The organism is Cupriavidus sp. UYPR2.512 (genome assembly GCF_000379565.1).
Classification (GTDB): domain Bacteria; phylum Pseudomonadota; class Gammaproteobacteria; order Burkholderiales; family Burkholderiaceae; genus Cupriavidus.
On sequence record NZ_KB903151.1, the window covers coordinates 1 to 112,697 of the forward strand.

General features: G+C 66.1%; 108 protein-coding genes, 2 tRNA genes, 1 pseudogene and 1 riboswitch (1 of these 112 running past the window's edge). Of the genes and pseudogenes, 81 read left to right on the top strand and 30 right to left on the bottom strand.

Features of this window, described 5'->3' with window-relative positions; translation table 11 throughout:
• Window positions 1-203: pseudogene (locus tag A3A5_RS39345) on the top strand (IS5/IS1182 family transposase); the annotation flags it as partial.
• A gap of 8 nt (window positions 204-211) precedes the next feature.
• Here the strand turns inward: A3A5_RS39345 and A3A5_RS42170 are convergent.
• On the bottom strand, window positions 212-523 hold the full coding sequence (locus tag A3A5_RS42170; RefSeq protein WP_085958726.1) for a helix-turn-helix transcriptional regulator: 312 nt from the start codon (window positions 521-523) through the stop codon (window positions 212-214).
• Window positions 524-956: 433 nt separating this feature from the next.
• Here A3A5_RS42170 and A3A5_RS0124495 point away from each other — a divergent pair, with 433 nt between their 5' ends.
• From A3A5_RS0124495 to A3A5_RS44165, 19 genes are all read left to right on the top strand, one after another.
• Window positions 957-1,250 carry a Flp family type IVb pilin gene (locus A3A5_RS0124495; RefSeq protein WP_018313132.1) on the top strand — a complete coding sequence of 98 codons (294 nt, stop codon included), beginning with the start codon at window positions 957-959 and terminating at the stop codon, window positions 1,248-1,250.
• Window positions 1,251-1,302: 52 nt separating this feature from the next.
• Window positions 1,303-2,832 (top strand): pilus assembly protein TadG-related protein, encoded by a 1,530-nt coding sequence (locus A3A5_RS0124500; protein ID WP_018313133.1) that lies wholly within the window; start codon window positions 1,303-1,305, stop codon window positions 2,830-2,832.
• Window positions 2,833-2,890: 58 nt separating this feature from the next.
• Window positions 2,891-3,652: a hypothetical protein gene (locus A3A5_RS39350; protein WP_018313134.1), complete on the top strand. Its 762-nt coding sequence runs from the start codon at window positions 2,891-2,893 to the stop codon at window positions 3,650-3,652.
• 11 nt (window positions 3,653-3,663) lie between these two features.
• Window positions 3,664-4,377, top strand: coding sequence for a hypothetical protein (locus tag A3A5_RS0124510; RefSeq protein ID WP_232431446.1), 714 nt, complete (start codon window positions 3,664-3,666; stop codon window positions 4,375-4,377).
• A gap of 4 nt (window positions 4,378-4,381) precedes the next feature.
• Complete coding sequence (locus tag A3A5_RS44160; RefSeq protein ID WP_010809200.1) at window positions 4,382-4,555, top strand: hypothetical protein; 174 nt, start codon at window positions 4,382-4,384, stop codon at window positions 4,553-4,555.
• Window positions 4,556-4,597: 42 nt separating this feature from the next.
• Complete coding sequence (gene cpaB, locus A3A5_RS0124520; protein WP_018313136.1) at window positions 4,598-5,629, top strand: Flp pilus assembly protein CpaB; 1,032 nt, start codon at window positions 4,598-4,600, stop codon at window positions 5,627-5,629.
• A gap of 172 nt (window positions 5,630-5,801) precedes the next feature.
• On the top strand, window positions 5,802-7,226 hold the full coding sequence (locus tag A3A5_RS0124525) for a type II and III secretion system protein family protein (protein WP_018313137.1): 1,425 nt from the start codon (window positions 5,802-5,804) through the stop codon (window positions 7,224-7,226).
• A gap of 7 nt (window positions 7,227-7,233) precedes the next feature.
• Complete coding sequence (locus tag A3A5_RS0124530; protein WP_018313138.1) at window positions 7,234-9,105, top strand: ATPase, T2SS/T4P/T4SS family; 1,872 nt, start codon at window positions 7,234-7,236, stop codon at window positions 9,103-9,105.
• Window positions 9,106-9,114: 9 nt separating this feature from the next.
• Complete coding sequence (locus A3A5_RS0124535; RefSeq protein ID WP_018313139.1) at window positions 9,115-9,963, top strand: type II secretion system F family protein; 849 nt, start codon at window positions 9,115-9,117, stop codon at window positions 9,961-9,963.
• A 12-nt stretch (window positions 9,964-9,975) separates the two neighbouring features.
• Window positions 9,976-10,857, top strand: coding sequence for a type II secretion system F family protein (locus A3A5_RS0124540; protein ID WP_018313140.1), 882 nt, complete (start codon window positions 9,976-9,978; stop codon window positions 10,855-10,857).
• Window positions 10,854-11,219: a DUF192 domain-containing protein gene (locus A3A5_RS0124545; protein WP_018313141.1), complete on the top strand. Its 366-nt coding sequence runs from the start codon at window positions 10,854-10,856 to the stop codon at window positions 11,217-11,219. Before A3A5_RS0124540 ends, A3A5_RS0124545 begins: the two co-directional genes overlap by 4 nt.
• Entirely contained in the window at window positions 11,216-11,926 is a 711-nt protein-coding gene (locus tag A3A5_RS0124550) for a TadE family protein (RefSeq protein WP_018313142.1), read from the top strand. Before A3A5_RS0124545 ends, A3A5_RS0124550 begins: the two co-directional genes overlap by 4 nt.
• Window positions 11,927-12,094: 168 nt before the next feature.
• Window positions 12,095-12,487, top strand: a complete 393-nt coding sequence (locus tag A3A5_RS0124555; RefSeq protein WP_018313143.1) for a hypothetical protein — start codon at window positions 12,095-12,097, stop codon at window positions 12,485-12,487.
• A gap of 58 nt (window positions 12,488-12,545) precedes the next feature.
• The gene (locus A3A5_RS0124560) at window positions 12,546-13,916 is read left to right on the top strand and encodes an OmpA family protein (protein WP_018313144.1); all 1,371 of its coding nucleotides are present in this window, start codon (window positions 12,546-12,548) and stop codon (window positions 13,914-13,916) included.
• A complete protein-coding gene (locus tag A3A5_RS0124565; protein WP_018313145.1) occupies window positions 13,916-14,683 on the top strand; it encodes a lytic transglycosylase domain-containing protein in 768 nt (255 codons plus the stop codon). Before A3A5_RS0124560 ends, A3A5_RS0124565 begins: the two co-directional genes overlap by 1 nt.
• Window positions 14,680-15,021 carry a hypothetical protein gene (locus A3A5_RS0124570; protein ID WP_018313146.1) on the top strand — a complete coding sequence of 114 codons (342 nt, stop codon included), beginning with the start codon at window positions 14,680-14,682 and terminating at the stop codon, window positions 15,019-15,021. Before A3A5_RS0124565 ends, A3A5_RS0124570 begins: the two co-directional genes overlap by 4 nt.
• A 64-nt stretch (window positions 15,022-15,085) precedes the next feature.
• Window positions 15,086-15,892: a hypothetical protein gene (locus tag A3A5_RS0124575; RefSeq protein ID WP_018313147.1), complete on the top strand. Its 807-nt coding sequence runs from the start codon at window positions 15,086-15,088 to the stop codon at window positions 15,890-15,892.
• 170 nt (window positions 15,893-16,062) lie between these two features.
• Window positions 16,063-17,676 (top strand): DUF342 domain-containing protein, encoded by a 1,614-nt coding sequence (locus tag A3A5_RS0124580; RefSeq protein ID WP_026201089.1) that lies wholly within the window; start codon window positions 16,063-16,065, stop codon window positions 17,674-17,676.
• 255 nt (window positions 17,677-17,931) lie between these two features.
• Window positions 17,932-18,087 (top strand): hypothetical protein, encoded by a 156-nt coding sequence (locus A3A5_RS44165; RefSeq protein WP_010809186.1) that lies wholly within the window; start codon window positions 17,932-17,934, stop codon window positions 18,085-18,087.
• A 61-nt stretch (window positions 18,088-18,148) separates the two neighbouring features.
• Here A3A5_RS44165 and A3A5_RS0124590 read toward each other — a convergent pair whose 3' ends face one another.
• Window positions 18,149-19,261, bottom strand: a complete 1,113-nt coding sequence (locus tag A3A5_RS0124590) for a CapA family protein (protein ID WP_369797813.1) — start codon at window positions 19,259-19,261, stop codon at window positions 18,149-18,151.
• 246 nt (window positions 19,262-19,507) lie between these two features.
• On the opposite strand from A3A5_RS0124590, the gene A3A5_RS0124595 reads away from it, so the two are divergent.
• Both A3A5_RS0124595 and ppk2 read left to right on the top strand, forming a co-directional pair.
• Window positions 19,508-20,896, top strand: a complete 1,389-nt coding sequence (locus A3A5_RS0124595) for an FAD-binding oxidoreductase (RefSeq protein ID WP_018313150.1) — start codon at window positions 19,508-19,510, stop codon at window positions 20,894-20,896.
• Between the two features lie 130 nt (window positions 20,897-21,026).
• Window positions 21,027-21,944 (top strand): polyphosphate kinase 2, encoded by a 918-nt coding sequence (ppk2, locus tag A3A5_RS0124600; protein ID WP_018313151.1) that lies wholly within the window; start codon window positions 21,027-21,029, stop codon window positions 21,942-21,944.
• 343 nt (window positions 21,945-22,287) lie between these two features.
• Here ppk2 and A3A5_RS0124605 read toward each other — a convergent pair.
• From A3A5_RS0124605 to pepN, 3 genes are all read right to left on the bottom strand, one after another.
• Window positions 22,288-22,363 (bottom strand) — tRNA-Thr (locus tag A3A5_RS0124605).
• A 150-nt stretch (window positions 22,364-22,513) separates the two neighbouring features.
• Window positions 22,514-23,530 (bottom strand): class 1 fructose-bisphosphatase, encoded by a 1,017-nt coding sequence (locus A3A5_RS0124610; protein ID WP_013955968.1) that lies wholly within the window; start codon window positions 23,528-23,530, stop codon window positions 22,514-22,516.
• A gap of 97 nt (window positions 23,531-23,627) precedes the next feature.
• Window positions 23,628-26,324 carry an aminopeptidase N gene (gene pepN / locus A3A5_RS0124615; RefSeq protein ID WP_018313152.1) on the bottom strand — a complete coding sequence of 899 codons (2,697 nt, stop codon included), beginning with the start codon at window positions 26,322-26,324 and terminating at the stop codon, window positions 23,628-23,630.
• Between the two features lie 283 nt (window positions 26,325-26,607).
• On the opposite strand from pepN, the gene A3A5_RS0124620 reads away from it, so the two are divergent.
• On the top strand, window positions 26,608-27,231 hold the full coding sequence (locus tag A3A5_RS0124620) for a DUF4136 domain-containing protein (RefSeq protein ID WP_018313153.1): 624 nt from the start codon (window positions 26,608-26,610) through the stop codon (window positions 27,229-27,231).
• Window positions 27,232-27,571: 340 nt separating this feature from the next.
• Entirely contained in the window at window positions 27,572-29,893 is a 2,322-nt protein-coding gene (locus A3A5_RS0124625) for an NADP-dependent malic enzyme (protein ID WP_018313154.1), read from the top strand.
• 107 nt (window positions 29,894-30,000) lie between these two features.
• On the opposite strand, the gene A3A5_RS0124630 is transcribed toward A3A5_RS0124625, so the two are convergent.
• The 6 genes from A3A5_RS0124630 to A3A5_RS0124655 all read right to left on the bottom strand — a co-directional run bounded on the left by A3A5_RS0124630 (window position 30,001) and on the right by A3A5_RS0124655 (window position 35,686).
• A complete protein-coding gene (locus A3A5_RS0124630) occupies window positions 30,001-30,246 on the bottom strand; it encodes a hypothetical protein (protein WP_010809178.1) in 246 nt (81 codons plus the stop codon).
• Window positions 30,247-30,486: 240 nt separating this feature from the next.
• The gene (locus tag A3A5_RS0124635; protein WP_018313155.1) at window positions 30,487-31,554 is read right to left on the bottom strand and encodes a porin; all 1,068 of its coding nucleotides are present in this window, start codon (window positions 31,552-31,554) and stop codon (window positions 30,487-30,489) included.
• Window positions 31,555-31,738: 184 nt separating this feature from the next.
• On the bottom strand, window positions 31,739-32,257 hold the full coding sequence (uraD, locus tag A3A5_RS0124640) for a 2-oxo-4-hydroxy-4-carboxy-5-ureidoimidazoline decarboxylase (RefSeq protein WP_018313156.1): 519 nt from the start codon (window positions 32,255-32,257) through the stop codon (window positions 31,739-31,741).
• Complete coding sequence (gene puuE / locus A3A5_RS0124645; protein ID WP_018313157.1) at window positions 32,254-33,204, bottom strand: allantoinase PuuE; 951 nt, start codon at window positions 33,202-33,204, stop codon at window positions 32,254-32,256. The genes uraD and puuE overlap by 4 nt, the downstream gene beginning before the upstream one ends.
• Window positions 33,205-33,329: 125 nt before the next feature.
• The gene (locus A3A5_RS0124650; RefSeq protein WP_010809173.1) at window positions 33,330-34,736 is read right to left on the bottom strand and encodes a nucleobase:cation symporter-2 family protein; all 1,407 of its coding nucleotides are present in this window, start codon (window positions 34,734-34,736) and stop codon (window positions 33,330-33,332) included.
• Between the two features lie 179 nt (window positions 34,737-34,915).
• Entirely contained in the window at window positions 34,916-35,686 is a 771-nt protein-coding gene (locus A3A5_RS0124655; RefSeq protein WP_018313158.1) for a GntR family transcriptional regulator, read from the bottom strand.
• Window positions 35,687-35,985: 299 nt separating this feature from the next.
• Between A3A5_RS0124655 and uraH the strand changes: the two genes are divergently transcribed.
• Both uraH and A3A5_RS0124665 read left to right on the top strand, forming a co-directional pair.
• Window positions 35,986-36,339 carry a hydroxyisourate hydrolase gene (gene uraH, locus A3A5_RS0124660; RefSeq protein WP_018313159.1) on the top strand — a complete coding sequence of 118 codons (354 nt, stop codon included), beginning with the start codon at window positions 35,986-35,988 and terminating at the stop codon, window positions 36,337-36,339.
• Between the two features lie 31 nt (window positions 36,340-36,370).
• On the top strand, window positions 36,371-37,582 hold the full coding sequence (locus tag A3A5_RS0124665; RefSeq protein ID WP_018313160.1) for a urate hydroxylase PuuD: 1,212 nt from the start codon (window positions 36,371-36,373) through the stop codon (window positions 37,580-37,582).
• A 161-nt stretch (window positions 37,583-37,743) separates the two neighbouring features.
• Here the strand turns inward: A3A5_RS0124665 and A3A5_RS0124670 are convergent, their stop codons facing one another.
• From A3A5_RS0124670 to xdhA, 7 genes are all read right to left on the bottom strand, one after another.
• Window positions 37,744-38,319, bottom strand: a complete 576-nt coding sequence (locus tag A3A5_RS0124670; protein ID WP_018313161.1) for a TMEM165/GDT1 family protein — start codon at window positions 38,317-38,319, stop codon at window positions 37,744-37,746.
• A gap of 65 nt (window positions 38,320-38,384) precedes the next feature.
• Window positions 38,385-38,587, bottom strand: a riboswitch (yybP-ykoY riboswitch).
• Window positions 38,588-38,639: 52 nt separating this feature from the next.
• Window positions 38,640-39,794: a fatty acid desaturase gene (locus A3A5_RS0124675; RefSeq protein WP_026201091.1), complete on the bottom strand. Its 1,155-nt coding sequence runs from the start codon at window positions 39,792-39,794 to the stop codon at window positions 38,640-38,642.
• Window positions 39,795-39,981: 187 nt separating this feature from the next.
• Window positions 39,982-41,304, bottom strand: coding sequence for a guanine deaminase (gene guaD, locus A3A5_RS0124680; protein WP_018313163.1), 1,323 nt, complete (start codon window positions 41,302-41,304; stop codon window positions 39,982-39,984).
• A gap of 76 nt (window positions 41,305-41,380) precedes the next feature.
• The gene (locus A3A5_RS0124685; protein WP_018313164.1) at window positions 41,381-42,436 is read right to left on the bottom strand and encodes an adenosine deaminase; all 1,056 of its coding nucleotides are present in this window, start codon (window positions 42,434-42,436) and stop codon (window positions 41,381-41,383) included.
• Between the two features lie 55 nt (window positions 42,437-42,491).
• Window positions 42,492-43,481 (bottom strand): xanthine dehydrogenase accessory protein XdhC, encoded by a 990-nt coding sequence (xdhC, locus tag A3A5_RS0124690; RefSeq protein ID WP_026201092.1) that lies wholly within the window; start codon window positions 43,479-43,481, stop codon window positions 42,492-42,494.
• Between the two features lie 172 nt (window positions 43,482-43,653).
• The gene (gene xdhB, locus A3A5_RS0124695) at window positions 43,654-46,008 is read right to left on the bottom strand and encodes a xanthine dehydrogenase molybdopterin binding subunit (protein WP_018313166.1); all 2,355 of its coding nucleotides are present in this window, start codon (window positions 46,006-46,008) and stop codon (window positions 43,654-43,656) included.
• A gap of 25 nt (window positions 46,009-46,033) precedes the next feature.
• Window positions 46,034-47,536, bottom strand: a complete 1,503-nt coding sequence (gene xdhA, locus A3A5_RS0124700) for a xanthine dehydrogenase small subunit (protein ID WP_018313167.1) — start codon at window positions 47,534-47,536, stop codon at window positions 46,034-46,036.
• A 232-nt stretch (window positions 47,537-47,768) separates the two neighbouring features.
• Between xdhA and A3A5_RS0124705 the strand changes: the two genes are divergently transcribed.
• Entirely contained in the window at window positions 47,769-48,716 is a 948-nt protein-coding gene (locus tag A3A5_RS0124705; protein ID WP_018313168.1) for a LysR substrate-binding domain-containing protein, read from the top strand.
• A gap of 89 nt (window positions 48,717-48,805) precedes the next feature.
• On the opposite strand, the gene A3A5_RS0124710 is transcribed toward A3A5_RS0124705, so the two are convergent.
• Entirely contained in the window at window positions 48,806-49,639 is an 834-nt protein-coding gene (locus A3A5_RS0124710) for a substrate-binding domain-containing protein (protein WP_018313169.1), read from the bottom strand.
• Between the two features lie 145 nt (window positions 49,640-49,784).
• Here A3A5_RS0124710 and A3A5_RS0124715 point away from each other — a divergent pair, with 145 nt between their 5' ends.
• The 5 genes from A3A5_RS0124715 (at window position 49,785) to A3A5_RS0124735 (ending at window position 55,388) form a co-directional block, all read left to right on the top strand.
• The gene (locus A3A5_RS0124715) at window positions 49,785-50,882 is read left to right on the top strand and encodes a substrate-binding domain-containing protein (protein WP_018313170.1); all 1,098 of its coding nucleotides are present in this window, start codon (window positions 49,785-49,787) and stop codon (window positions 50,880-50,882) included.
• A gap of 121 nt (window positions 50,883-51,003) precedes the next feature.
• Window positions 51,004-51,606, top strand: a complete 603-nt coding sequence (locus A3A5_RS0124720) for a DUF4126 domain-containing protein (protein WP_018313171.1) — start codon at window positions 51,004-51,006, stop codon at window positions 51,604-51,606.
• A gap of 75 nt (window positions 51,607-51,681) precedes the next feature.
• Window positions 51,682-54,297: an FtsX-like permease family protein gene (locus tag A3A5_RS0124725; RefSeq protein ID WP_018313172.1), complete on the top strand. Its 2,616-nt coding sequence runs from the start codon at window positions 51,682-51,684 to the stop codon at window positions 54,295-54,297.
• Between the two features lie 34 nt (window positions 54,298-54,331).
• Complete coding sequence (locus A3A5_RS0124730; protein WP_018313173.1) at window positions 54,332-54,748, top strand: group II truncated hemoglobin; 417 nt, start codon at window positions 54,332-54,334, stop codon at window positions 54,746-54,748.
• 43 nt (window positions 54,749-54,791) lie between these two features.
• Entirely contained in the window at window positions 54,792-55,388 is a 597-nt protein-coding gene (locus A3A5_RS0124735; RefSeq protein ID WP_018313174.1) for a DUF924 family protein, read from the top strand.
• 34 nt (window positions 55,389-55,422) lie between these two features.
• On the opposite strand, the gene A3A5_RS0124740 is transcribed toward A3A5_RS0124735, so the two are convergent.
• The 10 genes from A3A5_RS0124740 to A3A5_RS0124785 form a co-directional block, all read right to left on the bottom strand.
• The gene (locus A3A5_RS0124740) at window positions 55,423-56,007 is read right to left on the bottom strand and encodes a TIGR00730 family Rossman fold protein (protein WP_018313175.1); all 585 of its coding nucleotides are present in this window, start codon (window positions 56,005-56,007) and stop codon (window positions 55,423-55,425) included.
• Window positions 56,004-56,705 carry a TetR/AcrR family transcriptional regulator gene (locus A3A5_RS0124745; RefSeq protein WP_018313176.1) on the bottom strand — a complete coding sequence of 234 codons (702 nt, stop codon included), beginning with the start codon at window positions 56,703-56,705 and terminating at the stop codon, window positions 56,004-56,006. The genes A3A5_RS0124740 and A3A5_RS0124745 overlap by 4 nt, the downstream gene beginning before the upstream one ends.
• 102 nt (window positions 56,706-56,807) lie before the next feature.
• A complete protein-coding gene (locus tag A3A5_RS39355; RefSeq protein ID WP_018313177.1) occupies window positions 56,808-57,293 on the bottom strand; it encodes a diacylglycerol kinase in 486 nt (161 codons plus the stop codon).
• Entirely contained in the window at window positions 57,220-58,341 is a 1,122-nt protein-coding gene (locus tag A3A5_RS0124755) for a glycosyltransferase family 1 protein (protein WP_018313178.1), read from the bottom strand. The genes A3A5_RS39355 and A3A5_RS0124755 overlap by 74 nt, the downstream gene beginning before the upstream one ends.
• A gap of 62 nt (window positions 58,342-58,403) precedes the next feature.
• Complete coding sequence (locus tag A3A5_RS0124760; RefSeq protein ID WP_369797816.1) at window positions 58,404-59,366, bottom strand: UDP-2,3-diacylglucosamine diphosphatase; 963 nt, start codon at window positions 59,364-59,366, stop codon at window positions 58,404-58,406.
• 152 nt (window positions 59,367-59,518) lie between these two features.
• Window positions 59,519-60,499, bottom strand: coding sequence for a triacylglycerol lipase (locus A3A5_RS0124765; protein ID WP_018313180.1), 981 nt, complete (start codon window positions 60,497-60,499; stop codon window positions 59,519-59,521).
• Entirely contained in the window at window positions 60,496-61,032 is a 537-nt protein-coding gene (locus A3A5_RS0124770; RefSeq protein ID WP_026201094.1) for an RDD family protein, read from the bottom strand. The genes A3A5_RS0124765 and A3A5_RS0124770 overlap by 4 nt, the downstream gene beginning before the upstream one ends.
• Window positions 61,033-61,152: 120 nt before the next feature.
• Window positions 61,153-61,929 carry a DUF3106 domain-containing protein gene (locus tag A3A5_RS0124775; RefSeq protein WP_026201095.1) on the bottom strand — a complete coding sequence of 259 codons (777 nt, stop codon included), beginning with the start codon at window positions 61,927-61,929 and terminating at the stop codon, window positions 61,153-61,155.
• 1 nt (window position 61,930) lies between these two features.
• Window positions 61,931-62,362, bottom strand: a complete 432-nt coding sequence (locus tag A3A5_RS0124780) for a DUF3619 family protein (protein WP_018313183.1) — start codon at window positions 62,360-62,362, stop codon at window positions 61,931-61,933.
• A complete protein-coding gene (locus A3A5_RS0124785; RefSeq protein ID WP_018313184.1) occupies window positions 62,359-62,925 on the bottom strand; it encodes an RNA polymerase sigma factor in 567 nt (188 codons plus the stop codon). The genes A3A5_RS0124780 and A3A5_RS0124785 overlap by 4 nt, the downstream gene beginning before the upstream one ends.
• 379 nt (window positions 62,926-63,304) lie before the next feature.
• Between A3A5_RS0124785 and A3A5_RS0124790 the strand changes: the two genes are divergently transcribed.
• From A3A5_RS0124790 to A3A5_RS0124820, 7 genes are all read left to right on the top strand, one after another.
• Entirely contained in the window at window positions 63,305-65,068 is a 1,764-nt protein-coding gene (locus A3A5_RS0124790) for an acetolactate synthase 3 catalytic subunit (RefSeq protein WP_018313185.1), read from the top strand.
• Complete coding sequence (ilvN, locus tag A3A5_RS0124795) at window positions 65,068-65,559, top strand: acetolactate synthase small subunit (protein WP_018313186.1); 492 nt, start codon at window positions 65,068-65,070, stop codon at window positions 65,557-65,559. The genes A3A5_RS0124790 and ilvN overlap by 1 nt, the downstream gene beginning before the upstream one ends.
• 123 nt (window positions 65,560-65,682) lie before the next feature.
• A complete protein-coding gene (gene ilvC, locus A3A5_RS0124800; protein ID WP_018313187.1) occupies window positions 65,683-66,699 on the top strand; it encodes a ketol-acid reductoisomerase in 1,017 nt (338 codons plus the stop codon).
• 245 nt (window positions 66,700-66,944) lie between these two features.
• Window positions 66,945-67,595, top strand: coding sequence for a phosphatidylserine decarboxylase (locus tag A3A5_RS0124805; protein WP_018313188.1), 651 nt, complete (start codon window positions 66,945-66,947; stop codon window positions 67,593-67,595).
• A 25-nt stretch (window positions 67,596-67,620) separates the two neighbouring features.
• Complete coding sequence (pssA, locus tag A3A5_RS0124810; protein ID WP_018313189.1) at window positions 67,621-68,520, top strand: CDP-diacylglycerol--serine O-phosphatidyltransferase; 900 nt, start codon at window positions 67,621-67,623, stop codon at window positions 68,518-68,520.
• 124 nt (window positions 68,521-68,644) lie between these two features.
• The gene (gene lysM / locus A3A5_RS0124815) at window positions 68,645-69,148 is read left to right on the top strand and encodes a peptidoglycan-binding protein LysM (RefSeq protein ID WP_010809140.1); all 504 of its coding nucleotides are present in this window, start codon (window positions 68,645-68,647) and stop codon (window positions 69,146-69,148) included.
• Window positions 69,149-69,480: 332 nt separating this feature from the next.
• Entirely contained in the window at window positions 69,481-71,022 is a 1,542-nt protein-coding gene (locus A3A5_RS0124820; protein WP_018313190.1) for a 2-isopropylmalate synthase, read from the top strand.
• Between the two features lie 112 nt (window positions 71,023-71,134).
• On the opposite strand, the gene A3A5_RS0124825 is transcribed toward A3A5_RS0124820, so the two are convergent.
• Entirely contained in the window at window positions 71,135-71,665 is a 531-nt protein-coding gene (locus tag A3A5_RS0124825) for a hypothetical protein (protein ID WP_018313191.1), read from the bottom strand.
• 206 nt (window positions 71,666-71,871) lie between these two features.
• Between A3A5_RS0124825 and A3A5_RS0124830 the strand changes: the two genes are divergently transcribed.
• From A3A5_RS0124830 to ureC, 42 genes are all read left to right on the top strand, one after another.
• Window positions 71,872-73,128, top strand: coding sequence for a branched-chain amino acid ABC transporter substrate-binding protein (locus A3A5_RS0124830; protein WP_018313192.1), 1,257 nt, complete (start codon window positions 71,872-71,874; stop codon window positions 73,126-73,128).
• Between the two features lie 161 nt (window positions 73,129-73,289).
• Entirely contained in the window at window positions 73,290-73,559 is a 270-nt protein-coding gene (rpsO, locus tag A3A5_RS0124835) for a 30S ribosomal protein S15 (protein ID WP_010809136.1), read from the top strand.
• 451 nt (window positions 73,560-74,010) lie between these two features.
• On the top strand, window positions 74,011-76,182 hold the full coding sequence (pnp, locus tag A3A5_RS0124840) for a polyribonucleotide nucleotidyltransferase (RefSeq protein ID WP_018313193.1): 2,172 nt from the start codon (window positions 74,011-74,013) through the stop codon (window positions 76,180-76,182).
• A 184-nt stretch (window positions 76,183-76,366) separates the two neighbouring features.
• Complete coding sequence (locus A3A5_RS0124845) at window positions 76,367-77,371, top strand: NAD(P)H-quinone oxidoreductase (RefSeq protein WP_018313194.1); 1,005 nt, start codon at window positions 76,367-76,369, stop codon at window positions 77,369-77,371.
• 114 nt (window positions 77,372-77,485) lie between these two features.
• Entirely contained in the window at window positions 77,486-78,223 is a 738-nt protein-coding gene (tpiA, locus tag A3A5_RS0124850; protein ID WP_026201096.1) for a triose-phosphate isomerase, read from the top strand.
• A 63-nt stretch (window positions 78,224-78,286) separates the two neighbouring features.
• Window positions 78,287-78,661, top strand: a complete 375-nt coding sequence (gene secG, locus A3A5_RS0124855; RefSeq protein WP_018313196.1) for a preprotein translocase subunit SecG — start codon at window positions 78,287-78,289, stop codon at window positions 78,659-78,661.
• A 187-nt stretch (window positions 78,662-78,848) separates the two neighbouring features.
• Window positions 78,849-78,933: transfer RNA gene (locus A3A5_RS0124860), tRNA-Leu, on the top strand.
• A gap of 166 nt (window positions 78,934-79,099) precedes the next feature.
• A complete protein-coding gene (locus A3A5_RS0124865; protein WP_010809131.1) occupies window positions 79,100-79,459 on the top strand; it encodes an NADH-quinone oxidoreductase subunit A in 360 nt (119 codons plus the stop codon).
• A gap of 6 nt (window positions 79,460-79,465) precedes the next feature.
• A complete protein-coding gene (locus A3A5_RS0124870; RefSeq protein ID WP_008643342.1) occupies window positions 79,466-79,948 on the top strand; it encodes an NADH-quinone oxidoreductase subunit B family protein in 483 nt (160 codons plus the stop codon).
• A 1-nt stretch (window position 79,949) separates the two neighbouring features.
• Entirely contained in the window at window positions 79,950-80,546 is a 597-nt protein-coding gene (locus A3A5_RS0124875; RefSeq protein ID WP_018313197.1) for an NADH-quinone oxidoreductase subunit C, read from the top strand.
• Between the two features lie 9 nt (window positions 80,547-80,555).
• Window positions 80,556-81,809 (top strand): NADH-quinone oxidoreductase subunit D, encoded by a 1,254-nt coding sequence (locus A3A5_RS0124880; protein ID WP_013956014.1) that lies wholly within the window; start codon window positions 80,556-80,558, stop codon window positions 81,807-81,809.
• Between the two features lie 185 nt (window positions 81,810-81,994).
• Entirely contained in the window at window positions 81,995-82,492 is a 498-nt protein-coding gene (nuoE, locus tag A3A5_RS0124885; RefSeq protein WP_026201097.1) for an NADH-quinone oxidoreductase subunit NuoE, read from the top strand.
• 1 nt (window position 82,493) lies between these two features.
• Complete coding sequence (nuoF, locus tag A3A5_RS0124890) at window positions 82,494-83,789, top strand: NADH-quinone oxidoreductase subunit NuoF (RefSeq protein WP_018313199.1); 1,296 nt, start codon at window positions 82,494-82,496, stop codon at window positions 83,787-83,789.
• 12 nt (window positions 83,790-83,801) lie between these two features.
• Complete coding sequence (nuoG, locus tag A3A5_RS0124895) at window positions 83,802-86,168, top strand: NADH-quinone oxidoreductase subunit NuoG (RefSeq protein ID WP_018313200.1); 2,367 nt, start codon at window positions 83,802-83,804, stop codon at window positions 86,166-86,168.
• Window positions 86,169-86,189: 21 nt separating this feature from the next.
• The gene (gene nuoH / locus A3A5_RS0124900; RefSeq protein ID WP_018313201.1) at window positions 86,190-87,254 is read left to right on the top strand and encodes an NADH-quinone oxidoreductase subunit NuoH; all 1,065 of its coding nucleotides are present in this window, start codon (window positions 86,190-86,192) and stop codon (window positions 87,252-87,254) included.
• Between the two features lie 58 nt (window positions 87,255-87,312).
• Window positions 87,313-87,804 (top strand): NADH-quinone oxidoreductase subunit NuoI, encoded by a 492-nt coding sequence (nuoI, locus tag A3A5_RS0124905; RefSeq protein ID WP_010809124.1) that lies wholly within the window; start codon window positions 87,313-87,315, stop codon window positions 87,802-87,804.
• A 198-nt stretch (window positions 87,805-88,002) separates the two neighbouring features.
• The gene (locus tag A3A5_RS0124910) at window positions 88,003-88,647 is read left to right on the top strand and encodes an NADH-quinone oxidoreductase subunit J (RefSeq protein ID WP_018313202.1); all 645 of its coding nucleotides are present in this window, start codon (window positions 88,003-88,005) and stop codon (window positions 88,645-88,647) included.
• Between the two features lie 17 nt (window positions 88,648-88,664).
• Window positions 88,665-88,970, top strand: a complete 306-nt coding sequence (nuoK, locus tag A3A5_RS0124915; protein WP_010809122.1) for an NADH-quinone oxidoreductase subunit NuoK — start codon at window positions 88,665-88,667, stop codon at window positions 88,968-88,970.
• Between the two features lie 58 nt (window positions 88,971-89,028).
• Entirely contained in the window at window positions 89,029-91,116 is a 2,088-nt protein-coding gene (gene nuoL, locus A3A5_RS0124920; protein WP_018313204.1) for an NADH-quinone oxidoreductase subunit L, read from the top strand.
• A gap of 27 nt (window positions 91,117-91,143) precedes the next feature.
• Window positions 91,144-92,610, top strand: coding sequence for an NADH-quinone oxidoreductase subunit M (locus A3A5_RS0124925; RefSeq protein ID WP_018313205.1), 1,467 nt, complete (start codon window positions 91,144-91,146; stop codon window positions 92,608-92,610).
• An 18-nt stretch (window positions 92,611-92,628) separates the two neighbouring features.
• Entirely contained in the window at window positions 92,629-94,104 is a 1,476-nt protein-coding gene (gene nuoN, locus A3A5_RS0124930) for an NADH-quinone oxidoreductase subunit NuoN (RefSeq protein WP_026201098.1), read from the top strand.
• Between the two features lie 13 nt (window positions 94,105-94,117).
• Entirely contained in the window at window positions 94,118-94,426 is a 309-nt protein-coding gene (locus A3A5_RS0124935) for a DUF2818 family protein (protein ID WP_018313207.1), read from the top strand.
• A 44-nt stretch (window positions 94,427-94,470) separates the two neighbouring features.
• Window positions 94,471-95,115: an NUDIX domain-containing protein gene (locus tag A3A5_RS0124940; protein WP_018313208.1), complete on the top strand. Its 645-nt coding sequence runs from the start codon at window positions 94,471-94,473 to the stop codon at window positions 95,113-95,115.
• A gap of 127 nt (window positions 95,116-95,242) precedes the next feature.
• On the top strand, window positions 95,243-95,689 hold the full coding sequence (locus A3A5_RS0124945; RefSeq protein WP_018313209.1) for a DUF1178 family protein: 447 nt from the start codon (window positions 95,243-95,245) through the stop codon (window positions 95,687-95,689).
• A 93-nt stretch (window positions 95,690-95,782) separates the two neighbouring features.
• The gene (locus A3A5_RS0124950; protein WP_018313210.1) at window positions 95,783-96,985 is read left to right on the top strand and encodes an acyl-CoA dehydrogenase family protein; all 1,203 of its coding nucleotides are present in this window, start codon (window positions 95,783-95,785) and stop codon (window positions 96,983-96,985) included.
• 13 nt (window positions 96,986-96,998) lie between these two features.
• Window positions 96,999-98,117, top strand: a complete 1,119-nt coding sequence (locus tag A3A5_RS0124955) for an acyl-CoA dehydrogenase family protein (protein ID WP_018313211.1) — start codon at window positions 96,999-97,001, stop codon at window positions 98,115-98,117.
• A 165-nt stretch (window positions 98,118-98,282) separates the two neighbouring features.
• Window positions 98,283-98,726 carry a MaoC family dehydratase gene (locus A3A5_RS0124960; protein WP_018313212.1) on the top strand — a complete coding sequence of 148 codons (444 nt, stop codon included), beginning with the start codon at window positions 98,283-98,285 and terminating at the stop codon, window positions 98,724-98,726.
• Between the two features lie 35 nt (window positions 98,727-98,761).
• Window positions 98,762-99,238 carry a MaoC family dehydratase gene (locus A3A5_RS0124965; protein WP_018313213.1) on the top strand — a complete coding sequence of 159 codons (477 nt, stop codon included), beginning with the start codon at window positions 98,762-98,764 and terminating at the stop codon, window positions 99,236-99,238.
• Between the two features lie 603 nt (window positions 99,239-99,841).
• On the top strand, window positions 99,842-100,810 hold the full coding sequence (gene cyoA, locus A3A5_RS0124970; protein ID WP_018313214.1) for a ubiquinol oxidase subunit II: 969 nt from the start codon (window positions 99,842-99,844) through the stop codon (window positions 100,808-100,810).
• Window positions 100,811-100,818: 8 nt separating this feature from the next.
• Entirely contained in the window at window positions 100,819-102,792 is a 1,974-nt protein-coding gene (cyoB, locus tag A3A5_RS0124975) for a cytochrome o ubiquinol oxidase subunit I (protein ID WP_026201099.1), read from the top strand.
• Window positions 102,793-102,797: 5 nt separating this feature from the next.
• Window positions 102,798-103,442 carry a cytochrome o ubiquinol oxidase subunit III gene (gene cyoC, locus A3A5_RS0124980; protein ID WP_013956034.1) on the top strand — a complete coding sequence of 215 codons (645 nt, stop codon included), beginning with the start codon at window positions 102,798-102,800 and terminating at the stop codon, window positions 103,440-103,442.
• Window positions 103,442-103,810, top strand: a complete 369-nt coding sequence (gene cyoD, locus A3A5_RS0124985; RefSeq protein ID WP_018313216.1) for a cytochrome o ubiquinol oxidase subunit IV — start codon at window positions 103,442-103,444, stop codon at window positions 103,808-103,810. The genes cyoC and cyoD overlap by 1 nt, the downstream gene beginning before the upstream one ends.
• A gap of 406 nt (window positions 103,811-104,216) precedes the next feature.
• Window positions 104,217-105,473, top strand: a complete 1,257-nt coding sequence (gene urtA, locus A3A5_RS0124990) for an urea ABC transporter substrate-binding protein (RefSeq protein ID WP_026201100.1) — start codon at window positions 104,217-104,219, stop codon at window positions 105,471-105,473.
• A 147-nt stretch (window positions 105,474-105,620) separates the two neighbouring features.
• Entirely contained in the window at window positions 105,621-107,243 is a 1,623-nt protein-coding gene (urtB, locus tag A3A5_RS0124995) for an urea ABC transporter permease subunit UrtB (RefSeq protein WP_018313218.1), read from the top strand.
• Window positions 107,243-108,448, top strand: a complete 1,206-nt coding sequence (gene urtC, locus A3A5_RS0125000; protein ID WP_018313219.1) for an urea ABC transporter permease subunit UrtC — start codon at window positions 107,243-107,245, stop codon at window positions 108,446-108,448. Before urtB ends, urtC begins: the two co-directional genes overlap by 1 nt.
• Entirely contained in the window at window positions 108,445-109,293 is an 849-nt protein-coding gene (gene urtD / locus A3A5_RS0125005; RefSeq protein ID WP_018313220.1) for an urea ABC transporter ATP-binding protein UrtD, read from the top strand. The genes urtC and urtD overlap by 4 nt, the downstream gene beginning before the upstream one ends.
• A 2-nt stretch (window positions 109,294-109,295) precedes the next feature.
• A complete protein-coding gene (gene urtE, locus A3A5_RS0125010) occupies window positions 109,296-109,988 on the top strand; it encodes an urea ABC transporter ATP-binding subunit UrtE (RefSeq protein ID WP_018313221.1) in 693 nt (230 codons plus the stop codon).
• A 123-nt stretch (window positions 109,989-110,111) separates the two neighbouring features.
• Entirely contained in the window at window positions 110,112-110,981 is an 870-nt protein-coding gene (locus A3A5_RS0125015; RefSeq protein WP_018313222.1) for an urease accessory protein UreD, read from the top strand.
• 52 nt (window positions 110,982-111,033) lie between these two features.
• Window positions 111,034-111,336: an urease subunit gamma gene (locus A3A5_RS0125020; RefSeq protein WP_013956041.1), complete on the top strand. Its 303-nt coding sequence runs from the start codon at window positions 111,034-111,036 to the stop codon at window positions 111,334-111,336.
• Window positions 111,337-111,379: 43 nt separating this feature from the next.
• Window positions 111,380-111,991 (top strand): HupE/UreJ family protein, encoded by a 612-nt coding sequence (locus A3A5_RS0125025; protein WP_018313223.1) that lies wholly within the window; start codon window positions 111,380-111,382, stop codon window positions 111,989-111,991.
• 11 nt (window positions 111,992-112,002) lie between these two features.
• Window positions 112,003-112,308: an urease subunit beta gene (locus A3A5_RS0125030; protein ID WP_018313224.1), complete on the top strand. Its 306-nt coding sequence runs from the start codon at window positions 112,003-112,005 to the stop codon at window positions 112,306-112,308.
• Window positions 112,305-112,697, top strand: partial view of an urease subunit alpha gene (gene ureC, locus A3A5_RS0125035; RefSeq protein WP_304412947.1) — the start only. The gene runs 1,326 nt beyond the window's last position; only the first 393 of its 1,719 coding nucleotides appear in the window; its start codon is at window positions 112,305-112,307; the stop codon falls past the right edge of the window. The genes A3A5_RS0125030 and ureC overlap by 4 nt, the downstream gene beginning before the upstream one ends.

Genomic DNA, 112,697 nt, shown 5'->3' on the forward strand with positions numbered 1-112,697 from the left:
GCAGTCGACGCGATTGGAAAGCCGCCAGCGGCTATCACCGGCGCTCGCTGGCCGAGACCCTGATGTACCGCCTCAAGACGCTGACGGGACACAGTCTGTGGGCACGCGAAATCGGGTCGCAGGCCACCGAAGTGGCTATCCGTGCGGGCGTGCTCAACCGCATGGTCGCGCTCGCTCGCCCGCAATCCGTCCGTATAGCCTGAGTTCAGCGTCACCGAGGAGCCCCTGTTTTCAATCTCGATTTATGCAACAACGCCAATGCGAGTACTGAGGAAATACCGTCGGTGGTGGCAGAGTAAATCATGAACCGCCCTTGCTGCCGGCTTTTAACCAATCCGGTCCTGACCAGTTCCTTTAAATGGAATGTTACGGACGACGGGGTTAAATCGGAAGATGCGGAGATAATTCCTGCCGGTATTCCTTCCGGTCCCGAATCGGCGAGCAGCAAAAATATCCTGAGTCGATTTTCCTGTGCTAACGCCCCCAGTATTTCCACTGCATTCTTTATATCCAGTTCTGCCATTTTTTTGCTTCTTTATTTTATGCCGCGGGCAGCTGGCAGGGGCGGTATGACTGCCCCGGTTCGCCTTGAAGTCCAGCAGGCAGGCCGCATGCGGTCTGCCGCCCCGTGGCGCGGCTTGTCATCCCTAAAACAATGCTCAATAGCACCCCATTGCTGGCAATGGGGCCGGTTCCGAGAATAGTTCGTATAACCCTCGCTCATTGTGAATGATTACTTTTTGTTACATTTGGGGGAGTCACTGGTAGGGTTGTTTCAATGCTATTAAAAATATTGAAATTATTCTTCTTCGGCCTTAAGGAACCTTTTGATAGCATGCACGCCGCTGGTGCCGGATAACTATTCCGCATCAGTCTTTTCTTTACATATGGCTTCCATATGAGGCGCCTTTCATATGGCGCAACCGTTTCTGTGCATTCCCATGGAAGGAGTCGTTATGACATTGGCAAATCTGCGCCGCAAAGCGCGTCAGCAAGGTCAGGGCATGACCGAATACATCATCATCGTGGCACTGATCGCGGTGTCGGCGATCGGCGTCTACGCCATGTTCGGCCAGACCATCCGCAACCAGACCGCGGGCCTCGCCCAGGAAATGGCCGGCAAGAACTCGGCGTCCAAGCAGGCCATCAAGCAAGCCGGCAGCGCTGCGGACGATGCCAGCTCCAAGGCCAACCAGGGCAAGGGGCTGAACAACTACAACGTCGGCAACGACACGGGCAAGAACAACTAAGCGGCACCGCCGCCAGTTGATTGCTGTTCTCCAGCACTCGCGATTCCGGAACATGGGCAAAACAGGTCTTGCGCAACGACGCAGCCGTCCCGGCCAGCGCGGTCAGGCACTCGCCTTCGCGCTGGTGTTCCTCGTCATCGGCGGGCTGGCCCTGTATCTTGCCTTCAACGCGAGCCAGCTGACCAGCGCCAAGACCAAGCTGCAGAACACGGCAGACGCCGCGGCCTATAGCGCCGCGGTGCTGCAGGCGCGCGACTACAACTTTGCCGCCTACGCGAACCGCGCGATGGTGGCCAACCAGGTGGCCGTGGCGCAGGCCGTGAGCCTCAAGTCGTGGATCGACGAGCTGAAAGGCACCTACACGGACAACACCTGGATCGACACGCTGGTCAAGATCTTTTCCGACGGGCAGTTGCTGTGGACCACCCCCAAGCAGCTGGGCAAGGCCGCGATCACGCCGGTGCGCTCCGCCCTGAACACGCTGCTGCCGCCGCTGGTGACCGGGCTCGATGACATCATCGCCGCACTCAGCATGGCGCAGCGCGCCTACCACGCCGGCACCATTGCTGCGGTGCCGCTGGTGACTGACGAAGTCGCCAAGCGCAACCAGCCGGATTCGACGGTCAGTTCCGGCTACTTCTTTGGCCCCCGCTACGGGGTGCAGCTGGCCCGCTGGACCAAGTTCACCACCGTGACCGATCCGCAGAACCCCAAGCAGGGATCGGCCACCGGCAAGGATCGCTTTGCCGACGTCACCACCGACGGCGCCACGCTCGACGGCTTCCTGAAGGACCGCGGCTCGCCGCGCTCGCCAACGGCGGTTCCGACTGCCTACAAGGGCTGCAAGGGCGCCGTGGTGGCCATCATGGTGACCGTCGTCACGCATGACGGTGGCACGCAGTTGCGCCGCGACAAGAAGGGCTGGGAAGCCCTAGATGCCTCGCAGGCCAACGGCACGCTTGCCTGTGTCTGGGCCACGCCGGCCGGGCCGGTCGGCTTTGCCATCCCCACGGTGTCCAGTGTCGGGCGCGGCGGCGCTGCGAATGGCCCGGGTGGGCGCTATTCGGGACGCACCGGCTATGGCGGCTACAGCAACTTCGGCGGTTCGCTGCTGAACCCGCTGACGCTGATCGCCGCCCAGATGCAGTACTCGTCTGGTCCGGGCAAGACGCTGCACAACCGGCCCGCGGGATTGCAGGAGTACGCTGACCTGAGCAACCAGCCCAAGCCTGGCACCGGGCCCGCTGACGATTTCAACCGCGCGCCTTCAATCACGATCGAGGCGCAGCGCCAGGACACTTCAGTCGTCACCAGTTCGCGCGTGCTGCCGGGCGGCGATCGCCTGACGCTGGACGAGCGCATGGCCGGCGGCATGATGCGCGCGCTAGCCAGCGGCAGCGCGTACTTTATCCGCCCGACCGACAGCGGTGGCATGGCGGGTGCGCTGCGCAGCGCAGCGGGGTGGCGGCGCGCCGATTCGCGCGTTGAATACCCGAGCCTCTTCAATCCGTACTGGCAGGCATCGCTGACGCAGACCAGCGATCTCGAACGCGTTGCCGCGATCGCGGCACAGGGCAACTGAGGGAGCGGACATGCGCATGCGCAGGCCAGCCAGGCCGAACCCGGCAGCCGGACAGGCAATGATCGAATTCGTGATCGCCGCGATGACCGTGCTCGGCGTGCTGTTTCTCGGCATGGCGATGCTGGGCAAGTTCAGCGACGTGCGCAACAAGGCGCTGATGGCCTCGCGCTATGCCGGCTGGGAGCGCACCGTCTGGACCGTCGACCCGGGCTGGCGCGCGTCCCATGGCAGCTTCGCCAGCAAGGGTGACGAAGAGATCCGCAGCGAATTCGTGCAGCGCGTGCTGGGGCACGACCAGGCCGCGCTGGCGTCGAGCGACCGCTCGGCGCGCCGGCTGCCCGGTGGCATGGCGCCGATGTGGAAGGACCATGCCGGCCTGGACATGCTGCGCAACTATGCCGACGTGACCCTGGGCAGCGGCGTGGACGAAACCCCGGCCGCCACGCTCAAGCCGATCACGGCCGCGATGGGTGCGGCCAACGCGGTCAGCGCCGGCTTCGACCTGGCCACGCGCAACCTCTACCGGGCCGAGGTGGGGTTGTCCGTCGCCGGCGACAACGCGGCCCTGCGCGCGCTGTGGCCGGGCTGGACCGGCTTTGGCATGCAGGATCACACCGTGCTGCTGACCAACGCCTGGACGCCCGAGGGGCGCAACGGCACGCTCGCCGTGATCAAGGAAGCGGTGCCCACCAGCAAGGGCGGTGTGATCGATACCGCGCTGACCGTGGGGCTGGCCGCCTTCGGGCCGGAAATCCTGCAACTGGACCTGGGCCGCATCCAGCCCGACGTGGTCCCCGCCGACCGCCTTGGGAGCCGCTGATGAGAGGCTGGGTGCATAGCGTCCGGATGCGCTGGCTGGCCGCGCTGCTGCCGGCCGCGCTCGCCTGGTCTGCCGCGGCTGCCACCGCGACAGACTGCACCCGGCAGCCGGTTGCACCTGCCCGGGCGCATGCGGTCGGCACCGACATGGTGGTCAACGGCCTGCCTACGCGGGTGCTGACGATGGAGTTTGCCGGCACCGCTGAAGCGGTCTCGGACGCGTGGCGCCAGTACTGGACGCGTGAAGGCGTGCCGGCGCGCGGGCAGCGGGCCGGGGGCCAGTACGTGCTGAGCGCGATCGACGGGATTTGCCACTACGTGCTGTCGCTTGAACCCAGGCCCGCGCCGGGCGGGCATGTGGCGGGCATCTTCTCGGTCAGCAAGCTGGCGCCGGTGGCGTCCGGCACGGGGCTGGGCGAACTGGGCCTGCCGCCCGGCGCCAAGGTCTTGTCGGACGTCCAGAGCACGGACCGCGGCCTGCGCGGGCGCACCCTGGTGGTCCGGCTGCCCGGCAACGCGCAGGTGGTGCGGCAGCGCGCCGCCGAGCGGCTGGCGGCGCAGGGCTGGAGTTCGGTGGTGCAGATGCCCGCACCCATGGCCGATGGTTCGGGCCGTATCGAGGGCCTCACGCTGGCCATGCAGCGGCAGCAGGAACGCATGGATGCCACCTTTGTCGACCGCGCCGGCCAGACCGACGCGGTGATCTCCGTGGCGCGGCCGGAGTAGGGCGATGGCAATCCGTAGCAGGCGCCAGCGCGGACAGGCCGCGTTCGAATACATCGTCATCACGCTGCTGGTCGTTGCCGTGCTGGTTGCCGGCGGCGACAACTCGGTCATCAGCATGCTGGCCGCGGCGTTCAGGTCCTTCTTTCAGGCGTACAGCTTTTCCCTGTCACTTCCCTGACGCACCGCCATCGGGCGGCGTCTGGCCACTGCAAGCACATTCATGCTGAAGAAAATCAAGATTCATTCAATCATCGGGAATCCCTGGGTCGTCCTGGTCATCGCCGTGCTGGTCGCCGGCCTGCTGACACTGTGGATCTACCGCTTCCTGAGCGGGCGCGAAGCGGCGCTGAAAGAGCAACTGGCCGCGCAACTGAACGAGGGCCGCCGCGTGGCCGTCATGGTGCCGGTGCGCAACGCCGCGCCGGGCACGGTGATCGACGGCAATGGCTTCGCGGCGCGGGAGATCCCGGCCGACCTGGTCTACGAAGACATGATCCTGGCGAGCAGCTTCGACAAGGTGGCAGACCTGCGCCTGGTGCGCCAGGTGCGGCAGGGCCAGCCGGTGCGGCGCGCGGACGTGGAAGCGCTGCAGTCGCGTGATTTCTCCGACCTGCTCAAGCCCGGCAAGCGCGCCTTCACCATCGAGGTCGACATGGTCAACTCGACGGCCAAGATGCTCAAGCCGGGCAACCATGTCGACCTGTTCCTGATCAGCGCCACCTCGCCCACCGCGGCCGGCACCGACAAGCAGACCGCGCGCCTGCTGATGTCGGACATGCTGGTGCTGGCCACCGGCCAGGACGTGCGCCCGCGCGACTATGGCGAAGCCATGGCGGCGCAGGCCGCGGAGGGCGCGGAGGGCATGGAGACGAACCCTGACTACGACAGCCTCACGCTGATGGTGTCGCCCGAACAGGCGGCGCGTCTGGCGCTGGCGCAGAAGGTCGGCAGCCTGCGCGCGGTGCTGCGCAATGCGGCCGACAAGACCGCGACCCCGCAGATCGCGGTCAGCGAGCACGCGCTCTTTGCCGGGGGCGACGAAGCGGCCATCGAATACATCGTCGGTGGCCGTTCCGCAGGCGCCAACATGATCTCCAAGCTGCCTACCGCGCAGGACATCGGCAACGCCATTTCTTCGGCGCTGGCCAATGGGGGCTCCATGGGCGGTTCCGCGGGCGGCCTCGCCCAGGCCCAGCAGGGCGCGGTTGCCAATGCCGCCAACGCCATGGCGGGCCGGCCGGCCTCGCGTTGAGCGCGGCGGCAGCACGACATCAGATTGTCCAGAACACCAACTGACGGAACACGCAATGGATGGGTCTTTCGCGCAGGCCGGCGGCAACGCCGGTCGCCTGCAGGCGGTCACGGTACACAGAGCACCGGACGGGAAAACGGGTAAGGGGGCGCGCCACGCGGCGCGCGGGGGTATGGCAGGACTGGCGGCAGCCGCGTTGGCCTCGGGGGCCTGGGCCGCCGAGCCCGTGACCACCGCGGCCCGCACTGGCGCGCAGCCGCAGTCGTACGAGGTGCCGGCGCGCTTTGGCGCGATCGAGCTGTTCAAGGGCGAGGTGCGCGCGCTCGAGGTGCCAGGCACCATCAAGCGCGTGGCCATCGGCAACGGCGCGCTGGTCAGCAGCACGGTGGTCGACGGCCGCCTGCTGCTGCTGGCCGAGGAAATCGGCACCACCAGCCTGATCGTCTGGAACGAGCGCGGCGTCGCGCTGCAGGGCAAGCTGCGCGTGGCGCCGGCCGATACGGCCGACGTGGCCCAGCGCCTGCGGGCGTCGCTGGGCAGCGTGCGCGGCCTGAAGATCGAAGTGGTGGGTCCCAGCGTGGTGCTGTCGGGCATCGTCGATCCGCAGATGGTGCCGCTGATCAAGACCGCCACCTCGGGCCTGGACAGCGTGGTCAACTTGGTGCGCGCCGACGAGGGCGATGCCCTGAAGAAGACCGTGCACTTCAAGGTGCACATCATGGAGATCACCCGGCGCGGCATGGAGAAGCTGGGCATCGCCTGGCAGCAGAGCTTCAACGGGCCGCAGATCGCGTTCGCGGGCAATCCGGTGCACACCGGGCGCTATCGGACGCTGCCATCCACCGATGCGGCCACCTTCACCGATACCCCGAGCCAGGTGGCCGGCGCCGCCAGCGGTTTCTATCTCGGCATTGCCACGACCATCTTCTCGCGCATCAACCTGGCCATCTCCGATGGCGATGCCTACGTGCTCGCCGCGCCGGAGCTCAATAGCAAGAGCGGCGGGCTGGCCACCTTCCTGGCCGGCGGCGAAGTGCCGATTCCCAAGGCTGGCGCGTTCGGCACCACCGACGTGGACTACAAGCCGTACGGCATCAAGCTCAACATCCGCCCGGCGGTGAACGTCGACAACGTCATCTCCACCACGCTGGAGACCGAGATCAGCCAGATCGATCCCTCCGTATCGTTCGGCGGCTTCCCGGCGTTCCTGACGCGCCGCACGACCTCCGAGACTTCGATCCGCGCGGGCGAAACGCTGGCGATCTCGGGACTGGTCAATGCCGACGCATCCAAGGCGGTCGACAAGGTGCCGCTGCTGGGCAGTATTCCCATCCTGGGGCGATTGTTCCGTTCCGACGAATTCCGCAACAACAAGAGCGACCTGGTGATCTTTGTCACCCCCGTCGTCTATGACCCGGCCAGCCCGGAAAACGCCGCGCTGCTGCAGCGTGGTGCGGATGTCGATGCCAACTACCGCCACCGCTTCGGCGAGCCAAGCCCGCTGCCCGCGGCGAATGCCGTGCGCGAGCAGGAAGTGATGGAGCAGAAGCGCCCGCCGCTGCCGCCGCCCGCGGTTGACCCGATGAAGGGGGGCTGATCCGCCCATGCTCAATATCCGCCTGCAGCAGCGCAATGGCAGCGCCGAGGTGATCCATGTCAAGGGGCCGGGCTGTACCATCGGCAAGGATCCCGGCTGCGACATCGTCCTCAAGGGCCTGCTGATCGGCAAGCTCCACGCCCGCATCGAAGGACACAACGGCGGCTGGTATATCGAGGATCAGGGCGGCATTGCCTCGACGCTGATCAACGGCGACCCGATCACGCGCTATGGCCCGCTGGCGGCGGCCGACCAGATCGAGATCGGCGGGTTCGTGCTGTCGGTCCTAGCCGAGCCGGGGCGTGCCGGAACGGGCGTGGCGGCGCAGCCATCGCCGCCGCAGCACCACGCCCAACCATCGCAGGGCGGCGCTCCCGCGCCTCACCTGTCGACAGCGGCGCCGATGCCGTCGCCGCCAGGCGAGACGGCGACCGTACCGCCATTGCAGTCGCAAGGCGCACCGGTGCTGCGTGAAGCCGTGCCCGCTTCCAGGCCGCCAGTGCCAGTGCCTGCGCCGATACCGGCCCCGGCGGCCGCCAAGGCTGCGCCTGCCCGCGCGGTACCGCTGCCGCCGGCAGACGAGGCGCTGCGCGCGCCGATCAACTCGCCGCGCGGCGTGGAACTGCGCAAGCAGGCGCACCAGCGCCTGATCGCGGCGCTCGACCTGCGCCGCGTCAACGTCGCGCGCATGGCCGAGGACGAACTATGCGAACTGGTCGGCTCGCTGCTCGACGACATCCTCAAAGAGAGCGTGTTCCGCAGCCAGGAGATCCCACTGGACGCGCTAAAGCAGAGCGTCTTCGACGAAGTGATCGGGCTGGGTCCGCTTGAAGAGCTGCTGGACGATGACGCGGTCTCGGAAATCATGGTCAATTGCCATGACGAGATCTTTGTCGAGCGCGCCGGCCGGCTGACGCGCTCGCCAGTGATCTTTACCGACGACCGCGCCGTGCTGGGCGCCATCGAACGCATCGTCGCGCCATTGGGGCGGCGCATCGATGAAAGCTCGCCGATGGTCGATGCGCGCCTGCCCGATGGCTCGCGCGTGAACGCGGTGATCCCGCCGCTTGCCCTCAAGGGGCCGAACATCACCATCCGGAAGTTCTCGCGCAAGAAGCTCAGGGGCGAAGACCTGGTCGCCTTCGGCTCGCTGTCGCCCGAGATGCTGGAGTTCCTGCGCACTGCCGTGGAGCGGCGCGCGAATATCGTGATCTCCGGCGGTACGGGCTCGGGCAAGACTACGCTGCTGAACGTGCTGTCGAGCTTTATCCCGGACGACGAACGCATCGTCACGGTCGAGGATGCGGCCGAGCTGCAGCTGTCGCAGCCCAACCTGGTGTCGCTGGAAGCGCGGCCGCCCAATATGGAAGGCAAGGGCGCGGTGACGATCCGCGACCTGGTCAAGAACTGCCTGCGGATGCGCCCGGACCGCATCGTCGTCGGTGAATGCCGGGGCGGGGAAGCGCTGGACATGCTGCAGGCCATGAACACCGGCCATGACGGCTCGCTGACGACGGCCCACGCCAACTCGCCGCGGGACTGCCTGTCGCGTCTTGAGGTGATGACGCTGATGGCGGGGCTGGACCTGCCGGTGCAGGCCATTCGCGAGCAGGTCTGCTCGGCGGTCGACGTGATCGTGCAGCAGACTCGCTTTTCCTGTGGCTCGCGGCGCGTGACGCATATCACCGAGGTCAGCGGCATGGAAACGGGCGTGGTGCAGCTGCAGGACGTGTTCATGTTCCGCGAGGAAGGCTACGGTGCCGACGGGAAGGTCAAGGGGCGCTATGTCGCCACCTCATATATCCCGGATTTCTACCAGGACCTGATCCGGCGCGGCATTCAGGTCAATACGGGCATCTTCACCGCCCGCGACGAGTAAGGAGGCCATATGAACCTTGCCCTGGTGCTGTGTGGCGCCTTCCTGATGACCGTGCTGATTGCGTGGGCCGTGCTGTCGCAGGGCAAGCGCTGGTTCGTGCGGCACACGCAGACGCTGGCGACCGAGGTCGAGGCCTCGCTGGCCGATCTCTTCATCTTCATCAATATGCGGCAGGTGGCCGGCATCTCGGTGGTGGCGGTATTCGCGCTGCCGCTGCTGACCTACCTGGTATCGCAGAACGTGTTCTTCGCGGTGCTCAGCATTCCGGTGAGCCTGCTGCTGCCGCGCGGGCTGGTGAAGAAGATGCAGCGCAAGCGCCTGATGGCTGTCGAAGACCAGATGCCGGATGCGCTGCTGATGATGTCGAGCGCGCTGCGTGCCGGCGCCAGCTTCCCGATGGCCTTGGAAAGCGTGGTGGCCGAGTCGCGGCCGCCAATCTCGCAGGAGTTCGACCTGCTGATGCGCGAAGTCCGGCTTGGCGTGGACTTGATGGACGCGCTGCGCAATATGGAAAGGCGCATTCCGGTGCCCGATTTCCTGATGGTGACCGCGGCCATCACGATCTCGCGCGAGGTGGGCGGCAACCTGGCCGAGACGCTGGAGTCCGTGGCGCGCACGCTGCGCGAGAAGCACCAGATGGAAGGCAAGATCCGCGCGCTGACCGCGCAGGGCAAGATGCAGGGCCTGGTGATGACGGGCTTGCCGCTGTTTCTGATCGTGGTGCTGAACCACATGGAGCCGGTGGCGATGGCGCCGCTGTTCAATTCGCCGATCGGCTGGGGCACGCTGTCCGTGATCGCGGTGATGGAGCTGCTTGGCTACAAGGCGATCAGCAAGATCACCCATATCGATGTCTGAACGGGGCCGACCATGATGCTCGTTGTTGCCTTCGCCCTTGCCGCCGGCCTGGTCGGCGTGCTTGCCGCCACCACCATGGCCATGCGCCGCCTCACCGTGGCCGTGCCCGACGAGGCGCGAGACTACCTCGACCCGCTGCCGCCGTCGCTGCGCGCGGTCTGGCCGGTGGTGCGCTTCTTCGACCACCATTTCGTCTGGATCACGCCGAAGGCGCTGCGCGCCGCGGTGGACGAACAGCTGCGCCTGACGGGCATGTCGTTCCTGATGACGGCGCGCCAGTTCCTGTCGCTGTCGATCGTTTCGGCGCTGGCGTTCTGCCTGCTGGCAGGCATTGCCATGCTGGGGCTGGGCGCGTTCTCGCCGGTGCTGTTGCTTGGCGCGGGCGCGCTGGGCTTCTTCTATCCGCGGATCTGGCTGCGCGACGTGCGCAAGCGCAACCTGCTGCAGATCACGCGCCACCTGCCGGTGTTTCTGGATTTCCTGACACTGAGCGTGGAGGCCGGCCTGAACATCAACGGCGCCTTGCTGCAGGCAGTGGAGAAGGGGCCGGAGGGCCCGCTGCGGCGCGAGTTCGAGCACGTGCTGCGCGACCTGAAGTCAGGCCTGAGCCGCGCCGATGCGCTGCGCCGCATGGATGACCGCTTGCGCGTGAAGGAGGTCACCAATTTCGTCGGTGCCGTGATCCAGGCGGAACGCATGGGCTCGGGGCTGGCCGCCACGCTGCGCTTCCAGTCGGAGCAGCGGCGCACGGAGCGATTCCAGCGCGCGGAAAAGCAGGCCATGGAGGCGCCGGTCAAGCTGATCTTTCCGCTGGTGGTCTTTATCTTCCCGGTCACCTTCATCGTGCTTGGCTTCCCGATCGTGATGAAGTTCATGCAGGAAGGGCTGCTGTGAGGCAGGCGCGCCTCTACCTGCGGGCCAGCCACGGAACGCTCGACACCGGCGTGCGCGTGTCGGTGGCCGCCACCACGCGCGAGCGCATGGCGGGGCTGCTCAGCCGCGAGTCCATGGCGCCGGACGAAGCCCTGCTGCTATCCCCCTGCGGCGCGGTACACACCTTTGGCATGCGCATGTCGATCGACGTGGTCTTTCTCGACAAGCGGCAGCGCGTGCTGGCGGTGCATCCGTGCGTCGGGCGCCAGCGTGTGCGTGCCCACTGGCGCGCGCGCCAGACGCTCGAGCTTGGGGCGGGGCGGGCGGCGGCGCTGGGGATTGCGCCGGGCCAGACCCTGGAGATGCGGGAGGAGGGACCATGAGCCACAAGCCGATGCATGCGGCACGGCGCGGGGCACGGGGACAGTCCGCGGTGGAATTCCTGATCATCGCGCCGGCGCTGCTGCTGCTGTGCCTGGGCGTGATCCAGTTCGGGCTGCTGTACCAGGCCAAGGCCACGCTCGACCACGCCGCCTTGCAGGCCGCGCGGGAAGGCGCCGTCGACCACGGGCGGCTGGCCAGCATGCGCAAGGGGCTGGCGCTGGGGCTGACGCCGCTGTTCGTGCGCTCTGCCGACCGTACCGCGCATGCCACTGGCTATGCCAGGGCCCAGTTCGAAGCCCGCACCCAGGCCAGGATCGACGTGCTGAACCCGACGCCGGCGGCGCTGCAGGATTTTGGACGAAGCGGCTATTACGCCGGCAAGGCCACGCGGGAGATCCCCAACGACAGCCTGATGTACCGCGCCACCAGCGCCGGACCGTCTTCGGGTCTCAATATCCAGGACGCCAACCTGCTGAAGATCCGGGTGACGTACTGCTATGAAATGTTCGTGCCATTTGCCGACCGCACCATCTACTCGCTCGTCAACGGTATCCGCAACTTCGTGGCAACCGGGTCGTACGGTGGCCTGGAGGTCCCGACCACGCCCAATTTTTGCACCGGACGGGCCACGCTGGCGTCGCAATGGCGCATCCCACTCGAATCCGAGGCGATCGTGCGGATGCAATCACCGTATCGCGGCAACTGACGGATCCGCAGTCGCCGTTTTTGTAAGTATTTGTGAAAATTTGCCGGGATAAGGCCGAAGACACCGATGCCAGAATCAACAAGGTCGACAAAATTGCCGAAGCGGGGTTGTTTGGCGTTGCTGTTGTTGTGTAACCTCGGGTTCGTGCCGCAACCGGCGCGCTCGGCGATGGAAGTTTCTCGCTCGGAAGGCGTGCAGATCATCACCACGCGGCGTGCGCCGCCGGCCGTTGGTGGCGCCGTGCCAGCGTCCGCAGCGCGGGCGCCGGCGGCTTCCGCGCCACAGGCGTCGGCGCCGTCCGGACGCGGCGACGCGCCCGACCTGGCGCAGGCTGCCGTCGCGGGCGCCGCGCAGGCGGCGATTCCGAGCGTGGCGGCCACCGATGAGCGCGAGCTGGTCAAGCGGGCGCTGGCGGATGAGCAGCGCGGCATGAACGAGGCGCTCGCGAACTACGCGCGCGCCAGCAAGGCCGGCGCAAGCCCGGAAACGCTGGCGCCGCTGGAGCGCGAAGTCCGCGCGCGGCTGCAGAAGATCGACATGCTGATGCGCGCTCCGCATTAAGGCGCGCACCGGCCAGGCCGGCATCACAAAAAGAAGAAGGGGAAGTGCTTTGAAGGGAATGACGTTTGGACTGACGACCCGCAAGGCCGCCATCGGCTTGGGCGTGGTGGCCCTGCTGGCGATGGCGGGCTGCAAGCAGAAGCCCGCTGACAACGCCGCCGCACAAGGCGATGCGCAGCCCGCGCCTGCAGCGGCCTCGGCCCAGCCCGTGGCATCGGCGCCGGCAACGCCTGCGCAAACCAACGTTGCCGGCCTGTGGGCCGGCGCGTTCGTGGTCAACCGCGACAAGGAAGACCGCTCGTGGTATCCGCTGCTCAATGAGATTCCGGACCATGCCGGCTTTATGCGCAACGGCAGCCGGCAGGAGCTGGTGATTGCGCTGGCGCAGGCCTCTTCCGTCGACGTGCTGCGCTTGCGCGGCCTGTCCGATGCCGGGGCGCGCAGCAATGCGCGCCATGCCCGCGTCGAAGCCTCCGCAGGCGGCACACAAGGCCCCTGGACCGTGATCTACGATGCGGACCTGCCGGGGCAGGACGGCTTCGATACCCGCGTGCCGCTGGCCCAGCCCGTCAAGGCCGAGGCCCTGCGCCTGACGCTTACCGGCAACCGCTGGGCGGGCGACCAGGACGAGGGCCAGATCGGCCTGCAGCAGTTCATGGCCTACGGCAAGCCCGAGGCCGCAGCCGACAAGGTGCGCCAGGTGGGCGGCATCTACCAGTTCCCGGTGGAATTCGGTTCGACCGGCTACGTGCTGCTTCACCAGGACGGCGCCGCGGTGGAAGGCTGCTACGTGGAGGGCGACTACAGCAACCGGCAGATGAAGATCACGCAGGTGCTGGGCACGATTTCCGGCGGGCTGGAAAACGGCGCCCTGCTGGCCTTCCGGCGCACCACCGAGGGTGCCGCTGAGAAGGGTGCGATGGCATTCAGCCCGGACGGCAGCCATGTCTATGCCGCGCTGGTGAAGGGCGACGCCCGCACCTTCGACAGTGTGCGCGAAGCCGGCGGCTGGCGCCTGGCGGACAAGGCCCCGCCGTGCTTCCCGAAAGCCGAGGCCGCCCCCGATCCCATCGGCCAGGCACTGGAAGGCGCGGGCCGCGTGCAGCTCTACGGCGTCAACTTCGAAACCGATTCCGACGTGCTGAGCGCGGCGGCCCGGCCGCTGCTGGACCGCGCCGCCAGGGCGGTGCTGGCGCATCCGGACTGGCGCCTGCGCGTGGAGGGGCATACCGACAGCACCGGTGGCGACGCGCGCAACCAGCCGCTGTCTGAACGCCGCGCCGCCGCCGTCAAGCGCTACCTGGAAGGCGCCGGCGTGCCCGCCGGCCGGCTCGATGCCAAGGGCTATGGCGCCACCCATCCGCTGATGCCCAACGACACGCCATTCGGCCGGGCGCAGAACCGCCGCGTGGAGCTGGCCAAGCAGTGATGCCTGCGCTTGCGGCCGCGCCGGCGCGCAGTGTCGTGGCGGCCATGCTGCTGCTGGCGGGCGCGGTTCCGGCCGGCGCCGAGATCGTCATGCATGCCGACCGCGGCAGCGGCGTGACCTTCCTCACGTCGCGCAGCCACGGGTCGGCAGAAGTGGCTCCCACTGCGGCGCCCGCTGCGTTGCCGGCGCGGGCGTTTATCGGGCTGCCAACGCAACCAGTGGCAAAGGCTGTTGTCGTCGCCAGCAAATCCCCACCCTCCGACCTGGTCGCCCTCGCGCACCGCGCTGCGCAGGCCGCGGCAGTGGACCCGCATCTGCTGATGGCAATGGTGGAGGTGGAGTCAGGCTGGAACCCGCAAGCCACCTCCGTCAAGGGCGCCATCGGCCTGACGCAGCTGATGCCCGCCACAGCACGCATGCTGGGCGTGACCGATGCCTATGATCCGGCCCAGAACCTGCAGGCCGGTGCGTCCTATCTGGGCGGCTTGCTGTCGCGCTTCAACGGCGACACCAGCCTGGCCCTGGCCGCCTATAACGCGGGCGAAGGCGCGGTGCTGCGCCACGGGTCGCGCATCCCTCCATTCGCCGAGACCCAGGCCTATGTGCCACAGGTGCTGGGCCGCTATGCGCGCTTGCGCGGCGGCGAGGACGACAGCGCCGCGGCGCCCTTGCGCCAGCCGGCGGCGCCGGCGCAGCGAGGCGGCTTGGTCATTGTCTCGTATCAGAAACCCCCCGCCTCCGCGGTGAAGAAAAAGGAGAAGTCATGAAGTCGTACTGGATCCCGCGCGCCTGCCTGCCGGTCATGCTGGCGCTGGCCGTTGCCAGCTGTGGCAAGGAAGAAGGGCGTTCCGCCGCGGCCAGCGATGCCTTGCCGAAAGCCTGCCAGGAAGCCGAGGCCGCGCAGCGCGCCTGCACCGAGAACATGGCGGCCAAGCTCGCTAAGTCCGGGCAGGCCGCTGCCGCCCAGACCCTGCGCGACGGGCTGCCCGGCGAGCTGGAATCCATCCGCACGCGCTGGGCCGGCGTCTCCGACAAGGATGGCCTGGCGCAATCCTGTGCGACGGTGCGCGACAGCTTCCGCGACATGCCGCAATGCAAGGACTGACACCGGCCCGCCGCAACGCCAGCGTGCCGGTGCTTGGCTGAACTGACCAATGGAGAGGCGACAGATGCCGAAGAATTCCGACCGCGTTCGCGCGCGTCAATCCCTGGACCGCCGCACGGCGCTTGGCGCAGGCGTGGCCCTGGCTGCCCTGCTGCTGCCGGCAGCAGCTTTGGCCGGCGTCTGCGATGCGCCGTGGATGCATGACGGCGGCGAGATCCGCATGACGATGCAGGGCGGTGCGCCGGGCACGGCGACCATGTCCGTGTCCGGCGTGCGCAAGTCGGGCAAGGGCCAGTGCAATGCCAATATCAGCGTCGTGTCGAATGTGGCCGCGGCCGGCTCGGCCAACGAGACGCGGCTGGACTACACCATGGCGGTGATCGAAGACCGCCTGACCATCTCACGCGGCGGCGCGCCGGGCAAGGTTGAGGGCAAGAGCGCCGCCGGCACGGCATCGGGCATGCTCGACAGCAGCGCGGTCGGCACCCTCGCCTACGGCGGCGTCATTGAAGCGGAAGGGCAGCGGCTGCCGGGCGAGTCGCAGACGGTGCGCATGGACCTGCAGATGACCGCCGCCGGTCAGGGCGCCGGCCAGGCCAGGATCCCGTCCGCCAAGGTCACCATCGGCGGCAAGGTCGTCGGCAAGCGCGCGACCATTCCCACCCGCCTCGGCCAGAAATCCTGCTGGCCGGTCCGCTACGAGCGCAGCACGACCATGGCGCCGGTCACGGTGGCGGGCCACACCGTGTCGGTGCCGCCGGCGAGCGCCAGCGTCACGGACTGGTACTGCCCCGACACGGGCCTGGTCATGAAGCAGGAGGTCGTGCAGAACGGCCAGACCGGCACCATCGAGGTGGTCTCGGTCAAATAGCCCGCGCATTGTCCGGATCGTCCCCCGGGCTTGTCCACGAAGGCATGGATGCCCGCCGGCGCGGGGGCTGTGCGCTAAAGTTCTCTGCGCTGCTGCCGTTGGTGATGGATCGATAACAAGCGGAGCGCCGGCACCCGCCGCGCGGCTCCACAAGACGATTCAGGGGACGCATGACGCATGAGTCGGGTTTGCGCCTGGAGCTTGCCGAGCCAGGCGAGCAGGTGCATGCGCGCTACACGCCGCAGCCAGGCAGGTTGCCGCCGGACCAGGCCAGCCTGCGCCAATGCCTGGACGGCCTGGGCTGGGCCGGGGCGCGGCTGGATGCGCGCGCGGTGGCGCAGTTCCTCGCGCAATGCCAGCGGGCCGAGCATGAGATCGATGCCACCATCGGCACGCTGATCGACGGCGCATTCGAGCTCGACATCACCGCTGACGGCCTGGCCGTGCGGCTGACGCTGCTGCCAGCCGAAGGCGGCCGCCCGGTCAGCGCGGAAGCCATCCGCCGCGCCGTGGCGGAACGCGGCGTGGCGGCACCGATCCAGGCCCTGGCACTGGACGCCGCGCTGGCCGAAGGCGGTTGCGAGCTGCGCACCATTGCCGCCGGCGCCGCGCCGCGCCAGGGTGAGCCGGCGCGCTTTATCAACCTGCTCGAGCCGCGCAAGCCGGCGCAGCCTGACGACGAGGCCGGCAAGGTCGACCTGCGCGACCTGGGCAACCTGCTGCTGGTCAGCCCCGGCACGCCGCTGATGCGGCGTATCCCGGCGGTGCGTGGCAATGACGGCGTCGACGTGTTCGGCAAGCCCGTCGCCGCCGATCCGGTCGATGATCCACCCTTTGCCGAAGGCCTGGCCGGCGCTGCCGCCGATGCCGACGATCCGGAGCTGCTGCGCGCGGTGATCGCAGGATCGCCGGTGGTCGGCGTGCACGGCATCTCGGTCAGCCCCGTGGTGCAGGTGGATTCGGTCGACCTGCACTCAGGCAATGTGGCGTTCGACGGCACGCTGCGCGTGTCGGGCGATATCCGCACCGGCATGTCGGTCAACGTCAGTGGCGACGTGGTGGTCGAGGGCACCATCGAAGCCGCCAATGTCGAGGCCGGCGGCAATGTCATCGTCAAGGGCGGCATCATCGGCAAGGCCGACACCGGCCGCGCCGAAGGCGGCATCAGCCGCGCCAGCGTGCGCTGCAAGGGTGCGGTGAAAGCACGCTTTATCGAGAACGCCGTGGTCGAGGCCGGCACCGAGGTCAACGTCGAAAGCGGCATCCGGCAGAGCGACGTTGCTGCCGGCGAGCGCATCGTGGTGGGCGGCACCGGCGCGCAGGGCAGCATCAGCGGCGGCCGCAGCCGTGCCTTGCTGGTGGTGCGCGCCGCGGTGCTGGGCGCCCCGGCGGGTACCGCCACCAACATCCAGGTCGGCCTCAATCCCTACGCCGACACACAGCGCGCCGCGCTGGAAGCCGAGCTCCGCCGCATGCTGGAAGAGCAGAACAAAGTCAGACAGCTGGTGGATTTCTTTGCCAGGCATCCAGAGAAAGCCGTGGGCGACCTGCGCGAGAAGGCGCGCGCGACCCTGTTCAAGCTGTCGCGCGACCTGTTCGAGCTGGACGCACGCCTGACCGGGCTGGGGCAGCAGATGCAGCCGGCCGCCAATGCCGTGATCGACGCCGCGCGCCGCATCCATGGCGGCGTCACGCTGCAGGTAGGCAGCCGCGTGCTCAAAGTGATGGAAGACAAGCCTGGCGGCCAGATCCGCCTTATCGACGACCGCATTGCCGTCTGCTGAACGCGCGCTGTTATCCGCGGGGATTTGTACTATGCTGCAGTTATGTCCTGGGGTGCCGCAGGATGGGCGAGAGAGCTAGAGTCGGGCAGTGAATGAAGAAGCGGATCAGCACTCTGCGGAAGCGTTACACAGAACCAACTCACGTGGCACTGGAATAACCGGAAGGCCAGCCATCAAGGCTGGCCTTTCTGCTTTCTGTGACGGCTGCCAGGCGAACTACACTGTAGGTGCAACCATTGTCCAAAGGAGGTTGCTATGGCCGCCACCTTGATTACCGCGCTGGTCCTGATCGCCCTTGTTGCGTGCGCCGCATTTGCCATCTGGATGTTGCGGGAAAAGAACCCGACGCTGCTGCAGCAGCAGGAGCAGTCGGTGCGCACATGGTTTGACCACATGATCCATCGCCACTGACGCCTGGCGATTCGCTTTCGGGCGGCCCGCCGCAACGGCGGGCTTTTTCATGGACTGAGGCTCATGCCGCCCACAAACGCAGTTCATGCAATCCGCTGCGCTCCACCCGGGTGCCGAGTGCCCGTCCCTCGTCCTCAAACATGGCGTGCAGCCATGCCATATCCACTTCGCGCGCATAGGCCAGCCGGAAATGGCTGCGCCGCAACGGCACCAGCCGCAGGTCGGCGCTGCCGCCGGCCTCGACGCTGACGAAGGCCATCAGCGCCAGGTCCGGCCGGTAAGCGTCGTAGCCGCCGATGCCCTCGTAGTCGTTGATGAAATCGCCGCAGCCGTACAGGATCGGCTTGCCGGCATGCAGCTCAATCCCCAGCGGATGATGCGAGGAATGCCCGTGCACGATGTCGATTTCGCCGCTTTCCACCAGCCCACGGGCGAAGGCGCGTTGCGCGGGGTCGATGTGGTAGCCCCAGTTCGGGCCCCAGTGGATCGATACCACCACGACGTCTCCGGCACGCCTGAGCTTGCGCACCTGTGCGGCAATGCGTTCACGCGATGCAACGGACCAGTCTTCCAGCAGGTTCACGCCGGAATGCCCGGCGCTGGCGCGCCAGGCCGCCGGGGTGCCGGCATTTTCCATGGCGAGGGCCAGCACCATCACGCGGCGGCCGCCGGGCTGCAGCAGCAGTGCGGCGTGCGCCGCGCTCGCCTCGTCGGGGCCGGCGCCGGCATGCGCGATATGCGCCCCGTCGAGCGCTGCCAGCGTATCAGTCAGGCCCGCGCGGCCCCAGTCCATCACATGGTTGTTGGCCAGCACCGCACAGTCGATGCCGGCGGCCTGCAGGCAGGCGACATTGTCCGGATGCATGCGATAGTGCACCGCCTTGCCGGGCCAGGCATCGTCGCTGGTGGTGATGGCGGTTTCCAGGTTGACGATGCGCGGCCGCGCGGCGCGGCTTTCCAGTTCCGCCAGGGCATCGCCCCAGGGGTATTCCGGCGCGGCGGGGCGCGCGATCGGGCCGGCCTTGTGCTCGGCCAGGCGCACGTAGTCGAGCGCGGAATGCACATACGATTCATGCAGCAGCGGCTGGCTGGGATGCGCCAGGATCTGGTCGATGCCGCGCCCGGTCATTACGTCGCCGCACAGGAACAGGGGAGGGTGGCTGGCTGTGTTCATGGCGCAGACGGACGGCGCGAGGGCGCCGTGCCGGCTGTTCATTCATGATAGGCCGGCAGGGTGGCGGGGGCGGCATGATTGCGTTGCGGCACTTGCCATGGAGATTGTGCGCGTGGGGCCAGAGCCCCATTTACATTCGAGCGGTGCCTGCCTTAAATGATGTAGTCATCGGTCCTCGTGGCCATTTCCCCGCACCCAGACGCCGCGCGCCGTCCGATGTTTCCAACCAGCATCGGGAGGCACACTATGGCCCAGCCATCGCAGGAAAACATTGAGGCACTCAAGGCGCAGCTGCGCGGGCGCCTGCTGCAGCCGGACGACAGCGGCTACGACGAAGCGCGCCGCATCTGGAACGCGATGATCGACCGCCGTCCGCCGCTGATCGTGCAGGCCGCGGGCGCTGCCGACGTGATCGCCGCAGTCAATTTCGCGCGCGACCATGGCGTGCTGCTGTCGATACGCGGCGGCGGCCACAATATCGGCGGGCTGGCGATCTGCGAAGACGGCATGGTGCTCGACCTGTCGCAGATGAAATCCGTGCGGATCGATCCCCACGCGCAGCGTGGCTACGTGGAGCCTGGCGCCACACTGCGCGATTTCGACCATGAGGCGCAGGCCTTTGGCCTCGCCACGCCATTGGGCATTAATTCCACCACCGGCGTGGCCGGGCTGACGCTCGGCGGCGGCTTCGGCTGGCTCAGCCGCAAGTTCGGCACCACCGTCGACAACCTGGTGTCGGCACAGGTCGTGACTGCCGACGGCAAGCTGGTGCGCGCCAGCGCCGACGAGAACGCCGACCTGTTCTGGGCGCTGCGCGGCGGCGGCGGCAACTTCGGCGTGGTGACAATGTTCGAGTTCCGGCTGCATCCGGTCGGGCCCGAGGTCTATGGCGGGCTGATCGTCTATCCGCTGGAACAGGCCGCCGCGGTGCTGCCGGCCTACCGTGAACTGTTCAAGTCGATGCCGGACGAGCTGACTGTCTGGGTGGTGCTGCGCCAGGCGCCGCCACTGCCGTTCCTGCCGCCCGAGGCGCACGGCAAGCCGATCGCGGCACTGGCGATCTGCTATATCGGCCCGCCGGACAAGGGGCCGGAACTGGTCGAGCCATTGCGCAGGCTCGGCACGCCTTATGGAGAGCATGTTGGTCCCATGCCGCTTGCGGCATGGCAGCAGGCGTTCGACCCATTGCTGACGCCGGGCGCTCGCAACTACTGGAAATCGCACAACTTCGCAGGGCTGGACGACGGCCTGATCACGATGCTGATCGAGCAGATCGGCAAGCTGCCCTCGTCCCAATGCGAAGTCTTTATCGGCGCCATGGGCGGGCAGACCAACCGCGTCGCGCCCGATGCCACTGCCTACGCCAGCCGCGATGCCAACTTCATCATGAACCTGCACGGGCGCTGGGACGCGCCCGCTGACGACGAGAAGTGCATCGGCTGGGCCCGTGAAGTGTTCCGCGCGGCAACGCCATACGCCCTGGGCAGCGTCTATGTGAACTTCCTGACGCAGGAAGAAACCGACCGCATTGGCGCGGCCTACGGGCCCAACTACGACCGGCTGGTCGAGGTGAAGCGGCGCTACGATCCGGGCAACCTGTTCCGCCACAACCACAACATCAATCCAGCGGCATAACTGGCGTAATCTGCAGGGACAGGCAGGAAGGCGGGGCAGGGCGGGTGGCCTGCCCCGTTTTCACGCGGCTGCAATACTGGCATGCGAGTATCGCCGCGACCGCGTTGTATCTACAGGGGGAGCAGATCAGATGAGACCGGGCGAAGCAGAATTGGTGCGGCGCATCCACAACGAGGTGGCCGACTACTACGACGAAGAGATCGAACTGGAACTGGACGACCGCGAAGCCAGCGAGGCCTTCGGCGATCCGGTGCACCTGGACGATGAGGCCAAGCAGGACAGCCGACGCCACTATTTCCGCGAGCTGTTCCGCCTGCAGGGTGAACTGGTGCGGCTGCAGAGCTGGGTGGCCGCCACCGGGCACAAGATCGTGATCATCTTCGAAGGACGCGACGCCGCCGGCAAGGGCGGCGTGATCAAGCGCATCACGCAGCGCCTGAACCCGCGCGTCTGCCGCGTGGCGGCGCTGCCCGCGCCCAACGACCGCGAACGCACCCAGTGGTACTTCCAGCGCTACGTGGCGCAGTTGCCCGCCGCCGGCGAGATCGTGCTGTTCGACCGCAGCTGGTACAACCGCGCCGGCGTCGAGCGCGTGATGGGTTTCTGCTCCGACGAGCAGTACGAAGAGTTCTTCCGCTCCGTGCCTGAGTTCGAAAAGATGCTGGTGCGCTCAGGCATCCAGGTGATCAAGTACTGGTTCTCGATCACGCACGACGAACAGCGTTTGCGCTTCCTGAGCCGCATCCACGATCCGCTCAAGCAGTGGAAGCTGAGCCCGATGGACCTGGAATCACAGCGCCGCTGGGAGGACTACACCAAGGCCAAGGAAATCATGCTCGAGCGCACGCATATTGCCGAAGCGCCATGGTGGGTGGTGCAGGCCGACGACAAGAAGCGCGCACGGCTGAACTGCATCCATCACCTGCTGAGCCAGGTCCCCTATGCGGAAGTGGAGGCGCCCAGCGTGGTGCTGCCGGGGCGCGAACGGCATGAGGACTATGTGCGGCAACCGGTGCCGAAGGAGATGATCGTGCCGGATGTGTATTGAGGGAACAGACCCTAGGGTTTGCACGGAGTGCGCCATCGTCCCCCTGGGGTAGACGGCTACCTATAATGAAAACAGCCACCTGTAAATCCAAGGGTGGCCGTTATCGTGGAACTGCTAGTTTTTTGGGCGGCCATGCTTGCTGCCTACCTCCTGATGAAGCGTGCCGGCTGCTTCAGCCAGCCGGTGCTTTATCCCGACTTCGATCATCCCTTCCGCTACTGGTGGGCGCAACGGCTGGGGCGCCCGCTGCCACCGCCGTCTTTGCCGGATCCCAGGCAACAAAAAACCCGGAGAGCGTGACGCTGTCCGGGTTGGCTTGTGTGGGCGATGCCCTGGAATGCTGTGGTGCCGAAGAGAGGAATCGAACCCCCGACCTTCTCATTACGAATGAGCTGCTCTACCGACTGAGCTACTTCGGCAACATGTTCCGGTGAACTGGAACAGCCCGCAATAATAGCAGCGTTTTTCCGCCTTGTGAACCCCTTTTGTGTCGTCCGTGCCATGCGGCCGGGGCCGAAAGAAAACGGGGCGCCACCTGGGCGCCCCGTCTTGTTGCCGCACGGCCGGAATCAGGCCTTGCCTTCGGCTTCCAGGTGGTAGCGGGTGACGCGTTCCACTTCGTTCTTGGAGCCCAGGATCACGGAGACGCGCTGGTGCAGTTTTTCGGGCTGCACGTCCATGATGCGCTGGTGGCCGTTGGTGGCGGCGCCGCCGGCCTGTTCGACCAGCATGGCCATCGGGTTGGCTTCATACATCAGGCGCAGCTTGCCGGGCTTTTCCGGCTCGCGCTTGTCCCACGGGTACATGAAGACGCCGCCGCGGGTCAGGATGCGGTGCACGTCGGCGACCATCGAGGCGACCCAGCGCATGTTGAAGTTCTTGCCGCGCGGGCCTTCTTCGCCGGCCAGGCATTCGTCGATATAGCGGCGCACGGGCGGGGCCCAGTGGCGCATGTTCGACATGTTGATGGCGAATTCCTTGGTGTCGTCCGGGATCGTCACGTTGGAGTGCGTCAGCACGAAGCTGCCTGCCTCGCGGTCCAGCGTGAACATGTGCACGCCGTTGCCGACAGTCAGCACCAGCGTGGTCTGCGGGCCGTAGACGGCGTAGCCGGCGGCGACCTGGTGGGTGCCGGGCTGCATGAAGTCGGCCTCGGTCACGGTCTGGCCCGGCTTGGGCATGTGCAGCACCGAGAAGATGGTGCCGATCGAGACGTTGACGTCGATGTTCGACGAGCCGTCCAGCGGGTCGAACATCAGCAGGTATTCGCCCTTCGGGTAGCGGTTGGGAATCTCGTAGAACGATTCCATCTCTTCCGACGCCATGGCGGCGAGGTGGCCGCCCCATTCGTTGGCATCGAGCAGCACTTCATTGGCGATCACGTCCAGCTTCTGCTGGGTTTCGCCCTGGACGTTGCCGGTGCCGGCCGAGCCCAGCACGCCCGCGAGGGCGCCCTTGCTGACGGCGTTCGAAATGGCCTTGCAGGCGCGCGCGACCACTTCGATCAGCAGCCGCAGTTCGGGCTGGATCGTGTTGTGCTTGCGCTGCTCCTCGACCAGGTAGCGGGTGAGGCTGATGCGAGTCATGGTTGGTTCTCCTTGGATGGCCGCAATTCTACATGCCCGGCCACGCAGGGCCGGGCAAAGGGGGCGTTGGCGTGCCGCCTTGTGTCATGCCTGCCGCTCAGGCGGCCAGCGCCTTGCCGACGATCTCGCGCACGTCGCGCGACAGCGTGGCGCTGGCCGCGACGCGTTCCAGTTCGGCGCGCATGCGGTCGCGCAGCGCCAGTTCGTACTTCTGCCAGCGGTCCATCACGCGCGCCAGGCGCGCCGCCACCTGCGGGTTGATGGCGTCGAGCGCCAGCACCTGGTCGGCCCAGAAGCGGTAGCCCGAGCCGTCCTGGGCGTGGAACTGCGCCGGGTTGCCGGAGCAGAAGCTGAAGATCAGCGAACGCGCGCGGTTGGGGTTGCGCAGGTTGAAGGCGGGGTGCTCCATCAGCGCGCGCACGGTGTCGATGGTGCGCTTGCCGGCGTGCGGGCCGACTTCACCGCGCTGCATGCCTTGCAGCGAGAACCATTTGTCGATCACCAGCGGGTCGTCCTCGAAGCGCTCGTAGAAGTCCGCCAGCGCGTGCTCGCGCCCGGGGGCGAAGCTGTTGACCAGCGCCGACAGCGCGGCGAAGCGGTCGGTCATGTTGTCGGCGTTCTGGTATTGCTGCTCGGCCAGCGCCTGCATCGCGGCATCGCCGCTGTCGGCCAGGTAGCCGAGCGCAAGGTTGCGCAGTGCGCGCCTGGCGGCGGATGCGGCATCGGGCGAGTAGGGGCCCGGCGTGGCGTTGCCCTCATAGGCGGCGAGCCAGTCGGCCTGCAGCGCGTGGGCCAGGCCTTCGCGCATGAACTGACGGGCGCGGTGGATGGCGGCGGGATCGGCCACGCCCATGCGCTCGGCCAGGTAGGCCTCGGCGGGCAGCACCAGCGCCTGCTCGCGGAAGGCGGGGTTGAGCGTGTCGTCGGTCAGCACGGCGCGCATGGCCTGCACCAGCGCGGGATCGAGCTTGAGCTCGCGCCCGGCCTGGACGTCGGCCACCAGTTGCAGCAGCGCACGCGTGGCCAGGCGCTGGCCGGCTTCCCAGCGGTTGAAGGCATCGCTGTCGTGCGATAGCTGGAAGGTCAGCTGCGCGTCGGTGTATTCGGCATCGACGATCACCGGTGCGGAGAAATTGCGCAGCAGCGAGGGCAGCGGCGCCTCGGCGCCGCGCGGCAGGTTGATGAAGCGCAAGCGCTGCTCGGCCTGCGTGAAGTCGAGCACGCGCGTGGTCGCTCCGGGCGTGCTTTCGCCTTCGAGCTGCAGCGGCAGGTCCTTGCCGTCTGCGCCAAGCAGCCCGAGTGCGAACGGGATATGGAAAGGCTGTTTCTCGGGCGTGCCGGCGCGGGTCTCGATGCCGACCTTGGGGCAGCGCTGCGACAGCGTCAGCGTGAGGCTGCCGTCGTCGCCGTTCCAGTCCGTGCGCGCGGTCACCACCGGCGTGCCGGCCTGGCTGTACCAGAGCCCGAACTGGCTCAGGTCGCGGCCGTTGGCATCGGCCATCGCCGCGCGGAAGTCGTCGCAGGTGACAGCCTGGCCGTCATGGCGCTGGAAGTACAGGTCCATGCCCTTGCGGAAGCCGTCGCGGCCGAGCAGGGTCTGGTACATGCGCACGACTTCGGCGCCCTTCTCGTACACGGTGACCGTGTAGAAGTTGTTGATCTCTTCGTAGCTGTCGGGGCGCACCGGGTGCGCCATCGGGCCGGCGTCCTCGGGAAACTGCACCTGGCGCAGTACGCGCACGTCCTCGATGCGCTTGACCGCGCGGCCGGATTCCGAGCCCATCATGTCGGCCGAGAACTCCTGGTCGCGGAACACCGTCAGGCCTTCCTTGAGCGAGAGCTGGAACCAGTCGCGACAGGTCACGCGGTTGCCGGTCCAGTTGTGGAAGTACTCATGGCCGACCACTGCCTCGATGTTGGCGAAGTCCGTGTCGGTGGCGGTCTGCGCGTTGGCCAGCACGTACTTGGTGTTGAAGATGTTCAGGCCCTTGTTCTCCATCGCGCCCATGTTGAAGTCGCCCACGGCGACGATCATGAAGCGGTCCAGGTCGAGTTCCAGCCCGAAGCGGCGCTCGTCCCAGCGGATCGAATGGATCAGCGAATCCATGGCGTGGCGCGTCTTGTCGAGGTCGCGCGCCTCGACCCAGACCTGCAGCAGCTTGTCCTTGCCGGAGGCGGACTGGATCCGTTCCTCGATGCATTCGAGCTTGCCCGCGACCAGCGCGAACAGGTAGGCCGGCTTGCGGAACGGGTCTTCCCACACGGCTTCGTGGCGGCCGTCGGGCAGTTCGCGCTGGCCCACCAGGTTGCCGTTGGACAGCAGCACCGGACAGGCGCCGCGGTCGGCGCGCAGCGTGACGCGGAAGGTCGCCATCACGTCGGGGCGGTCCAGGAAGTAGGTGATGCGGCGAAAGCCTTCGGCTTCGCACTGGGTGAAGAAGTTGCCGTTGGACACGTACAGGCCCGACAGTGTGGTATTGGCCGCGGGCTGGCATGCGGTGGTGATCTCGAGCGTGCCCTGCGCGGGCAGGGCGGGGATGGTCAGCGTGCCCGCATCCTGGGTCGCGTTGGCGACCGGCTTGCCGTCCAGGCTGACGCCGATCAGTTCGAGCTCCTCGCCGGCGAGCACCAGCGGTGCATCGGGCGCGCCGGCCTGGCGCGCGAAACGCAGCGTGCTGGTGACCACGGTGCGCTGGGGATCGAGGTCCAGCACCAGCTCGGCGTGGTCGATGGCGAACGGCGGCGGGGTATAGTCCTTGCGATAGACGGTAACGGGCGTGTCGGTGCGCAGCATGGAAAGATCCTGTCTTCGGAAGACCGTTAGGAAAAGGGGGCGGGCCATGTGCGCGGCAGCGAAGCATGGCGCTGAAGTCCTCATTGTAGCCAAGGGGTCGGGGCGCGGCCCGGCGCAGCACGGCATCGGCATGCTGCGGGGAATTCCGCGCCGGCGGCGTGGTCTCAGAGACACGTGGATATCCAGAGGAAAGCGAGGTGGCACTATGTGGCAGCGCGCAGGCGGTGTCGGCAATGCAGGAGCGGCAGGCCCGTGGCCGGGGCCGCGCAGGTGGTGGGGGACGATGGCGTTGCTGGCGGCGTTGCTGCTGTCAGGGTGCGCCAGCACCGTGGTGACCGATGTCACGGCGTTCCGCCAGCCCGGCTGGCAGGACGATGCACCGCGCACCTACAGCTTCGAGCGCAGCGCCGAGCAGGCGGCGCAACTGGACCGCCAGACCTATGAGCAGTGGCTGGCCGCGGCGCTGGCGGGGATCGGTTTCGAGCAGGTGCCGGCGAAACAGGCGCGCTATCGCGTCAGCATGGACTTCGACGCCGCGCCCGGCATCGTGCGCGTGGCCGAGACCGTTTACCCGGACCCGTGGTACGGCCCGTGGGGGCCGTACTGGGGGCCTGGCTACTACTATCCGTACGGGCCCTGGGGTCCGTGGGGCCCATGGGGGCCGGGCTACTGGCCGCCGCAGACCGTGGTGCGCGACGTGCCGGTGACGTTTGCCAGCCTGCGGGTGTATTTCAAGGATGTGGCCAGCGGCAAGCGGGTCTACCAGGTCACCGCGCAGAACCAGACCGAGAACGGCAGCCTGCCGGCGGTCATGCCCTACCTGATCCGCAGTGCCTTTACCGACTTCCCGGCCGAGAGCGGCCGTCCGCGCCGGGTGACGCTGGAGGTCGAGAAAAACGCAAAGTAGGGCGGCCGGGGCCAGCCGCGCCGTCCCGGCCAGGCGATGCGTGCGGATGCATGCAGTGGCATGCGTCTGGTCTGCATTGCATACGCAATGGTAAAAGCTGTTTAACTGGAATAATCCACCCAAAAAGCGGGCTGCAGGCGGGCTCTGGTGGTACTTTGCGCGGGCACGTGGGCTAGAATGGTTGCTCGATTTTTCCGGCCTGTCTGCCGGGATCGTCAGTTTCGCTGCCAGGCGTTGTCCTTCGCCGCCGGCCCGTATCCTGAGATTTCTCGATCGGGGCCGAGCCGGATCTTGGCGGGAGAGGGGCGTTTCCGGTCCGGGCCATTTTCCGGACGAGCCAATGAGCAGCAAGAATAGCGGTGATGCACCGCAACATGCCCCGAACAGTCCTGAAGCGCAACTGCGCCTCGCTGCGCTGGAATACCACCGCAGCCCCACCAAGGGAAAGATCCAGGTAACCGCGACCAAGGCGCTGTCCAACCAGCGCGACCTGTCGCTGGCCTACTCGCCGGGCGTGGCCTATGCCTGCGAGGAAATCGCCAAGGACCCCGCCACCGCCGCCGAGTACACCTCGCGCGCCAACCTGGTGGCCGTGGTCACCAACGGCACCGCCGTGCTGGGCCTGGGCGATATCGGCCCGCTGGCCGGCAAGCCGGTGATGGAAGGCAAGGGCTGCCTGTTCAAGAAGTTCGCCGGCATCGACGTGTTCGACATCGAGTTGGACGCGCGTGACCCGGACAAGATCGTCGAGATCGTTGCCGCGCTCGAGCCCACGCTGGGCGGCGTGAACCTGGAAGACATCAAGGCGCCGGAATGCTTCTACATCGAGCAGAAGCTGCGCGAGCGCATGAACATCCCCGTCTTCCACGACGACCAGCACGGCACCGCCATCATTTCGACTGCAGCGCTGCTGAACGGCCTGAAGATCGTGGGCAAGGACATTGCCAAGGTGAAGATGGCCGTATCGGGCGCCGGCGCGGCTGCGATTGCGTGCCTCGATACGATGGTGAGCCTCGGCGTGACGCGCGAGAACATCTCGGTGGTGGACTCGAAGGGCGTGATCTATGTGGGCCGCGACGCCAGCATGGAGGCCAACAAGGCCCGCTACGCGCAGGACACGTCGGCCCGCACGCTGGCGGATATCGTCAACGGCGCTGACGTCTTCCTGGGTTGCTCGACCGCCGGCGTGCTGACCGCCGAGATGGTCAAGACCATGGCCGACAAGCCCATCATCCTGGCGCTGGCCAACCCCGAGCCCGAGATCCGCCCGGAAGTGGCCAAGGCCGCGCGCCCCGACTGCATCATCGCCACCGGCCGTTCGGACTACCCGAACCAGGTCAACAACGTGCTGTGCTTCCCGTACATCTTCCGCGGCGCCCTGGATTGCGGCGCGACCAAGATCACGGAAGCGATGAAGCTGGCCTGCGTCAAGGCCATCGCCGAGCTGGCCGAGGCCGAGCTGAACGACGCCGTTGCCGCCGCCTACGGCGGCCGCGAGCTGAAGTTCGGCCCGGACTACATCATCCCGACCCCGTTCGACCAGCGCCTGATCGAGAAGATCGCGCCGGCGGTGGCCAAGGCCGCGGAGGAATCCGGCGTGGCCACGCGCCCGATCAAGGATCTCGAAGCGTATCGCCAGCAGCTGTCCACCTATGTCTATCACACCGGCCTGATCATGAAGCCGGTGTTCTCGGCCGCCAAGGCTGCGCCCAAGCGCGTCGCCTACGCCGAGGGCGAGGAAGAGCGCGTGCTGCGGGCCGTGCAGACCGTGGTGGACGAAGGGCTGGCGCGCCCCACCCTGATCGGCCGCCCGCACGTGATCCAGATGCGCATCGAGAAGGCCGGCCTGCGCCTCAAGGCCGGGGTGGATTTCGATCTGGTCAACCCGGAAGAAGACCCTCGCTATCGCGCCTACCATGAGGCCTACCATGCCGTGCGCGGCCGCGACGGCGTGACGCCGGACATGGCCAAGGTGGCGCTGCGCCGCTCCAACACGCTGATCGGCGCCATGCTGATGCACATGGGCGATGCCGATGCGCTGCTGTGCGGCACGGTGGGCCGCTTCGAGGCACACCTCGAGCACGTGCGCGACGTGATCGGCCTGGCGCCGGGCGCCAAGGTGTTCGCTGCGATGAACGCGCTGATGCTGGAAAAACATACGCTGTTCATCACCGACACCTTCGTCAATGACGATCCCACCGCCGACGAACTGGCCGCGATCACGCAACTGGCCGCTGAGGAAATCGCGCGTTTCGGCCTCGTTCCCAAGGTCGCGCTGATGTCGCACTCGATGTTCGGCTCCTCTACCCGTCCGTCGGCGCGCAAGATGCGCGAGGCTGCGGGGATCCTGGCCAAGGTGGCACCGCACCTGGAAGTGGAAGGCGAGATGCAGGGCGACGCTGCCCTGGACGAAGACGTGCGCCGCCACTTCCTGCCGTCGACCAAGCTGGCCGGCAGCGCCAACCTGCTGGTGATGCCGACGCTGGACGCCGCCAATATCGCCTTCAACCTGCTCAAGATCACGGGGGGGCAGGGCGTCACGGTGGGCCCGATCCTGCTGGGCGCAGCCAAGCCGGTGCATATCCTGAACCCGCAGGCCACTACACGACGTATCGTCAACATGACGGCTGTCGCTGTGGCAGAGAGCAACGCGGTGCGCTGATGCGCTGACAGGCGTCAGCCAAATATAAAAAGCCGGGTCTGATGATCCGGCTTTTTCTTTGATGCTGCCCCGCGGCAAGCGCGCAGGGCACGCTGCTGGTTCGGTGGCTATTGCAGCACGTTGTACTGCTCGCGCATTACGACAATGATCGACTTGGCCGCGGCGAGCTGCGTGCCCAGGTTGTCGACGGATTCTTGCGGGAAATCGACCTCGGCGCTCCAGTTGCATCCGGTATGGTCAGGCTGGTGCATTCGCACCGCATGCAGCTCGCATTCGCCGCACTCGGGGTTGTTGTCGAGGCACTGGTTCAGGATGGCCATCAGTTCGGAACGGGTCTTCGGATATCGCCGCATGTATCACCTCTCTCAATGTCGTTTTTGAGGTCCGGATCACCAATCTAGGTAGCGTGAAGGGGGGCTTCCAATTGAATCCACCTATGAAATGCCGGGTTTCGATCCATATTGCTCCGCGGCATGGAATGGCGCGGCGCAGCATTGCGGCGGCGGATTTTCGCACGATGTGATGCGAACGCGGCAATGAAAAAGCCCGCCGCAAGGGCGGGCTCCAGGACTGCCGGTGAGGCAGTTAGGTCATCAGAACTTGTGACGCACGCCCACGCCGAAGGTATCGCCGTGCTCGATGCCGGTGATCTTGTCGTAGTAGTACGCGGCGTAGACGTCGGTGCGCTTGGACAGGTTGTAGTCATAGGCGACGGCAAACGTGTTGCGCTTGAAGTCACCGATCGCGTTCTCGGTCTTGCCATAGGCGTAGGACGCCAGCACGTTCCCGGCGCCGACCGGCACCGAGGCGCCGACCTGACCGTTGGTGTGCTTGATGTCGCCGCTGGCGGCCGTGCTGGCCTTGGTCTTGATGTACTGGCCCTGGGCGAACAGCTTGACCACCTTGAAGTCGTACGTGATGCCGCCCAGGACAGCGTCCTGACGGCTGAGGCCTGCGCTCGACAGGTCGTCGGGAACCGCGTTGAAGCGGACTTGCTGGAACGCGACGGTCGCGGCGAACGGGCCGTTGAAGTACATCAGGTTGCCGCCCCACTTGTTCTGGCCCGCGGCACCTGCCTTCTCGCCTGCCGAGTAGATCAGGTTCGCGCTCAGGCCGCCGAAGTTCGGGGTGGAGTACAGCACCGCGTTGTTCCAGCCCGAGTCGCCGATGATGCCCGGATCCACCACACCATTGCTGGCGGCACCGAAGTAGGTGTGGAAGATGGTCGGTGAGAACACGTACGAGTCGACCAGGGGGTTGAACAGGATGGTCGAGATGAAGTACGGGGTCGTGTTGCGGCCCAGCTTCAACGTACCCAGCTTGTCATTCTGCAGGCCGACGTAAGCATTGCGGCTGAACATCGAGTCGCCGTTGAAGCGGCCGCTGTTGCCGCTGTCCGTGCGGAAGAACCCGTTCAGGTCGAAGATGGCCTTGGTGCCGCCGCCCAGGTCTTCGGTGCCCTTGATGCCCCAGTAGGACGTCTGCATACCGCCCGAGTTGGCCACCCATGCGCGCTCGCCCGAGCCCGGGCTCTTGACGCCGCCGACGAACATGTCAGCCTGGCCGTACAGCGTGACGCTGGACTGGGCCATGGCCGCGCCGGAAAAAAGGGTAGCCGCTACCGCCGCCAGCTTTAGTGCCGGCTTGTACTGCTTCTGCATTGTTAGACCTCCGTGGTTTTTTGATCCTGCTTGGGAACGTTGTGTACTGGGTCCCTGTCGGGTTCTTCTAATGTCTTGGTGCTTTTATTCGTGCCGCCTGGCCTGGGCTCGGTGATGGGTGGTGCATGGGGTGCCGGCGGCATCGGGTACAGCGTTTTTTGTTATACAGGTGACGCTTTTCTGCTCAGGCGGATACTAAGTCGTCAAGCCGGAACTGCGCAATGCGATGGATCTGGTTGATGCAGGTTTGCAACTCTTGCTGCGGCGTGTTTTCCAGGCGGCGTGCGAACTCCGAGATGATCCCGTGGCGGTCGTAGCCGCGCACGGCCAGGATGAACGGGAAGCCAAACTTCTGGTTGTAGGCCGCGTTGAGCGACTGCAGGCGGTCGAACTCCTCGGGCGTGCACAGGTTCAGGCCGGCGCCGCTTTGCTCGCGCGTGGATTCGGCGGTCAGCTCGCCGCGCACGGCGGCCTTGCCGGCCAGCTCCGGGTGGGCGCGCACCAGCTTGAGCTGGGCCGCCTCGCCGGCTTCATCGACCGCCTTGCGCAGTGCCTGCGCCAGCGCGGCGCCGTCGGCGAAGGGCCGTTGCGCGGCAGCGGCCTCGGCAAACCACGGCGAATGTTCGTAGATGCCGCCCAGCACCTGCACGAACTCCGCGACAGGCATGGTGTTGAGTTGGGCGATGGTGTAGGTCTGGCTCATGCTTGGTTCCGGGGGGTGTAGGGGTGGGTATCGGCCCAGTGGCGGGCGATGTCGACACGGCGGCAGATCCACACCTTGTCGTGACCCTGCACATAGTCGAGGAAGCGCTGCAGCGCGCGGAAGCGGCCCGGGCGGCCGAGCAGGCGGCAGTGCATGCCGATCGACAGCATCTTGGGGCTGTCCTGGCCGCTCGGGTCGCCTTCGTCGTACAGCACGTCGAACGCATCCTTCAGGTACTGGAAGAACTGTTCGCCGGTGTTGAACCCCTGTGGCGTGGCAAAGCGCATGTCGTTGGAGTCGAGCGTGTACGGCACCACCAGGTGCGGCTTCTTCTCGCCGCCGGTGACTTCCACCTCGGTCCAGAAGGGCAGGTCGTCGCCATAGTAGTCCGAGTCGTACAGCAGGCCGCCGTGCTCCACCACCAGGCGGCGCGTGTTGGGGCTGTCGCGGCCGGTGTACCAGCCCAGCGGCAGCTCGCCGGTCAGGTCCTTGATGATCTGCATGCCGATGCGCATGTGTTCGCGCTCGGTGGCTTCGTCGATGCCCTGGTAGTGGATCCAGCGCCAGCCGTGGCAGGCGATCTCATGGCCCAGTTCGACAAAGGCGCGGGTCAGTTCCGGATGGCGTTGCAGCGCCATCGATACGCCGAAGATGGTCAGCGGCAGGCCGCGGCGCTCGAACTCGCGCAGCAGGCGCCAGACGCCGGCGCGCGAGCCGTATTCATAGATGCCCTCCATGCTCATGTGGCGGTCGGGGTAGGCCGCGGCGCCGACGATCTCGGAGAGGAACTGCTCGGAGGCGGCGTCGCCGTGCAGCACGCAGTTTTCGCCGCCTTCTTCGTAGTTGAGGACGAACTGCAGCGCAACGCGCGCGCCGCCCGGCCAGCGGGCGTGCGGCGGCCGGGCACCGTATCCGATGAGATCGCGTGGATAGTTATCTTTTGTCATGTGTCTTTGCTTGCTTCAGGAAAACGCCCGGCACCGCAGCGCCGCCCGCAAGCGCCGACCATCACGCAATCAACGTGCCAGTCGTGCCGTCGGCGGTGCCGGATACATCGATACCGTTGCTTCGGTTACTCCGTGCCGTGCGAGTTGGCCGCGGCATTGCGCATGGCCTCTTCGCGCGACTGGATGCCGTTGTAGAACAGGTTCAGCGCCACGGCCACGATCGTGCCCAGCACGATGCCGCTGTGGGTGAACGGTCCGGTCCACTTCGGCAGGTACTGGAAGAAGGTCGGTGCCAGCGTCGGGATCATGCCGGCGCCGATCGAGATGGCGACGATGAACAGGTTGTGGCGGTTGCGGTTGAAATCGCACGAACCCAGGATGCGGATGCCGGTGGCGGCGACCATGCCGAACATCACGATGCCGGCGCCGCCCAGCACGAACTGCGGCACCGAGGCCACCACGTGGGCCATCTTCGGGAACAGGCCGAAGGCGATCAGGATGATGCCGCCGGCCGCCGCCACATAGCGCGAGCGCACGCCGGTCACGGTCACCAGGCCCACGTTCTGCGAGAACGAGGTGTACGGGAAGGTGTTGAAGATGCCGCCGATCACGGTGCCGAGGCCGTCGGCGCGCAGGCCGCGGGTCAGGTCCTCGTTGCTCAGCTTCTTGCCGGTGATGTCCGACAGGGCCAGGAACATGCCGGTGGACTCCACCAGTGTGATCAGCATGACGATGCACATCGAGAGGATGGCGGTCACTTCGAAGGTCGGCATGCCGAAGTGCAGCGGCGTGATGACAGCGACGAAGCTGGCTTCATCCAGGCCCTCGAACGACACCTTGCCCATGGCCATCGCCACCAGCGTGCCGGCGATGATGCCCAGCAGCACTGCGCAGTTGGCCACCAGGCCGCGGCCGTACTTGGTCAGCAGCAGGATGATCAGCAGCGTCAGGCCGGCAATGCCGAGGTTGGCCAGGTCGCCGTAGGCGAGGTTGGGCACCTCCTTGACCACGCCGTCGATCACGGCGCGGGTGGTGGGCTGGCCGCCGGCCGCCCAGTTGATGCCCACGCGCATCAGCGACACGCCGATCAGCGTGATCACCGTGCCGGTAACGACCGGCGGGAACAGCCCCAGCATGCGCCCCATCATCGGCGCAATCAGGATGCCGAAGATCCCCGAGGCGATCACCGCGCCATAGATGCCGAGCAGGCCGACATTGGGATCGGTGCCGATGGCGATCATCGGCGCCACCGAGGCGAAGGTCACGCCCATCATCACCGGCAGGCGGATACCGAACTTCCAGAAACCAAAGGCCTGGATCAGCGTGGCCAGGCCCGCGGCGAACAGGTCGGCGTTGATCAGGAACGCCAGCTGGTCCTTGGGCAGCTTGAGCGCGCCACCCACGATCAGGGGCACGGCAACCGTGCCGGCGTACATCACCAGAACGTGCTGCAACCCGAGCGCGAGCAGGCGCCCGGAGGGCAAACGCTCGTTGGTGAGGTCCGTCGGGACCGTGGTGCTTGCGGAATTCATTGGTGCGTCTCCTCTCCTTTGGTTTGATGGGAACACCACTGCCATGGCGCCGGTCCTGGATCCCGGAAGGTCTCCGGACCGTTATCTGCCTGTCGTCTCAGCACTCTCGTTTGTGAGCCGGGTGCTGTTTGCCGACCGGGTCTGGCCTTGTACCTGGGGGCAGGGGCGGGAACACCGTGCTAGGTGGAGCGGCCTAGTACGCTGCGAAGATCAAAGTTGCCCGGCTCGTCCGGCTGCACGCGGTCGGCGCAGGCGCCAAGGTGGTGCGCCATGCGCGACTGGGCCAGCGCGGCATTGCCCTGTTCGAGTGCGTCGAGGATCTCTTCGTGTTCATCGAACGAACAGGCGTTGTTGCCCGGGGCTTCCACGCTGGCGATCATCAGCGTGGTGCGCGACACCAGCCGGCGCATCATGTTGACCAGCAGCGCGTTGCCCGACAGTTCCGCCAGGGCCGTATGGAACTCGGCGGACAGGCGGATCCATTTGGGCCGGTCATGGGTGAGAAAGGCCTGGCGCTCGCTGGCCACCATCCGGCGCAGCGGCGCGATCACGGTCTTGACGTCGGGCATGCCGGCAAGCTTTTCCAGCACCGCGCGTTCCAGCATCTGGCGCAGCTCGAACATGTCGTGCGCCTCGTCGGTGGAGGGGCTGGCGATAAAGGCGCCGCGGTTGGGTTCGAGATCGACCATGCCGTCGGCGGCCAGGTGCGACAGCACCTTGCGCACCGTGTGCCGCGCGGTGGCATAGATCTCGCAAAGGGAATGCTCGGTCAGCTTGGTGCGCGGCGGCAGCCGGTGCTCCATGATCGCGTCGTAGATCTCGTGATACATGCGCTCTTCGACCGAGCCCTTGCGTGCGGGCTTGGCCGGCTTGCCCGCTTGGATCTCAGTCAGCTCGGCGTCGGCCTTGGTTTCGGCGTTGGCGGCAATCAGCTTCAGGCTCTTGGACATCGTGGCACCAGCAGTCAGACGGGGGCACCGCAAATCCTGGACATCAGGCCGCGGTGATCCAAAAATTGTTGACAATTATTTGGTTACTGCTTCAATATTGTCAACAAAACCGACTCAGGTTTTCGACAACTAAGGGAAATCCCTGAGTTGCCAACCGGGTAGGTGCAGGCGCATTGTCGCCACGCACCACCCAGCGCCGGGATGCGTTACCAGACGTACCGAGCGGGCACCATTGCCACAAATGGTGCTAGTGAAGGCAGCGGCGCCCCTCACAACCCAATCGCCTAAGGAAAAACACGATGGGACGCTTGACCACACACGTACTCGACACCGCTGCCGGCACGCCCGGCAAGGGCATGTCGGTTACCCTTCATAAGATTGTCGACAATCGCCGTGAAACCCTGAAGACAGTCGTGACCAACCACGACGGCCGATGCGACCAGCCGCTGCTGGAAGGCGCGGACTTTGCCGTTGGCGTGTATGAGCTGGAATTCGCTGCGGGCGACTACTTCCGCGCGCAAGGCACGAAGCTGCCCGAGCCGGCTTTCCTGGACGTGGTGCCCCTGCGCTTCGGTATTGCCGATGTCAACGCGCACTACCACGTGCCCCTCCTGGTTTCGCCCTGGTCGTACTCGACCTACCGCGGCAGCTGACGCGGTGGCATAGGGAAACAGGAGACAAGACATGGAAGGCTACATTCTCGACTGGGCCAATCTGCTGCTGCGCTGGGTGCACGTCATCACGGCGATCGCGTGGATCGGCTCCTCGTTCTATTTCGTCTGGCTCGATAACAGCCTGACCCGCCCCACCGATGCTGACCTGCAGGAGAAGGGCGTCGGCGGCGAGCTGTGGGCCGTGCACGGCGGCGGTTTCTATAACCCGCAGAAATACCTGACCGCGCCCAAGACGCTGCCAGAGAACCTGCACTGGTTCTACTGGGAGTCGTATTCCACGTGGATGACCGGCTTCGGCCTGCTGGTGGTGCTGTACCTGTTCAACGCCAGCACGTTCCTGATCGACAAGAACGTCTACGACATGTCGCCTGGCGCGGCGGTCGGCCTGGCACTGTCCTACCTGGCCGCGGGCTGGGTGGTCTATGACGTGATCTGCCGCGTGTTCGGCAAGAGCGACAAGACCGTGGGCGTGCTGGTGGCGATCTACGTGGCCGTGGCTGCCTACGTGGCGTGCCACCTGTTCTCTGGCCGTGCGGCGTTCCTGCTGACCGGCGCGATGATCGCCACCATCATGAGCGCCAACGTGCTGGTGTGGATCATCCCGGGCCAGCGCAAGGTGGTTGCCGCGCTGCGCGCAGGCCAGCCGGTCGATCCGGTCCATGGCAAGAACGCCAAGCAGCGCAGCGTGCACAACACGTACTTCACGCTGCCGGTGCTGTTCGCGATGCTGTCGAACCACTACAGCATGACCTACAGCTACAAGTACAACTGGGCCGCGCTGATCCTGATCATGCTGGCCGGTGTGCTGATCCGCCAGTTCTTCATCCTGAAGCACAAGGGCAAGATCAACGTGGCCTGGCCCGCAGCCGGCGTTGCCGTGCTGGCCGTGGTCGCCGTGATGATCGCGCCGCAACCGCGCCCGGCCGTGGCCAAGGCAGAAGGCGGCGAAGCCGCTGCCACCGCCGTCAGCTTTGCCAAGGTGCAGGAAGTGGTGAATGCCCGCTGCGTGCAATGCCACGCCCAGCAGCCGAAGATGATGCCGACCGCAGCCAAGGGCATCAAGCTCGACACCGCGGAAGACATCAAGGCCCACGCCCAGCTGATCTATCAGCAGGCCGTGCAGCAGAAGGCGATGCCGCTGGGCAACGTGACGCAGATCACCGACGACGAGCGCGCCCTGCTGGGGCAGTGGTTCGAAGGCGGCGCCAAGACCACCAACTAAGGGTGGCCTGATCTGAAATGCATCAGGGCCGGCGCGTGCAGCCGGCCCGCGAAATCCGAGCATCGGTGATCGACGGTCCGGAGGGTTGTGCAGTTGGCAACCGTCAGTACCGGACCGGCGAGGGTTTGAACGGGGCCTTGTGCCCCGTTTTTTTTGGCGACTTATCCGCCGATATTCAGCAACGCCAGCACCCCCAGCACCAGGAAGATCCCCGCCGCGATCTTGTGCACCAGCCCGATCGGCATCTTGTTGGCAAACTTGTCGCCAAGCAGGACCGCCGGTGCATTGGCGACCATCATGCCGAAGGTCGTGCCGGCCACCACGGGAATCACCGCATCGCTGAAGCGCGCGGCCAGCGCCACGGTGGCGATCTGGGTCTTGTCGCCCATCTCGGCAAAGAAAAAGGCCACGATGGTGGTGCCGAGGATGCCGAGGGCGCCCTTGACCGGCTTGGCCTGTTCGGCGTCGTCGAGTTTGTCGGGGATCAGCATCCATCCCGCCATCGCGATAAAGCCCAGGCCCAGGATCCAGCGCAGCAGGCTTTCGCCCAGCACATGCGTGATCCAGCCGCCGAGCGCGCCGGCAAAGCCGTGATTGAACAGTGTGGCGATCAGGATGCCGAGGATGATGGGAACGGGCTTGCGGTAGCGCGCGGCCAGCACCAGCGACAGCAGCTGCGTCTTGTCGCCCATTTCAGCGAGGGCGACGATGCCTGTGGAGACGAGGAAGGCTTCCATATTGGTCTTGTGGGGTAACCGGGCCGCAATGCATCGCGAGATGCCAATGACGCACACCTTTCCCGGCCCGGCCAGAAAGGTATGGTCATCGGTCTCGCCAGGCTGGACGCTGCCGGGGCCGTATCAGTACGGCCAGGCGGGTCCGGAGCTGCGCACGCCATAACCGCAAGCGGTCAAGTCTGTTGACGTACGCCCCTGTCTCCCGGAGTCCGCATTGCGCGGCGCGGTGAGGGCAGGGCGGCTACTCCCCAATGGAAGCGGCGATTATACCGGCAGCGGCGGCAAGCGTCCACCTGCCGCCCGCCACAAGGGCTGCACCCTCAGGCCGGTACAGGCGCGTTGTCGCTGGTCTGCCGGCCGCGGAAATCGGTCCAGCACAGCGCCTTGAAGTCATAGAGCTTGCAGCGGCGCGCGGTGTCGAAATACCAGCGCCAGGAGAAGTTCTCGATGATGATGCGGCCCGGCAGTGCGTGTTCCAGCAGTGCCTGGGCGCGCTTGAGACGGTACAGCGGCACGCTCATGTCGACGTGGTGCGCGGTGTGTTCCATGATGTGGTGCAGCGCCGCGCCGATGCCGTGGCGGAAGCGCAGATGCACGGTGGTCGAGACAAAGGGCTGCGCCTTGGCCCACATCGCCTTGGTGTCGTACCAGGCGACGCTGGTGTGGGTGTGGTGCACATACAGCACGAAGCCGACGGTGACGTTCCACACCAGGAAGGGCAGCACGAAGCCGGCGCCGATGAGCATCCAGACGGACTGGTCCGTGGCCAGCGCAAGGCCGGCCAGCGCGCCGGTCCAGGCGAGCCCGAAACCGGCCACCAGCACACAGTCGCCAGTGAAGATCGGGCGGCGCGTGGCCATCTGGCGCTTGCTGGGGAAGAACATCTTGCACCACCAGATCTCCACCAGGTAGTACAGGCCAGGGCCGAAGCCGGTGCGGTAGATGCGCTCCATCACGCGGCGCCAGCGCGGCAGCGCGTTGAATTCTTCCAGCGAGTAGGGCGCCCAGACGAAGTCGAAGCCCTTCAGGTTCGTGTAGCCGTGGTGCACCACGTTGTGGCCGACTTCCCACAGGCTGTACGGCGTCAGCGAGGGCAGGAAGGTGAGCCGGCCCAGCCACTTGTTCAGGCCGCGGCGCGGGGTCAGGCTCTGGTGGCAGGCATCGTGGCCGATGATAAACAGGCGCGCGATCAACAACCCGGCCAGCACGCCCAATGCCAGCTTGGCGGCCCAGTGCGGCGCGAGCACCACGCCGGCCAGCACGGCGCCGAACAGCAGGTAGTCGAAAGCGAACAGCATCAGCGCGCGCGGCGTGCTTTGCTGGCCGAGCGGGATCAGCCAGCCGCGGATGATCTTGCGCGAGGGCAGCGGCGCGTCTGGCGCGATCGGTTCCGGCAAGGGCGCGCCATGCGGGGCGCGCGCGCGCGCAGGGATAGCGTGCCCGGGGGCAGGATCAGCGGATTGATAAGCAGTCATGCAAAACCTTCTGATTGCGGTCGATGTGTGTCGGTGCGCGGCTAGTCAGGACGGCCGCGGCGGAACCGCAAGATTAGAAGGCTTTGTCGGAGACAGTCTTGACGGTCGTCAAGCCGGTGGGACGGGGTAAGCGGTAAAAGCGCGCCCGCCGCGTGACGGCGGGCGGCTGCAAGCGGAGAGTGACGGATCAGGCGGCCGGCACGTGGGCGGCCTCGCCCATCACATAGACGCTGTCGATGACGCGGTCGTCGCCCAGCATGGCAAAGGCGAACAGTTCTTCTTCCAGCGTTTCCGAGCGGTTGCTGCGGCGGGCGATCAGCGGCGTGGCCTTGGGGTCCAGCACGATGAAGTCGGCCTCGCAGCCTTCGCCGAAGCTGCCGACGCGGTCAGTCCAGCCCAGTGCCTCGGCCGCGGCGCGGGTGGCCAGGTAGAACATGCGCAGGGCGGTCAGGTAGTAGCCGCCCATGCGCGCCACCTTGTGCGCCGCGTTCATGGTGCGGAACATCGAGAACGAGGTGCCGCCACCGACGTCGGTGGCCAGCGTCACGTTCAGGCGGTGGGCGTCGGACTGGTGGAAGTCATAGAAGCCGCTGCCCAGGAACAGGTTGGAGGTGGGGCAGTGCGCCACCGCGGCGCCGCTGTCGGCCAGGCGCCGGCGGTCGTCCTGGTCCAGGTAGATGGCGTGGCCGTACATCGCGCCCGGGCGCAGCAGGCCGTAGCGGTCGTACACGTCCAGGTAGCTGCGCGCGTCCGGGAACAGCTCGGCCACCCATTTGACCTCGTCGCGGTTCTCGGCCACGTGGGTCTGGATGAAAGCGTCCGGGTAGGCGCGCGCCAGTTCGCCGCAGGCGGCCAGTTGCGCCTCGGTCGAGGTCGGGGCAAAGCGCGGCGTGATGGCGTAGGCCAGGCGTCCCTTGTTATGCCAGCGCGACAGCAGGTCGGCGGAGTCCCGGGCGCCGGTCTCGGCGGTATCGCGCAGGAATTCCGGGCAATTGCGGTCCATCATCACCTTGCCCGTGACCATGCGCAGGTTGCGCGCCTCGCTTTCGGCAAAGAGGGCCTCGGCCGAGGCTTTGTGCACCGTGCTCCAGACCACCGCGCTGGTGGTGCCGTTGCGCAGCAGTTCCTCGGTGAAGAAGCCGGCCACGCCGCGTGCGTAGTCGGGGTCGGCGAAGCGGCGCTCTTCGGGGAAGGTGTAGGTGTCGAGCCAGTGCAGCAGGCCCGGCGACGGCGACGCGATCATGTCGGTCTGCGGGTAGTGCACGTGGGTGTCGATAAAGCCGGGCACGATCAGCTTGCCGCGGTGGTCGACGATCTCGGCCTCAGCCGGGATGCGCGCGGCCAGCTGCGTATAGTCGCCGGCGGCGGCGATGCGCCCGTTGGTGACGATCAGCACCCCGTCGTCCCAATACTGATACGCGTCCTCATGGAATTGCGGATCGCGCAGGAAATGCAGCACGCGGCCGCGAATGGCACGGGTGAGGGAGTCAGTCTTGGGGTTGGTCGTCATGGTTTGTCTCTTGTGGCCGGCCCGCGCGGAACCGCAGGGTTCAAGCAGCAGGCCGGGCTATTGGCATGCGCCGCGCTCAGGCCGCCGGGGCCGTTGCGGGCGGGGACTTGGGCGGGCTCGACCAGAAGTGGTCGACTTCCGCCAGGAATTCAGCCTTCTGCATGGCAGGCAGGAAGGCCGCTTCAAAGCTGTTGCGGGCAAGCTTGTGGGCATCGGCCGCGTCCAGCGGCAGCGCGTCGAAGGTGGCTTCCCAGTTGGCGTTCATATAGCCGCCGAAGTAGGCCGGATCGTCCGAATGCAGCGTGATCACCACGCCGGCATCGAGCATGCGCTTGAGCGGGTGGTCACGCAGGTCCGGGTAGACCTTGAGCTTGACGTTCGACAGCGGGCACACGGTCAGCGCCACGCGCTCGCGCGCCAGGCGTTCCACCAGCGCGGGGTCGTCGATGGCGCGCACGCCGTGGTCGATGCGCTGCGCCTTGAGGATGTCGAGGGCGTCGGTGACGTATTGCGCCGGGCCTTCCTCGCCCGCATGGGCGACCAGGTGCAGGCCCAGCTCGCGCGCCTTGGCGAACACGCGCGCGAACTTCTCGGGCGGGTTGCCTTGCTCGGACGAGTCCAGGCCCACGCCGACAAAGCGGTCCCGGTAGGGCAGCGCCGCTTCCAGCGTGGCGAAGGCGTCTTCCTCCGGCAAATGGCGCAGGAAGCACAGGATCAGGCTGCTGGAGAAGTCATACTCGGTACGCGCCTGCGCCAGGGCATCGGCGATGCCGTCGATCACCACGCCGATGGGCACGCCGCGCGCGGTATGGGTCTGCGGGTCGAAGAAGATCTCGGCGTGGCGGACGTTGTCGGCGACCGCGCGCTTGACGTAGGCCATGGTCATGTCGAAGAAATCTTCCTCGGTCAGCAGCACGCTGGCGCCGGCGTAGTAGATGTCCAGGAACGACTGCAGGTCGGTGAAGGCGTAGGCGGCGCGCAGCGCCTCGACGCTGGGGTAGGGCAGCGCAACCTGGTTGCGCTGTGCCAGCCGGAAGATCAGTTCCGGCTCTAGCGTGCCTTCGATATGCACATGCAGTTCGGCCTTGGGAGTGCGGCGGATCTGTTCCGCGAGCGCGGCATCGATGGTCATGGGGGCCTCGTTTCTGGGCATTTCTGTGCCTGCCGGCGGAGCCGGCGGCACGGGTTCAGGGATGCACCGCCTCCGGGCGGCCCAGACGCAGCGCGGCAAGGCGCTGTTCGCGGACCTGGAGCAGCTGGGCGACGATGGCTACCGCAATCATAGCCGGAGCCTTGTCGGTAATCCCGGGAACCCCCATGGGGCATGTCATTTCCGCAAACCGGGCCGGGTCGATGCCATGCTCGGCCATGCGGTGTTCAAAGCGCGCGCGCTTGGTCTTGGAGCCGATCAGCCCGAAGTAGGCAAAGTCGGTGCGCTTGAGGATTTCCTCGCACAGGGTCTGGTCCAGCGCATGGCTGTGCGTCATGACCAGGAAGTAGCTGCCCGCGGGCGCCTGCGCCACTACCGCCTCGGGCGTGTCGCTGGCCTCGGCCTCGACGTTGTCGGGCAGCCCGCCGGGGAAGAGCGTGTCACGCTCGTCGACCCAGTGCACGCGGCACGGCAGCGTGGCCAGCACCTTGACCAGCGCATGGCCGACATGGCCCGCGCCAAACAGCACCACATGCATGGTGTCGGGCACCAGCGTATCGGTCCAGCTGCCGTCGGCGTGCAGCGTTACGCCGGGGATCACGGCATGGCTGTCGCCATGGGTGATTGCGCCGCTGGCCGGCACTTGCCGCTGCAGTGCCTTGCCGGCGGTGAAATTGCGTTCGACCGCGTCAAGCCAGTGCAGGTCGGCTTCGCCAAGGACCTCGAACGCCAGCTGCACCACGCCGCCGCAGCACTGGCCCAGCGCGGGCCCGAGCGGAATGCGCTCGATCCGGCGTGTTTCACCGCGCACCAGCATCTCGCGCGCGATATCCATGCCGCGCCACTCCAGGTGCCCGCCGCCGATGGTGCCGACCAGGTCGTCGGCGCTGACCAGCATGCGGATGCCGGCCTCGCGCGGGGCCGATCCCTTGACTTCGACGATGGTGACCATCGCTACCGGCACGCCGGCGTGCACCATGCGGGCGGCGTCGGCGAAGCGGAAGGGTTTGAGCGGTGCGTCCTGCATGTCGGGGGCCTTGTCGGTGTTGCCTGGTTGCTGCTTGATGCTGTGGTGCTGCCTGCGCCATGTCATCGCAAGGGTGGCGCGCGCCTGCTTCTTCCACCGGCCCCTTGCCCGTCAACGCGGCCAAGGGGGGAAAGCCCGGGGGCGCCCGCAGGCGCGCGCTTCCTGCGATCGTTCAGCCAGCGCAGGCTGGCTGCGCCGCGGCTTCGCGCACGGCGTCGACGGCGTCCAGGATCGCTTCGCTGGTGGCCGGGGCCTTCAGCGGCGGATTGATGCGGTAGTCGCCAACGGCAGCCACGGCGTCGCGGATCGCAAAGAACACCGAGAACGGCAGCAGCAGCGGCGGCTCGCCCACGGCCTTGGAGCGGTGGATGCTGTCCTCGACGTTGCGGTTCTGGAACAGGCGCACGTTGAATTCCTCCGGGCAGTCGTTGACCGTCGGGATCTTGTACGTGGACGGGGCGTGCGTCATCAGCTTGCCGTCCTGGTTCCACCACAGTTCCTCGGTGGTCAGCCAGCCCATGCCCTGGATAAAGGCGCCTTCGACCTGGCCGATGTCGATCGCCGGGTTCAGCGAGCGGCCGGCGTCGTGCAGCGCGTCGGCGCGCAGCAGCTTCCATTCGCCGGTGAGCGTGTCGACCAGCACCTCGGAGCACGCGGCACCGTAGGCGAAGTAGTAGAACGGGCGGCCCTGCAGCTTGCTCTGGTCCCAGTGCAGCTTGGGCGTGGTGTAGAAGCCGTCGGACCACAGCTGCACGCGCGCCACGTAGGCTTCGCGCGCCAGCTCGCCGAACGACAGGCGCAGCTCGCCGGCGCTGACCAGGTCATCATTGAAGCGCACCTCGGACGGCTCCACGCCGCCCTTGCGCGCGGCAAACACAGCCAGGCGTTCGCGGATCTGGCGGGCGGCGTCCTGCGCCGCCTTGCCGTTCAGGTCGGCACCGGTGGAGGCTGCGGTGGCCGAGGTATTGGCCACCTTGCTGGTATCGGTCGCGGTCACGCGCACGCGCTCCATGCGGATGCCCAGCTCATGCGCCACCACCATTGCCACCTTGGTGTTCAGGCCCTGGCCCATCTCGGTGCCGCCGTGGTTCACCAGCACCGAGCCGTCGTTGTAGACGTGCACCAGCGCGCCGGCCTGGTTGAAGTGGGCCACGTTGAATGAGATGCCGAACTTCACCGGGGTGATGGCGATGCCCTTCTTCAGCACCGGGCTGGTGGCGTTGAAGGCGCGCGTGGCCTCGCGGCGGGCGCGGTATTCGCTGCTGGCCACCAGTTCGTCGATCAGCTCGTGGATGACGTTGTCTTCCACGGTCTGGCCGTAAGGCGTGACGTTGTTCTCGGTCTTGCCGTAGAAGTTGGCGCGGCGCACGTCCAGCGAATCCTTGCCGACCGCGCGGGCGACGTTGTCCAGGATGTACTCGACCGCGAAAGCGCCCTGCGGGCCGCCGAAGCCGCGGAATGCGGTGTTGCTCTGCGTGTTGGTCTTGCCGCAGTAGCCGTCGATCTGCACGTTCGGCAGCCAGTAGGCATTGTCGAAGTGGCAGATGGCGCGGGTCATCACCGGGCCCGACAGGTCGGCCGAGAAGCCGGCGCGCGACACCATCTCGACCTTCACGCCCTCGATATGGCCTTCGTCGTCGTGGCCCACGGTGTAGTCGAACACGAAGTCATGGCGCTTGCCGGTGATCATCATGTCGTCGTCGCGATCCGGGCGCAGCTTGACCGGGCACATCAGCTTCCAGGCGGCCAGCGCGGCGCAGCAGGCGAACAGCGCCGACTGCGACTCCTTGCCGCCGAAGCCGCCGCCCATGCGGCGGCATTCGACCAGCACCTGGTGCGCTTGCCAGCCCAGCATATGGCACACCGCGTGCTGCATTTCGGTCGGGTGCTGGGTCGAGCACCACACTTGCATGCTGTCGTTCTCGCGCGGCGCGGCATACGAGATCTGGCCTTCCAGGTAGAACTGCTCCTGGCCGCCCAGGTGGATCTTGCCGCTGTCCTGGCGGGCTGCGCCGGCAATGCGCGCGGCCGGCTCGCCGCGCGTCAGGTGCATCGGCGGCAGCACATAGCTGCCGGCCTCGTGCGCGGCTTGCGGCGACAGCACCGGGCGCAGGTCTTCGTAGTCGATTGCGCCCAGGCGGGCAGCGCGGCGGGCGGCGTCATGCGAGGTCGCCACCACGATAAAGATCGGCTGGCCGATGAACTGCACCACGTCGCGTGCCAGGATCGGGTCGTCGTGGATGATCGGGCCGCAGTCGTTGGTGCCGGGGATGTCGTCCACCGTCAGCACATCGACCACGCCGGGCGCGGCGCGCACCTTGTCGAGCGAGACCGACTTGATGCGGGCGTGCGCGCGGGTGCTCATGCCGAGCGCGGCATGCAGCGTGCCGGCCAGCTCGGGGATGTCATCCGTGTAGGTGGCGGTGCCGGCCACGTGCAGGTGGGCGGATTCATGCGGACGCGAGATGCCGACCTGCGGGACCTGTTCGGCGGCGTCGAGCAGGAAGGGTTCGGTTTGCTTGTTCATGCCGATGCTTTCCTATTTCTCTGGCTCAGGCCGTAGCGGTTTCAGTGGCGCCGGCGCCAATGGCGCGGACGTTGACGGCTGCCGCGGGCAGCGCTTGCGCGCGGGTCTCCAGCCAGAAGCGATACAGCAGGTTGGCGGCACCGCGGCTGCGGTACGACGCGGTCGCGCGCATGTCGGACAGCGGCGTGTAGTCCTGCGCCAGCGCGGCCATGCCGGCGCGGGCGGTGGCTTCATTCCAGGGCTGGCCGGTCAGGGCCGCTTCGGTGGCGGCGGCGCGCTTGGGCGTGGCGGCCATGCCGCCAAAGGCGATGCGGGCCTGCGTGACGATGCCGTCCTGCACGGTGATGCCGAATGCGGCACACACTGCGGAAATGTCCTCATCAAAGCGTTTGGACAGCTTGTAGGTGCGGAAGTGCTGCGGGCCGGCCACCGGCACGCGCAGCGCGGCGACGAATTCGCCCGGCTGCATGGCAGTCTTTTGGTAGGCCAGGTACAGGTCTTCCAGCGGCAGCGTGCGGCGCGTTTCGCCGTGCTGCAGCACCACTTCCGTGCCCAGCGCGATCAGCGCCGGCATCGAGTCGCCGATCGGCGAGCCGTTGGCGATATTGCCGCCCAGCGTGCCGGCATTGCGGATCGGCAGCGAGGCAAAGCGCTTCCACATCTCTTCCAGCTCGGGGTGCGCGGCGTTCAGTGCGGCATAGGCCTTTTCCAGCGTCACGGCGGCGCCGATCTCGACCATGCCGTCGCGTTCCTCAATGTGGTTCAGGTCTTCCACCTGGCCCACGTAGAGCAGGCTGCCCAGCTCGCGGAACTGCTTGGTGACCCACAGGCCCACGTCGGTGCTGCCGGCCAGGATGCGGATGTCGGGCTGTGCGGCCTTGATCGCACCGAACTCCGCCGCGGTGCGCGGGGCAAAGAATTCCTGGCCCTGGGCGCGGTAGCGGAAGGTTTCGCCGCGCTTGAGGTTGCGCAGGGTGTCGGCGATCTGCTTCGGGTTGAGCTTGTCCGCGGTGGGGGCGGGCAGGGCCATCATGCGCTCGCCGGCGTCGATGATCGGGCGGTAGCCGGTGCAGCGGCACAGGTTGCCGGTCAGCGCGTCGCAGATGGTCTGGCGCGGGGGCGCCTCGCCGCCCGGGGTGTGCTGCTGGTACAGCGCCCACAACGACATCACGAAGCCGGGGGTGCAGAAGCCGCACTGCGAGCCGTGGCACTCGACCATGGCTTCCTGCACCGGGTGCAGGTTGCCGTCGGCCTGGCGCAGGTCCTCGACCGTGATCAGGGCCTTGCCGTCGAGCGTGGGCAGGAACTGGATACAGGCGTTGACCGCCTTGAATTCGACATCGCCGCCGTCCTGCAGCTCGCCGATCACGACGGTGCATGCGCCGCAGTCGCCTTCGGCGCAGCCTTCCTTGGTGCCGGTGCAGCGCGCGTCTTCACGCAGGTACTGCAGCACGGTGCGGGTAATGGGGGCGTCGGATACTTCCTTGACCTGGCCGCGGTGGAAAAAGCGGATGGTTTGCGTCTCCATGGTCTTCTCTCTCTTGGTGATGGCGGAAACATAGCACCCTGGCCTTTCATGCAATATTCGGCCCAGGTGATATGCGCCATCAGCGGGCGGCCCCGGTTGGTGCCCCGCCGCACCGGCGCGCGCCCTCCGGGAGGGGGTCATTTGACCGTTTGTGGGGCGCCTGTCATACACTATGCGCCGTTCCCATCCCCCACGCCACCCATCTGGCCCCCGCCGGAGGACCGCCATCGCCATGCACGGACGCGACCATCTCGATACTTATTTGCTGCGGGTGCTTCACACCCTGCTGACCGAGCAGAGCGTGACCCGCACGGCCGTGCGCCTAGGCCAGTCCCAGCCCGCCATCAGCAATACCCTGAAGCGCCTGCGGGAGATCACCGGCGATGCCATTTTGGTGCGGGGCAAAAACGGCATGGTCCCGACCGAGCGCGGCCGCGAACTGCTGGCGCTGGCCGAGCAGAGCCTGGCGGCGATGGACCGCATCGCGCGCCCGCCGCAGCAGTTCGACCCGGCCACCACCACGCGCACCTTCCATCTGGGCGCGCCGGACTACCTGGACGCCTTCTTCCTGCCCAATATCGTCGAGCGCGTGCGCCGGCTGGCGCCGGGCGCCAAGCTGTTCGTGCATCCGATGACGTCGTCGTCGGACTTCCTGGACGACCTGGAGCAGGGGCAGCTGGATATTGTGGTCGGCAACTGGCTGTCGCCGCCGGAGCACCTGCATATCTCGCCGCTGTTCGACGACGAGGTGGTGTGCATGCTGGGCGCGCAGCACCCGTTGGCGCGCAAGGGGCTGACGCTCAAGCACTACCTGGAGATGCCGCATCTGGCACCCGCGCCGTACGCGTCGATGCAGCGCAGCATGATCGACCAGGCGCTGGCCGAGCAGGGCTACAAACGCAATATTCAGGTCACGCTGCCGTATTTTGGCCTGGTGCCGTATGTGCTGATGAAGACGGATATGGTCTTCACCACCGGCCGGCAGTTTGCCGCGCACTATGCCCAGTACCTGCCGATCCGCATGGTGCCGTCACCGGTGTCTTTCCCGCGCATGCGCTTCTACCAGCTGTGGCACGAGCGCTGCCATGCGGCGCCGGATGTGATGTGGATCCGGCGGATGATTGCCGAGGTGGCGGCGGATCTGCCGCAATTGCCACGGCTGGAGGCAGAGGGGGGGTGAGGCAACGCCTATGACGGATGGCACTACGGGGCGACTGGAACTCGCACCCCTGCCTCAGTATTGGGCCTGCCCGGCGAGGAATAGGCGTCTCACTTCGCCTTGTAGTCCGGGAAGAACAATTGTTCTCCCTCCACCTTGTACCCGCCAATCGCGTCCTGCCCTTCCTTTGACGTGATCCACTCCACCAGCTTCATCGCATCCGCATGGTTGATGCCCGGATGCTTGGCGGGATTGACCGCGATAATCCCATACGGATTGAACATCTTCGGGTCGCCTTCGATGGCGATCGCCAGGCCGGTCTTGGCGCGATACGCGCCGTAGGTGGCACGGTCCGACAGCGTATAGGCCGGCATCTGCGCGGCCATGGTCAGCACCTCGCCCATGCCCAGGCCTGCGTTGATGTACCACGGCTGGCCCTTGGGCTCGATGCCGAGCTGCTTCCAGTAGTCCTTCTCCATCACGTCGGTGCCGGAGTTGTCGCCGCGCGAGATGAACTTGCTGCCGCTGCCGGCAAGCTTGCGGAACCCTGCCAGCACGTCCTTGCCGCCCTTGACGCCGGCCGGGTCGCTGGCCGGGCCGACCACGATGAAGTCGTTGTACATCACGTCGCGGCGGTTCACGCCGTAGCCGGCTGCGATAAAGGCGTCCTCCATCTTGCGGGCGTGCACCAGCAGCACGTCGACGTCGCCCATCTCGCCCATCTTCATGGCCTTGCCCGAGCCGACCGCGATCACCTTGACGGTGACGCCTGCCTTTTTCTCGAAGCGCGGCAGCAGGTACTTCAGCAGGCCGGAGTTCTCGGTGCTGGTGGTGGTGGCCAGCTTCAGTTCGCCGGCCTGGGCCGCCGACAGCAGGCCCAGGCAGGCGATGGCGACGAGCTGACGCACGGGGCGGCGCAGGCATTGGGCAAGGCGAAGCGACATGCGGTGGGCTCCTTTGTATTATGTTCTATTGGACATAATTGCTTTTGCCTTGGAATCTCATGGAGAATGCGGCAAAAGAACATAACAATGGGGTATTCATTGTGGTCCAGCCGAGTTCAACAAGTAAATATGCTGCGGGGGACATATGACCTTCCGCTTTGACCTGTTCCCCGTGATCGCGGCCGACGACAATCCGCGCGCCAACGGCAAGGTCTTCCAGCTGCTCAAGGCAGTGCGTGAAACCGGCTCGCTGCACCGCGCGGCGCGCGAGATCGGCCTGTCGTACCGGCACGCCTGGGGCGTGATGCGGACCTGGGAGGAGATGCTCGGGCGCGGCATGCTCGACATGGAGCGCGGCCGCGGTGCCTCGCTGACGCGCTTCGGCGAACGCCTGCTGCGCGCCGAACTGCGCCTGCGCGAATCGGTCGACCCGGTGGTGCAGAAGGCCATGGCGGAATTCATTGCCGAACTGGACGATGCCCAGCTGCCGCAGTCGTGCGTGCATTTCACCGGCAGCCATGACCCGGCGGTGGAGGTTCTGGCCGCCGCGCTGGGCGAGGCAAGAACTCCGCTGCAGCTCGATACAGTGTTTTGCGGCAGCGTGGAGGGGCTGATCTGCCTGCAGGAGCGGCAGTCGGAACTGGCCGGCTTCTATGTCTCGCCGGTGCAGACCGCGGGCTCGGTCGCGCATGTGACGCTGCGCAAGTGGCTGCGGCCGGCCGCGGTGCGGCTGCTGCGGCTGGCCTGGCGCGAGCAGGGCCTGATCCTGGCGCCGGAGGTGGCGCGCGAGGTGCATGACCTGCGCGACCTGGCGCGCACCCAGGCGCGCTTCGTCAACCGGCAGCGCAGTTCGGGCACGCGCATGCTGTTCGACCAGCTACTGGCCGCGCAGGGCCTGTACCCGGACCAGATCGCCGGCTACGACGAGACCGAGTTCAGCAACGAGAAGGTGGCCGAGGCCGTGCACGGCGGCCGCGCGCAGGCCGGTTTCGGGCTGCGCATGAATGCCGAGGCTCACGGGCTCGCCTTTGTGCCGCTGACGCGCGAGGCCTACTACCTGGCGCTGCGCAAGAACGACCAGACCGCCGGCTGGATGGCAGCCGTGCTGGGCCTGCTGGCCGATCCGGCCTTTGCCCGCCGCATCGAGGCGCTGCCCGGCTACACCGTGGCCGAGCCGGCCGGCATCCTGACGCCGCAGGAGGCGTTGCCGTGGTTCGGGCCGGACGGCAAGGAAGACAACTGAGGGCGAGCGGGGCGGCATGACGCCGACGGGCGCGCGGCTGCGCGGCCGGGTCCGTATTACACTCCCTGCCAGGCGCGCCGTGGTTTGCACAGGCTTGCGCCAGACCCTTGCAAGGAGCGCCATGCTGGAAACCGCCGCGCTGGCCGCGGGCATGTCCTGGGCCAGCGGCTTTCGCCTCTACCTTGCCGTGCTGGCCGCCGGCGTGCTGGCGCGCCTGGGCTGGCTGGACCTGCCGCCCGGGCTGCAGCCCTTGGAATCCTGGTGGGTCATCGGCGTGGCTGCCGTGCTGGCCGTGGCCGAATTTGTCGCCGACAAGGTGCCTGCGTTCGATTCCGTCTGGGACGGCATCCATACCTTCATCCGCATTCCCGCCGGCGCGATCCTGGCCGCCGCCGCCTTCGGCCAGCTGGATCCGCAGTGGATGGTGGCGGCAGGGCTGATCGGCGGCACGCTGGCCGGCACCGCGCATGCGGTCAAGGCCGGCACGCGCGCGCTGATCAATGTCTCGCCGGAACCGTTCTCCAATTGGACGGCCTCATTCACGGAAGACCTGACCGCGACCGGCAGCCTGCTGCTGGCATTTTTCCTGCCGGTGGTGTTCCTGGTGCTGCTGGTGGTTTTCCTGCTGGTGTCGGTGTGGCTGCTGCCGAAATTGTGGCGCGGCGTGCGCCGGCTGCATGCGAGCCTGCGCGCCAGGACTGAGCGGCCTGGCACACCCCGCTAGCTTCCCGGCCATTCCCGCTTTTTTTCGACTGACCCGAGGCGCGCCGCCGCCACAAACCAAGAACCAAACCAACCGATGCCCCCCGAGTCCGCCATCGAAGCTCCGCCCACGGCCGCCAACCCCGCCGGCATGCGCCCCGCGCATGGCGGCCGCTTCTCCGCCTGGCGCCAGGCGTTGCGCATGGCCCGGCGCGACTGGGTGGCCGGCGAGCTCTACCTGCTGCTGTTTGCGCTGGTGCTGGCCGTGGCCGCGCTGACCAGCGTGGGCTTCATGGCCGACCGCATGCGGCTGGGCCTGGAGCGCGACGCGCGCCAGATGATCGCGTCCGACGTGCTGCTGGTGGCTGACCAGCCCTTCGATGCCGCCTTCGCGCAGCGTGCGCAAGCGGCCGGGCTGGCCGTGGCGCAGACCGTCACCTTCCCTAGCATGGCGACGGCCAATGGCAAGGCGCCGGCCGGCGGTGACGCCCCCAGCCAGCTGGCCGCGCTCAAGGCCGTGAGTGACGGCTACCCGCTGCGGGGCAAGCTCAAGGTTGCCAGTGCAGCGGGGGCGCCGGATGCGCCCGCCGAAGGCATTCCCGCGCCGGGCACTGTGTGGGTTGACGAGGCGCTGCTGGGCGCCCTGGGGGTTGCCGTGGGCGACACCCTGCAACTGGGCAGCCGCAGCTTCCGCATCGACCGCATCATCACGCAGGAGCTTGATCGCGGCACCGGCTTCATGAACTTCGCGCCGCGCGTGCTGATGCCGCTGTCGGACCTGGACAGCACCGGGCTGGTCGGCTGGGGCAGCCGCGTGACCTACCGGCTGCTGGTGGCCGGCCCCGATGCCGCCGGCGCCGCCTTCCAGAAATGGGCGCAGGACGAGATCGGACGCCGCAAGCTGCGCAATACCCGGGTCGAGTCGCTGGAATCGGGCCAGCCGCAGATGCGCGCCACGCTGGACCGCGCCGAGCGCTTCCTGTCGCTGGTGGCGGTGCTGTCGTCGATGATCGCCGCGGTGGCCATCGCCATGTCGGCGCGCCGCTATATGCAGCGCCACACCGATGCCTGCGCGGTCTACAAGTGCCTGGGGCTGTCGCGCGGGCAGATCCTGCGCGCCTTCGGCCTGGAATTCCTGCTGGTGGGGGCGGCCGGCGCGCTGGCCGGCGTGCTGCTCGGGTACCTGGGGCACTACGGCCTGCTGTTGTCACTGGGCGGGTTGCTCAAGGTGTCGCTGCCGCAGCCGTCGCTGCTGCCGGCGCTGGTGGGCGTGCTGGCCGGCCTGGTGCTGCTGGCCGGGTTTGCGCTGCCGCCGCTGCTGGCGCTGACACGGGTGGCGCCGCTGCGGGTGCTGCGCCGCGATATCGGGCCGCCGCCGGTGTCGGCCTGGGTCGCCTATGCGCTGGGCCTGGGCGCCTTTGTCGCGCTGCTGCTGGTGGCGGCGCGCGACCTGCGGCTCGGGCTGACCACCGCGGGTGGCTTTGTCGCCGCGGGCGTGGTCTTCGCGGTGCTCGCGCTGGGGCTGCTGACGCTGCTGTCGCGCCTGCTGCGTGGGCGCCTGCGCGGGCGCGCGGTGATGGGCTGGCGCTTTGCGCTGGCGGTGCTGGAACGCCGCCGCGCGGTCACGGTGCTGCAGACCGTGGCGCTGGCGGTGGGGCTGATGGCGCTGCTGCTGCTCGGCATGACCCGCAATGACCTGGTCGATTCGTGGCGCAGCGCCACGCCGGCCGATGCGCCCAACCGCTTCATCATCAATATCCAGCCGGACCAGCGCGAGCCGCTGCGCCAGATGCTGGCCGGCGCCGGCATCAACGATCTGCTCTACCCGATGGTACGCGGGCGCCTGACTCATATCGGCGAGCGTGCCATCCGCGGCGACAGCTTTGAGGACGGGCGCGCGCGCAACCTGGTGGAGCGCGAATTCAACCTGTCCTATACCGATGCGCTGCCCGAGGGCAACCGCGTGATTGCCGGGCGCTGGTCCGACGGGGCCAAGGGGTCGGACGCCGGCGCATCGGTGGAAGAGGGCATCGCCAAGACGCTGGGCATCCGGCTGGGCGACACTCTGCGCTTTGACGTGGCCGGCCAGGCCGTGCAGGCCCGCGTGACCTCGCTGCGCAAGCTCGACTGGGGCTCGATGCGCGTCAATTTCTTCGTGATCCTGCCGCCGCAGGCGATGCAGGGGCTGCCCGAGACCTACATCACGTCGTTCCACCTGCCGCCCGCCAGCGCGGCGCTGGGCAACCGGCTGATCGCGGCCTTCCCCAACATCACCGTGGTCAATACCGACCTGATCCTGCGCCAGATCCAGGACATCCTGGACCAGGTGATCGCGGCGGTGGAGTTCCTCTTTGTGTTCACGCTGGCCGCCGGCGTGACCGTGCTGTACGCGGCGCTGTCCGGCGCGCGTGACGAGCGCATGCGCGATGCGGGCCTGCTCAAGGCGCTGGGGGCCTCGGCCGCGCTGGTGCGCCAGACGCAGTACGCCGAGTTCCTGGTGGTGGGCGGCCTGGCCGGATTCCTGGCCAGCCTGGGCGCGATCGCGGTGGGCTGGGGGCTGTCGCAGTTCGTCTTCGATTTCCCGTACCGCTTCAATGCCTGGATCGTGCCGGTGGGCGTGGTTTCTGGCATGCTGTGCGCTTTTGCCGGCGGCTGGCTGGGCCTGCGCGAAGTGCTGCGCCAGCCCGCGCTGGCGACCTTGCGTGATGCTTGAGGGAGCTGCCCCGGCAGCGCAGACCGAGTGAGTGATGAGTACTGAATCCGACGACAAGCCCGGCACGGCCGAGGTGACTGCATTTGAACTGGTGGGCGGCGAAGCGCGCGTGCGCGAGCTGGTCGACCGCTTCTACGACCTGATGGACCTTGAGACCCAGTTCGCCGGGCTGCGCGCGCTGCACCCGCCCTCGCTGGAGGGCTCGCGCGACAAGCTGTTCTGGTTCCTGTGCGGCTGGCTGGGCGGCCCCAACCACTTCATCGAGCGCTTCGGCCATCCGCGCCTGCGCGCGCGCCATATGCCGTTCGAGATCGGCGTGAGCGAGCGCGACCAGTGGATGCGCTGCATGGCGCTGGCAATGCAGGACATCGGCCTGTCCGAAGACCTGCAGCTGCGCCTGATGCAGGCCTTCTTCCAGACCGCCGACTGGATGCGCAACGTGGCGCGCTGAGGCGCCGCCGCTCCCTTCTTTCCACCGAAAGGTTTCTCAGCCCATGACAGACCAACTGCCTGAAGACGCCCTGCGTTTGCTCGACTTCTGGTTCGACCGGCCCGGTTCGGCCGCCTGGAATACCGAGCGCCCGCAATGGTTCACCAAGTCGGACGCCTTCGATGCGCAGATCCGCGCGAACTTCCTGTCCGACTGGCAGGTCGCCTGCGACGGGGCACCGGACGACTGGTCGGTCACGCCTGAAGGCGCCTGCGCGCGCGTGGTGCTGCTGGACCAGTTCCCGCGCAACATGTTCCGCAACGATCCGCGCAGTTTCGGCAGCGATGCGCTGGCGCTGGCACTGGCCAGGCGCATCGTCGCCACCGGTCTGGACCGCAAGCTGCCCACGGATTACCACCGCATGTTCTGCTACATGCCGTTCGAGCATTCCGAGGCGCTGGAAGACCAGGACGAGGCGGTGCGCCTGATGACGCAACTGCGCGAGGCCAGCGGCGGGGTGGTGGATGTGGTGGAGTGGGCCGGGAAGCACCGCGCGATCATCGCGCGCTTTGGCCGCTTCCCGCACCGCAATGCGGTGCTGGGGCGGCAGAGCACGGCTGAGGAACTGGCGTTCCTGCAGCAGCCGGGCTCGTCGTTCTAGGCCGGGCCCGGCAGGCCCGGCGCGGGGCGCGCGCTCAGGTCTTGTCGCGCGCCTGTTGCCACTTGTCGACGCGCACGCGCGGCGCAGCAGCCAGTTGCTCCAGCAGGCCGGCAGGCGTGTCGGCTACATGCAGCAGGTTGGCATGCGCCTGCTTCAGGAAGCCTTCCTGCACGGCATGCGACAGGAAGCCCAGCATGCCGTCGTAGAACCCGGCGACATTCAGCAGGCCCACCGGCTTGTCGTGGTAGCCCAGTTGCAGCCAGGTGAAGGTCTCGAACAGCTCTTCGAAGGTGCCCACGCCGCCGGGCATGGCGATAAAGGCATCGGCGCGGTCGGCCATCATCTGCTTGCGCTCGTGCATATTGCGCACCACGTGCAGTTCGGTCAGGCCGCGGTGGCCCACTTCCTTCTGCATCAGCGCGTCGGGGATGATGCCGATGGCGCTGCCGCCATGTGCCATCACGGCGTCGGCGACGATGCCCATCAGGCCCACCTTGCCGCCGCCGTACACCAGCGCCAGGCCGCTTTCGGCCAGGGTGCGGCCGAGCAGGCGCGCGCCTTCGGCGTATTCAGGACGGTTGCCGGGGCTGGACCCGCAATACACGCAGACGGATTTCACTTTGCTTCCTTTGCCGCGCCGGCTGCGGCCTTGGCTGCCGCGTAGTCGCGCGCCAGCTGGTCGAATGCATCCCGGGCGCGGCCGCGCAGGTAGGGCGCCAGGATCGAGAAGATGTGGTAGCTCGATCCGTGCAGGTAACCGCGGATCTGCTCGGGGTCGTTGTACTGGCGCGGATGCTGCACGAACTGGAACGACAGCCAGTAGGTGGCGATCACTACCATGTTGGTGCAGATCGCCTCGACCTGCTCGGGCGTGGCTTCCATCTCGCCGTCTTCAATGAACTGCCGGCAGATTTCGTGCGCAAAGCGCTGCTTCTGCTCGACGATGCGCTTGAAGTTGGTCTCCAGCATCCGGTTGCGCGCCAGCAGGTCGTTGATGTCGCGGTACAGGAAGCGGTAGTTCCACAGGAACTCGGACATGTACTGCAGGTAGCCCCAGCTTTCGTCCAGCGTGGCCTTGTGGTCATCCGGCATCTTCAGGCGCCGTTCCATCTCCTGCTCGAAGCGCACGAAGATGGAGTTGATGATGTCGTCCTTGTTGCGGAAGTGATAGTAGAGATTGCCGGGGCTGATCTCCATGGCTTCCGCAATCGTCGTGGTGGTGACGTTGGGTTCGCCGACTTCGTTGAACAGGCGCAGCGAGACGTCGAGGATGCGGTCCCTGGTGCGGCGGGGGCCGGTTTGCGGTTTCGGTTCCATGGGCGTCCGGGCGATCGGTGCGATCAGTGAGTCGGGGGGCAGGATAGCGATTATAAGCAATCGGCCCGGCCACCCCGTCCGGCATCCCGGGCGAGTGAGGGATCAGCCTGCCAGCGCCCGCACCCAGCGCACCACGTGCGGCCCGGCGATGGCGACCCAGGTGCCGCCGCACAGCACCAGTGCCAGCATCACCGCGGCGCTGCCGAAATCCTTGGCGCGCTTGGACAGGCTGTGCCGCTCCAGCGAAATGCGGTCGATCGCCGCCTCGACGCTGGAGTTGAGCAACTCCACGATCAGCACGATCAGCAGCGTGGCCAGCAGCAGGATGCGCTCGACCACCCCCACCGGCAGCAGGAATGCCCACGGCGACAGGATCGCCACCAGCGTCAGTTCCTGGCGGAACGCGCTTTCCTCGAGCACCGCATAGCGCAGGCCTGACAGCGAATTGATGGCTGCATGCCAGGCGCGCGTCAGGCCGCGATTGCCCTTGTGGGGATTCTGCTCGATCGAATATTCAGCGCTCTGGACTGCCTGCGGCGGCCTCTGCAGAGGCGGGTCGGACGGCAGTTCCGGATGGGGTTTGGACATGGTTTTGCGGGGCGGGTTGGGCCGCTGCGCTGTCCCGGCCTGGCTTGCCGGCAGCGAACGGCCGAAGATGGGCCAGGAACTGCTCGGAGGCGGCGCGCCAGGAGAACCGCTCGGCGTGGGCACGGGCCGTGGCGCGGTCGATGCGCAGCGCCTCCAGGCAGGCTTCGCGCAGGTCTTCGTGCATGACGCCGGCGGGGCTGTCGCCCAGCACATCGATCGGGCCTGTGACCGGATAGGCGGCCACGGGCAGCCCGCTGGCCAGCGCTTCCAGCAGCACCAGCCCGAAGGTGTCGGTGCGGCTCGGGAACACGAACACATCGGCCGAAGCATACACCCGGGCCAGCTCGGGCTGGCTCAGCACGCCCAGGTAGTTGGCGCCCGGATAGCGCGCGCGCAGCGCCGGCAGCGCCGGGCCGTCGCCGACCACCCACTTGGAGCCGGGCAGGTCCAGTGCCAGGAAGGCCTCGACGTTCTTTTCCACCGCAACGCGGCCCACGTACAGGAAGATCGGGTGGGCGGTGTTGAGCACATTGGGGCGCTGCAGCGTGAACACGTCCAGGTCCACGCCGCGCGTCCACAGCACGGCGTTGGTGATGCCATAGTGCCGCAGGTCGTCCAGCACCACCGGGGTGGGCGCCATCACCGCCCGGGCCGGGCCGTGGAACCAGTGCAGGAAGCGGTACGTCCACGCCAGCGGGATGCCGAAGCGTGCCTGCACGTATTCCGGAAAGCGCGTGTGATAGGCCGTGGTGAAGGGCAGCCGGCGGCGGATCGCATGGCGCCGCGCGGCCAGGCCCAGCGGCCCTTCGGTGGCGATATGCAGGGCATCGGGAGCGAAGGCTTCGATGCGGCGCTGCACGCGCGCCGCCGGGAACAGCGACAGGCGGATCTCGGGGTAGGTCGGGCACGGCACGGTGCGGAATTCCAGCGGCGTGATCATGTCGACCGTGTGGCCCATGGCCTCCAGTTCGCGGCGCGTGGACTTGAGCGTGCGCACCACGCCGTTGACCTGCGGTTCCCAGGCATCGGTGACGATCAGAATCTTCATGCAGCCTCCTCGGGCGCGGTGGAAGGGCAATGCGGATGGGGCAAAGGGTGGCAGGCCGGGGATCAGCCCGCCACGGCGGCGCGGCGACGCCGGCGCGTGGCCGGGGCCGGCGCGTCCAGCAGCGTGGTCCAGTAGACGATCTTCAGTTCGCCTTCCATGGTCTCGACCAGCGCCGACAGGCTTTCGACCCAGTCGCCGTCGTTGCAGTAGAGCTGGCCGTTGACCTCGCGGATCTCGGCCTTGTGGATATGGCCGCAGACCACGCCGTCGCAGCCGCGCCGGCGCGCTTCATCGACCATCGCGCTCTCGAAGGCGCCGATGTAGTTGACCGCGTTCTTGACCTGGTGCTTGAGGAACTGCGACAGCGACCAGTACGGGAAGCCCAGGCGCGCGCGCAGCCGGTTGAAGTGGCGGTTCAGCGCCAGGATCACCGTGTACAGCGAATCTCCCAGGTAGGCCAGCCAGCGCGCGTGCTGCACCACGCCGTCGAACAGATCGCCATGCACCACCCACAGCCGGCGCCCGGTGGCGGTGACGTGCACGGCTTCTTCGCGCACGGTGATGTCGCCGAAGGCCATGCCGTCGAACTGGCGCGCGGCCTCGTCGTGGTTGCCGGGCACGTAGATCACTTCGGTGCCCTTGCGCGCCTTGCGCAGCAGCTTCTGCACCACGTCGTTGTGGCTTTGCGGCCAGTACCAGCCGCGGCGCAGCTGCCAGCCGTCGATGATGTCGCCGACCAGGTAGAGCTGCTCGGACTCGTTGTGCTTGAGGAAGTCCAGCAGGTAGTTGGCCTGGCAGCCGGGCGTGCCCAGGTGGATGTCCGACAGCCAGATGGCGCGGTAGCGCTGGATCGGGTGCGGCTCGGGCGGGTAGGTTTCCTGCTGTTCGTGCTGGGGCGCCAGCGCGGCGGCATCCAGGGCCGGCGCCATGAAGGCGGTCAGCGGCGCGGCGCTGTCGGGGCCGCTGGCCCAGTTGCTCTCAGGGCTGCGGCGCAGCCATTGCGTCAGTTGCGCGGCCTTCGACAGATACCCGCGGGCAGATCGGATTGCTTGCACTATGGCAGTCCCGGTTGCGGCGATGGCTGCATTCAGCCAGCCCGCGATGACGGTGCCGTGACGGAAACATGACTGACATATGAATCGTGGCAGAAGTGGAACAGCCCGGGCTGGCGCGGGTGTCAGTGCCCGCGGCCGGACAGCTCTGCGAGGGCGTCCAGCACCGCACGCACGGCGGCGGGATGGCGCAGCAGCGTGACGTGGCCAACGCCGGCCAGCGGGATATGCCCGGCGCCGTCGAGCCAGCCGGTGCAGGGCGGCCCGGCGATCGAGTCATGCCAGCTGAAGATCGAGATCATGCGCGCGCGGCGGCGCGGGGTTTCGGCGGCGGCCAGCGCGCGCAGCCAGGGGCTGCCGCAACGCATCTGGCGCGCATTGGGGCCGCCGCCAAAGCGCGCCAGCGCGCTGCCGTGGTGGGGGCTGCCCAGCGTCACCACGCCGGCGCAGATGTCTTCGTCGCCCGCCAGCTGCAGCGCGGCGCGCGCGGCCAGCCCGCCCATGCTGTGACAGACCAGCAGCGGCGGGCGTCCGGCTTCAGCTGTGATGCGCCGCATGGCGGCCAGCAGCGCGCGTGCGTAGTCGTCGATGTCGCCGAACACCGGTTTGAGCTCAATCCCTTCGCAGCGGTAGCCGGCGGCAGCCAGCGCCGGCTGCATGTCGAGCCAGATGGCCTGCCCGCAGGCGTAGCCGTGCACCAGCAGCACCGGCGGGGCGTCGCGGCCGGGCAGGGTGTCAAGCGGTGCGGCAAAGGGCGTGTGTGCGCGGAATGGCTGCAGCCAGTCGAACATGCGCAGCACGGCCAGGCACTCGGCCGCGAAGCAGCGCAACGCCTCAGGCAGGCGCAGCGGCCGGCGCGTGGCGGCGAGTTCAACGGGTGGCGCGGGCGGGTGATTGCCGCGCCCGACCCACAGGCCGCGCCCGCTCAGGGCGAAAGCGAAGGCAATGCCGCTGGCCAGGCTGCCGAGGATGGCCGCCACGCCGGCGGCGACCGCGCCGGGCCATGGCCAGCCGCCCAGCCGCACCAGCCCGGCGGCGATGCCCAGCGCGGCGGCCGCCTGCAAGGTCACCGCAAGGCGGCGGATGCCGGCAGCCGACAGGCTCATGGCTTGGGCGGGCGCAGGTCGGTCAGCCGCGTGCCGGCCAGGCGGTCGTGCAGGAACTGGCGGCGCGGATCCAGCCACGCCAGCAGGATCCAGACCAGCAGGCCGGCGCACAGCACCCCTACGAACGGCCCCTTGACCAGCCCCAGCAGGTGGCCGACCGCGGCCGAAGGCGGCAGCCACAGCCATGCCAGCACGTAGCGCAGCGCCGCCTGCGGCCAGCGCGGCGGCGCGCCGGCGGCGTTCTCGACGCGCATGCGCCAGGTCTGCATGGCCAGGGTCTGGCCGTTGCGTTGCCAGAACCAGGTGAAGTACAGGCCCATCACCAGGAAGCTCCACACCTGGATCACGAGGGGCCCGTCCACGCCAAGCTTCTGCAGCAGCGGCCGCACCAGCAGGTAGGCAGCGGTCGAGGCGCTCAGCACGCCGAACAGCAGCACGCCTTCATAGAGCATGCAGGCGATGCGGCGGCGCAAGGGCGGAGCGGCGGGGCGGGCGGCTGCCGCGGGCTTGGGATTGAGGGTGGCAGCGGGCATGGAAGGCGAAGAAAGCTGGGCTGGCGCGCGGGGGCGTGGTGGTGCCGGCGCGGGTCAGTCGGGGCCGGCCTTGCTTTGCTGGCCGGCGTGAGACGGCCATTATGCCAAATGACCCGGAGATTACTGGCTCGAGGTGGCGTCAGAAGCCGCGGCTGCCGTTTCGTTGGCGACCTCGGCTGCGGATGCCGGTGCGGCGAGCGCTGCAGGCGCCGAGGTGGCGGTCATGACAGCGGGCGCGGAGGCAGGTTGCGCCTGGGCTTCGCTGGCGGGCTTGCCGGCAGTGCGGCCACTGTGGCCCGCTGCGGCGCTGGCCGTTTTCGGCTCGCGGTGGAGCTGGCGGCTGGTGTCGCTGGGCAGGCGCTTGCCGCTGGGCAGCGCGCTGACAGCGCCGGGGCGGCGCGGCACGTGGTCGGTGGCGGCCAGCTTTTTTTTCTGCTCTTCAGGCAGCTGCTGGTACTTGTCCCAGGCCTCGGCCTTTTTCTCGGCCGGCAGCGAGCGGGTGATCTGGTAGTTCTCGCGCGCCAGCCGGCGTTGCTGCGGGGTCATCTTGATCCATTCCGCCATGCGCGCCTGCAGCCGGGCCTGCTCGGCCGGGGAGAACTTGGGGTAGCGCTCGGCGATGCGCAGCCATTTGTGGCGGTTCAGTTCCGGCAGGCTGTCCCACAGCGGCTGCAGCGGGGCCAGGATGCGCTGGTTGACCGGGCTCAGGTCGGCCCAGGCCGGCCGGGCATTGTTGGCTTGGGCGGCCTGCGCGGCGGCAGGCGCCGTCACCGCGGAGGCCCCCTGCGCATGCGCCGCGGGCAGCAGCAGGCCCCAGCAGGCGGCTGCGCCGGCGCCGGCCAGCAGCGTGGCCAGCCGGCGGCGCAAGGCGTCGGGGCGGATCATTGCGCGCGCCATGCTATTGCCCGCGCTTCAGGAATACGTGGAAGCCCTCGTCGGCGTAGGCCGTGGGCGGCAGGTCGTCGAGCAGCATGGCGGCGTCAATATCAGCCAGTTCCTCGATGCGCTTCTGCTCCTGCCAGTGATAGATGCCCATCAGGCCGGCGGCCAGCGCCACCAGCGTCCAGATCAGGCCAAGGCGGCGCAGCCAGGCGCCGGCGCGGTGCAGCGGCGAGGTGTCTTCATCAAACAGCGGGACGTGCATGCCAGGCACGGCCAGTTGCGGGACCAGCACGGGCGCCTCGGCCTTCTTGCGGGCGACCGCCATCCGGCGCGCAGCGGCGAGCCGTTCGGTGATGTCGGCCGGGAGGGCGTCGGCGCCGGCATCAAGTGCCGCCCGAATCTCATGGGCAAACCGGCGTTCGTGGATTTCTTTGTCGTTTCTGCTCATAGTCGGACCCCCCGCGCGCGCAGGGCCTGCGCCAGGGTATGCGTGGCACGGGAACAGTGCGTCTTGACGCTGCCTTCGGAGCACCCCATTACGGCGGCGGTTTCGGCGACGTCCATATCCTCCCAGTAACGCATCAGGAACGCCTCGCGTTGACGCGTCGGCAGGCGCTGGATTTCCTGCTCGATGATGTGCATGACCTGGGCGCGCTCAACCTTGTCGGCGCTGCTTTCGGCCGATGCAGAGCCGGCCTGTGCCTCCAGCGTCTCCAGCAGGTCATTGTCGTCGCCGTCGCGGTCGTCGCGCAGGCTGGAAAACAGCGAGACCCAGGTGTTGCGCACCTTCTGGCGGCGGAACCAGTCGTGGATGGTGTTCTGCAGGATGCGCTGGAACAGCGGCGCCAGCTCGGCGGCGCCTTTGTCGCCGTACTTCTCGGCCAGCTTGATCATGGCGTCCTGGACAATATCCAGCGCAGCCTCGTCGTCGCGGACCGAAAACACGGCCTGCTTGAAGGCGCGGCGTTCGACGCTGGCAAGAAAATCGGACAGTTCCTGGTCGGTGGCCATTCAGGCGGTTGCGGCTCGTTGCTGCGGGACAAATGCCCGGTTCTGGTGAATGTGCTGCGTACGGCCCGTGGCACATTCAGGGTGCTGCGATGCTAGCAAAAAAACGACCCTCTGTACCATTTTGTATTGCTGCAAATACATTGCGGCACGCCAAGGAACCGCCGCAACTCGGGAAAATCCCTCACGCGCAGGCCAAAAACAACCATAGACCGCGCTGGTGCATTGCAGTATCATCGTCGGTTCACACGACATCAGTGGTTGTCTCATCCGGCCGCTTATGAGGCGGTCTTCCATGCAGACGCGCACCGCTTGAACCCGAGCCACAAGCCCGGCAGAGAGCATCCAAACAATTTTTTGCCGAAAATTGCAAAGGACTGAAATGAACATGCCCAGCGCGGAATTCTCCCACGCAGACAGCAATTCATCTGCCGCACCCGAAATGATCGGGGCGGAAATTCTCGTTCACGCACTTGCCGAAGAAGGCGTCGAGTACGTCTGGGGCTACCCCGGCGGCGCAGTGCTGTATATCTACGACGAGCTCCACAAGCAAACCAAGTTCGAGCACATCCTGGTGCGCCACGAGCAGGCCGCGGTCCATGCCGCAGACGGCTATGCACGGGCAACCGGCAAGGTGGGCGTGGCGCTGGTGACCTCTGGTCCCGGCGTGACCAATGCCGTCACCGGCATTGCTACCGCGTACCTTGACTCGATCCCGATGGTGGTGATCACCGGCAACGTGCCGACCCACGCCATTGGCCAGGACGCCTTCCAGGAGTGCGACACCGTCGGCATTACCCGCCCGATCGTCAAGCACAACTTCCTGGTGAAGGACGTGCGCGACCTCGCCGCGACCATCAAGAAGGCGTTCTTTATTGCCGCGACCGGCCGTCCGGGCCCGGTGGTGGTGGACATCCCCAAGGATGTCTCGCGCAATGCCTGCAAGTACGAGTACCCCAAGTCGATCGACATGCGCTCGTACAACCCGGTGAACAAGGGTCACTCGGGCCAGATCCGCAAGGCCGTGGCGCTGCTGCAGGGCGCCGAGCGTCCGTTCATCTACACCGGCGGCGGCGTGGTGCTGGCCAATGCCAGCGATGAGCTGCGCCAGCTGGCGGCGCTGACCGGCCACCCGGTGACCAACACGCTGATGGGCCTGGGCGCGTTCCCGGGCACCAGCAAGCAGTTCGTCGGCATGCTCGGCATGCACGGCACGTATGAAGCCAACATGGCCATGCAGAACTGCGACGTGCTGATCGCCATCGGTGCCCGCTTCGACGACCGCGTGATCGGCAACCCGGCCCACTTCACCTCGCAGGCGCGCAAGATCATCCATATCGACATCGATCCGTCGTCGATTTCCAAGCGCGTCAAGGTCGACATCCCCATCGTCGGCAACGTCAAGGACGTGCTGCAGGAACTGATCGCACAGATCAAGGCCAGCGACATCAAGCCCAAGCGCGAGGCGCTCGCCAAGTGGTGGGGGCAGATCGAGCAATGGCGCTCGGTGGACTGCCTGAAGTACGACCGCAGCTCCGAGATCATCAAGCCGCAATACGTGGTGGAAAAGATCTGGGAACTGACCAAGGGCGACGCCTTCATCTGCTCCGACGTCGGCCAGCACCAGATGTGGGCCGCGCAGTTCTACAAGTTCGACGAGCCGCGCCGCTGGATCAACTCCGGCGGCCTGGGCACGATGGGCGTGGGCCTGCCGTACGCGATGGGCATCAAGAAGGCGTTCCCGGAGAAGGAAGTCGTCACCATCACCGGCGAGGGCTCGATCCAGATGTGCATCCAGGAACTGTCGACCTGCCTGCAGTACGACACCCCGGTCAAGATCTGCTCGCTGAACAATGGCTACCTGGGCATGGTGCGCCAGTGGCAGGAGATCGAGTACGACAACCGCTACTCGCACTCCTACATGGACGCGCTGCCTGATTTCGTCAAGCTGGCCGAGGCCTACGGGCATGTCGGCATGCGCGTCGAGAAGACGGCTGACGTCGAGCCGGCGCTGCGCGAGGCGTTCCGCCTGAAGGACCGTACCGTGTTCCTGGACTTCCAGACCGATCCCACCGAAAACGTCTGGCCGATGGTCCAGGCGGGCAAGGGCATTTCTGAAATGCTGCTCGGCGCGGAGGACCTGTAATGCGACACATCATTTCGGTCCTGCTGGAAAACGAAGCGGGCGCGCTGTCGCGCGTGGTGGGCCTGTTCTCGGCCCGCGGCTATAACATCGAGACGCTGACCGTGGCACCCACCGAGGATGCCTCGCTGTCGCGCATGACCATCGTCACCTCCGGCTCGGATGACGTGATCGAACAGATCACCAAGCACCTGAACCGCCTGGTGGAAGTGGTCAAGGTGGTCGACCTGACCGAAGGCGCGCACATCGAACGCGAGCTGATGCTCGTCAAGGTGCGCGCGGTGGGCAAGGAGCGCGAGGAAATGAAGCGCACCGCCGACATCTTCCGCGGCCGCATCATCGATGTCACCGAGAAGACCTACACCATCGAGCTGACCGGCAACGGCGTCAAGCTTGATGCGTTCCTGGACGCGATCGACCGCACCGCCATCCTGGAGACCGTCCGTACCGGCGGCTCGGGCATCGGCCGCGGCGAGCGCATCCTGAAGGTCTGACCGGGCCCCGGCTCACCCCCACGGCTTCACGCAGTATCCCCGGGGCGGCGCGATCCGGGCGCACACGATGCGTCCGAGGATGCCGCCCCCCTCATACAAAAGACAGAGATTGAAGGAATCATCATGAAAGTGTTTTACGACAAGGACGCCGACCTCTCCCTGATCAAGGGCAAGAACGTCACCATCATCGGCTATGGCTCGCAGGGCCATGCCCACGCGCTGAACCTGAAGGATTCGGGCGTCAATGTGACGGTCGGCCTGCGCAAGAGCGGCGCGTCGTGGAACAAGGCCGCCAACGCCGGCCTGCAAGTGAAGGAAGTGGCCGAGGCCGTCAAGGGCGCCGACGTGGTCATGATCCTGCTGCCGGATGAGCAGATCGCCGACGTGTACAAGAACGAAGTGCACGACAACATCAAGGAAGGCGCGGCGCTGGCCTTTGCCCACGGCTTCAACGTGCACTACGGTGCTGTGATCCCGCGCGCCGACCTGGACGTGATCATGATCGCGCCGAAGGCCCCGGGCCACACCGTGCGCGCCACCTACGCACAAGGCGGCGGCGTGCCGCACCTGATCGCCGTGCACCAGAACAAGTCCGGCGCCGCCCGTGACATCGCGCTGTCGTACGCCACCGCCAACGGCGGCGGCCGTGCCGGCATCATCGAGACCAACTTCCGCGAAGAAACCGAAACCGACCTGTTCGGCGAGCAGGCCGTGCTGTGCGGCGGTACCGTCGAGCTGATCAAGGCCGGCTTCGAAACCCTGGTGGAAGCCGGCTACGCGCCGGAAATGGCCTACTTCGAGTGCCTGCACGAACTGAAGCTGATCGTCGACCTGATCTACGAAGGCGGCATCGCCAACATGAACTACTCGATCTCCAACAACGCCGAATATGGTGAGTACGTCACCGGCCCGCGCGTGGTGACCGAAGAGACCAAGAAGGCGATGAAGCAGTGCCTGACCGACATCCAGACCGGCGAGTACGCCAAGAGCTTCCTGCTGGAAAACAAGGCCGGCGCGCCGACGCTGATCTCGCGCCGCCGCCTGAATGCCGAGCACCAGATCGAAGTGGTTGGCGAGAAGCTGCGCGCGATGATGCCGTGGATTGCCAAGAACAAGATGGTCGACCAGTCGAAGAACTAAGCAGACGCGCTGTCTGATGGCCCGCGCCGCACGGCGGCGGGCCGAAGCCGTTCAGCGTTCCGTGCCACGCCCTTCTATCATCAGAAGGGAGTCGCGGGGCCTGAACGGCTTTTTGTTATGCTTGTCAGACTTCGGGCAAGGCGTGCATTATCCTGCTCCGCGACCATGGGGCGCTGGCACTGGCCACGAACGCCGCTTTCCGTCCCGCCTTGCCATGGTCTTGTATCCACCGACACCTGTACTGCATGAACTATCCTCATCCGCTGATCGCCCGTGAAGGCTGGCCGTTCCTGGCCGGCGCCTTTGTCATCTCGCTGCTGGTTCACGCCAGCGCGGGCTTCTGGTGGGCGTTGCCGCTGTGGATCATCACGGTATTCGTGCTCCAGTTCTTCCGCGATCCGCCGCGCCCGATCCCGTCGCAGCCCAACGCCGTGCTGGCCCCGGCCGACGGCCGCATCGTCATGGTCGAGAAGACGCAAGATCCGTTCGCCGGCCGCGAGGCACTGAAGATCAGCGTCTTCATGAACGTGTTCAATGTGCACTCGAACCGCGTTTCGGTCGACGGCGCAGTCGAGAAGGTCGAGTACTTCCCGGGCAAGTTCGTCAACGCCGACCTGGACAAGGCTTCGATCGAGAACGAGCGCAATGCCGTGGTGATCCGGCGCGGCTCCGACGGCCAACTGGTGACGCTGGTGCAGGTGGCCGGCCTGGTGGCCCGCCGCATCCTGTGCTACACCAAGGTCGGCGACAACCTCTCGCGCGGCCAGCGCTACGGCTTTATCCGCTTTGGCTCGCGCGTGGACGTCTACCTGCCGCTCGATGCGCGCCCGCGCGTGACCATTGGCGAGAAGGTATCGGCCTCATCGACCATCCTCGCCGAACTCGACGTGAAGTGAGCGACAGCCTGACCGGAGGACTGTGATGGTTGCCTTCCATCGACGTAACAAGCGCAGCAGCAACGGCAACGTGACCCACCTGCGGCCGTTCCGCCATAACCAGCTGCGCGGTGCCGACGACGACTTCGACGACGAAGCCGCCGACGACCACGACATCGTCTACCAGCGTCCGCGCCGGCGCGGCATCTACCTGCTGCCCAACGCGTTCACCACCGCGGCGCTGTTCGCGGGTTTCTTCGCCATCGTCCAGGCCATGAACATGCGCTTCGATGCGGCGGCCATCGCCATCTTTGCGGCGATGGTGCTGGACGGCATGGACGGGCGCGTGGCGCGCATCACCAATACGCAGAGTGCGTTTGGCGAGCAGTATGACTCGCTGTCGGACATGACCTCGTTTGGCGTTGCTCCTGCGCTGGTGATGTATGAGTGGATCCTGCATGACCTTGGCAAATGGGGGTGGATCGCAGCCTTTGTCTACTGCACCTGCGCGGCGCTACGGCTGGCGCGCTTCAATGCGAATATCGGCGTTGTCGACAAGCGCTTCTTCCAGGGTCTGCCCAGCCCGGCCGCCGCTGCGCTGGTCGCAGGCTTCGTCTGGCTGGTGATCGATAACAAGCTGCCGGTCAAGGAGCTGTGGATGCCGTGGGTGGCGTTCGGCATTACGCTGTACGCCGGCCTGTCGATGGTGTCCAACGCGCCGTTCTACAGCGGCAAGGCGCTGGACGTGCGCTACCGCGTGCCATTCGGCATGATGGTGCTGGTCCTGGTGCTGTTCGTGGTGGTGTCCACCGATCCGCCGGTGGCGCTGTTCGGCCTGTTCGTGGCCTATGCGATCTCGGGTTACGTGCTATGGGCCTGGCGGGCGATGCACGGCAAGCCGGCCATCGAGAAGAAGCAGCGCGAGAACGGCGGCAAGGCTTCGTAGACGGTTCAGGCAGAAGGGCGCTCAGGCGCCCTTCATGCTTTTCCGGATTCACAATTGTTTTCATGCCGCGGCCATCAAGCCGTGGCACTCTGCAGTGTTTTCCACTCACCGTCAGGAGGATGTCATGGGCATGTTCGACTTCATCAAGGAAGCGGGAGAAAAGTTGTTCGGCACTGGCGAGGCCAAGGCCGCGCAAGAGGCCGCCGCGGCGGATGCGTCGGCGGAGAAGGTCGATGCGGCCAATCGCGCCGCGGGCGATGCGATCGAGGGCTACATCAGGAAGATGGGCCTGGATGCCACCGGGCTGATGGTGCAGGTGGACGGCTCGCAGGGGCTGGTCACCGTGTTCGGCGTGGCGCCGGACCAGGCCACGCGCGAGAAGATCATCCTGTGCGCAGGCAATGTCGAGGGCGTGGACAAGGTCGAGGACAAGATGTCCGTCAACGTCGAGTCCGCCGAGTCGAGCTGGCATACCGTGGTCAAGGGCGACACGCTGTGGGCCATCTCCCAGGCGGCTTACGGCAACGGTGCCGAGTACAACAAGATCTTCGAGGCCAACAAGCCGATGCTGAGCCACCCGGACAAGATCTACCCGGGCCAGAAGCTGCGCATTCCGCCCAAGGGCTGATCCGCCGCTGGCGCGTCCGGGCAAAATGGGCAAACCCTGTATTGCATGGGTGCGCCAACTCGGCTATAGTCGCTGACATGATTTCGCGCCAAGTCCTAATCGCCCGCACCACCCTAGGTGGCCTACTAGGCCATCAGGTCGGGACGCGCGCGCGCTAAGGACGGACTTACCCCTTAGCGCGAAATCCGCAAGGAATTTTTCCAACGCCCCGGCCTGCACCATGCACGCCGGGGCGTTTTGCATTCCACAGCCGTGGAGCGCGGAACAGGCGGTAGGCCCCGGACGCAGCATGCCGGGGACAGCACACGATAAGCAATCAGGAGCTCCACAAAATGTCTGACAAACTCATCATTTTCGACACCACCTTGCGTGACGGCGAACAGTCGCCCGGCGCCTCGATGACCCGCGAGGAAAAGATCCGCATCGCACGCCAGCTGGAACGCCTGAAGGTCGATGTGATCGAGGCCGGTTTCGCGGCGAGCTCCAACGGCGACTTCGAGGCGATCCGCTCGATCGCGCAGGTGGTCAAGGACTCGACCATCTGCTCGCTGGCTCGTGCCAATGACAAGGACATTGCCCGTGCCGCCGAGGCGCTCAAGCCCGCCAACTCGTTCCGCATCCACACCTTCATTGCCACGTCCGCGCTGCACATGGAGAAGAAGCTGCGCATGACGCCGGACGAGGTGTACCAGCAGGCCCGCCTGGCGGTGCGCTTTGCGCGCCAGTTCACCGACGATATCGAGTTCTCGCCGGAAGACGGCAGCCGCTCGGACATGGACTTCCTGTGCCGCGTGCTGGAAGGCGTGATCGCCGAGGGCGCGACCACCATCAACCTGCCGGATACCGTGGGCTATGCCGTGCCGGAAGGCTACGCCGAGCTGATCCGCTCGGTGCGCGAGCGCATTCCCAACTCGGACAAGGCGGTCTGGTCAGTGCACTGCCACAACGACCTGGGCATGGCCGTGGCCAACTCGCTCGCCGCCGTCAAGATGGCCGGCGCGCGCCAGGTCGAATGCACCATCAATGGCCTCGGCGAGCGTGCCGGCAATACCAGCCTGGAAGAGGTAGTGATGGCGGTGAAGACCCGCCGCGACTATTTCGACCTGGACCTCGGCATTGACACCACGCAGATCGTGCCGGCCTCGAAGCTCGTGTCGCAGATCACCGGTTTTGTGGTGCAGCCGAACAAGGCCGTGGTGGGCGCCAACGCCTTCGCGCATGCCTCGGGCATCCACCAGGATGGCGTGCTCAAGGCGCGCGACACCTACGAGATCATGCGTGCGGAAGACGTGGGCTGGAGCGCCAACAAGATCGTGCTGGGCAAGCTGTCGGGCCGCAATGCCTTCAAGCAGCGCCTGCAGGAACTGGGCATCGAGCTCGAGAGCGAGAGCGAAGTCAATGCCGCCTTCACCCGCTTCAAGGAGCTGGCCGACCAGAAGGCCGAGATCTTCGACGAGGACATCGTCGCCATTGTCTCGAACGAAGCCCAGCACGACGCCAACGAGCACTTCCGCTTTATCTCGCTGTCGCAGCGCTCCGAGACCGGCGAGCGCCCGCACGCGCGCGTGGTGTTCAGCATGGACGGCCAGGAGCAGAGCGGCGAGGGCGAGGGCAACGGCCCGGTCGACGCCACCCTGCATGCGATTGAATCACGCGTGTCCAGCGGTGCCGAGATGGTGCTCTATTCGGTGAACGCCATCACCGGCGGCACCGAGGCCCAGGGCGAAGTCACCGTGCGCCTGTCCAAGGCCGGCCGCATCGTCAACGGCGTGGGCACCGACCCGGATATCGTCGCCGCCTCGGCCAAGGCCTACCTGGCCGCGCTGAACAAGCTGCACGACAAGGCTGTGCAAAAGATCAATCCGCAGATCTGACCAAGGCCTCTGCGCAGACGGCGGAAGGCTTACCCGGCCTCAATGTCCGGACCAGGCCCGCCATTCCCGACCCGGGGATGGCGGGCTTTTTCATGGCCTGGGGGGCGGCGCGTCAGTAAAAACGCCGCTCGTCGGGATCGTAGAGCGGGTCGGGCGTGATCTGCGTCCGGCGCAGCACGCCGGCATCGTCGAAATAGAAGTGGAACAGCGACGGCCATACGTCTTCGTGGCGGAAGCGGTAGGACCAGACCTCGTTGCGCATGCGCGGGTAGTAATCGACCGGCAGGCGCGTCATGCCGAAATGCTCGGCCACGTCGCGCTTGGTCCAGGTGTTGACCTGCGCCTTGTACAGCTCGGGCGTCGACAGCATGTTGCGGAACGTGGTCAGGTTGCCGTTGCGGTCGAAATCCGCGCCATAGGCATACTGGCCCATGGGCTGCTTCGAGTAGATCCAGCGCGAGGTGCCGTCGCGCAGCTGGAACACATCGGTGGGCGGCCCGAACATGGCCTGCACTGCCGCCTGCGGCTGGCCCACCAGCCTGGTGCCTTCCTGCACCGGCATCAGCGTGGAGCAGGCGGACAGCATGGCGACGCACAGTGCCAGCCCCAGACGGCGCGCGCCCCTGATGATGACGTAGTTCATGGCAAAACCTCGGTAGGTGCGTTGGCTCCGGATAATCGCAAGTGTAGTGCGGCGCAGGATGTTGTGTGCGCCGGGCGCTGCTTTTGTGTGGATCGCGCGATAACTTGTGCGGTTCTCCATGGAATTCGGGGCGAAGGATCAGTGGGGGGCGTATTTGCCCGTAACGGGACGCTGCCGTACTATCCTGCGCTTTCCAGGAGAGACGAATGACGGTTGTGGCGCGGTGGCGGGGATGGCTGGGCGGGTTGTTGCTGGCGGCAGCGGCGGGCGCGTCCGCGCAGGAGCCGATCCGGCTAGGCATGATCGACGGCCTGTCCGGCCCCTTCGCCAATGCCGGCGAAGCCGTGGCGCGCAACCTGCGCCTGGCGATCGAGCGCATCAATGCGCGCGGCGGCGTCAAGACCGCCGAGGGTACGCGCCCGCTGGAACTGGTCACCTTCGACAGCAAGGGCAATGTCGACGAAAGCCTGATCCAGCTGCGCGCGCTGACCGACAAGCGCATTCCGTTCGTCCTGCAAGGCAACAGCTCGGCGGTGGCCGGTGCGCTGGTGTCGGCGATCAACCGCCATAACGCGCGGCAGCCCGACGCACGCGTGCTGTTCCTGAACTATTCGGCGGTCGATCCGAGCCTGACCAACGAGAACTGCAGCTTCTGGCACTTCCGCTTCGACGCCAGCGCCGACATGCGCATGCAGGCGCTGATCGAGGTGATCCGCCAGGACCAGGGCGTGCGCCGGGTCTACCTGATCGACCAGGACTACAGCTTTGGCCACCAGGTGGCGCGTTCGGCGCGCGAGATGCTGGGCGCGCGCCGGCCCGACATCCAGATCGTCGGCGACGAGTTCCACCCGATCGGCAAGATCAAGGACTTTGCGCCCTACATCGCCAAGATCAAGGCCAGCGGCGCTGACGCGGTGATCACCGGCAACTGGGGCAATGACCTGACGCTGATGGTCAAGGCCGCGCGCGAGGGCGGGCTGCAGGCCAAGTTCTATACCTTCTACGGCAATGGCCTGGGCGCGCCGGCCGCGATGGGCGATGCCGGCGTGGGACGCGTGCTGGCGGTGGCAGAGTGGCATCCGAACGTGGGCGGGGCGGCTTCCGATGCGTTCTACCAGGAGTTCCGCGCGCGCTATCCGGAACCGAAGGACGACTACGTCCACCTGCGCATGCAGATGATGGTCGAGATGCTGGCGCGCGCGATCACGCAGGCCGGATCCACCGATGCGGTGAAGGTGGCGCGCGCGCTGGAGAACATGCGCTACGTCAACGACTTCCATGAGGCCACCGTGCGCGCCGACGACCACCAGGTGCTGCAGCCGTTGTACGTGTCAGTGATGGAGCGCCAGGGTGGGGCCGTGCGTTTCGATAACGAGGGTTCCGGCTATGGCTTCCGCACCGTGCGCAAGCTCAAGGCCGCGCAGACCACGCTGCCCACCACCTGCCGGATGGAGCGCCCCTGAGCGGCGGGGCGCCCGGGTACTCCTGTAGCAGCTTTTCGGCTATAATCCGCCGCTGTCGTTATCTGGCCATGGGCCGGGTGACGGCAGTAGCCAGTCATCAGATGGCACGACGCATGCGGCGCATCCCGCGCTGTAGCGTTCGCAAGTGAAAGGAAATCATCATGGCAGTTGCCGATATCAACAAGTCCGAAGTCATCAAGCAGTTCGCACGTGGCGCCAACGACACTGGCAGCCCCGAAGTGCAAGTGGCCCTGCTGACCACCCGCATCAACGAACTGACCCCGCACTTCAAGGCCAACATGAAGGATCACCACAGCCGCCGCGGTCTGCTGCGCATGGTGAGCCGCCGTCGCCGCCTGCTGGACTACCTCAAGTCCAACGACGCCGACCGTTACCGCGCCCTGATCGAAAAGCTGGGCCTGCGCAAGTAAGGTTGCGCCCGATGGCAGCGCGATTCCAGGGTTTGCACGGTTTCGCGTGAGGCCTCGATGCCTGCTTCAGCAATGCTGGGGCAGGCATTTTGCATTTCTGGCGGGGTGAATCCGCTTTGCCCAGGGGTGCAGGCAGTTGATGGAGTGATTTTCGCTTCACGCGGCCCGGCGGACATTCTGATTCCCCGGGCGCCCGTTGCAGCAAGCCGCGCAACGGAGTAAGTTGTTCTTTTTTCTGTTTTCAATACCCCGGACCGGCCAAGGAAACAGGGCTTTGTGTCATTCCAGCGCGGCATCGGCAACGCCAGTGCCGCGCTGGAATGGCATAGCACTTCCCTGCGACTGCGACCGGCAACCCGGCAGTTTGCCTGCGGCTGAGAACGCAGGCGTCGCAGGCCGTACGCGTGTTATTGCGTGATTGCGCGGCCTGCACGCAAGCCAAGGAATGCACATGTCCATGTTCAACAAGATCGTCAAGGAATTCCAGTGGGGCCAGCACACGGTCCGCATGGAAACCGGCGAAATCGCCCGCCAGGCAGGCGGTGCCGTGCTGGTCGATGTGGAAGACACCGTGGTGCTGGCGACCGTGGTCGCCGCCAAGAACCCGAAGCCGGGCCAGGACTTCTTCCCGCTGACCGTCGACTACATCGAGAAGACCTACGCTGCCGGCAAGATCCCCGGCGGCTTCTTCAAGCGTGAAGGCCGTCCGTCGGAAAACGAGACCCTGACCTCGCGCCTGATCGACCGTCCGCTGCGCCCGCTGTTCCCGGAAGGCTTCTACAACGAAGTGCAGGTCGTGGTGCACGTGGTGTCGCTGAACCCGGAAGTGCCCGCCGACATCCCCGCGCTGATCGGCGCATCGGCCGCGCTGGCCGTGTCGGGCATCCCGTTCAGCGGCCCGGTCGGCGCCGCGCGCGTCGGCTACAAGGACGGCCAGTACCTGCTCAACCCGACCCGCCCGCAGCTCGCCACGTCGGACCTGGACCTGATCGTCGCCGGCACCGAGCGCGCCGTGCTGATGGTGGAATCGGAAGCCAACCAGCTGTCCGAAGAGGTCATGCTGGGCGCCGTGGTCTATGGCCACGAGCAAATGCAGATCGCGATCAACGCCATCCATGAGCTGGTGCGCGAAGGCGGCAAGTCCGAGTGGGACTGGGCCCCGGCCGCCAAGAACGAGCCGCTGATCGCCAAGGTCACCGAAGTGGCACTGCCGCTGCTGCAGGAAGCCTACCAGCTGCGCCAGAAGTCGGCCCGCAGCCAGAAGCTGAAGGAAGTGTCGGCCAAGGTCGCCGCCGCGCTGGCCGAAGCCGGCGTGGAAGCCGACAAGGTGGAAGTCGGCAACATCATGTTCGACCTCGAAGCCAAGATCGTGCGTGGCCAGGTGCTGGCAGGCGAGCCGCGTATCGACGGCCGCGACACCCGCACCGTGCGCCCGATCGAGATCCGCTCGTCGGTGCTGCCGCGCGCGCACGGCTCGGCGCTGTTCACCCGTGGCGAAACCCAGGCGCTGGTGGTGGCCACGCTGGGCACCAAGAGCGACGAGCAGATCATCGACGCGCTGGCCGGCGAATACCGCGACCGCTTCATGCTCCACTACAACATGCCCCCGTTCGCCACCGGTGAAACCGGCCGCGTGGGCAGCCCGAAGCGCCGTGAAATCGGCCATGGCCGCCTGGCCAAGCGCGCACTGATCCCGGTGCTGCCGAAGGACGATGAATTCGCCTACACCATCCGCCTGGTTTCGGAAATCACCGAATCCAACGGCTCGTCGTCGATGGCTTCGGTCTGCGGCGGCTGCCTGGCGCTGATGGACGCCGGCGTTCCGGTCAAGGCGCACGTGGCCGGCGTGGCCATGGGCCTGATCCTGGAAGGCAACAAGTTTGCCGTGCTGACCGACATCCTGGGTGACGAAGACCACCTGGGCGACATGGACTTCAAGGTGGCGGGTACCGACAACGGCATCACCGCGCTGCAGATGGACATCAAGGTCCAGGGCATCACCAAGGAGATCATGCAGGTCGCGCTGGCGCAGGCCCGTGAAGGCCGCCTGCACATCCTGCACAAGATGCAGGAAGCGATGGGCCACGCCCGCACCGAACTGTCGGCGCATGCCCCGCGCATGATCACCATGAAGATCCATCCGGACAAGATCCGTGAAGTGATCGGCAAGGGCGGCTCGACCATCCAGGCACTGACCAAGGAAACCGGCACCACCATCGACATCCAGGAAGACGGCACGATTACGATCGCGTCGACCTCGACCGACGGCATGGCCGAAGCCAAGCGCCGCATCGAGGGCATCACCGCGGAAGCCGAAGTGGGCAAGATCTACGCCGGTACCGTGCTGAAGCTGCTGGACTTCGGCGCCATCGTCAACATCCTGCCGGGCAAGGATGGCCTGCTGCACATCTCGGAAATCGTCAACGAGCGTGTGAAGGACATCAAGGACTGGCTGAAGGAAGGCCAGCATGTCCGCGTCAAGCTGATCCAGGCTGACGAGAAGGGCCGCCTGCGCCTGTCGCTGAAGGCCGCGCTGGCCGAAGAGGGTGGCAGCATCAGCCCGATCAACGCCGGCGAAGCCGCCGCGCCGGCCGCTCCGGCCGAAGGCTCGGAACAGCAGTAAAGTCAGCGGGGCAGGGTTGCCCGCAGGTGCCGCCGCAAGGTGGCGCCGCCAAAAAAACGGCTGGACGATGTCCAGCCGTTTTTTTGTTTACACTGCCGGCAACCCTATCGAGCCAAGGCTCACACCGACCCTGGCGCGACCCATCGTCGAGCCGGGCCAAGACAAGTACAAGGAGCAGAGCAGCATGCAAGCCATCGAGATCCGCGAATACGGTGCCCCCGAAGTCCTCCAGCTGACCGAGCGTCCCGACCCGGTGGCGGGTGCGGGCGAGGTCCTGATCCGCGTGGCTGCCGCCGGCGTCAACCGTCCGGACGTATTCCAGCGCACCGGCAACTACCCGGTGCCGCCGGGCGCTTCGGACCTGCCCGGCCTGGAAGTGGCGGGCGTGGTGGCGGGCGGTGACCTGTCGCATGCCGACAACCGCTTCGGCCTGAAGGTGGGCGACCGCGTCTGCGCGCTGGTGCAGGGCGGCGGCTACGCACAGCTGTGCACGGCGCCGCTGGCGCAGGTCCTGCCCGCGCCGCAAGGCCTGAGCGATATCGAGGCCGCCGCGCTGCCGGAGACCTTCTTCACCGTCTGGAGCAATGTGTTCGACCGCGGCTGCCTGGGCCAGGGCCCGCGTGGCAAGGATGAGACCCTGCTGATCCAGGGCGGCTCCAGCGGCATCGGCACGACCGCGATCCAGATCGCCAAGGCCCTGGGCTACAAGGTCTTCGTCACCGCCGGCACCGATGAGAAATGCAAGGCCTGCGAAGACCTGGGCGCCGATCGCGCGATCAACTACAAGACGCAGGACTTCGTCGCCGAGGTGGCCGCGCTGACAGGCGGCAAGGGTGTCGATGTGATTCTTGACATGGTTGCCGGCTCGTACCTGGCGCGCGAGCTGAAATGCATCGCCGACGATGGCCGCATCGTCATCATTGCGCTGCTGGGCGGCGCCAAGGCCGAGATCCCGCTGGGCGATATCCTGCGCCGGCGCATCACCGTGACCGGCTCCACGCTGCGTCCGCGCCCGGCATCGTTCAAGGGCAAGATCGCCGCGGCACTGCATGAGCAAGTGTGGCCGCTGCTGGCCGCCGGCAAGATCAAGCCGGTGATCCACCAGGTGTTCCCGGCCGCGCAGGCGGCCGATGCGCATCGCCTGATGGAGTCGAGCGAGCATATCGGCAAGATCGTACTGACCTGGTAAGGCACATCGTCCGCTGCATGTGGCCAATGCTGCCGCCCCCCGCTATCGGGCGGCGGTAGCGCCGTGCCCCCGCCACAAGCTACAATACCGGGTTTGATTTGGGAGGGGCACTTCGTGAGACAAAAGCTCGTCATCGGCAATTGGAAGATGCATGGCAGCCTGGCTGCAAACGCGGCGCTGCTGGAGGCCGTCAAGGCTGGCGCGGCCAAGGCGACGCTGGCGGTCTGCGCGCCGTTCCCCTATCTTGCACAATGCCAGGCGTTGCTGAATGGCTCGCAAGTGGCCTGGGGTGCACAGGATGTGTCGGCAGAGGCGCGCGGCGCCTTTACCGGTGAAGTCGCGGCATCGATGCTGGGTGAGTTCGGCTGCGCTTATGTGCTGGTCGGCCACTCGGAACGCCGCACCTATCATGGCGAAACCGACCAGACCGTTGCGGCCAAGGCGCTGCGCGCGCTGGAATTCGGCATCGTCCCTGTAGTCTGCGTGGGTGAAACGCTGGCCCAGCGCGAGGCGGGCGAAACCGAGGCGGTGGTCGGCAGGCAGCTGCAGGCCGTGCTGGACACGCTGACGGTGGAGCAGCTGAGCCGCGTAGTGCTGGCCTATGAGCCGGTCTGGGCGATCGGCACCGGCAAGACCGCCACCAGCGAACAGGCGCAGGCGGTGCACGCGTTTCTGCGCGGCCAGGTTGCCGCGCGCGATGCGGGCGTGGCCGGGCGCATGGCCATCCTGTACGGCGGCAGCGTCAAGCCGGACAATGCGGCCGAACTGTTTTCCATGACCGATATCGACGGGGGCCTGATTGGCGGCGCCTCGCTGAAGTCGGAAGATTTTCTCGCGATCGGCAACGCCTGAATGCCGGCCGTTCCGATCGACCGATCAGGCAAGTAACCAGCCAGTAAGGCTTATTTAAATCAAATGGCAATCTTCAAGACTTTGTTGGTGGTGCTGCAGGTGTTGTCGGCGCTGGGCGTGATTGGCCTGGTGCTGATCCAGCATGGCAAGGGCGCCGATGTGGGTGCGGCATTCGGTTCGGGTGCCTCGGGCAGCCTGTTCGGTGCCACTGGCTCGGCAAGCTTCCTGTCGCGCACCACCGCCGTGCTGGCCACGCTGTTCTTCGTCTGCACGCTGGCACTGACGCTGCTCGGCAACTACAAGCCGGCCGCGTCGCTGGGCGTGATGGGCGCGGCGCCGGCTTCGGCGCCCGCAGTGGCAGGTGCTTCGGCTCCCGCTGCAGCCCCGGCAGCGGCCGCTGACGCATCGGCGCCGGCAGCCCCCGCTGTTCCGAAATAATCCGTAAGCCTTGCGGCGGATTCCTGAGTTTTTTTGCAGTTGTGCGTTGAACAAAGCAAGAAATCTGGGTTAGAATGCAAGGCTTGAAACGATTCCCCAGCGATGGGTTCTGAGCAAAGACGAAAGCCTCTGCAACGGACCTGAAGGGCCTGAAAACCCGGCGCCAGGCAATATTGTTTCTCCCCCAGCCGACGTGGTGAAATTGGTAGACACGCTATCTTGAGGGGGTAGTGGCGAAAGCTGTGCGAGTTCGAGTCTCGCCGTCGGCACCAAACAACTTGATCGGAGTCCCTGGCCGGGCAATGCACCCGAGCGTGGGGCTCCGGCAGTCCGCAAGGCGGCGCGCCATGAGGCTTATGGCTTAGCGCCTGGGGTGGGCAACAGGACGCCGCTTCAGCTGGTGCTGTTGACAACATTCCAGATAAGGCTGGCCGTACCTTGAATCTCGAAGCCTACTTCCCCGTTCTCATCTTCATCATCTTCGGTGTCGTGCTTGGCGTGGCGCTGATGTCGATCGGTCGGATCCTCGGTCCGAACAAGCCCGATCCCGCGAAGCTGTCGCCGTACGAGTGCGGCTTCGAAGCGTTCGAGGACGCGCGCATGAAGTTCGATGTGCGCTACTACCTCATCGCCATCCTGTTTATCCTGTTCGATCTCGAAACCGCCTTCCTGTTTCCGTGGGGTGTTGCCCTGCGGGATATCGGCTGGCCGGGTTTCATCGCCATGGGCGTGTTTCTGCTGGAATTCATCGTGGGCTTCGTCTACATCTGGAAAAAGGGCGCGCTCGATTGGGAGTGATGTGAAATGGCAATCGAAGGCGTTCTCAATGAAGGCTTCGTCACGACTACCGCTGACAAGCTGATCAACTGGACCCGCACCGGGTCGCTGTGGCCGATGACTTTCGGCCTGGCCTGCTGTGCCGTGGAAATGATGCATGCCGGCGCCGCGCGCTACGACATGGACCGCTTCGGCGTGATTTTCCGCCCGTCGCCGCGCCAGTCGGACGTGATGATCGTGGCCGGCACGCTGTGCAACAAGATGGCCCCCGCGCTGCGCAAGGTCTACGACCAGATGGCGGAACCGCGCTGGGTGATCTCGATGGGCTCGTGCGCCAACGGCGGCGGCTACTACCACTACTCGTACTCGGTGGTGCGCGGCTGCGACCGCATCGTGCCGGTGGATATCTACGTGCCGGGCTGCCCGCCGACGGCCGAAGCGCTGATCTACGGCGTGATCCAGCTGCAGAACAAGATCAAGCGTACCAACACCATCGCGCGCAAGGGCTGAAATGGCGAAGCTCGACACCCTCAAGGCCGCGCTCGAGAAAGCTCTCGGCAAGCGCGTGCAGAATCTGATCGAGGCGACCGGCGAACTGACGCTGATCGTCAAGGCCGACGACTACCTCGAAGTTGCCCGCATCCTGCGCGATGATCCGTCGCTGCGTTTCGAGCAGCTGATCGACCTGTGCGGCGTGGACTATTCCGAGTACGGCGACGGTGCCTGGGACGGCCTGCGCTTTGCCGCGGTTTCGCAGCTGCTATCGATCACCCACAACTGGCGCCTGCGCGTGCGCGTGTTCGCCCCGGACGATGATTTCCCGGTGCTGCCGTCGTTGATCGACGTGTGGAACGGCGTCAACTGGTTCGAGCGTGAAGCCTTCGATTTCTACGGCATCGTCTTCGACGGCCATCCGGACCTGCGCCGCATCCTGACCGACTACGGTTTCGTCGGCCATCCGTTCCGCAAGGATTTCCCGGTTTCGGGCTTCGTCGAGATGCGCTACGACCCGGAACAGAAGCGGGTCATCTACCAGCCGGTCACGATCGAGCCGCGCGAAATCACCCCGCGCGTGATCCGCGAGGACAACTACGGCGGCTTGCACTGATAACGCGCCATGGCAGACATCAAGAACTACACCCTGAACTTCGGCCCGCAACACCCGGCAGCGCACGGCGTGCTGCGCCTGGTGCTGGAGCTGGACGGCGAAGTCATCCAGCGCGCCGACCCCCATATCGGCCTGCTGCACCGTGCCACCGAAAAGCTGGCCGAACAGAAGACCTGGATCCAGAACGTGCCGTACATGGACCGCCTCGACTACGTGTCGATGATGGTCAACGAGCACGCCTACGTGATGGCAATCGAGCGCCTGCTGGGCCTCGAGGTGCCGGTGCGCGCGCAATACATCCGCGTGATGTTCGACGAGATCACCCGCCTGCTGAACCACCTGATGTGGATCGGCTCGCACGCGCTGGACGTGGGCGCGATGGCGGTGTTCCTGTATGCCTTCCGCGAGCGCGAGGACATGTTCGACATGTACGAGGCGGTGTCGGGCGCGCGCATGCACGCGGCCTACTACCGTCCGGGCGGTGTGTATCGCGACCTGCCTGACACGATGCCGCAATATCGTGCGTCCAAGGTACACAACGAGCGCGCCATCAAGGCCATGAACGAGGCGCGTTCGGGCTCGCTGCTGGACTTCATCGAGGACTTCACCAACCGGTTCCCGAAGTACGTCGACGAATACGAGACGCTGCTGACCGACAACCGGATCTGGAAGCAGCGCCTGGTGGACATCGGCGTGGTCAGCCCGGAACGGGCGTTGCAGATGGGCTTTACCGGCCCGATGCTGCGCGGCTCCGGCATCGAGTGGGACCTGCGCAAGAAGCAGCCTTACGAGGTGTACGACAAGCTGGACTTCGACATCCCGGTGGGCGTGGGCGGCGACTGCTACGCGCGCTACCTGGTGCGCGTGGAAGAGATGCGCCAGTCCAACCGCATCATCAAGCAGTGCGTGGAATGGCTGCGCCGCAACCCGGGCCCGGTGATCACCGAGAACCACAAGGTGGCGCCGCCCTCGCGCGTGGACATGAAGTCCAACATGGAAGAACTGATCCACCACTTCAAGCTCTTCACCGAAGGCATGCACGTGCCCGAGGGCGAAGCGTACGCAGCGGTGGAACACCCGAAGGGCGAGTTCGGCATCTACGCGATCTCGGACGGCGCGAACAAGCCGTACCGCCTGAAGATCCGTGCACCTGGCTTCCCCCACCTGGCCGCGCTCGACGAAATGGCCAAGGGACACATGATTGCTGACGCGGTAACGATCATCGGCACGCAAGACATCGTCTTCGGCGAGATCGACCGTTAATCACGGACCGCCGGCCCGGACGACGATCCGGGCGCTTTCCGCGGCGCTCCCCAGGGGAGCGGGCGGAAGACCCGCGGCGGACCGGCAGGGCCTCAGGCCTGCCGGCGGAACGGGCAGCGACGGCTGCAAACCTGCGGAAGGGAACGCCCAGTGGCGCTGCCTGACGCCGTTTTACTGCAATGACCATGCTATCAGCAGAAGCTCTCAAGGAAATCGATCGCGCGATCGCGAAGTATCCGGCCGACCAGAAGCAGTCGGCCGTGATGGCGGCGCTTGCCGTGGCGCAGGGCGAGGTGGGCTGGGTTTCCCCCGAAGTCATGCAGTTCGTCGCCAACTACCTCGACATGCCGCCCGTGTGGGTGGAAGAGGTGGCGACCTTCTACAACATGTATGACACCAAGCCGGTGGGCAAATTCAAGCTCGCCGTCTGCACCAATCTGCCGTGCGCCCTGTCGGGCGGCGAGCGGGCCGGCGACTACCTGAAGCGCAAGCTCGGGATCGACTACAACGAGACCACCGCTGACGGCTGCTTCACCCTGAAAGAGGGCGAGTGCATGGGCGCCTGCGGCGACGCGCCGGTGATGATCGTCAACAACACCCGCATGTGCAGCTTCATGAGCGACGACAAGCTCGACGCGCTCGTGGACGAGCTGAAAGCCGAAGCTGCCAAGGGGGGCAAGTAACATGACCAGTCTGCACGACCGCCATATCCAGCCGCTGATCCTGGCCGGCCTGGACGGCAAGAATTGGCACCTGGAAGACTACGTCAAGCGTGGCGGCTACCAGCAACTGAAGCGCATACTGACCGAGAAGATCCCGCCCGAGCAGGTGATTGCCGACGTCAAGGCATCTGGCCTGCGCGGCCGTGGCGGTGCGGGCTTCCCGACCGGCCTGAAGTGGAGCTTCATGCCACGCACATTCCCGGGTCAGAAATACCTGGTCTGCAACACCGATGAAGGCGAGCCAGGCACGTTCAAGGACCGCGACATCATCCGCTACAACCCGCATTCGCTGATCGAGGGCATGGCCATCGGTGCGTATGCGATGGGCATCACCGTGGGCTACAACTACATCCACGGCGAGATCTGGAACGAATACAAGATCTTCGAGGAAGCCCTCGAAGAGGCGCGTGCTGCCGGCTTCCTGGGTGACAACATCCTGGGTTCGGGCTTTGATTTCCAGCTGCACGCCCACCACGGCTACGGCGCCTACATCTGCGGCGAGGAAACCGCGCTGCTCGAATCGCTGGAAGGCAAGAAGGGCCAGCCGCGCTTCAAGCCGCCGTTCCCGGCCAGCTTTGGCCTGTACGGCAAGCCGACCACCATCAACAACACCGAGACCTTCGCCGCGGTGCCGTTCCTGCTGGCCGTCGGCCCCGAGAACTACCTGAAGATGGGCAAGCCGAACAACGGCGGCACCAAGATCTTCTCGATCTCGGGCGATGTCGAGCGCCCCGGCAACTACGAGATCCCGCTGGGCACGCCGTTCGCCAAGCTGCTGGAACTCGCCGGCGGCATGCGCGGCGGCAAGCGCATCAAGGCGGTGATCCCGGGCGGCTCGTCCGCGCCGGTGGTGCCGGGCGACCTGATGATGGCGTCCGACATGGACTATGACTCGATCGCCAAGGCCGGCTCGATGCTGGGCTCGGGCGCGGTGATCGTGATGGACGAGACGCGCTGCATGGTCCGCTCGCTGCTGCGCCTGTCGTACTTCTATTTTGAGGAATCGTGCGGCCAGTGCACGCCGTGCCGCGAAGGCACCGGCTGGCTCTACCGCATGGTCAATCGCATCGAACACGGAGAGGGGCGCCAGGAAGACCTGGACCTGCTCAACAACGTCGCGGAAAACATCATGGGCCGCACCATCTGCGCGCTCGGCGATGCCGCGGCGATGCCGGTCCGCGGCATGCTCAAGCACTACTGGAAAGAGTTCGAATATCACGTCGAACACAAGCAGTGCATGGTTCCGGCCTACATCTAAGCGTGGCAGAACATGGTTGAACTAGAGATCGACGGCAAGAAGGTTGAGGTTGCTGAAGGCAGCCTGGTGATGGAAGCGGCCCGCAAGCTGGGCACCTACATCCCGCACTTCTGCTACCACCGCAAACTGTCCATCGCGGCCAACTGCCGCATGTGCCTGGTCGAGGTCGAGAAGGCGCCCAAGGCGCTGCCCGCCTGCGCCACGCCGGTGACCCCTGGCATGAAGGTCTTCACCAATTCGGAGAAGGCGGTCAAGGCGCAGAAGTCCGTGATGGAATTCCTGCTGATCAACCACCCGCTCGACTGCCCGATCTGCGATCAGGGCGGCGAATGCCAGCTGCAGGACCTGGCCGTGGGCTACGGTGCCTCGGAGTCGCGCTACAAGGAAGAGAAGCGCGTGGTGTTCCACAAGAACGTGGGCCCCCTGATCTCCATGGAGGAGATGACCCGCTGCATCCACTGCACCCGCTGCGTGCGCTTCGGCCAGGAAGTGGCCGGCGTGATGGAGCTGGGCATGCTGGGCCGCGGCGAGCATTCGGAAATCACCACCTTCGTCGGCAAGACCGTCGATTCGGAACTGTCGGGCAACATGATCGACCTGTGCCCGGTCGGCGCGCTGACCAGCAAGCCGTTCCGCTACTCGGCCCGTACCTGGGAACTGGCCCGCCGCAAGTCGGTGTCGCCGCACGACGGCCTGGGCGCGAACCTGGTGGTGCAGACCAAGAACCAGCGCGTGATGCGCGTGCTGCCGCTGGAAAACGACGACATCAACGAGTGCTGGATTTCCGACAAGGACCGCTTCTCGTATGAAGGCCTGAACAGCGCCGACCGCCTGACCCGCCCGCTGCTGAAGCAGGGCGGCGAATGGATGGAAACCGACTGGCAGACCGCGCTGGAATACGTGGCCAACGGCCTGGCGGGCATCAAGCGCGAGCACGGCGCCGACCAGATCGCCGCGCTGGCCAGCCCGCACAGCACGCTGGAAGAACTGTACCTGCTGGGCAAGCTGATGCGTGGCCTGGGCAGCGACAACGTTGACTTCCGCCTGCGCCAGTCCGACTTCTCCGCCGCGCTCAAGGGCGCACCGTGGCTGGGCATGCCGGTGGCCGACGTGACCACGCTGCAACGCGTGCTGGTGATCGGCTCGTCGCTGCGCAAGGATCATCCGCTGCTGGCCTCGCGCCTGCGCCAGGCTACCAAGAAGGGTGCCCGCGTGGCCGTGCTGGGTGCCGGCGGTGAAGACCTGCTGATGCCGCTGGCCGCCCGCATCGATGTGGCGCCGTCGGGATGGACCGCGGCGCTCGCCGGCGTGGCCCGGGCCGTGGCCGCCGCCAAGGGCGTAGCTGCCCCGGCCGGCACCGACGGTTTCGACGGCGGCGAAGCCGCTGGCAAGGTGGCCGAAGCGCTGCTGTCGGGCGAGCGCCGTGCGGTGTTCCTCGGCAACGAGGCGGTGCGCCATCCGCAGTTCTCGGCGCTGCACGCGCTGGCACAGTGGATCGCCACCGAGACCGGTGCGACGCTGGGCTTCCTGACCGAGGCCGCCAATACCGTCGGCGGCCACGTCGCCGGCGCGCTGCCCAAGCAGGGCGGCGCCAACGCGCAGGCGATGCTGGACACGCCGCGCAAGGCCTACATCCTGCTGAACACCGAACCCGAGTTCGACGCCGCCGACCCGCGCAAGGCGCTGGCCGCGCTGGCCCAGGCCGGTACGGTGGTGGTGCTGTCGCCGTTCCGTTCGGAAGCGGCCATGCAGTACGCCGACGTGATCCTGCCGGTGACGCCGTTCACGGAAACCGCCGGCACCTTCGTCAACTGCGAAGGCAAGCCGCAGAGCTTCAATGGCGTGGTGCGCGCCCTGGGCGATTCGCGTCCGGGCTGGAAGGTGCTGCGCGTGCTGGGCAACCTGCTGGACGTGGCTGGCTTCGACTACGAAACCGCCGAGTCGGTGCGTGTCGAAGTGCTGTCGGCCCCGGTCGAGGCGCAGCTGGACAACGCCACCGATGCGCCGATCCGTGTGGCCGCCGCTGCCGCCAACGGCATCGAACGCATTGCCGATGTACCGATCTACCACGCCGACCCGATCGTGCGCCGCGCCGAATCGCTGCAGCTGAGCGCTGCCGCGCGCCGCGCCATGCAGATCGCGCTGCCGGCCGACCTGTTCGCCAGCCTTGGCATCCAGTCCGGCGATCCGGTGCGTGTCACGCAAGGGCAGGGCAGCGTGGTGCTGCCGGCCGTGCTCGAAGCCACGCTGCCGGCCAACACCGTGCGCGTGCCGGCGGCAACGCCGGCGGCCATGAGCCTGGGCGCGATGTTCGGCACGGTCACCGTAGAGAAGGCCATTGACCTGGCGCCGGCCACCGGCACCGTGGCCACGGCGTAAGAACAAGAGCGAGAACAAGACATGATTGACTGGATTACCTCGCAAGGACACGGTCTGCTGGGCGCCTACTGGACGCCGCTGTGGATCCTGATCCGCGCCGTGATCATCGTGGTGCCGCTGCTGCTGTGCGTGGCTTACCTGATCCTGTGGGAGCGCAAGCTGATCGGCTGGATGCACGTGCGTATCGGCCCGAACCGTGTGGGCCCGCTGGGCCTGCTGCAGCCGATCGCCGACGTGCTCAAGCTGCTGCTCAAGGAAGTCATGATGCCCACGCAGGTCAGCCGGGGCATGTACCTGATTGCCCCGCTGATGGTGCTGATGCCCGCCGTGGCGGTCTGGGCCGTGATTCCGTTCCAGGCTGAAGTGGTGCTGGCGGATGTGAACGCCGGCCTGCTGTACGTGATGGCGATCAGCTCGGTGGGCGTGTACGGCGTGATCCTGGCCGGTTGGGCCTCGAACTCCAAGTACGCCTTCATCGGCGCCATGCGTGCCGCGGCCCAGATGGTGTCGTATGAAATCGCCATGGGCTTTGCGCTGGTGACGGTGCTGATGGTTGCCGGCAGCCTGAACCTGTCGGCCATCGTCAACGGCCAGAACACCGGCTACTTTGCCGACATGGGCATCAACATCCTGTCGTGGAACTGGCTGCCTCTGCTGCCGATGTTCGGCGTCTACTTCATCTCGGGCGTGGCCGAAACCAACCGCCACCCGTTCGACGTGGTGGAAGGCGAGTCGGAAATCGTGGCCGGCCACATGATCGAGTATTCGGGCATGGGCTTCGCGCTGTTCTTCCTGGCCGAGTACATCAACATGATCATCATCTCGACGATGACCGCGCTGATGTTCCTGGGCGGCTGGGCGCCTCCGTTCGAGAGCGTGGTGACCAATGCGATCCCGGGCTTCTTCTGGCTGGTGATCAAGGTATTCCTGCTGCTGTCCGTCTTCATCTGGATCCGTGCCTCGTTCCCGCGCTACCGCTACGACCAGATCATGCGCCTGGGCTGGAAGGTGTTCATCCCCCTGACGGTGGCTTGGCTGATCATCGTGGCGATCTGGATCAAGTCGCCCTGGAACATCTGGCACTGAACGGCCAAACGACGGTGCGCGCCACGGCGCGCACCGTGTGGAAATACTAGGAAGCATCATGCTGCTCGCCATCAAGGACTTCTTCAACAGCCTGCTCCTGAAGGAACTCTTCAAGGGCATGGCCCTGACCGGCCGCTATCTCTTCGCGCGCAAGATCACCGTCCAGTTCCCGGAAGAGAAAACGCCGATCTCGCCGCGCTTCCGTGGCCTGCACGCGCTGCGCCGCTACCCGAACGGGGAAGAGCGCTGCATCGCCTGCAAGCTGTGCGAGGCGGTGTGCCCGGCGCTGGCCATCACGATCGAGTCCGACGCGCGCGCCGACGGCACGCGCCGCACGACCCGTTATGACATCGACCTGACCAAGTGCATCTTCTGCGGTTTCTGCGAAGAGGCCTGCCCGGTCGACGCCATCGTGGAAACGCAGATCCTGGAGTACCACGGCGAGAAGCGCGGCGACCTGTACTTCACCAAGGACATGCTGCTGGCAGTGGGCGACCGCTACGAGCCGCAGATCGCCGCGGCCAAGGCTGCCGACGCGAAGTACCGCTAAGCCGAATTACCGGCCGGAAGTCTCGGCCAGAAGTACCGCCGGTTGGCGGTTGCCGCAAGCAGCAGACCTGGCAGCCGCTGCCACCGAATTTGAATGCGGCCCCTGCAATGCAAGGGGCCAATGCAAGGATGCCGCAGGAGCGGGCCACCCGAAGGGGCGGCTTGTGCCGGACGGCCCAGAGAGGATCCGATAGGGACCATGGAACTCACGACCACCATCTTCTACGTCTTTGCGCTGGTGCTGGTGCTCTCCGCACTGAAAGTCATCACTGCGAAGAACCCGGTGCATTCCGCACTGTTCCTCGTGCTGTCGTTCTTCACGGCCGCGGCGATCTGGATGCTGCTCAAGGCGGAATTCCTCGCCATCCTGCTGGTGCTGGTTTATGTCGGCGCGGTGATGGTGCTGTTCCTGTTCGTGGTGATGATGATCGATATCGACATCGAGCACCTGCGGCGGGACTTCTGGACCTACGTGCCGATGGCCTCGATCGTCGGCGCGCTGATCATCGCCGAGATGGCGATCGTGCTGGTGCGCAACTTCATCGGCACCACCACGCCGGTGGCCGCCAGCGGTTCGCAGGAACCGGGCTACTCGAACAGCGCCGCGCTCGGCAAGCTGATCTACACCGACTATATCTACGCCTTCGAAGTGGCCGGCATCATCCTGCTGGTGGCGATCATCGCCGCCGTGGCGCTGACCCTGCGCCGCCGCAAGGACGTCAAGGCCCAGGACGTGTCGGCGCAGCTGCGCACCCGCCGCGGCGACCGCGTGCGCCTGGTGCCGATGCAGTCCGAAGCCCAGACCCAGCAGACGGAAGCCGCGGCTGCCGCCAATAAGAACTAAAGCCCGGAGAAATCGCTGTGCTCTCTCTCGCTCATTTCCTCGTGCTCGGTGCGATCCTGTTTGCGATCAGCATCGTCGGCATCTTCCTGAACCGCAAGAACGTGATCGTGCTGCTGATGGCGATCGAACTGATGCTGCTTGCGGTGAACATCAACTTCGTCGCCTTCTCGCATTACCTGGGCGACCTGGCTGGTCAGGTTTTCGTTTTCTTCATCCTCACGGTGGCCGCCGCCGAGTCGGCAATCGGTCTCGCCATCCTGGTTGTGCTGTTCCGCAACCTGGATACGATCAACGTGGACGACATGGATACCCTCAAGGGCTGATCCGTGACGCACTACGCAGATACCCAAGACTCACCGACCGCACACCACTAAGCGTCCTATGGCAACCACGCTCAACCCCAACCTGCTGCTTGCGATCCCGCTGGCGCCGCTAGTCGGCTCCGCGATCGCCGGCTTGTTCGGTACCAAGTTCTTCGACCTGTTTTCCTCGGAGTCGCGCGGCGGCCGGGTCGTGGCGCATACCGCCACGATCCTGGGCGTTGCCATTTCCTTCGTGCTGTCGGTGATGGTGCTGCTCGACGTGATGAACGGCGCCGGCTACAACGGCACCGTCTACGAGTGGATGGCCATCGGCAGCCTGAAGATGGAGGTCGGCTTCCTGGTCGACTCGCTGACCGCGATGATGATGGTCGTGGTGACTTTCGTCTCGCTGATGGTGCACATCTACACCGTCGGCTACATGGACGGGGACCCCGGCTACAACCGCTTCTTCTCGTACATCTCGCTGTTCACCTTCTCGATGCTGATGCTGGTGATGAGCAACAACTTCCTGCAGCTGTTCTTCGGCTGGGAAGCGGTGGGCCTGGTGTCGTACCTGCTGATCGGCTTCTGGTACACCCGCCCGACGGCCATCTTCGCCAACCTGAAGGCGTTCCTGGTCAACCGCGTCGGCGACTTTGGCTTCATCCTGGGCATCGGCCTGCTGCTGGCCTACAGCAGCAGCATGAACTACACCGAAGTGTTCGCCGCGCGCGACCAGCTGGCTACCGTGATCTTCCCGGGCACCGACTGGCTGATGATCACCGTGGCCTGCATCTGCCTGTTCATCGGCGCGATGGGCAAGTCGGCGCAGTTCCCGCTGCACGTCTGGCTGCCTGACTCGATGGAAGGCCCGACCCCGATCTCGGCACTGATCCACGCGGCAACGATGGTGACCGCGGGCATCTTCATGGTCGCGCGCATGTCGCCGCTGTTCGAGCTGTCGGATACGGCGCTGTCCTTCGTGCTGGTGATCGGTGCCATCACGGCGCTGTTCATGGGCTTCCTGGGCATCATCCAGAACGACATCAAGCGCGTGGTCGCTTACTCGACCCTGTCGCAGCTGGGCTACATGACCGTGGCGCTGGGCGCTTCGGCCTACTCGGTGGCCGTGTTCCACCTGATGACGCACGCCTTCTTCAAGGCACTGCTGTTCCTGGGCGCGGGCTCGGTCATCATCGGCATGCACCACGACCAGGACATCCGCAACATGGGCGGCCTGCGCAAGTACATGCCGATCACCTGGATCACCTCGCTGGTGGGTTCGCTGGCGCTGATCGGCACGCCGTTCTTCGCCGGCTTCTACTCCAAGGACTCGATCATCGAGGCCGTTGCCGAGTCGCATATCGCCGGTTCGGGCTTTGCGTACTTCGCCGTGCTGGCCGGTGTATTCGTCACTGCGTTCTACTCGTTCCGCATGTACTTCCTGGTCTTCCACGGCAAGTCGCGCTGGGGCCAGAACCATGCTCACCAGCACCATGAGGGCGACCACGAGGACGAGGAAGTGACGGCCGACCACCACCATGGCCTGGCCGCCGGCGAGAAGCCGCACGAGTCGCCGTGGGTGGTGACGCTGCCGCTGGTGCTGCTGGCGATCCCGTCGGTGGTGATCGGTGCGATCGCGATCGAGCCGATGCTGTTCGGCAACTTCTTCAAGATGGGCATCGCCTTCAAGGACGTGATCTTCGTCGGCGAGAACCACCACGCCATGGCGGAGCTCGAGGAAGCGTTCCACGGCTGGGTGCCGATGGCGATCCACTCGCTGACCACGCCCGTGCTGTGGCTGGCGATTGCTGGTGTGGTGCTGTCGTGGTTCTTCTACATGAAGCGCCCGGACATCCCCGAGGCCATCAAGAACCGCTTCTCGGGCCTGTACAAGCTGCTCGACAACAAGTACTACATGGACGCCATCAACCAGGCCGTGTTCGCCCGCGGCGCACGCCTGCTCGGTACCGGGCTGTGGAAGGGCGGCGACCAGAGCCTGATCGACGGCCTGTTCGTCAACGGCGCGGCGCGCATGGTGGCTTCGTTTGCTTCGGCAAGCCGCTATCTGCAGTCGGGCTATATCTACCACTACGCATTCGCGATGATCGTCGGCATGCTGGTGCTGCTGACGCTGACGGTCACCGGCGTGATCGGCACCAAGTGATAGGCACCAAGTAAGGAAAACTTAGAAATGGTTCTGTCTTTCTCAATCTGGCTGCCTATCTTTTTCGGCCTGCTGATCCTCGCCTTCGGCTCGGACCGAAGCCCGGGCTTCGTGCGGTGGATGTCGCTGTTCGGCTCGATCGCGAGCTTTGTCGTCACACTGCCGCTGATCTTCCACTTCGACCGCGCCACCGCGTCGATGCAGTTCGTCGAGAAGGCGAACTGGATCGAGCGCTTCCATATCAACTACCTGCTTGGGGTTGACGGCATCTCGATGTGGTTCGTCGTGCTGACCGCCTTCATCACGGTGATCGTGGTGATCTCGGCCTGGGAAGTGATCACTGAGCGTGTGGCCGAGTACATGGCCTCGTTCCTGATCTTGTCGGGCCTGATGGTCGGCGTGTTCTGCACGCTGGACGGCATGCTGTTCTACGTGTTCTTCGAGGCCACGCTGATCCCGATGTACATCATCATCGGCGTCTGGGGCGGCCCGAACCGCGTCTATGCCGCGTTCAAGTTCTTCCTGTACACGCTGGCTGGCTCGCTGCTGACGCTGATCGCACTGCTGTACCTGTACAACAAGACCGGCACCTTCGACATCCTGCAATGGCACCAGGCCAAGCTGTCGATGAACGAGCAGATCGCGCTGTTTATCGCCTTCTTCGTCGCCTTCGCGGTCAAGGTGCCGATGTGGCCGGTGCACACCTGGCTGCCGGACGCCCACGTGGAAGCGCCGACCGGCGGTTCGGTGGTGCTGGCCGCCATCATGCTGAAGCTGGGCGCCTACGGTTTCCTGCGGTTCTCGCTGCCGATCGCCCCTGACGCGAGCCACTACCTGGCCCCGTTCATCATCACCATCTCGCTGATCGCGGTGATCTACATCGGCCTGGTGGCCCTGGTGCAGGCCGACATGAAGAAGCTGGTGGCGTACTCTTCGATTGCCCACATGGGCTTCGTCACGCTGGGCTTCTTTATCTTCAGCGACATCGGCATTGAAGGTGGCATCGTGCAGATGATCTCGCACGGCTTTATCTCCGGCGCGATGTTCCTTTGCATCGGCGTGCTGTACGACCGCGTCCACTCGCGCCAGATCGCCGACTACGGCGGCGTGGTCAACACCATGCCCAAGTTCGCCGCGCTGGCAGTGTTCTTCGCGATGGCCAACTGCGGCCTGCCGGCCACCTCGGGCTTCGTCGGCGAATTCATGGTGATCCTGGGCGCGGTCAAGTTCGACTTCTGGATCGGCCTGCTGGCTGCCACCGCCCTGATCTTCGGCGCCGCCTACTCGCTGTGGATGGTCAAGCGCGTGATCTTCGGCGACATCGTCCACCAGCACGTGCGCGAGCTGGTAGACCTGAACAAGCGTGAATTCGTCATGCTCGGCCTGCTGGCCATCATGACGCTGTACATGGGCCTGCACCCGAAGCCCTTTACCGACGTGATGCACGCGTCCGTGGTGAACCTGCTGTCCCACGCGGCACAGTCCAAGCTGTAATCGGGGAGAGAAATCAATATGCAACCGTCCTCGACACTCGGCCCTGTGGCGCCGATCATCTTCCTGGCGATCGCCATCGCCGCAGTAAACTGGATCGACCTGGCTCGCGGCAAGGGCAAGCAAAGCGTTGCCTATCCGCTGTCGCTGCTGACCACCCTGGTGCTGACGGTGTGGTTCGGCCTGAACGCCGCTGCCGGCGAGACGCACTACGCGTTCTCCAACCTGGTGGTGATCGACCCGATGGCCAACGTGCTGTCGGCGTTCTGCGCGGCGGGCCTGTTCGTCACGCTGGTGTACACGCGCCGCTACCTGGCTGAGCGCGACATGTTCGCCGGCGAGTTCTACATGCTGGCCCTGTTCACGCTGGGCGGCCAGATCGTGATGATCACCGGCAACAACTTCCTGACCCTGTACCTGGGCCTGGAGCTGCTGTCGCTGTCGTCGTACGCACTGGTGGCACTGCGCCGCGAATCGCGCGTGACCTCGGAATCGGCGATGAAGTACTTCGTGCTGGGCGCGCTGGCTTCGGGCTTCCTGCTGTACGGCATCTCGATGATGTACGGCGCCACCGGTTCGCTGAACCTGGGCGAGGTGTTCCGCGTGGTCGAGTCGGGCCGCGTCAACACCACCATGCTGGCCTTTGGCGTGGTCTTTATCGTTGCCGGCCTGTCGTTCAAGCTGGGTGCTGCGCCGTTCCACATGTGGATCCCGGACATCTACCAAGGTTCGCCGACCGCAGTGACGCTGCTGATCGCCGGCGGCCCGAAGGTTGCTGCTTTTGCGCTGTTCATCCGCGTGCTGGTGGAAGGCCTGCTGCCCCTGGCCAGCGACTGGCAAATGATGCTGGTGGTGCTGTCGATCATCTCGCTTGCCATCGGCAACCTGACCGCCATCGTGCAGAGCAACCTGAAGCGGATGCTGGCGTACTCGACCATCTCGCACATGGGCTTCGTGCTGCTGGGCCTGCTGTCGGGCGTGGTCGCCAACAAGGCTGACGGCGCCGCCGATGCATACGGCTCGGCGATGTTCTACTCGGTGACCTACCTGCTGACCACGCTGGGCACGTTCGGCATCATCCTGCTGCGCACCAGCAAGGGCTTCGAGGCCGAGACGCTGGAAGACCTGAAGGGCATGTCCCGCCGCAACCCGTGGTTTGCCTTCCTGATGCTGGTGATGATGTTCTCGCTGGCCGGGATTCCGCCGACCGTGGGCTTCTACGCCAAGCTGGCCGTGCTGGATGCGGTGGTCAAGTCGGGCATGACCTGGCTGGCCGTGGTGGCCGTGATGTTCTCGCTGATCGGCGCGTTCTACTACCTGCGCATCGTCAAGCTGATGTACTTCGATGCACCAGTGGGCGAAGAACAGCTGGAAGCGAGCTTCGGCCTGCGCTCGATGCTGAGCGTGAACGGCGCCGCGGTGATCCTGCTGGGCCTGTTCCCGGCCGCGCTGATGAACCTGTGCTACCAGGCCATCCGCTCGACCCTGGGTTCCTGATCCGCCACACGCCATGAGCGCATCCGCAAGCGGCTGGTTTGTCATCCTGCTGGCACTGATCAGTGCGAACCTGCCGTTTGTGAACCAGCGCCTGTTCGCGCTGATCCCGCTGCGGCTGGCGCGCAAGCCGCTGTGGCTGCGCCTGCTGGAACTGCTCGTATGGTTCGCGGTGGCGGGTGCCGCCGGCTTTGCGGTGGAGGCCAGCCTTGGCAATGCCTTCCCGCAGGGCTGGCAGTTCTACGCCATCACCGCCTGCATGATGCTTGTGTTTGCCTTCCCGGGCTTCACCTGGCAATACCTCGTCAAACACCGCACGGCCTGAAGCCGGTCCTGTCGGCGCCGGGCCCTGCCTGATCCGGAGCGTCCATGACCGACAAGATCCAACGCGGCACCCCGTTTCCCGCAGCATCCGCTGAACCCACCGGGAACGACGACGCACTGAAGGAAGTGTGCGTGGCCTCGGCCACGGTCCATCGCGGCAAGTTCCTTACCCTCAAGCAAGACATTGTCAGGCTGCCGGACGGCAAGCAGACCGGGCGCGAGTACGTGGTCCATCCGGGCGCGGTGATGATGATCCCGCTGTTCAATGACGGCACCGTGCTGATGGAGCGCCAGTTCCGCTATCCGGTGGGCGAAGTGATGCTGGAATTCCCCGCCGGCAAGCTCGATCCGGAAGAGGGCGCGCAGCGCTGCGGCGAACGCGAACTGCTGGAGGAGACCGGCTACAGCGCGGCACGCTGGGACTACCTGACGCGCATCCACCCGGTCATCTCGTATTCCACTGAGTTCATCGACGTCTTCCTGGCGCGCGACCTGACGCACGGCGAGGCGCAGCTCGACGACGGCGAGTTCCTGGAAACCTTTATCGCGCCGGTGGGGCAGGTGATCGATTGGGTGCGCAGCGGCCGCATCACCGACGTAAAGACCATCATCGGCGCGTTCTGGCTGGAAAAAGTGATCTCGGGTGCCTGGCAACCGGGCGAACAGCCGCTGCCGCATTACGCCGTATAGTGAGTAGTGAGCCGCGTGGATTCTGCGCCATGCGGCTGTCCCGAACGGTCGTTCTAAAAAATTTAGCACGACCGTTCACAAAATTTCGATTCGCGGATAATATAGCTTTTGACGGGCTGGAAAGATCATGAAGGTGCTCGACCTGCGCTGCGCGCATGACCATCGTTTCGAGGGCTGGTTTGCCTCTGAAGAAGATGCGCAGTCGCAAATCTCGCGTGACCTCGTCCAATGCCCGGTCTGTGGCGACCACGCCGTGACGCGGCTGCCCAGCGCGCCGCGCCTGAACCTGTCGGGCGCGACCGCGCGCGAAGGCAGCGCCAGGCCGGCGCAGCCGGCTGCCGCACCGGTGACACTGCAAGGGCTCTATATGAAGGCAGTGAAGCAGGTGCTGGCACAGACCGAGGATGTTGGCGAGCGCTTTGCCGAAGAGGCAAGGCGCATGCACTATGACGAGGCGCCGGAACGCGGCATTCGCGGTTCGGCCTCGGCGGAGGAGGTGCAGGCGCTGGCCGAAGAGGGCATCGAGACTTTCCCGCTCGTGGTGCCGGATGCGCTGAAGCAGACGGCTCACTGAATTGCGTCTTGTGCCCGTTGCTGTCGGCGCTTGACGTGCAGGCAGAACAACCGCCGGCGGCCCCGCGCCAAGCCGGCACCACTGGAGACGGGCATGGATCTCAACTACTCGGCGTCCGACAACGCCTTCCGCGAGGAAGTGCGTAGCTGGCTCGAAGCCAACTTGCCGGCGGACATCCGCAGCAAGATTCTCAACCACCGCCGTCCGAACCGCGACGACCTGGTGCGCTGGCACAAGACCCTGGCCGGCAACGGCTGGTCGGCACCGCACTGGCCCGTCCAGTACGGCGGCACCGGCTGGAACGCCACCCAGCGCCATATCTGGGATGAAGAGAATGCCCGCGTCGGCGCGCCCGGCGTGCTGCCGTTCGGCGTGGCGATGGTCGCGCCGGTGATCATGAAGTACGGCAGCGAGGAGCAAAAGTCGTACTACCTGCCGCGCATCCTGGACTGCACCGACTGGTGGTGCCAGGGCTATTCGGAGCCGGGCTCGGGTTCGGACCTGGCCTCGCTGAAGACCCGTGCCGAGCTGACTTCGGACGGCAAGCATTACATCGTCAATGGCCAGAAGACCTGGACCACGCTCGGCCAGCACGCCGACATGATCTTCTGCCTGGTCCGCACCGACCCCGAAGCCAAGAAGCAAGAGGGCATCTCGTTCCTGCTGATCGACATGAAGACCCCGGGCATCACCGTGCGCCCGATCATCATGCTCGACGAAGAGCATGAAGTGAACGAAGTCTTCTTCGACAACGTCAAGGTGCCGGTCGAGAACCGCGTCGGCGAAGAAAACAAGGGCTGGACCTACGCCAAGTACCTGCTGGGCCACGAGCGCACCGGCATTGCCCGCGTGGGCAACTCCAAGCGCGAGCTGGGCTTCCTCAAGCGCGTGGCGCGCCAGCAGCAGAAGAACGGCAAGCCGTTGCTGGAGGATCCGGTGTTCGGCGCCAAGGTGGCCGCGCTGGAAATCGAACTGATGGCGCTGGAAATCACCGTGCTGCGCGTGGTCTCGAGCGAAGCCGCCGGCAAGGGCCCTGGCCCCGAGGCCTCGATGCTCAAGATCAAGGGCACCGAGATCCAGCAGCTGCTGACCGAGCTGATGGTCGAGGCCGTCGGCCCGTACGCCCAGCCGTTCGACACCGCCTATCTGGAGTGCGAGACCGAGCACGCCGTGACCGGCTACGACGACGCCGCGCCGCTGGCCGCGTACTACTTCAACTATCGCAAGACCTCCATCTATGGCGGGTCCAACGAAATTCAGAAGAACATCATCAGCCAGATGATTCTGGGGCTGTGAGGAGACACGCAACATGAACTTCAATCTCAGCGACGAACAGAAGCAGCTGGCCGACGCCGTCCACCGTTTCATCGACAAGGACTACGGCTTCGAGTCCCGCAAGAAGAACTACGAAAGCGCCGCCGGCTATGGCGACGCGGCCTGGGGCTCGCTGGTCGAGCTCGGCCTGACCGCGCTGCCGGTGCCGGAAGCGCAGGGCGGCTTCGCGGGCAAGGCCCTGGACATGATGGTGGTGCAGCAGGAGCTGGGCCGCGGCCTGATCGTGGAGCCGTACCTGGCCACGGTGGCGGGCGCCTACGCCCTGGGCCTGGCCGGTGGCCAGGATGCGCTGCTGGAGCAGGTCGCCGGCGGCGAGCTGAAGCTGGCCGTGGCCTTCAATGAGCCGCAGGCGCGCTATGAACTGAACAACGTGCGCGTCACCGCCCGCGACGGCAAGCTCAGCGGCCGCAAGGTCGTGGTGGTGCACGGCGGCCAGGCCGACAAGCTGATCGTGTCGGCCCGCAGCAGCGGTGCCGAAGCTGACCAGGATGGCATCTCGCTGTTCCTGGTGGATGCCAGCGGCGCCGGCGTCAGCATCAAGGACTACCGCACCATCGACAATCTGCGCGCGGCCGACATCACCTTCCAGGATGCCCCCGCGCAACTGCTGGGCGAAGCCGGCAAGGCCTTCCCGGTGATCGAGCAGGTGGCCGACTATGCTGCCGTGCTGCTGTGCGCCGAGGCCGTGGGCGTGATGGATACGCTCAATGCCGCCACGCTGGAATATGCCAAGACGCGCCAGCAGTTCGGCGTGCCGATCGCTCGCTTCCAGGCGCTGCAGCACCGCATGGTGGAGATGTTCATCCACGCCGAGCAGTCGCGCTCGATCACGCTGCTGGCTGCGGCCCGCTTCGAGGAAGCGACGCCGGAAGAGCGCCGCCGCTATGTCTCCGCCGCCAAGGCGCGCGTGGGGCAGGCAGCGCGCACGGTCGGCCAGGAGGCCGTGCAGATCCATGGCGGCATGGGCGTGACCAACGAACTGCCGGCCGCGCACATGTTCAAGCGGCTGACGCTGATCAACACCACCTTCGGTGACGTGGATCACCACCTGGGCAGGTTTGCTGCCCAGCCGGGGTTCCAGGAAGCTGCCTGATCCTGCCAGTCCAGTCAAAACCGCGCTGTAGTCCAGGCGCGGTTTTTTCTTTGGGGACCGTTAGGGGCGGGTTCGGTAAATACGGACGCCAGCCCCCGGCGGCCATGCGATCATGGCCTGGACAAACCTAAGGCCCTGGCGCCAATCACTACAGAGAGACAACCGATGCTGTATTTCGAGGACTTTGAAGCCGGCAGCCGCCGCGAACTGGGTTCGTACCTCGTCACCGAGGAAGAAATCCTGGCCTTTGCCCGCCAGTACGATCCGCAGCCGTTCCACATCGACAAGGAAGCCGCAGCCAAGAGCATCTATGGCGGCGTGATCTCGAGCGGCTGGATGACGTGCTCGATCATGATGCGGCTGCTGGTGCTGAGCACCACCGGCAAATCTGCCAGCATGGGCTCGCCTGGCGTGGACGAGATCCGCTGGCTCAAGCCCGTCTATGCAGGCGACACGCTCACCGTCGTGCTGAATGTGCTCGATACCCGCCCGTCGCAGTCCAAGCCGGACCGCGGCGTGGTCCACACCCAGTGGGAAGCCACCAACCAGCGCGGCGAACTGGTCTGCACCGTCAAGGGCATGGGCATGTACGGCCGCCGGCCCGCCTGAGAACACTCAACCCACCCATCGAGGAGACAACCGACATGCGCACCATCGCATCGCTTGAAGAACTGGAAGGCCTGCAGGGCCAGGAGGTCGCGGTCAGCGACTGGATCGAGGTGACCCAGCAGCAGGTCAACCAGTTTGCCGATGCCACCGGCGACCATCAGTGGATCCACATCGACGTGGAGCGCGCGAAGAAGGAGTCGCCCTATGGCGGCCCGATCGCGCACGGCTTCCTGACGCTGTCGCTGCTGCCCAAGTTCATGCACAACGCGCTGTACATGCCGTCGAAGATCGGCGTCAACTACGGCCTGAATCGCGTGCGCTTCACGGCACCCGTGCCCGTGGGCAGCAAGCTGCGCGCCCGCATCAAGCTGCTGAAAGTCGAGCGGCTCGATCCACTGCCGAAGTCGCCCGAGCTGGTGGGCGCCCAGTCAACCTGGGAAGTCACGGTGGAGCGCGAGGGCAGCGACCGTCCGGTCTGCGTTGCCGAGTCGATCACGCGCCGCTACGGGTGATGGATACGCAGGTATGACGCGGTGCGACAATATGCCACACAGGCATGTCGCGCCACCTGGAGGCCGCCTAATGCGCGGCTTTCCGCATTTTTCGGAGCCGATTTGTGACGTTGATGCCGGTCAAATGCTGCTTTGCAGTCTTGTGCGTCGATTGTCCGTTTTGCTGAACAGTGTGTTCTGTGCCGTTGGGTTTACCCCTAATGTTGCGTTGCGGTACAGTCGCGCCCACGATGTTTTACGTGTTGCGCTCCCCGGCCGAAAACCGCGCTTGCCATGAAGGCAAGTCTGTCGGGAAGCGCAAAAACCTCGTATTCCAACGCTACCCGGCCGCTGTACTGAGCCGGGACCGTTCGCGGTTTCGGCCAGGTGCCGCAGCGCCGGCAAGGTCCTACAGGGCCTGCAGCGCACGCAGTCAGTTGTCCTTCCGTGTTCATGGCGTTGCAAGGCCGCATGGTCATCCGGCGTTAGATCCGCCGCCAGACCGCAACGCCAGCTAAGGACACGTCCTTCCGGTTTTCCCTCAGCCCCACGCCTCTTGCGCGAGCATCAGGCGGTTTAGCCACGCTTTTGCCCGAAGCGCGGTGTAACCAAACCAGTCGTGACATGAAGAAACCCATACTGCCGCGTTGCACGCGGTTCCTGCCCTGCCTTGGCCTGCTCCTGCTCGCCGGCTGCAACATGACGCTGCTCGACCCGAAAGGGCAGGTCGGCGTCGACATCAAAGGCATCATCCTGATTGCCACCTGGCTGATGCTGCTGGTGGTGGTGCCGGTGATCGTCCTGACGCTGGTGTTTGCCTGGAAGTACCGCGCCAGCAATACCTCGGCACGCTATGAACCCGACTGGTCGCACTCCACCGCGATCGAAGTGGTGGTGTGGCTGATTCCCTGTCTGATCATCATTGCGCTGGGCATCATCACCTGGAAGTCCTCGCACGACCTGGACCCGTACAAGCCGCTCGAATCCAGCAAGAAGCCGGTCACCGTCGAGGTGGTGGCGCTGAACTGGAAGTGGCTGTTCATCTATCCGGAACTGAAGATCGCCACGGTCAACCAGATCGCCTTCCCGGTCGACACACCGGTGAACTTCAAGATCACCTCGGATTCGATCATGAATTCGTTCTTCATCCCGCAACTGGGCAGCCAGGTGTACGCCATGGCAGGGATGGAGACCAAGCTCCACCTGATCGCCAACGAAGCCGGCTCCTATGACGGCGTGTCCGCCAACTACAGCGGCGGCGGCTTTTCGGGCATGAAGTTCAAGGCGGTCGCCATGTCGAACTATGAGTTCGACCAGTGGGTCGCCAAGGTTCGCGCCTCGTCCACCGAACTGGGCGTTGAAGGCTACAAGACGCTGGCACAGCCCAGCGAGAAAGAGCCGGTCACGTACTACGGCAAGGTGGAAGACAAGCTCTTCCACAACATCTTGCACAAGTACATGGACCACAGCGGCGCTGCGCTGGCCGCCGACGGGTTCAAGGGCGGCCCGATCTGCACGTCGCGCAACACCCTCGGTGAAGAGCAGCTGTCGATGACCACGCCGGCCAAGCTGGCGCTGGGCGCGCAATCCTAGGAGCAATGATGTTTGGCAAGTTGAGTTTGTCGGCGATTCCGTTTCATGAGCCGATCATCATGGTCGTTCTGGCCGGCGTCGCCCTGGGCGGGGCCGCGCTGCTAGGCGCGATCACCTATTTCAAGAAGTGGGGCTACCTCTGGAACGAGTGGTTCACCTCGGTCGACCACAAGAAGATCGGCGTGATGTACTGCCTGGTCGCCCTGGTCATGCTGCTGCGCGGCTTTTCCGACGCGATCATGATGCGCGCCCAGCTGGCGCTCGCCACCAATGGCGCGACCGGCGTGCTGCCGCCTGAGCACTACGACCAGATCTTCACCGCCCATGGCGTGATCATGATCTTCTTCGTGGCCATGCCGCTGATGACCGGCCTGATGAACCTGGTCGTGCCGCTGCAGATCGGCGCGCGCGACGTGGCCTTCCCGTTCCTGAACACGCTCTCCTTCTGGCTGTTCGTGTCGGGCGCCATGCTGGTCAACATCTCGCTGGGCGTCGGTGAATTCGCCAAGACCGGCTGGCTGGCCTACCCGCCGCTGTCGGGGCTGGACTACAGCCCGGGGGTAGGGGTGGACTATTACCTCTGGAGCTTGCAGATCTCAGGCCTGGGCACGCTGCTGACCGGCGTGAACTTCCTGGTGACGATCCTGCGCATGCGCGCGCCGGGCATGACGCTGATGCGCATGCCGGTGTTCACCTGGACCGCGCTGTGCACCAACGTGCTGATCGTGGCCGCCTTCCCGGTGCTGACCGTGACCCTGGCGCTGCTGGGCCTGGACCGCTACGTCGGTACACACTTCTTCACGAACGACGGTGGCGGCAACGCCATGATGTACGTGAACCTGATCTGGATCTGGGGCCACCCCGAGGTGTACATCCTGATCCTGCCGGCGTTCGGCATCTTCTCTGAAGTGATCGCCACGTTCTCGGGCAAGAAGCTGTTCGGCTACAAGGGCATGGTGTACGCGACCGCCGCCATCATGGTGCTGTCGTTCATCGTGTGGCTGCACCACTTCTTCACGATGGGTTCGGGCGCCAACGTCAACGCGTTCTTCGGCATCACCACCATGATCATCTCCATCCCGACCGGGGTGAAGATCTTCAACTGGCTGTTCACCATGTACCGCGGCCGGGTCCAGATGACCTCGCCGGTGCTGTGGACGCTGGGCTTCATGATCACCTTCGTGATCGGCGGCATGACCGGCGTGCTGATGGCCGTGCCGGCCGCGGACTTCGTGCTGCACAACAGCCTGTTCCTGATTGCCCACTTCCACAACGTGATCATCGGCGGCGTGCTGTTCGGCTACCTGGCCGGCATCACCTACTGGTGGCCGAAGGCGTTCGGCTTCAAGCTGAACGAGCGCCTGGGCAAGTGCGCCTTCTGGTGCTGGCTGGTCGGCTTCTACTTTGCCTTCATGCCGCTGTACGTGCTGGGCCTGATGGGCATGACCCGCCGCCTGAACCACACCGATAACCCGGCCTGGACGCCGTGGCTGTACCTGGCCGTGGTGGGCGTGGTGTTCGTGGCGCTGGGCATCTTCTTCCAGGTGCTGCAGATCGTGGTGTCGATCCGCGACCGCAAGAAGCTGGCCGACGTGACCGGCGACCCGTGGGGCGGCCGCACCCTGGAGTGGGCCACCTCGTCGCCGCCGCCGTTCTACAACTTCGCGCACACCCCGGTGGTGCGTGACCTGGACGCGTTCGCCGACATGAAGGCCCGCGGCGAGACCCTGCCGACCGAAGGCTTCGAGAAGATCCACATGCCCAGGAACACGGGCGCGGGCTTCATCATCGGCGCCTTCAGCCTGGTGTTCGGCTTTGCCCTGACCTGGCATATCTGGTGGATGGCCATCGTTGGCCTGGTGGGCATGGTGTGGGCGTTCATCCACCGCAGCAACGACGACCATATTGACTACTACGTGCCGGCCACCGAGGTCGAGCAGATCGAAACGCGCCATCTGCAGCGCATTGCTTCGCAGGCCTAAGAACCATGTCGACTCAAGTCCTAGACCGCATCCCCGCGCAGGCAGGCGCCTCGGCTCACGCTGACGCGCACGGCCATGACCATGCGCACCACGATACCAGTGCCAATACGGTGTATGGCTTCTGGATCTACCTGATGAGCGACTGCATCATCTTCGCCGGACTGTTCGCGGCCTTCGCCGTGCTGCGCGGCGAACTGGCAGGCGGCCCGTCGGCGAAGGAGCTGTTCGAGCTCAACTACGTGCTGGTGGAGACCTTCATCCTGCTGTTCTCCTCGATCACGTACGGCATGGCGATGATCTCGCTGCAGAACCGCAGCCTGAGCCGCGTGCAGGTGTGGCTCGGCGTCACGTTCCTGCTGGGCCTGGCCTTCATGGCGATGGAAATCAACGAGTTCCATCACCTGATCGCCGAGGGCGCCGGCCCGGGCCGCAGCGCGTTCCTGTCGTCGTTCTTCACCCTGGTCGGCACCCACGGCCTGCACGTTGCCAGCGGCATGTTGTGGATGATCGTGCTGATGTGGCAACTGTCGAAGAAGGGCATCACCCCGACCCTGACCAAGCGCCTGACCTGCCTGTCGCTGTTCTGGCACTTCCTGGACGTGGTCTGGATCGGCGTGTTTACCGTGGTCTACCTGATGGGACATCTGTGATGGCACAACACAACGCACCGGCGGCGCACGGCGCCCACGACTCGCACGATTCGCACGCGGGCCACGACACCCACGCCAGCTTCAAGTCCTACGCGATCGGCTTCATCCTGGCCGTGATCCTGACCGTGATCCCGTTCAAGCTCGTGATGGACGGCAGCATGGACAAGGGCACCATCCTCTGGATCATCCTCGGCATGGCCGTGGTCCAGATGCTGGTCCACCTGAAGTACTTCCTGCACCTGGACTCGTCGTCCGAGCAGCGCAGCAACGTGATCGCGCTGCTGTTCACGGCGCTGATCCTGGTGATCGTGGTGGCGGGTTCGCTGTGGATCATGCACAACCTGAATGCCAACATGATGGTGATGTAAGGATCCAGCGTCCTGGTATCGAAAACGGGGCCCCGCGAGGGGCCCCGTTTTCATTTCCGCGCTGGATTACCTGTCGCCCTGCGTTCTATGCGCGGGCTTTTTAAAACATCCGAATCGGTGTTAAGCGTTTGCTTACCCAAGCGATCGATTCTGGCGCACGCCCGCATTCCTGACGTCCGATAGCGGGCGCGATGCACCACCGCTGCGCTGGTTTGCGTCAGCGCACTGTCTCGGTGCCCCGCAGGCATGCACGGCCGTGGTGCGCATGCGGACCGCTGGCCCGGTTTGCCCATGCAGGCCGCTTGTGGCCGGGCGGTGGCTGGTCCGGCCCCATGGCACGCTAGTTGCAGAAGCATCACCCGGGGAGCGTAGTCCCTGACCAACACGACAAAACGGGAGCTGCAAAATGCAACGACGTGACATGCTGAAGCTGTCGGCGATAGCCGCCGCGGCGATGATCGGTACCAGCCCGCTGGCGCTGGCGCAGTCCAAGGAGCCGATCAAGGTCGGCATCCTGCATTCGCTGTCCGGCACCATGGCCATTTCGGAGACGTCGCTGAAGGACGTGGCCCTGATGACCATTGATGAGATCAACAAGAGCGGCGGCGTGCTGGGGCGCAAGCTGGAGCCGGTGGTGGTTGACCCCGCCTCGAACTGGCCGCTGTTCGCGGAAAAGGCGCGCCAGCTCATCACCAAGGACAAGGTCGCGGTGACCTTCGGCTGTTGGACCTCGGTGTCGCGCAAGTCGGTGCTCCCGGTCTATGAGGAACTGAACTCGCTGCTGTTCTATCCGGTGCAGTACGAAGGCGAAGAAATGTCCAAGAACGTTTTCTACACCGGTGCAGCGCCCAACCAGCAGGCGATCCCGGCGGTGGAATACCTGATGAGCAAGGAAGGCGGCGGCGCCAAGCGTTTCTTCCTGCTGGGCACGGACTACGTCTACCCGCGCACCACCAACAAGATCCTGCGCGCCTTCCTGAAGAGCAAGGGCGTGGCCGACAAGGACATCGAAGAGGTCTACACCCCGTTTGGCCACAGCGACTACCAGACCATCGTCGCCAATATCAAGAAGTTCTCGCAGGGCGGCAAGACCGCGGTGATCTCAACCATCAATGGCGACTCCAACGTGCCGTTCTACAAGGAGCTGGGCAACGCCGGGCTGAAGGCCAAGGACGTGCCGGTGGTGGCGTTCTCGGTGGGTGAGGAGGAACTGCGCGGCATCGACACCAAGCCGCTGGTGGGCCACCTGGCCGCATGGAACTACTTCATGTCGGTCAAGAACCCCGAGAACGACGCTTTCCGCAAGCAGTGGGCGGCATGGGTCAAGGCCAACAACCTGCCCGGCGGCGACAAGCGCGTGACCAACGACCCGATGGAAGCCACCTACGTGGGCATCCACATGTGGGCGCAGGCCGTGAAGAAGGCCGGCACCACCGATACCAACAAGGTGCGCGCCGCCATGTACGGCCAGACCTTCAAGGCACCGGACGGCTTCACGCTGACCATGGGTGAGAACCACCACCTGTACAAGCCGGTGATGATCGGCGAAGTCAAGGGCGACGGCCAGTTCTCGGTGGTGTGGAAGACGCCGAAGGCGGTGCGTGCGCAGCCGTGGAGCCCGTTCATCGCGGGTAACGAAGGCAAGCCGGACAAGGTGATGTAAGCGGACGCCAGTCTGGCTCCGTGACGATGGCTTCCCTCTCCCGCAAGGCGGGGGAGGGGAGCGCATCGCCCCCTTTCGCACACCAGAACAACAAGGCGCTGAAGCGCCGCCACTGCGCCAGCCACTATGCCCAAACTACTTCCGACAATGGCCATGCCATGGCTGCGCGCCCTGCTGGCGGCGTTGCTGCTGGCGGCTGCGCCGTGGGCCGCGGCGCTGACGCAGGCCGACCTGAAGCCGCTGGCCGAAGATGATTTCGATGCCAAGACCGCGGCACTGACCGCGCTCGCGAAGGCCCCGCCCGAGCAGGCCGGCCCGATCCTGAAGGCCCTGCAGGACGACGCGCTGCAATACGCAGCGTCGGTCGGCATGGTGCGCCAGGACGGCGATAAGACCGTCGATGCCATTACCGGCAAGCCGGTCGCGGTGAAAGCCGACGAACTGGAGTCCCTGACCCTGAACAACAGCCTGCGTGCGCTGGTCGACAGCGCCGCCAGCAGCCTGCTGCTGCAGTCACCCGACATCGCGGTGCGTGCGCAGGCGGTCGCCACGCTGCGCGCCCAGCCGGAAAGCGCCTCGCGCGCCGCGGTCGAAGCCGCGCGCAAGAATGAGGCCGATGCCGGCCTGCGCACCAGCCTGGACGTGATCTGGGCCAACCTGGTGCTGGCCGAGCCGGCTGACCCCGCAGCGCATGACGCGCGGCTTGAAGCCATCCGCATCCTCGGCAGCGACAGCAACCCGCAGAGCCGCCAGAAGCTGGCGCCGCTGGTGGAGCGCGACAGCGCCGGCAACTACCGCGAGCCCGATGCCGACGTGCGCCTGGCCGCGCAGCAGGCGCTGGACACGCTGCGCAGCGACCAGCGCCGCGCCGAGCTGATCGGCAACCTGTTCGCCGGGCTGAGCCTGGGCAGCGTGCTGTTGCTGGCCGCGCTCGGGCTGGCCATTACCTATGGCCTGATCGGCGTCATCAACATGGCGCACGGTGAATTCCTGATGATTGGCGCCTATGCCACCTACGTGGTGCAGTCGCTGTTCCGCGCCTACGCGCCGGGTGCGTTCGACTGGTACCTGCCGGCGGCGCTGCCGGCCTCGTTCCTGGCCGCGGCGGCGGTAGGCTTCGTGCTGGAGCGGCTGGTGCTGCGCCACCTGTACGGCCGCCCGCTGGAAACACTGCTGGCCACCTTCGGCGTGAGCCTGCTGCTGATGCAGGCAGTGCGCACGCTCTTTGGCGCACAGAACGTGGAAGTGGCCAACCCGGCCTGGATGAGCGGCGGCATCGAGTGGATGCCGGGCCTGGTGATCCCCTACAACCGTATCGTCATCATCCTGTTCGCGCTGGCGGTGGTGGCGGTGGCGTGGGCGGTGCTGAACCGCACGCGGCTGGGGCTGTTCGTGCGCGCCACCACGCAAAACCGCACCATGGCGGCCTGCGTCGGCGTGCGCACCTGGAAGGTCGACAGCTACGCCTTTGCCTTTGGCGCCGGCATTGCCGGGCTGGGCGGCTGCGCGCTGTCGCAGATCGGCAATGTCGGGCCCGACCTGGGCCAAGCCTACATCATCGATTCCTTCATGGTGGTGGTGCTGGGCGGGGTGGGGCAGCTGGCGGGCACCATCGTCGGCGCCTTCGGGCTGGGCATCATCAACAAGTTCATCGAGCCGTTCTATGGCGCGGTGCTGGCCAAGATCTTTGTCCTGGTGCTGATCGTGCTGTTTATCCAGAAGCGGCCGCAGGGACTTTTCGCGCTCAAGGGGCGCAGCGCGGAGGCATGATGCAGCGAGTCCAATCGAATTCTTCCGCCACCCCGTTCCGGCTCGCCGTGCCTGAGCGGCAGGCGCTGTTCTCGCGGCGCGGCTGGATGGCGCTGGCGGCGCTGGTGGTGATCGTCGGCATCGGCGTGCCGGTGTGCGCGCTGGTGTTGCCGGAGGGCCATCCGCTGCACCTGTCGGCCTATGCCCTGACGCTGGTCGGCAAGATCATGTGCTTTGCGCTGGCGGCGATCGCGCTGGACCTGGTGTGGGGCTACTGCGGCATCCTGAGCCTGGGCCACGGGCTGTTCTTCGCGCTGGGCGGCTACGCCATGGGCATGTACCTGATGCGGGCGATCGGCCGCGAAGGCGTATACAAGAGCGAGCTGCCGGACTTCATGGTGTTTCTCGACTGGAAGGAGCTGCCGTGGTTCTGGCAGGGCACCGGGCACCTCGGCTACGCGCTGCTGCTGGTGGTGCTGGTGCCGGGCGTGCTGGCGTGGCTATTCGGCTTCTTTGCCTTCCGCTCGCGCATCAAGGGCGTGTACCTGTCGATCATCACGCAGGCGATGACGTATGCGGCGATGCTGCTGTTCTTCCGCAACGAGACCGGCTTCGGCGGCAACAACGGCTTCACGGACTTCAAGCGCATTGCCGGCTTTGCGATCGCGGCGCCGCAGACGCGCACGGCCCTGTTCGTGCTGACTTTCCTGGCGCTGCTGGCGGGCTTCATCGCCTGCCGCTACATCGTCACGTCCAAGCTTGGCCGCGTGGTCACCGCGGTGCGCGATGCCGAGATGCGCGTGATGTTTTCCGGTTACAACCCGCTGGGCTACAAGCTGTTCGTGTGGACCTTCTCGGCGGTGCTGTGCGGCATCGCGGGGGCGCTGTACGTGCCACAGGTGGGCATCATCAACCCCGGCGAGATGTCGCCCGGCAACTCGATCGAGATGGCGGTTTGGGTTGCCGTGGGCGGGCGCGGCACGCTCATCGGGCCGGTGATCGGCGCGTTCCTGGTCAATGGTGCCAAGACCCTGTTCACCGCCCACTTTGCCGAATACTGGCTGTTCCTGCTGGGCGCGATGTTCGTGCTGGTGACCTTGTACCTGCCCGATGGCGTGACCGGGTTGTGGAACCGGTTGCGCGAGCGGCGCGCGGCCGCACCACCAGCCGCTGCAGACCCTGTTTCCGCGCCTGCCGTGGCAGGCCGCACCGGAGGTGACGCATGAATGCCGCACCCCAGCACGGCCAGGCCGAAAGCGGCGATGCCACCGGCCTGGGCCGCATCGTCGAGCCCGGCACCATCGATGTGTCGCATGGGCCGATCCTGTACCTGGAAGACCTGACGGTGCAGTTCGACGGCTTCCGCGCGCTGAACCAGCTGACCTTGTCGATCGACCATGGCGAGCTGCGCTGCGTGATCGGCCCCAACGGGGCCGGCAAGACCACGATGATGGATGTCATCACCGGCAAGACCGGGCCGCGCAATGCCAATGTCAGCGGACGCGTGTTCCTGGGCCAGACCATCGACCTGATGCGGATGACCGAGCCGCGCATCGCTCAGGTGGGCATCGGCCGCAAGTTCCAGAAGCCAACCGTGTTCGAGCAGCACGCAGTGTGGGAGAACCTGGAACTGGCGATGAAGGCCGACAAGCGCTGGTGGTCGTCGCTGCGCGCGCGGCTGACGGCAGAGGGGCATCGCCGCATCGAGCAAACGCTGGCGCTGACCGGACTGGAGGCCGAGGCCTACCGGCCCGCCGGGCTGCTGTCGCACGGGCAGAAGCAGCGGCTGGAGATCGGCATGCTGCTGATGCAGCAGCCGCAGCTGCTGTTGCTGGACGAGCCGGTGGCCGGCATGACCGATGAAGAGACCATGCAGCTGGCGGCGCTGCTCAACGGCCTGCGCGGCAGCTGCTCGATGATGGTGGTCGAGCACGACATGGAGTTCGTCGCCGCACTCGCGGGAGATGCCGGCCAGGTCACGGTGCTGGCAGAGGGCAGCGTGCTGGCCGAAGGCACGCTCGACAGCGTCAAGCGCGATGAGCGCGTGATCGAATCTTACCTGGGAAGATAAGCATGCTGCAGGTCAACGCACTGAACCAGTTCTACGGCGGCAGCCATATCCTGCGCAATGTCAGCTTCGACGTGGCCGCCGGCAAGCTGACCACGCTGCTGGGCCGCAACGGCGTGGGCAAGAGCACGCTGCTCAAGTGTCTGATGGGCGTGGTGCCCACGCGCAGCGGCAGCATCCAATGGGAAGGGCAGGCGCTGGAGAAGAAGGCGCCGTATGAGCGCGTGTCTGCCGGGCTGGCCTATGTGCCGCAGGGCCGGGAGATATTCCCGCGGCTGACGGTGGAAGAAAACCTGCTGATCGGCGCCGCCAGCCGGGCGCGGCCGTCCGGCGTGCCGGACCGGATCTACCAGTTGTTCCCGGTGCTGCGCACCATGCGGCTGCGCCGCGGCGGCGACCTGTCCGGCGGCCAGCAGCAGCAACTGGCAATCGGGCGCGCACTGATGAGCGAGCCGGGCCTGCTGATCCTGGACGAGCCCACCGAGGGCATCCAGCCTTCCATCATCCAGGACATCGGCCGGGCGCTGCGCCTGCTGGTCGACGAGTTTGGCATGACGGTGCTGCTGGTCGAGCAGTACTACGAGTTCGCGCGGCATATTGCCGACCACTACGTAGTGATGAGCCGCGGCGAAGTGGTGGCGCGGGGTGCCGGCGCCAGCATGGAGCAGGATGGCGTGCGGGAGCTGATTGCGGTGTAGGCCGGCCGCGTGGCAGCGTCGGGATTTGTGAGCCGCGCGCTGCTTCCGCCAAGACGGGCGGCGCGCTATGATTGCTTGCAACTCCCGCCATTGCGCGCGCCCCCACCGCCGGCTGTACTTGCCATGCGCCATCCCGATTTTCCTTCCGCCCTCGCCGTGCCCGCCGCATGGCAGGCCACCCTGCGGCTGCGCTTTGCGCAGCGCGGCGAACGCACCGCGCTGACCGAGCGGCGCCACCAGGGGCCGCTGCTGGTGCAGAAGCCGCTGTATCCGGAGGGCGGCATCTGCCACGCTGTGATCCTGCATCCGCCAGCGGGCGTGGCAGGCGGCGACAGCCTGGATATCGACGTGACGGTGGAGGCTGGCGCGCACGCCGTGCTGGCTACGCCGGGTGCCACCAAGTGGTACAAGTCGCTCGGCCGCGAGGCAGCGCAGCAAGTGCGCCTGACGGTGGGTGCAGGAGCGCGGCTGGACTGGCTGCCACAGGAGAACATCGTTTTCGACGATGCGCGCGCACGTATCGCGACGGTGCTCGACGTGGCGCCGGGCGGCAGCGCGATCGGCTGGGATGCGGTGGTGCTGGGCCGGCAGGCATCTGGCGAGCAGTGGGCCAGCGGCGCGCTGTGGCTGGATACCCGCATCGGCAGTGGCGAACGCGCGCTGTGGATCGAGCAGTCTCATCTTGAGGCCGCGTCGCCGCTGCGCGCCGCGGTGGCCGGGCTCGATGGACTCAATGTGCTGGGCACGCTATGGGCGGTAGGCGAGGGCGCGACGCAGGAACTGGCCGAAGCGCTGGCCGGACAGCTGCCCTATACGCCGGAGCTGCGCGCCGGCGTGACCTGCCTGGCCGCCAACGGGCAGTCGATGCTGCTGCTGCGCGTGCTGGGCCGGCAGATGGAAACCGTGCGCCACGTCATGGCCGACAGCTGGCAGGCGCTGCGCATGCCGATCCACGGCGTGGCGGCGCGGCCGCTGCGGCTGTGGGCCACGTAGGCTGCCAACCGAGACAACCGAGACAACCGAACAAAAGAACCAGGAACAAGAGATGGAACTGACGCCGCGAGAGAAAGACAAGCTGCTGATCTTCACCGCCGCGCTGCTGGCCGAGCGGCGCAAGGCCCGCGGGCTGAAGCTGAACTACCCGGAAGCGGTGGCGCTGATCACCGCCGCCATCATGGAAGGCGCGCGCGATGGCCGCACCGTGGCCGAACTGATGCATGAGGGCACCACCGTGCTGAGCCGCGAGGACGTGATGGATGGCGTGGCCGAGATGATCCCCGAGATCCAGGTGGAGGCCACCTTCCCGGACGGCACCAAGCTGGTGACCGTCCACCATCCCATAGTCTGAACATGACCGATCCGGATAACAAGACCAACCCGAGAGAGCCGACATGAACCGTACCGCCTGCCTGCGCCTTGCCCTGGGCACTTTCCTGACCCTTGCCGCCGGCGCCGCCCTGGCACATCCCGGCCACGATGCCGCTACCGTCAGCGCCAGCCTGTGGGCCGGCCTGGCGCACCCATTCACCGGCGCCGACCATTTGCTGGCGATGGCGGCGGTAGGCATGTGGAGCGCATTGATTGCCCGCTCGGCCGCCGCTGCGCTGCCTCTGCCGCTGGCCTTCGTGGCGCTGATGATGGTAGGGGCCGCAATCGGCCTGTCCGGTGCGGCGCTGCCCGCGGTCGAACCGATGATCGCGGCCTCATTGCTGGTGATCGGGCTGCTGCTGGCGCTGCGCGCGAAGCTGCCGGCATGGGCCGGTACGCTGCTGGTCGGCGGCTTTGCCGTTTTCCACGGATATGCCCACGGGGCCGAACTGCCCGCCACTGCGGGCGCGCTGCCAGCGGTACTCGCATACGTGGGCGGGTTTGCTACCGCCACCATGGTGCTGCACCTGCTGGGCATCGGCGCAGGCACGCTGCTGCGCCGCCACGCCGGCTGGCTGGCCCGCGCGGCAGGTGCCGGCGTGGCGCTGTACGGCGCCAGCCTGCTGGTGGCCTGAGGAGGATGGCCATGATCCCCGGTGAACTGATGCCCGCCGACGGCGAGATCGAGCTGAATGCCGGCCGCGCCACGGTCAGCGTGACGGTGGCCAATACCGGCGACCGGCCGATCCAGGTCGGCTCGCACTTCCATTTCTATGAGACCAACACCGCGCTCGCGTTCGACCGCGAAGCCGCGCGCGGCTTCCGGCTGAATATTGCCGCCGGCACCGCGGTGCGCTTCGAGCCCGGCCAGACGCGTACGGTGGAACTGGTGGCGCTGGACGGCGACCGCATCGTCTACGGCTTCAACGGCAAGATCATGGGAGCGCTGTGATGGCAAAGATTTCCAGGCAGGCCTATGCCGAGATGTTCGGCCCGACCACCGGCGACCGCCTGCGGCTGGCCGATACCGGGCTCATCATCGAAGTCGAGAAAGACTTCACCACCTATGGCGAGGAAGTGAAGTTCGGCGGTGGCAAGGTGATCCGCGACGGCATGGGGCAGAGCCAGCGCATGGCCAAGGATTGCGTCGACACCGTCATCACCAATGCGCTGATCGTTGATCACTGGGGCATCGTCAAGGCCGATATCGGCCTGAAGGGCGGGCGCATTGCTGCGATCGGCAAGGCCGGCAACCCGGATATCCAGCCGGGCGTGACCATCGTGGTCGGACCGGGCACCGAGGTGATCGCGGGCGAGGGCATGATCGTCACCGCCGGCGGC

What these genes read in the sequence shown, in the direction of transcription:
- rpsO (WP_010809136.1), top strand. Translation starts at nt 73,290, where the DNA reads ATGGCAGTTGCCGATATCAACAAGTCCGAAGTCATCAAGCAGTTCGCA.
- A3A5_RS0124685 (WP_018313164.1), bottom strand. Translation starts at nt 42,436, where the DNA reads ATGACCATCGATGCCGCGCTCGCGGAACAGATCCGCCGCACTCCCAAG.
- uraD (WP_018313156.1), bottom strand. Translation starts at nt 32,257, where the DNA reads ATGAGCCAGACCTACACCATCGCCCAACTCAACACCATGCCTGTCGCG.
- A3A5_RS0124555 (WP_018313143.1), top strand. Translation starts at nt 12,095, where the DNA reads ATGGAAGTTTCTCGCTCGGAAGGCGTGCAGATCATCACCACGCGGCGT.
- A3A5_RS0124595 (WP_018313150.1), top strand. Translation starts at nt 19,508, where the DNA reads ATGGCCCAGCCATCGCAGGAAAACATTGAGGCACTCAAGGCGCAGCTG.
- nuoI (WP_010809124.1), top strand. Translation starts at nt 87,313, where the DNA reads ATGCTGCTCGCCATCAAGGACTTCTTCAACAGCCTGCTCCTGAAGGAA.
- A3A5_RS0124775 (WP_026201095.1), bottom strand. Translation starts at nt 61,929, where the DNA reads ATGGCGCGCGCAATGATCCGCCCCGACGCCTTGCGCCGCCGGCTGGCC.
- A3A5_RS0124945 (WP_018313209.1), top strand. Translation starts at nt 95,243, where the DNA reads ATGAAGGTGCTCGACCTGCGCTGCGCGCATGACCATCGTTTCGAGGGC.
- A3A5_RS0125020 (WP_013956041.1), top strand. Translation starts at nt 111,034, where the DNA reads ATGGAACTGACGCCGCGAGAGAAAGACAAGCTGCTGATCTTCACCGCC.
- A3A5_RS0124780 (WP_018313183.1), bottom strand. Translation starts at nt 62,362, where the DNA reads ATGAGCAGAAACGACAAAGAAATCCACGAACGCCGGTTTGCCCATGAG.
- urtD (WP_018313220.1), top strand. Translation starts at nt 108,445, where the DNA reads ATGAATGCCGCACCCCAGCACGGCCAGGCCGAAAGCGGCGATGCCACC.
- A3A5_RS0124610 (WP_013955968.1), bottom strand. Translation starts at nt 23,530, where the DNA reads ATGACTCGCATCAGCCTCACCCGCTACCTGGTCGAGGAGCAGCGCAAG.
- A3A5_RS0124785 (WP_018313184.1), bottom strand. Translation starts at nt 62,925, where the DNA reads ATGGCCACCGACCAGGAACTGTCCGATTTTCTTGCCAGCGTCGAACGC.
- A3A5_RS0125030 (WP_018313224.1), top strand. Translation starts at nt 112,003, where the DNA reads ATGATCCCCGGTGAACTGATGCCCGCCGACGGCGAGATCGAGCTGAAT.
- A3A5_RS0125025 (WP_018313223.1), top strand. Translation starts at nt 111,380, where the DNA reads ATGAACCGTACCGCCTGCCTGCGCCTTGCCCTGGGCACTTTCCTGACC.
- A3A5_RS0124950 (WP_018313210.1), top strand. Translation starts at nt 95,783, where the DNA reads ATGGATCTCAACTACTCGGCGTCCGACAACGCCTTCCGCGAGGAAGTG.
- A3A5_RS0124925 (WP_018313205.1), top strand. Translation starts at nt 91,144, where the DNA reads ATGGTTCTGTCTTTCTCAATCTGGCTGCCTATCTTTTTCGGCCTGCTG.
- A3A5_RS0124495 (WP_018313132.1), top strand. Translation starts at nt 957, where the DNA reads ATGACATTGGCAAATCTGCGCCGCAAAGCGCGTCAGCAAGGTCAGGGC.
- A3A5_RS0124580 (WP_026201089.1), top strand. Translation starts at nt 16,063, where the DNA reads ATGACGCATGAGTCGGGTTTGCGCCTGGAGCTTGCCGAGCCAGGCGAG.
- nuoE (WP_026201097.1), top strand. Translation starts at nt 81,995, where the DNA reads ATGCTATCAGCAGAAGCTCTCAAGGAAATCGATCGCGCGATCGCGAAG.
- A3A5_RS0124525 (WP_018313137.1), top strand. Translation starts at nt 5,802, where the DNA reads ATGGCAGGACTGGCGGCAGCCGCGTTGGCCTCGGGGGCCTGGGCCGCC.
- A3A5_RS0124630 (WP_010809178.1), bottom strand. Translation starts at nt 30,246, where the DNA reads ATGCGGCGATATCCGAAGACCCGTTCCGAACTGATGGCCATCCTGAAC.
- cyoD (WP_018313216.1), top strand. Translation starts at nt 103,442, where the DNA reads ATGGCACAACACAACGCACCGGCGGCGCACGGCGCCCACGACTCGCAC.
- A3A5_RS0124540 (WP_018313140.1), top strand. Translation starts at nt 9,976, where the DNA reads ATGATGCTCGTTGTTGCCTTCGCCCTTGCCGCCGGCCTGGTCGGCGTG.
- A3A5_RS0124820 (WP_018313190.1), top strand. Translation starts at nt 69,481, where the DNA reads ATGTCTGACAAACTCATCATTTTCGACACCACCTTGCGTGACGGCGAA.
- uraH (WP_018313159.1), top strand. Translation starts at nt 35,986, where the DNA reads ATGGGACGCTTGACCACACACGTACTCGACACCGCTGCCGGCACGCCC.
- cyoB (WP_026201099.1), top strand. Translation starts at nt 100,819, where the DNA reads ATGTTTGGCAAGTTGAGTTTGTCGGCGATTCCGTTTCATGAGCCGATC.
- lysM (WP_010809140.1), top strand. Translation starts at nt 68,645, where the DNA reads ATGGGCATGTTCGACTTCATCAAGGAAGCGGGAGAAAAGTTGTTCGGC.
- A3A5_RS0124625 (WP_018313154.1), top strand. Translation starts at nt 27,572, where the DNA reads ATGAGCAGCAAGAATAGCGGTGATGCACCGCAACATGCCCCGAACAGT.
- urtB (WP_018313218.1), top strand. Translation starts at nt 105,621, where the DNA reads ATGGCCATGCCATGGCTGCGCGCCCTGCTGGCGGCGTTGCTGCTGGCG.
- A3A5_RS0124670 (WP_018313161.1), bottom strand. Translation starts at nt 38,319, where the DNA reads ATGGAAGCCTTCCTCGTCTCCACAGGCATCGTCGCCCTCGCTGAAATG.
- cpaB (WP_018313136.1), top strand. Translation starts at nt 4,598, where the DNA reads ATGCTGAAGAAAATCAAGATTCATTCAATCATCGGGAATCCCTGGGTC.
- A3A5_RS0124560 (WP_018313144.1), top strand. Translation starts at nt 12,546, where the DNA reads ATGACGTTTGGACTGACGACCCGCAAGGCCGCCATCGGCTTGGGCGTG.
- pepN (WP_018313152.1), bottom strand. Translation starts at nt 26,324, where the DNA reads ATGCTGCGCACCGACACGCCCGTTACCGTCTATCGCAAGGACTATACC.
- A3A5_RS0124550 (WP_018313142.1), top strand. Translation starts at nt 11,216, where the DNA reads ATGAGCCACAAGCCGATGCATGCGGCACGGCGCGGGGCACGGGGACAG.
- urtC (WP_018313219.1), top strand. Translation starts at nt 107,243, where the DNA reads ATGCAGCGAGTCCAATCGAATTCTTCCGCCACCCCGTTCCGGCTCGCC.
- A3A5_RS44165 (WP_010809186.1), top strand. Translation starts at nt 17,932, where the DNA reads ATGGCCGCCACCTTGATTACCGCGCTGGTCCTGATCGCCCTTGTTGCG.
- nuoL (WP_018313204.1), top strand. Translation starts at nt 89,029, where the DNA reads ATGGCAACCACGCTCAACCCCAACCTGCTGCTTGCGATCCCGCTGGCG.
- A3A5_RS0124765 (WP_018313180.1), bottom strand. Translation starts at nt 60,499, where the DNA reads ATGAGCCTGTCGGCTGCCGGCATCCGCCGCCTTGCGGTGACCTTGCAG.
- cyoC (WP_013956034.1), top strand. Translation starts at nt 102,798, where the DNA reads ATGTCGACTCAAGTCCTAGACCGCATCCCCGCGCAGGCAGGCGCCTCG.
- A3A5_RS0124665 (WP_018313160.1), top strand. Translation starts at nt 36,371, where the DNA reads ATGGAAGGCTACATTCTCGACTGGGCCAATCTGCTGCTGCGCTGGGTG.
- puuE (WP_018313157.1), bottom strand. Translation starts at nt 33,204, where the DNA reads ATGACAAAAGATAACTATCCACGCGATCTCATCGGATACGGTGCCCGG.
- A3A5_RS44160 (WP_010809200.1), top strand. Translation starts at nt 4,382, where the DNA reads ATGGCAATCCGTAGCAGGCGCCAGCGCGGACAGGCCGCGTTCGAATAC.
- nuoN (WP_026201098.1), top strand. Translation starts at nt 92,629, where the DNA reads ATGCAACCGTCCTCGACACTCGGCCCTGTGGCGCCGATCATCTTCCTG.
- A3A5_RS0124770 (WP_026201094.1), bottom strand. Translation starts at nt 61,032, where the DNA reads ATGCCCGCTGCCACCCTCAATCCCAAGCCCGCGGCAGCCGCCCGCCCC.
- urtE (WP_018313221.1), top strand. Translation starts at nt 109,296, where the DNA reads ATGCTGCAGGTCAACGCACTGAACCAGTTCTACGGCGGCAGCCATATC.
- A3A5_RS0124720 (WP_018313171.1), top strand. Translation starts at nt 51,004, where the DNA reads ATGCTGGAAACCGCCGCGCTGGCCGCGGGCATGTCCTGGGCCAGCGGC.
- nuoH (WP_018313201.1), top strand. Translation starts at nt 86,190, where the DNA reads ATGATTGACTGGATTACCTCGCAAGGACACGGTCTGCTGGGCGCCTAC.
- A3A5_RS0124570 (WP_018313146.1), top strand. Translation starts at nt 14,680, where the DNA reads ATGAAGTCGTACTGGATCCCGCGCGCCTGCCTGCCGGTCATGCTGGCG.
- A3A5_RS0124830 (WP_018313192.1), top strand. Translation starts at nt 71,872, where the DNA reads ATGACGGTTGTGGCGCGGTGGCGGGGATGGCTGGGCGGGTTGTTGCTG.
- A3A5_RS0124635 (WP_018313155.1), bottom strand. Translation starts at nt 31,554, where the DNA reads ATGCAGAAGCAGTACAAGCCGGCACTAAAGCTGGCGGCGGTAGCGGCT.
- ilvN (WP_018313186.1), top strand. Translation starts at nt 65,068, where the DNA reads ATGCGACACATCATTTCGGTCCTGCTGGAAAACGAAGCGGGCGCGCTG.
- A3A5_RS0124655 (WP_018313158.1), bottom strand. Translation starts at nt 35,686, where the DNA reads ATGTCCAAGAGCCTGAAGCTGATTGCCGCCAACGCCGAAACCAAGGCC.
- cyoA (WP_018313214.1), top strand. Translation starts at nt 99,842, where the DNA reads ATGAAGAAACCCATACTGCCGCGTTGCACGCGGTTCCTGCCCTGCCTT.
- secG (WP_018313196.1), top strand. Translation starts at nt 78,287, where the DNA reads ATGGCAATCTTCAAGACTTTGTTGGTGGTGCTGCAGGTGTTGTCGGCG.
- A3A5_RS0124880 (WP_013956014.1), top strand. Translation starts at nt 80,556, where the DNA reads ATGGCAGACATCAAGAACTACACCCTGAACTTCGGCCCGCAACACCCG.
- A3A5_RS0124650 (WP_010809173.1), bottom strand. Translation starts at nt 34,736, where the DNA reads ATGAATTCCGCAAGCACCACGGTCCCGACGGACCTCACCAACGAGCGT.
- xdhA (WP_018313167.1), bottom strand. Translation starts at nt 47,536, where the DNA reads ATGGAGACGCAAACCATCCGCTTTTTCCACCGCGGCCAGGTCAAGGAA.
- pssA (WP_018313189.1), top strand. Translation starts at nt 67,621, where the DNA reads ATGGTTGCCTTCCATCGACGTAACAAGCGCAGCAGCAACGGCAACGTG.
- xdhC (WP_026201092.1), bottom strand. Translation starts at nt 43,481, where the DNA reads ATGCAGGACGCACCGCTCAAACCCTTCCGCTTCGCCGACGCCGCCCGC.
- A3A5_RS0124500 (WP_018313133.1), top strand. Translation starts at nt 1,303, where the DNA reads ATGGGCAAAACAGGTCTTGCGCAACGACGCAGCCGTCCCGGCCAGCGC.
- ppk2 (WP_018313151.1), top strand. Translation starts at nt 21,027, where the DNA reads ATGAGACCGGGCGAAGCAGAATTGGTGCGGCGCATCCACAACGAGGTG.
- A3A5_RS0124715 (WP_018313170.1), top strand. Translation starts at nt 49,785, where the DNA reads ATGACCTTCCGCTTTGACCTGTTCCCCGTGATCGCGGCCGACGACAAT.
- guaD (WP_018313163.1), bottom strand. Translation starts at nt 41,304, where the DNA reads ATGACGACCAACCCCAAGACTGACTCCCTCACCCGTGCCATTCGCGGC.
- A3A5_RS0124590 (WP_369797813.1), bottom strand. Translation starts at nt 19,261, where the DNA reads ATGAACACAGCCAGCCACCCTCCCCTGTTCCTGTGCGGCGACGTAATG.
- A3A5_RS0124745 (WP_018313176.1), bottom strand. Translation starts at nt 56,705, where the DNA reads ATGGAACCGAAACCGCAAACCGGCCCCCGCCGCACCAGGGACCGCATC.
- A3A5_RS0124825 (WP_018313191.1), bottom strand. Translation starts at nt 71,665, where the DNA reads ATGAACTACGTCATCATCAGGGGCGCGCGCCGTCTGGGGCTGGCACTG.
- nuoG (WP_018313200.1), top strand. Translation starts at nt 83,802, where the DNA reads ATGGTTGAACTAGAGATCGACGGCAAGAAGGTTGAGGTTGCTGAAGGC.
- pnp (WP_018313193.1), top strand. Translation starts at nt 74,011, where the DNA reads ATGTCCATGTTCAACAAGATCGTCAAGGAATTCCAGTGGGGCCAGCAC.
- A3A5_RS0124620 (WP_018313153.1), top strand. Translation starts at nt 26,608, where the DNA reads ATGGCGTTGCTGGCGGCGTTGCTGCTGTCAGGGTGCGCCAGCACCGTG.
- A3A5_RS0124910 (WP_018313202.1), top strand. Translation starts at nt 88,003, where the DNA reads ATGGAACTCACGACCACCATCTTCTACGTCTTTGCGCTGGTGCTGGTG.
- A3A5_RS0125015 (WP_018313222.1), top strand. Translation starts at nt 110,112, where the DNA reads ATGCGCCATCCCGATTTTCCTTCCGCCCTCGCCGTGCCCGCCGCATGG.
- A3A5_RS0124790 (WP_018313185.1), top strand. Translation starts at nt 63,305, where the DNA reads ATGAACATGCCCAGCGCGGAATTCTCCCACGCAGACAGCAATTCATCT.
- A3A5_RS0124530 (WP_018313138.1), top strand. Translation starts at nt 7,234, where the DNA reads ATGCTCAATATCCGCCTGCAGCAGCGCAATGGCAGCGCCGAGGTGATC.
- A3A5_RS0124960 (WP_018313212.1), top strand. Translation starts at nt 98,283, where the DNA reads ATGCTGTATTTCGAGGACTTTGAAGCCGGCAGCCGCCGCGAACTGGGT.
- A3A5_RS0124735 (WP_018313174.1), top strand. Translation starts at nt 54,792, where the DNA reads ATGACAGACCAACTGCCTGAAGACGCCCTGCGTTTGCTCGACTTCTGG.
- A3A5_RS0124965 (WP_018313213.1), top strand. Translation starts at nt 98,762, where the DNA reads ATGCGCACCATCGCATCGCTTGAAGAACTGGAAGGCCTGCAGGGCCAG.
- A3A5_RS0124575 (WP_018313147.1), top strand. Translation starts at nt 15,086, where the DNA reads ATGCCGAAGAATTCCGACCGCGTTCGCGCGCGTCAATCCCTGGACCGC.
- A3A5_RS42170 (WP_085958726.1), bottom strand. Translation starts at nt 523, where the DNA reads ATGGCAGAACTGGATATAAAGAATGCAGTGGAAATACTGGGGGCGTTA.
- A3A5_RS0124935 (WP_018313207.1), top strand. Translation starts at nt 94,118, where the DNA reads ATGAGCGCATCCGCAAGCGGCTGGTTTGTCATCCTGCTGGCACTGATC.
- A3A5_RS0124535 (WP_018313139.1), top strand. Translation starts at nt 9,115, where the DNA reads ATGAACCTTGCCCTGGTGCTGTGTGGCGCCTTCCTGATGACCGTGCTG.
- A3A5_RS0124955 (WP_018313211.1), top strand. Translation starts at nt 96,999, where the DNA reads ATGAACTTCAATCTCAGCGACGAACAGAAGCAGCTGGCCGACGCCGTC.
- A3A5_RS0124730 (WP_018313173.1), top strand. Translation starts at nt 54,332, where the DNA reads ATGAGTACTGAATCCGACGACAAGCCCGGCACGGCCGAGGTGACTGCA.
- A3A5_RS39355 (WP_018313177.1), bottom strand. Translation starts at nt 57,293, where the DNA reads ATGTCCAAACCCCATCCGGAACTGCCGTCCGACCCGCCTCTGCAGAGG.
- A3A5_RS39350 (WP_018313134.1), top strand. Translation starts at nt 2,891, where the DNA reads ATGATCGAATTCGTGATCGCCGCGATGACCGTGCTCGGCGTGCTGTTT.
- A3A5_RS0124755 (WP_018313178.1), bottom strand. Translation starts at nt 58,341, where the DNA reads ATGAAGATTCTGATCGTCACCGATGCCTGGGAACCGCAGGTCAACGGC.
- A3A5_RS0124940 (WP_018313208.1), top strand. Translation starts at nt 94,471, where the DNA reads ATGACCGACAAGATCCAACGCGGCACCCCGTTTCCCGCAGCATCCGCT.
- A3A5_RS0124565 (WP_018313145.1), top strand. Translation starts at nt 13,916, where the DNA reads ATGCCTGCGCTTGCGGCCGCGCCGGCGCGCAGTGTCGTGGCGGCCATG.
- A3A5_RS0124675 (WP_026201091.1), bottom strand. Translation starts at nt 39,794, where the DNA reads ATGACTGCTTATCAATCCGCTGATCCTGCCCCCGGGCACGCTATCCCT.
- A3A5_RS0124710 (WP_018313169.1), bottom strand. Translation starts at nt 49,639, where the DNA reads ATGTCGCTTCGCCTTGCCCAATGCCTGCGCCGCCCCGTGCGTCAGCTC.
- xdhB (WP_018313166.1), bottom strand. Translation starts at nt 46,008, where the DNA reads ATGAACAAGCAAACCGAACCCTTCCTGCTCGACGCCGCCGAACAGGTC.
- urtA (WP_026201100.1), top strand. Translation starts at nt 104,217, where the DNA reads ATGCAACGACGTGACATGCTGAAGCTGTCGGCGATAGCCGCCGCGGCG.
- ilvC (WP_018313187.1), top strand. Translation starts at nt 65,683, where the DNA reads ATGAAAGTGTTTTACGACAAGGACGCCGACCTCTCCCTGATCAAGGGC.
- A3A5_RS0124875 (WP_018313197.1), top strand. Translation starts at nt 79,950, where the DNA reads ATGGCGAAGCTCGACACCCTCAAGGCCGCGCTCGAGAAAGCTCTCGGC.
- A3A5_RS0124845 (WP_018313194.1), top strand. Translation starts at nt 76,367, where the DNA reads ATGCAAGCCATCGAGATCCGCGAATACGGTGCCCCCGAAGTCCTCCAG.
- A3A5_RS0124725 (WP_018313172.1), top strand. Translation starts at nt 51,682, where the DNA reads ATGCCCCCCGAGTCCGCCATCGAAGCTCCGCCCACGGCCGCCAACCCC.
- A3A5_RS0124805 (WP_018313188.1), top strand. Translation starts at nt 66,945, where the DNA reads ATGAACTATCCTCATCCGCTGATCGCCCGTGAAGGCTGGCCGTTCCTG.
- A3A5_RS0124870 (WP_008643342.1), top strand. Translation starts at nt 79,466, where the DNA reads ATGGCAATCGAAGGCGTTCTCAATGAAGGCTTCGTCACGACTACCGCT.
- nuoF (WP_018313199.1), top strand. Translation starts at nt 82,494, where the DNA reads ATGACCAGTCTGCACGACCGCCATATCCAGCCGCTGATCCTGGCCGGC.
- A3A5_RS0124705 (WP_018313168.1), top strand. Translation starts at nt 47,769, where the DNA reads ATGCACGGACGCGACCATCTCGATACTTATTTGCTGCGGGTGCTTCAC.